109 protein-coding genes, 1 tRNA gene and 3 pseudogenes (1 of these 113 running past the window's edge) are annotated in these 115,343 nt (G+C 32.8%); 59 read left to right on the top strand and 54 right to left on the bottom strand.

What is annotated here, in order from left to right; genetic code table 11:
• Positions 1-217: 217 nt before the first annotated feature.
• Complete coding sequence (gene pafA, locus BOW55_RS02795; protein WP_129022891.1) at positions 218-1,837, top strand: alkaline phosphatase PafA; 1,620 nt, start codon at positions 218-220, stop codon at positions 1,835-1,837.
• A 110-nt stretch (positions 1,838-1,947) separates the two neighbouring features.
• On the opposite strand, the gene ald is transcribed toward pafA, so the two are convergent.
• Positions 1,948-3,066: an alanine dehydrogenase gene (ald, locus tag BOW55_RS02800; protein ID WP_129022892.1), complete on the bottom strand. Its 1,119-nt coding sequence runs from the start codon at positions 3,064-3,066 to the stop codon at positions 1,948-1,950.
• Between the two features lie 200 nt (positions 3,067-3,266).
• Here ald and BOW55_RS02805 point away from each other — a divergent pair, with 200 nt between their 5' ends.
• Complete coding sequence (locus BOW55_RS02805) at positions 3,267-3,725, top strand: Lrp/AsnC family transcriptional regulator (protein ID WP_089052857.1); 459 nt, start codon at positions 3,267-3,269, stop codon at positions 3,723-3,725.
• Between the two features lie 63 nt (positions 3,726-3,788).
• On the opposite strand, the gene BOW55_RS02810 is transcribed toward BOW55_RS02805, so the two are convergent.
• Both BOW55_RS02810 and BOW55_RS02815 read right to left on the bottom strand, forming a co-directional pair.
• Positions 3,789-5,237 carry a glyceraldehyde-3-phosphate dehydrogenase gene (locus BOW55_RS02810; RefSeq protein WP_129022893.1) on the bottom strand — a complete coding sequence of 483 codons (1,449 nt, stop codon included), beginning with the start codon at positions 5,235-5,237 and terminating at the stop codon, positions 3,789-3,791.
• Positions 5,238-5,433: 196 nt separating this feature from the next.
• On the bottom strand, positions 5,434-6,834 hold the full coding sequence (locus BOW55_RS02815) for a trypsin-like peptidase domain-containing protein (protein ID WP_089052859.1): 1,401 nt from the start codon (positions 6,832-6,834) through the stop codon (positions 5,434-5,436).
• A gap of 138 nt (positions 6,835-6,972) precedes the next feature.
• On the opposite strand from BOW55_RS02815, the gene dapF reads away from it, so the two are divergent.
• The 4 genes from dapF (at position 6,973) to BOW55_RS02835 (ending at position 10,462) form a co-directional block, all read left to right on the top strand.
• Positions 6,973-7,755 (top strand): diaminopimelate epimerase, encoded by a 783-nt coding sequence (gene dapF, locus BOW55_RS02820; protein ID WP_129022894.1) that lies wholly within the window; start codon positions 6,973-6,975, stop codon positions 7,753-7,755.
• Between the two features lie 9 nt (positions 7,756-7,764).
• On the top strand, positions 7,765-8,307 hold the full coding sequence (locus BOW55_RS02825) for a GNAT family N-acetyltransferase (protein WP_129022895.1): 543 nt from the start codon (positions 7,765-7,767) through the stop codon (positions 8,305-8,307).
• Positions 8,308-8,309: 2 nt separating this feature from the next.
• Entirely contained in the window at positions 8,310-9,350 is a 1,041-nt protein-coding gene (gene mltG, locus BOW55_RS02830) for an endolytic transglycosylase MltG (RefSeq protein ID WP_089052862.1), read from the top strand.
• A gap of 467 nt (positions 9,351-9,817) precedes the next feature.
• Positions 9,818-10,462, top strand: a complete 645-nt coding sequence (locus BOW55_RS02835) for a peptidoglycan-binding protein LysM (protein WP_129022896.1) — start codon at positions 9,818-9,820, stop codon at positions 10,460-10,462.
• Positions 10,463-10,506: 44 nt separating this feature from the next.
• On the opposite strand, the gene scpA is transcribed toward BOW55_RS02835, so the two are convergent.
• The 10 genes from scpA to dnaA all read right to left on the bottom strand — a co-directional run bounded on the left by scpA (position 10,507) and on the right by dnaA (position 20,700).
• A complete protein-coding gene (gene scpA / locus BOW55_RS02840; RefSeq protein WP_129022897.1) occupies positions 10,507-12,648 on the bottom strand; it encodes a methylmalonyl-CoA mutase in 2,142 nt (713 codons plus the stop codon).
• Positions 12,649-12,694: 46 nt separating this feature from the next.
• Positions 12,695-14,059 carry a methylmalonyl-CoA mutase subunit beta gene (locus BOW55_RS02845; RefSeq protein ID WP_129022898.1) on the bottom strand — a complete coding sequence of 455 codons (1,365 nt, stop codon included), beginning with the start codon at positions 14,057-14,059 and terminating at the stop codon, positions 12,695-12,697.
• Positions 14,060-14,076: 17 nt separating this feature from the next.
• Positions 14,077-14,403 (bottom strand): septum formation initiator family protein, encoded by a 327-nt coding sequence (locus BOW55_RS02850; protein WP_089053084.1) that lies wholly within the window; start codon positions 14,401-14,403, stop codon positions 14,077-14,079.
• 83 nt (positions 14,404-14,486) lie between these two features.
• A complete protein-coding gene (gene udk / locus BOW55_RS02855; RefSeq protein WP_089052866.1) occupies positions 14,487-15,095 on the bottom strand; it encodes a uridine kinase in 609 nt (202 codons plus the stop codon).
• A 254-nt stretch (positions 15,096-15,349) separates the two neighbouring features.
• Entirely contained in the window at positions 15,350-16,231 is an 882-nt protein-coding gene (locus tag BOW55_RS02860; RefSeq protein ID WP_164974994.1) for an SDR family oxidoreductase, read from the bottom strand.
• Positions 16,232-16,305: 74 nt separating this feature from the next.
• Positions 16,306-17,433, bottom strand: coding sequence for a methionine aminotransferase (locus tag BOW55_RS02865; protein ID WP_129022899.1), 1,128 nt, complete (start codon positions 17,431-17,433; stop codon positions 16,306-16,308).
• 58 nt (positions 17,434-17,491) lie between these two features.
• A complete protein-coding gene (locus BOW55_RS02870) occupies positions 17,492-17,992 on the bottom strand; it encodes an energy transducer TonB (RefSeq protein WP_129022900.1) in 501 nt (166 codons plus the stop codon).
• Between the two features lie 17 nt (positions 17,993-18,009).
• Entirely contained in the window at positions 18,010-18,723 is a 714-nt protein-coding gene (locus tag BOW55_RS02875) for an SAM-dependent methyltransferase (protein WP_129022901.1), read from the bottom strand.
• A 72-nt stretch (positions 18,724-18,795) separates the two neighbouring features.
• Entirely contained in the window at positions 18,796-19,263 is a 468-nt protein-coding gene (locus BOW55_RS02880) for a low molecular weight protein-tyrosine-phosphatase (protein ID WP_089052870.1), read from the bottom strand.
• A gap of 9 nt (positions 19,264-19,272) precedes the next feature.
• Positions 19,273-20,700 carry a chromosomal replication initiator protein DnaA gene (gene dnaA / locus BOW55_RS02885; RefSeq protein ID WP_065451227.1) on the bottom strand — a complete coding sequence of 476 codons (1,428 nt, stop codon included), beginning with the start codon at positions 20,698-20,700 and terminating at the stop codon, positions 19,273-19,275.
• 187 nt (positions 20,701-20,887) lie between these two features.
• On the opposite strand from dnaA, the gene BOW55_RS02890 reads away from it, so the two are divergent.
• Positions 20,888-21,292, top strand: a complete 405-nt coding sequence (locus BOW55_RS02890; protein WP_089052871.1) for a thioesterase family protein — start codon at positions 20,888-20,890, stop codon at positions 21,290-21,292.
• A 31-nt stretch (positions 21,293-21,323) separates the two neighbouring features.
• Here BOW55_RS02890 and BOW55_RS02895 read toward each other — a convergent pair whose 3' ends face one another.
• The 3 genes from BOW55_RS02895 to ribD form a co-directional block, all read right to left on the bottom strand.
• Positions 21,324-21,956: a YigZ family protein gene (locus BOW55_RS02895; RefSeq protein ID WP_089053085.1), complete on the bottom strand. Its 633-nt coding sequence runs from the start codon at positions 21,954-21,956 to the stop codon at positions 21,324-21,326.
• A gap of 149 nt (positions 21,957-22,105) precedes the next feature.
• Complete coding sequence (locus tag BOW55_RS02900; RefSeq protein WP_129022902.1) at positions 22,106-22,708, bottom strand: HAD family phosphatase; 603 nt, start codon at positions 22,706-22,708, stop codon at positions 22,106-22,108.
• Entirely contained in the window at positions 22,701-23,750 is a 1,050-nt protein-coding gene (gene ribD, locus BOW55_RS02905) for a bifunctional diaminohydroxyphosphoribosylaminopyrimidine deaminase/5-amino-6-(5-phosphoribosylamino)uracil reductase RibD (RefSeq protein ID WP_129022903.1), read from the bottom strand. The genes BOW55_RS02900 and ribD overlap by 8 nt, the downstream gene beginning before the upstream one ends.
• Positions 23,751-23,858: 108 nt before the next feature.
• On the opposite strand from ribD, the gene BOW55_RS02910 reads away from it, so the two are divergent.
• The 3 genes from BOW55_RS02910 to prmC are packed head-to-tail and all read left to right on the top strand — an operon-like array spanning position 23,859 to position 26,058.
• Positions 23,859-24,344, top strand: coding sequence for a GNAT family N-acetyltransferase (locus BOW55_RS02910; protein ID WP_129022904.1), 486 nt, complete (start codon positions 23,859-23,861; stop codon positions 24,342-24,344).
• 4 nt (positions 24,345-24,348) lie between these two features.
• The gene (locus tag BOW55_RS02915) at positions 24,349-25,155 is read left to right on the top strand and encodes a hypothetical protein (RefSeq protein ID WP_129022905.1); all 807 of its coding nucleotides are present in this window, start codon (positions 24,349-24,351) and stop codon (positions 25,153-25,155) included.
• Positions 25,156-25,188: 33 nt separating this feature from the next.
• Positions 25,189-26,058 (top strand): peptide chain release factor N(5)-glutamine methyltransferase, encoded by an 870-nt coding sequence (gene prmC / locus BOW55_RS02920; protein WP_129022906.1) that lies wholly within the window; start codon positions 25,189-25,191, stop codon positions 26,056-26,058.
• Positions 26,059-26,105: 47 nt separating this feature from the next.
• On the opposite strand, the gene BOW55_RS02925 is transcribed toward prmC, so the two are convergent.
• Complete coding sequence (locus BOW55_RS02925) at positions 26,106-27,350, bottom strand: ABC transporter permease (RefSeq protein ID WP_129022907.1); 1,245 nt, start codon at positions 27,348-27,350, stop codon at positions 26,106-26,108.
• A 239-nt stretch (positions 27,351-27,589) separates the two neighbouring features.
• On the opposite strand from BOW55_RS02925, the gene hisS reads away from it, so the two are divergent.
• The 11 genes from hisS to BOW55_RS02980 all read left to right on the top strand — a co-directional run bounded on the left by hisS (position 27,590) and on the right by BOW55_RS02980 (position 37,899).
• A complete protein-coding gene (hisS, locus tag BOW55_RS02930; RefSeq protein WP_129022908.1) occupies positions 27,590-29,017 on the top strand; it encodes a histidine--tRNA ligase in 1,428 nt (475 codons plus the stop codon).
• 309 nt (positions 29,018-29,326) lie between these two features.
• Positions 29,327-29,397 (top strand) — tRNA-Trp (locus tag BOW55_RS02935).
• 449 nt (positions 29,398-29,846) lie between these two features.
• Positions 29,847-30,425: a nucleotide exchange factor GrpE gene (locus BOW55_RS02940; RefSeq protein ID WP_089052879.1), complete on the top strand. Its 579-nt coding sequence runs from the start codon at positions 29,847-29,849 to the stop codon at positions 30,423-30,425.
• 74 nt (positions 30,426-30,499) lie between these two features.
• Entirely contained in the window at positions 30,500-31,609 is a 1,110-nt protein-coding gene (gene dnaJ, locus BOW55_RS02945; protein WP_089052880.1) for a molecular chaperone DnaJ, read from the top strand.
• Positions 31,610-31,771: 162 nt separating this feature from the next.
• A complete protein-coding gene (locus BOW55_RS02950) occupies positions 31,772-32,701 on the top strand; it encodes an ABC transporter ATP-binding protein (protein ID WP_129022909.1) in 930 nt (309 codons plus the stop codon).
• 57 nt (positions 32,702-32,758) lie between these two features.
• Positions 32,759-34,075, top strand: coding sequence for an ABC transporter permease (locus tag BOW55_RS02955; protein WP_089052881.1), 1,317 nt, complete (start codon positions 32,759-32,761; stop codon positions 34,073-34,075).
• Between the two features lie 199 nt (positions 34,076-34,274).
• Entirely contained in the window at positions 34,275-35,438 is a 1,164-nt protein-coding gene (locus BOW55_RS02960) for a sigma-54 dependent transcriptional regulator (RefSeq protein ID WP_129022910.1), read from the top strand.
• A 150-nt stretch (positions 35,439-35,588) separates the two neighbouring features.
• Positions 35,589-36,254: a DEAD/DEAH box helicase gene (locus BOW55_RS02965; protein WP_089052883.1), complete on the top strand. Its 666-nt coding sequence runs from the start codon at positions 35,589-35,591 to the stop codon at positions 36,252-36,254.
• A 27-nt stretch (positions 36,255-36,281) separates the two neighbouring features.
• The gene (locus tag BOW55_RS02970) at positions 36,282-36,500 is read left to right on the top strand and encodes a putative signal transducing protein (protein ID WP_129022911.1); all 219 of its coding nucleotides are present in this window, start codon (positions 36,282-36,284) and stop codon (positions 36,498-36,500) included.
• Positions 36,501-36,561: 61 nt separating this feature from the next.
• On the top strand, positions 36,562-37,365 hold the full coding sequence (locus BOW55_RS02975) for a Cof-type HAD-IIB family hydrolase (RefSeq protein ID WP_129022912.1): 804 nt from the start codon (positions 36,562-36,564) through the stop codon (positions 37,363-37,365).
• Between the two features lie 6 nt (positions 37,366-37,371).
• A complete protein-coding gene (locus BOW55_RS02980; protein WP_129022913.1) occupies positions 37,372-37,899 on the top strand; it encodes a GNAT family N-acetyltransferase in 528 nt (175 codons plus the stop codon).
• A gap of 78 nt (positions 37,900-37,977) precedes the next feature.
• On the opposite strand, the gene BOW55_RS02985 is transcribed toward BOW55_RS02980, so the two are convergent.
• Positions 37,978-38,496, bottom strand: a complete 519-nt coding sequence (locus tag BOW55_RS02985; protein WP_089053087.1) for a hypothetical protein — start codon at positions 38,494-38,496, stop codon at positions 37,978-37,980.
• 501 nt (positions 38,497-38,997) lie between these two features.
• Here BOW55_RS02985 and mtaB point away from each other — a divergent pair.
• A pseudogene (gene mtaB, locus BOW55_RS02990) lies at positions 38,998-40,320 on the top strand (tRNA (N(6)-L-threonylcarbamoyladenosine(37)-C(2))-methylthiotransferase MtaB); the annotation flags it as partial.
• Positions 40,321-40,432: 112 nt separating this feature from the next.
• On the opposite strand, the gene BOW55_RS02995 reads toward mtaB, so the two are convergent.
• The 7 genes from BOW55_RS02995 to BOW55_RS03025 form a co-directional block, all read right to left on the bottom strand.
• Complete coding sequence (locus BOW55_RS02995) at positions 40,433-40,798, bottom strand: hypothetical protein (protein WP_241686455.1); 366 nt, start codon at positions 40,796-40,798, stop codon at positions 40,433-40,435.
• Between the two features lie 195 nt (positions 40,799-40,993).
• Positions 40,994-41,710 (bottom strand): 3-ketoacyl-ACP reductase, encoded by a 717-nt coding sequence (locus tag BOW55_RS03000; protein ID WP_129022915.1) that lies wholly within the window; start codon positions 41,708-41,710, stop codon positions 40,994-40,996.
• A 113-nt stretch (positions 41,711-41,823) separates the two neighbouring features.
• Positions 41,824-42,411, bottom strand: coding sequence for an LURP-one-related/scramblase family protein (locus tag BOW55_RS03005; RefSeq protein ID WP_129022916.1), 588 nt, complete (start codon positions 42,409-42,411; stop codon positions 41,824-41,826).
• Positions 42,412-42,469: 58 nt separating this feature from the next.
• Positions 42,470-44,593 carry a VWA domain-containing protein gene (locus tag BOW55_RS03010; protein WP_129022917.1) on the bottom strand — a complete coding sequence of 708 codons (2,124 nt, stop codon included), beginning with the start codon at positions 44,591-44,593 and terminating at the stop codon, positions 42,470-42,472.
• Positions 44,594-44,664: 71 nt separating this feature from the next.
• A complete protein-coding gene (locus BOW55_RS03015) occupies positions 44,665-45,633 on the bottom strand; it encodes a hypothetical protein (RefSeq protein WP_129022918.1) in 969 nt (322 codons plus the stop codon).
• A gap of 2 nt (positions 45,634-45,635) precedes the next feature.
• Positions 45,636-46,136 (bottom strand): RNA polymerase sigma factor, encoded by a 501-nt coding sequence (locus tag BOW55_RS03020; RefSeq protein WP_089053088.1) that lies wholly within the window; start codon positions 46,134-46,136, stop codon positions 45,636-45,638.
• Positions 46,137-46,347: 211 nt separating this feature from the next.
• Positions 46,348-47,184 carry a hypothetical protein gene (locus BOW55_RS03025; protein ID WP_129022919.1) on the bottom strand — a complete coding sequence of 279 codons (837 nt, stop codon included), beginning with the start codon at positions 47,182-47,184 and terminating at the stop codon, positions 46,348-46,350.
• Positions 47,185-47,270: 86 nt separating this feature from the next.
• Between BOW55_RS03025 and BOW55_RS03030 the strand changes: the two genes are divergently transcribed.
• From BOW55_RS03030 to BOW55_RS03045, 4 genes are all read left to right on the top strand, one after another.
• Positions 47,271-48,149, top strand: a complete 879-nt coding sequence (locus BOW55_RS03030; protein WP_129022920.1) for a PPK2 family polyphosphate kinase — start codon at positions 47,271-47,273, stop codon at positions 48,147-48,149.
• 222 nt (positions 48,150-48,371) lie between these two features.
• Entirely contained in the window at positions 48,372-48,971 is a 600-nt protein-coding gene (locus BOW55_RS03035; RefSeq protein WP_129022921.1) for a porin family protein, read from the top strand.
• Positions 48,972-49,086: 115 nt separating this feature from the next.
• On the top strand, positions 49,087-50,136 hold the full coding sequence (locus BOW55_RS03040; RefSeq protein ID WP_164974995.1) for a sensor histidine kinase: 1,050 nt from the start codon (positions 49,087-49,089) through the stop codon (positions 50,134-50,136).
• Positions 50,137-50,350: 214 nt separating this feature from the next.
• Positions 50,351-51,064, top strand: a complete 714-nt coding sequence (locus BOW55_RS03045) for a LytTR family DNA-binding domain-containing protein (RefSeq protein WP_206733583.1) — start codon at positions 50,351-50,353, stop codon at positions 51,062-51,064.
• Between the two features lie 2 nt (positions 51,065-51,066).
• Here BOW55_RS03045 and BOW55_RS03050 read toward each other — a convergent pair whose 3' ends face one another.
• Together BOW55_RS03050 and BOW55_RS03055 are read right to left on the bottom strand one after the other, a co-directional pair.
• Positions 51,067-52,002, bottom strand: a complete 936-nt coding sequence (locus BOW55_RS03050; protein ID WP_129022922.1) for a DUF6268 family outer membrane beta-barrel protein — start codon at positions 52,000-52,002, stop codon at positions 51,067-51,069.
• A 167-nt stretch (positions 52,003-52,169) separates the two neighbouring features.
• Positions 52,170-52,685 (bottom strand): hypothetical protein, encoded by a 516-nt coding sequence (locus tag BOW55_RS03055; RefSeq protein WP_129022923.1) that lies wholly within the window; start codon positions 52,683-52,685, stop codon positions 52,170-52,172.
• Positions 52,686-52,875: 190 nt separating this feature from the next.
• On the opposite strand from BOW55_RS03055, the gene BOW55_RS03060 reads away from it, so the two are divergent.
• The 3 genes from BOW55_RS03060 (at position 52,876) to BOW55_RS03070 (ending at position 56,611) form a co-directional block, all read left to right on the top strand.
• Positions 52,876-54,261, top strand: a complete 1,386-nt coding sequence (locus tag BOW55_RS03060; RefSeq protein ID WP_129022924.1) for an MATE family efflux transporter — start codon at positions 52,876-52,878, stop codon at positions 54,259-54,261.
• Between the two features lie 128 nt (positions 54,262-54,389).
• Positions 54,390-54,617: a hypothetical protein gene (locus tag BOW55_RS03065; protein WP_129022925.1), complete on the top strand. Its 228-nt coding sequence runs from the start codon at positions 54,390-54,392 to the stop codon at positions 54,615-54,617.
• 59 nt (positions 54,618-54,676) lie between these two features.
• Positions 54,677-56,611, top strand: a complete 1,935-nt coding sequence (locus BOW55_RS03070; RefSeq protein WP_129022926.1) for an LTA synthase family protein — start codon at positions 54,677-54,679, stop codon at positions 56,609-56,611.
• A 227-nt stretch (positions 56,612-56,838) separates the two neighbouring features.
• Here BOW55_RS03070 and meaB read toward each other — a convergent pair.
• The 3 genes and pseudogenes from meaB to BOW55_RS03085 form a co-directional block, all read right to left on the bottom strand.
• Positions 56,839-57,935: pseudogene (gene meaB / locus BOW55_RS03075) on the bottom strand (methylmalonyl Co-A mutase-associated GTPase MeaB).
• A gap of 299 nt (positions 57,936-58,234) precedes the next feature.
• Positions 58,235-58,876, bottom strand: coding sequence for an NAD(P)-dependent oxidoreductase (locus BOW55_RS03080; protein WP_129022927.1), 642 nt, complete (start codon positions 58,874-58,876; stop codon positions 58,235-58,237).
• Between the two features lie 57 nt (positions 58,877-58,933).
• On the bottom strand, positions 58,934-59,341 hold the full coding sequence (locus BOW55_RS03085) for an Rrf2 family transcriptional regulator (protein WP_129022928.1): 408 nt from the start codon (positions 59,339-59,341) through the stop codon (positions 58,934-58,936).
• Positions 59,342-59,520: 179 nt separating this feature from the next.
• Here BOW55_RS03085 and BOW55_RS03090 point away from each other — a divergent pair, with 179 nt between their 5' ends.
• The 3 genes from BOW55_RS03090 (at position 59,521) to BOW55_RS03100 (ending at position 62,327) form a co-directional block, all read left to right on the top strand.
• A complete protein-coding gene (locus tag BOW55_RS03090; RefSeq protein WP_129022929.1) occupies positions 59,521-60,603 on the top strand; it encodes a serine hydrolase in 1,083 nt (360 codons plus the stop codon).
• A 62-nt stretch (positions 60,604-60,665) separates the two neighbouring features.
• Positions 60,666-61,577 (top strand): AEC family transporter, encoded by a 912-nt coding sequence (locus tag BOW55_RS03095; protein WP_129022930.1) that lies wholly within the window; start codon positions 60,666-60,668, stop codon positions 61,575-61,577.
• A gap of 111 nt (positions 61,578-61,688) precedes the next feature.
• The gene (locus BOW55_RS03100; RefSeq protein ID WP_089052906.1) at positions 61,689-62,327 is read left to right on the top strand and encodes a peroxiredoxin; all 639 of its coding nucleotides are present in this window, start codon (positions 61,689-61,691) and stop codon (positions 62,325-62,327) included.
• A 61-nt stretch (positions 62,328-62,388) separates the two neighbouring features.
• Here the strand turns inward: BOW55_RS03100 and BOW55_RS03105 are convergent, their stop codons facing one another.
• The 4 genes from BOW55_RS03105 to BOW55_RS03120 form a co-directional block, all read right to left on the bottom strand.
• Positions 62,389-64,638, bottom strand: a complete 2,250-nt coding sequence (locus BOW55_RS03105) for a cation:proton antiporter (RefSeq protein ID WP_129022931.1) — start codon at positions 64,636-64,638, stop codon at positions 62,389-62,391.
• 234 nt (positions 64,639-64,872) lie between these two features.
• Positions 64,873-66,219, bottom strand: coding sequence for an adenylosuccinate lyase (purB, locus tag BOW55_RS03110; protein ID WP_129022932.1), 1,347 nt, complete (start codon positions 66,217-66,219; stop codon positions 64,873-64,875).
• Positions 66,220-66,309: 90 nt separating this feature from the next.
• Positions 66,310-67,002: a sterol desaturase family protein gene (locus BOW55_RS03115; protein ID WP_129022933.1), complete on the bottom strand. Its 693-nt coding sequence runs from the start codon at positions 67,000-67,002 to the stop codon at positions 66,310-66,312.
• Positions 66,999-67,700 (bottom strand): NAD-dependent deacylase, encoded by a 702-nt coding sequence (locus BOW55_RS03120; protein ID WP_129022934.1) that lies wholly within the window; start codon positions 67,698-67,700, stop codon positions 66,999-67,001. Before BOW55_RS03120 ends, BOW55_RS03115 begins: the two co-directional genes overlap by 4 nt.
• 102 nt (positions 67,701-67,802) lie before the next feature.
• Between BOW55_RS03120 and BOW55_RS03125 the strand changes: the two genes are divergently transcribed.
• Positions 67,803-68,183, top strand: coding sequence for a hypothetical protein (locus BOW55_RS03125; RefSeq protein WP_129022935.1), 381 nt, complete (start codon positions 67,803-67,805; stop codon positions 68,181-68,183).
• A 56-nt stretch (positions 68,184-68,239) separates the two neighbouring features.
• Positions 68,240-68,902, top strand: coding sequence for an RNA methyltransferase (locus tag BOW55_RS03130; protein WP_129022936.1), 663 nt, complete (start codon positions 68,240-68,242; stop codon positions 68,900-68,902).
• Between the two features lie 70 nt (positions 68,903-68,972).
• On the opposite strand, the gene BOW55_RS03135 is transcribed toward BOW55_RS03130, so the two are convergent.
• The 8 genes from BOW55_RS03135 to BOW55_RS03170 all read right to left on the bottom strand — a co-directional run bounded on the left by BOW55_RS03135 (position 68,973) and on the right by BOW55_RS03170 (position 78,045).
• Complete coding sequence (locus BOW55_RS03135) at positions 68,973-69,932, bottom strand: transporter (RefSeq protein ID WP_129022937.1); 960 nt, start codon at positions 69,930-69,932, stop codon at positions 68,973-68,975.
• 306 nt (positions 69,933-70,238) lie between these two features.
• Positions 70,239-71,279, bottom strand: coding sequence for a cytochrome-c peroxidase (locus tag BOW55_RS03140; protein ID WP_129022938.1), 1,041 nt, complete (start codon positions 71,277-71,279; stop codon positions 70,239-70,241).
• A 148-nt stretch (positions 71,280-71,427) separates the two neighbouring features.
• Positions 71,428-72,231, bottom strand: coding sequence for an MbnP family protein (locus BOW55_RS03145; protein WP_129022939.1), 804 nt, complete (start codon positions 72,229-72,231; stop codon positions 71,428-71,430).
• A 113-nt stretch (positions 72,232-72,344) separates the two neighbouring features.
• The gene (locus BOW55_RS03150; protein ID WP_241686456.1) at positions 72,345-72,797 is read right to left on the bottom strand and encodes a hypothetical protein; all 453 of its coding nucleotides are present in this window, start codon (positions 72,795-72,797) and stop codon (positions 72,345-72,347) included.
• Positions 72,798-72,900: 103 nt separating this feature from the next.
• Positions 72,901-76,245, bottom strand: a complete 3,345-nt coding sequence (secA, locus tag BOW55_RS03155) for a preprotein translocase subunit SecA (protein ID WP_129022940.1) — start codon at positions 76,243-76,245, stop codon at positions 72,901-72,903.
• Positions 76,246-76,332: 87 nt separating this feature from the next.
• Positions 76,333-76,554: a DUF2795 domain-containing protein gene (locus BOW55_RS03160; RefSeq protein WP_007138072.1), complete on the bottom strand. Its 222-nt coding sequence runs from the start codon at positions 76,552-76,554 to the stop codon at positions 76,333-76,335.
• A gap of 172 nt (positions 76,555-76,726) precedes the next feature.
• Positions 76,727-77,296 carry a cob(I)yrinic acid a,c-diamide adenosyltransferase gene (locus BOW55_RS03165; protein WP_129022941.1) on the bottom strand — a complete coding sequence of 190 codons (570 nt, stop codon included), beginning with the start codon at positions 77,294-77,296 and terminating at the stop codon, positions 76,727-76,729.
• Between the two features lie 62 nt (positions 77,297-77,358).
• Positions 77,359-78,045, bottom strand: coding sequence for an ABC transporter ATP-binding protein (locus BOW55_RS03170; protein ID WP_089056257.1), 687 nt, complete (start codon positions 78,043-78,045; stop codon positions 77,359-77,361).
• Positions 78,046-78,350: 305 nt separating this feature from the next.
• Between BOW55_RS03170 and BOW55_RS03175 the strand changes: the two genes are divergently transcribed.
• Positions 78,351-79,007: a DUF6565 domain-containing protein gene (locus BOW55_RS03175; RefSeq protein ID WP_129022942.1), complete on the top strand. Its 657-nt coding sequence runs from the start codon at positions 78,351-78,353 to the stop codon at positions 79,005-79,007.
• A 54-nt stretch (positions 79,008-79,061) separates the two neighbouring features.
• On the opposite strand, the gene BOW55_RS03180 is transcribed toward BOW55_RS03175, so the two are convergent.
• The 4 genes from BOW55_RS03180 to BOW55_RS03195 form a co-directional block, all read right to left on the bottom strand.
• Positions 79,062-79,841: an O-methyltransferase gene (locus BOW55_RS03180; RefSeq protein WP_129022943.1), complete on the bottom strand. Its 780-nt coding sequence runs from the start codon at positions 79,839-79,841 to the stop codon at positions 79,062-79,064.
• A 28-nt stretch (positions 79,842-79,869) separates the two neighbouring features.
• Positions 79,870-80,340, bottom strand: coding sequence for an FKBP-type peptidyl-prolyl cis-trans isomerase (locus BOW55_RS03185; protein ID WP_129022944.1), 471 nt, complete (start codon positions 80,338-80,340; stop codon positions 79,870-79,872).
• A 105-nt stretch (positions 80,341-80,445) separates the two neighbouring features.
• A complete protein-coding gene (locus BOW55_RS03190) occupies positions 80,446-82,308 on the bottom strand; it encodes an ABC-F family ATP-binding cassette domain-containing protein (RefSeq protein WP_129022945.1) in 1,863 nt (620 codons plus the stop codon).
• A gap of 91 nt (positions 82,309-82,399) precedes the next feature.
• Entirely contained in the window at positions 82,400-83,365 is a 966-nt protein-coding gene (locus BOW55_RS03195) for a T9SS C-terminal target domain-containing protein (protein WP_129022946.1), read from the bottom strand.
• Between the two features lie 198 nt (positions 83,366-83,563).
• Here BOW55_RS03195 and BOW55_RS03200 point away from each other — a divergent pair, with 198 nt between their 5' ends.
• Positions 83,564-84,754, top strand: coding sequence for a DUF5009 domain-containing protein (locus tag BOW55_RS03200; protein WP_129022947.1), 1,191 nt, complete (start codon positions 83,564-83,566; stop codon positions 84,752-84,754).
• 36 nt (positions 84,755-84,790) lie between these two features.
• On the opposite strand, the gene BOW55_RS03205 is transcribed toward BOW55_RS03200, so the two are convergent.
• Positions 84,791-85,381, bottom strand: coding sequence for a hypothetical protein (locus tag BOW55_RS03205; protein ID WP_129022948.1), 591 nt, complete (start codon positions 85,379-85,381; stop codon positions 84,791-84,793).
• A 117-nt stretch (positions 85,382-85,498) separates the two neighbouring features.
• Between BOW55_RS03205 and BOW55_RS03210 the strand changes: the two genes are divergently transcribed.
• The 15 genes and pseudogenes from BOW55_RS03210 to BOW55_RS03280 all read left to right on the top strand — a co-directional run bounded on the left by BOW55_RS03210 (position 85,499) and on the right by BOW55_RS03280 (position 96,411).
• On the top strand, positions 85,499-86,680 hold the full coding sequence (locus tag BOW55_RS03210; protein ID WP_241686457.1) for a hypothetical protein: 1,182 nt from the start codon (positions 85,499-85,501) through the stop codon (positions 86,678-86,680).
• A gap of 31 nt (positions 86,681-86,711) precedes the next feature.
• The gene (locus BOW55_RS03215) at positions 86,712-87,875 is read left to right on the top strand and encodes a glycosyltransferase family 2 protein (protein ID WP_129022949.1); all 1,164 of its coding nucleotides are present in this window, start codon (positions 86,712-86,714) and stop codon (positions 87,873-87,875) included.
• A gap of 84 nt (positions 87,876-87,959) precedes the next feature.
• Positions 87,960-89,270 carry a dihydrolipoamide acetyltransferase family protein gene (locus BOW55_RS03220; protein ID WP_129022950.1) on the top strand — a complete coding sequence of 437 codons (1,311 nt, stop codon included), beginning with the start codon at positions 87,960-87,962 and terminating at the stop codon, positions 89,268-89,270.
• 210 nt (positions 89,271-89,480) lie between these two features.
• Complete coding sequence (locus BOW55_RS03225; RefSeq protein WP_089052928.1) at positions 89,481-90,251, top strand: 3'-5' exonuclease; 771 nt, start codon at positions 89,481-89,483, stop codon at positions 90,249-90,251.
• 90 nt (positions 90,252-90,341) lie between these two features.
• Positions 90,342-90,953: a fumarylacetoacetate hydrolase family protein gene (locus tag BOW55_RS03230; RefSeq protein WP_089056246.1), complete on the top strand. Its 612-nt coding sequence runs from the start codon at positions 90,342-90,344 to the stop codon at positions 90,951-90,953.
• The gene (locus tag BOW55_RS03235; RefSeq protein WP_089052930.1) at positions 90,953-91,297 is read left to right on the top strand and encodes an Hpt domain-containing protein; all 345 of its coding nucleotides are present in this window, start codon (positions 90,953-90,955) and stop codon (positions 91,295-91,297) included. Before BOW55_RS03230 ends, BOW55_RS03235 begins: the two co-directional genes overlap by 1 nt.
• A gap of 222 nt (positions 91,298-91,519) precedes the next feature.
• The gene (locus BOW55_RS03240; protein ID WP_129022951.1) at positions 91,520-92,773 is read left to right on the top strand and encodes a CinA family nicotinamide mononucleotide deamidase-related protein; all 1,254 of its coding nucleotides are present in this window, start codon (positions 91,520-91,522) and stop codon (positions 92,771-92,773) included.
• Positions 92,774-92,844: 71 nt separating this feature from the next.
• Positions 92,845-93,081 carry a 50S ribosomal protein L28 gene (rpmB, locus tag BOW55_RS03245; RefSeq protein WP_008468080.1) on the top strand — a complete coding sequence of 79 codons (237 nt, stop codon included), beginning with the start codon at positions 92,845-92,847 and terminating at the stop codon, positions 93,079-93,081.
• A 27-nt stretch (positions 93,082-93,108) separates the two neighbouring features.
• A pseudogene (rpmG, locus tag BOW55_RS03250) lies at positions 93,109-93,290 on the top strand (50S ribosomal protein L33).
• Positions 93,291-93,361: 71 nt separating this feature from the next.
• Positions 93,362-93,514 (top strand): DUF4295 domain-containing protein, encoded by a 153-nt coding sequence (locus tag BOW55_RS03255; RefSeq protein ID WP_071634818.1) that lies wholly within the window; start codon positions 93,362-93,364, stop codon positions 93,512-93,514.
• Between the two features lie 266 nt (positions 93,515-93,780).
• On the top strand, positions 93,781-94,734 hold the full coding sequence (gene ftsY / locus BOW55_RS03260) for a signal recognition particle-docking protein FtsY (RefSeq protein WP_129022952.1): 954 nt from the start codon (positions 93,781-93,783) through the stop codon (positions 94,732-94,734).
• Positions 94,735-94,741: 7 nt separating this feature from the next.
• Positions 94,742-94,921 carry a hypothetical protein gene (locus BOW55_RS03265; RefSeq protein ID WP_089056290.1) on the top strand — a complete coding sequence of 60 codons (180 nt, stop codon included), beginning with the start codon at positions 94,742-94,744 and terminating at the stop codon, positions 94,919-94,921.
• Between the two features lie 281 nt (positions 94,922-95,202).
• Positions 95,203-95,643 (top strand): hypothetical protein, encoded by a 441-nt coding sequence (locus BOW55_RS03270; protein WP_129022953.1) that lies wholly within the window; start codon positions 95,203-95,205, stop codon positions 95,641-95,643.
• The gene (locus BOW55_RS03275) at positions 95,624-95,920 is read left to right on the top strand and encodes a DUF721 domain-containing protein (RefSeq protein WP_089052934.1); all 297 of its coding nucleotides are present in this window, start codon (positions 95,624-95,626) and stop codon (positions 95,918-95,920) included. Before BOW55_RS03270 ends, BOW55_RS03275 begins: the two co-directional genes overlap by 20 nt.
• A 221-nt stretch (positions 95,921-96,141) precedes the next feature.
• Positions 96,142-96,411, top strand: a complete 270-nt coding sequence (locus BOW55_RS03280; protein WP_129022954.1) for a hypothetical protein — start codon at positions 96,142-96,144, stop codon at positions 96,409-96,411.
• A gap of 106 nt (positions 96,412-96,517) precedes the next feature.
• On the opposite strand, the gene BOW55_RS03285 is transcribed toward BOW55_RS03280, so the two are convergent.
• The 3 genes from BOW55_RS03285 to bshC form a co-directional block, all read right to left on the bottom strand.
• The gene (locus BOW55_RS03285; protein WP_129022955.1) at positions 96,518-96,937 is read right to left on the bottom strand and encodes a nucleoside-diphosphate kinase; all 420 of its coding nucleotides are present in this window, start codon (positions 96,935-96,937) and stop codon (positions 96,518-96,520) included.
• 217 nt (positions 96,938-97,154) lie between these two features.
• Entirely contained in the window at positions 97,155-98,426 is a 1,272-nt protein-coding gene (locus BOW55_RS03290) for an acyltransferase family protein (protein WP_129022956.1), read from the bottom strand.
• A 212-nt stretch (positions 98,427-98,638) separates the two neighbouring features.
• A complete protein-coding gene (bshC, locus tag BOW55_RS03295; RefSeq protein WP_129022957.1) occupies positions 98,639-100,228 on the bottom strand; it encodes a bacillithiol biosynthesis cysteine-adding enzyme BshC in 1,590 nt (529 codons plus the stop codon).
• A 269-nt stretch (positions 100,229-100,497) separates the two neighbouring features.
• Here bshC and BOW55_RS21210 point away from each other — a divergent pair, with 269 nt between their 5' ends.
• From BOW55_RS21210 to BOW55_RS03315, 5 genes are all read left to right on the top strand, one after another.
• Positions 100,498-101,268: an MFS transporter gene (locus BOW55_RS21210; RefSeq protein WP_241686458.1), complete on the top strand. Its 771-nt coding sequence runs from the start codon at positions 100,498-100,500 to the stop codon at positions 101,266-101,268.
• A complete protein-coding gene (locus tag BOW55_RS21215) occupies positions 101,268-101,774 on the top strand; it encodes an MFS transporter (protein WP_241686459.1) in 507 nt (168 codons plus the stop codon). The genes BOW55_RS21210 and BOW55_RS21215 overlap by 1 nt, the downstream gene beginning before the upstream one ends.
• A gap of 99 nt (positions 101,775-101,873) precedes the next feature.
• Positions 101,874-102,128, top strand: a complete 255-nt coding sequence (locus BOW55_RS03305; protein ID WP_089056237.1) for an autorepressor SdpR family transcription factor — start codon at positions 101,874-101,876, stop codon at positions 102,126-102,128.
• A 3-nt stretch (positions 102,129-102,131) separates the two neighbouring features.
• Positions 102,132-102,794 (top strand): SdpI family protein, encoded by a 663-nt coding sequence (locus BOW55_RS03310; protein ID WP_129022958.1) that lies wholly within the window; start codon positions 102,132-102,134, stop codon positions 102,792-102,794.
• A gap of 41 nt (positions 102,795-102,835) precedes the next feature.
• Positions 102,836-104,200, top strand: a complete 1,365-nt coding sequence (locus BOW55_RS03315) for a S9 family peptidase (protein WP_129022959.1) — start codon at positions 102,836-102,838, stop codon at positions 104,198-104,200.
• A gap of 57 nt (positions 104,201-104,257) precedes the next feature.
• Here BOW55_RS03315 and BOW55_RS03320 read toward each other — a convergent pair whose 3' ends face one another.
• The gene (locus tag BOW55_RS03320; protein ID WP_129022960.1) at positions 104,258-108,325 is read right to left on the bottom strand and encodes a T9SS type B sorting domain-containing protein; all 4,068 of its coding nucleotides are present in this window, start codon (positions 108,323-108,325) and stop codon (positions 104,258-104,260) included.
• Positions 108,326-108,459: 134 nt separating this feature from the next.
• On the opposite strand from BOW55_RS03320, the gene BOW55_RS03325 reads away from it, so the two are divergent.
• Entirely contained in the window at positions 108,460-110,676 is a 2,217-nt protein-coding gene (locus tag BOW55_RS03325; RefSeq protein ID WP_129022961.1) for a radical SAM protein, read from the top strand.
• A 1-nt stretch (position 110,677) separates the two neighbouring features.
• On the opposite strand, the gene BOW55_RS03330 is transcribed toward BOW55_RS03325, so the two are convergent.
• The 3 genes from BOW55_RS03330 to BOW55_RS03340 all read right to left on the bottom strand — a co-directional run bounded on the left by BOW55_RS03330 (position 110,678) and on the right by BOW55_RS03340 (position 113,497).
• Positions 110,678-111,442: an MBL fold metallo-hydrolase gene (locus tag BOW55_RS03330; protein WP_129022962.1), complete on the bottom strand. Its 765-nt coding sequence runs from the start codon at positions 111,440-111,442 to the stop codon at positions 110,678-110,680.
• Positions 111,443-111,551: 109 nt separating this feature from the next.
• A complete protein-coding gene (locus BOW55_RS03335; RefSeq protein ID WP_129022963.1) occupies positions 111,552-112,238 on the bottom strand; it encodes a response regulator transcription factor in 687 nt (228 codons plus the stop codon).
• A complete protein-coding gene (locus BOW55_RS03340; protein ID WP_129022964.1) occupies positions 112,235-113,497 on the bottom strand; it encodes a sensor histidine kinase KdpD in 1,263 nt (420 codons plus the stop codon). The genes BOW55_RS03335 and BOW55_RS03340 overlap by 4 nt, the downstream gene beginning before the upstream one ends.
• 165 nt (positions 113,498-113,662) lie before the next feature.
• Between BOW55_RS03340 and BOW55_RS03345 the strand changes: the two genes are divergently transcribed.
• Positions 113,663-114,076 (top strand): DUF1573 domain-containing protein, encoded by a 414-nt coding sequence (locus BOW55_RS03345; RefSeq protein ID WP_129022965.1) that lies wholly within the window; start codon positions 113,663-113,665, stop codon positions 114,074-114,076.
• A 183-nt stretch (positions 114,077-114,259) separates the two neighbouring features.
• Positions 114,260-115,343, top strand: the 5' portion of a protein-coding gene (locus BOW55_RS03350) for a murein L,D-transpeptidase (protein ID WP_129022966.1). The gene runs 497 nt beyond the window's last position; only the first 1,084 of its 1,581 coding nucleotides appear in the window; its start codon is at positions 114,260-114,262; the stop codon falls past the right edge of the window.

Here is a 115,343-nt window from a genome sequence, read left to right on the forward strand (position 1 = left end):
CTTTATAGCGGTTTTATACTTTAGCTTCCTTGTTTGTTCTTTAGTAATATTTTGTTTTTTTAGAAAACAGAGTTTTTAAATGAGTATTTCTTTAATTCAATAATAGTTTGTAGTTTAATTTTGTTAAATTATGATTATTTGTTTGGTCTTAGGTATTAATACTTTAGAATTTTTGGATTTGAATGAGTATTTTTGTCTTTAAATTATTTATTTAAACATGAAGAAAAGTATTTTACTGTTGACACTTTTTGTTATTACAAATCTTAGTGCACAACAACGTCCCAAATTAGTTGTAGGTATAGTAGTTGATCAAATGAAAATGGAATATTTATATCGATTTTCTGATGATTTTTCCCCAAATGGTTTCAAAAAATTAATGAATAATGGATATGTTTTTCAAAATATGCATTATAATTATATGCCAACTTATACTGCACCTGGACACGCTTCAATTTATACTGGTACAACTCCTGCTACACATGGTATTGTTGGTAACGAGTGGTTCAGCAGGACTCTCGGAAAAGAAATGTATTGTACAGATGATGCAGACGTAAAAACTGTTGGTGATGGAACTGCTGAGGAAGGGGCTATGTCTCCTAAGAATCTTCAAAGTACTACAATTACTGATGAAGTTAGAATGGCTACTAATTTTAATGGAAAAGTAATTGGAATGAGTCTTAAAGATCGTGGTGCAATTTTGCCAGCTGGACATTTTGCCAATTGGGCATTTTGGTATAGTAAGACAGGATCTTTTATTTCTAGTACTTTTTATGGAGAGAAATTGCCAGAATGGGTTTCTGAATTTAATAATGAAAAAAACTACTTAAAATACATTAATAAAGGCTGGGATTTATACAAACCTGCTTCAGTGTATAATGAAAGTCTTCCGGATAATAATCCTTATGAAGGAAAACTGTATGGAAGTGCAGCTCCTGTTTTTCCATATGATTTAAAATCAATGTATGAGAAGAACGACGCTGGAGTTATTCGTGCAACTCCTTATGGGAATGATCTTTTGGCTGAGTTTGCAAAAAGAGCAATTGAAAAAGAAGAACTTGGAAAAGATAACATAACAGATTTTTTAACTGTTAGTTTTTCATCTACTGATTATGTTGGTCATTTACTAGGGCCTAGATCAATGGAACTTCAAGATACTTATTTGAGATTAGATCAAACTATTGCTGATTTTTTAGCTTATTTGGATAAGACAGTTGGAAAAGGAAATTATTTACTTTTTTTAACAGCTGATCATGCAGGGGCAGAAAATGTAATTTATTTAAAGGATCGTAAATATAATGTAGATAATTATCCTTCTAAGCAAGTTAAGAAAAGCTTACAAGATTTTTCGACAAAAACTTTTGGAGTTGATTTGATTTTAAATTACTCTAATTTTAATGTTTTTTTCAATAGACAAATCATAAAAGATAAACGTTTGGAATTGGCTGCAGTTAAACAAGCTTTTAAAGAGTTCTTGATTTCTCAACCACAAGTGAAAAAGGTTTATACAGAAGAGGAAATTTTGGCAAATGGCGGAAATGATTATTCATTAAATTTTGTTGCTAAAGGTTACGATGTTACTCAAAATGGTGATTTAGTAATTGTGGATAAACCTGGAGATATTGAATATTCTACAACAGGGACTTCTCATGGTACCATTTATAGCTATGATACTCATGTACCGGCTATTTTTTATGGCTGGAATATCAAAAAAGGAGAATCTTATGATAAAAAAGCAATAACTGAAATAGCTCCAACAATTGCACAAAAAATTAAAGTTACTTTCCCTAATGGGACAGAGGCAAAGGTTTTGCAAGAAGTTTTGGATAATAAGAAATAACATTAAACCTGTTCTTTTAAGAGCAGGTTTTTTTAGGATAAAATAAAAGGCTTTTCGTGATGAAAAGCCTTTTGTTTTATTGCTTAGTAAGCACTTATTTAATATTGACACTATGCGTTTGCCAATACTAATTCTTCATTGTAAGGAAGATTCCATGCTTCAGCAACTCCTTTATAAAGGATTTTTCCGTTAGCAATATTTAAACCTTTTTTCAATTCTTCACTTTCAGCACAAGCTTTTTCCCATCCTTTGTTTGCAAGTTGTACAGCATAAGGTAAAGTAGCATTAGTTAAAGCTAAAGTAGATGTATAAGGTACAGCTCCTGGCATATTTGCTACACAATAGTGAACAATATCATCAATAATAAAAGTTGGGTTTTCGTGTGTTGTTGGAGTACAAGTTTCAATGCAGCCTCCTTGGTCAACCGCAACGTCAACTACAACTGCTCCTGGACGCATTAATTTTAGCATATCACGAGTAATTAAGTGAGGTGCTTTTGCTCCTGGAATTAAAACAGCTCCAACAACTAAATCCGCATCTTTAATTGCTCTTGTAATGTTGTAATGGTTAGACATTTCTGTATTTACATTTGCAGGCATAATATCGTCTAATTGACGTAAACGAGGTAAGCTTAAATCCATAATTGTTACTTGAGCCCCTAATCCAGCAGCCATTTTTGCAGCTTGAGTTCCTACGATTCCTCCTCCTAAAACTAATACTTTAGCGGGTGGAACACCTGGAACACCTCCTAAAAGAATTCCTCTTCCTTTTAATGGTTTTTCTAGATATTTTGCACCTTGTTGAATTGCCATACGACCTGCAACTTCAGACATTGGTACTAATAATGGCAGACTGCGATCTGTTTTTTCAACAGTTTCGTAAGCTAAACATACTGCACCTTTTTCAAGCATAGCGTGAGTTAATGGCTCTGATGAAGCAAAGTGGAAATAAGTAAATAACAATTGATCTTTCTTGATTAATGGATATTCTGATGCAATTGGTTCTTTTACTTTAATAATCATTTCAGCAATAGCATATACCTCTTCAATTGTTGGTAAAACTACTGCTCCTGCCTGTGCATATTCATCATCACTAAAACCGCTACCTAAACCAGCAGTAGATTGAACATAAACAACGTGTCCATGTTTTTTCATTTCAGAAACTCCTGCTGGAGTTAATGCTACACGATTTTCGTTGTTTTTGATTTCTTTTGGAACTCCTATTATCATTTTGTTATATTTTTTTGTTTTTATTGAAATTGTTTTACAAATCTACAGATAGAGAATAAATTATGGTTTACAGGGTAATAAATAAGAAAATATTATTTTATTTTTTAATTTTACAGAAAATTATTCTTTTTAGAGAAAGGATTAAATCTTCAAAGAGAAAAAAAACTAAATTTCATAAATTTTAATACAACGTTTTCGTTATGGCTTTAGATGAAATAGACAAAAAAATCTTACGTCTTTTACAAGTAGATGCACATTACACTTTAAAAGATATTGCAAACAAAATAAATTTGTCTTTAACTCCTGTTCATGATCGAGTGAAACGACTTGAAAAAGATGGAATTATAGAGAAATATGTGACCATTTTGGATAAGAAAAAACTCGGAAATAATTTGACTGTTTATTGCCAAGTAACACTCACTAAACAGACCTATGATACATCTGAGGGGTTTAATCAGTCAATTTTGAATCTGCCTGAAGTGGTGGAGTGCAATTATGTATCTGGAAATTTTGATTATATGCTAAAGATTATAATTCCAGATATGGAAAGTTACCATCATTTTCATCAAAAAAAACTTTCTATCTTGCCGGAAGTATCTCTTATAAATACCGTTTTTGTTATTTCTGAAGTTAAAAGCACTACGGTTTTACCGGTTTAAAAATAAAAAACCATCAAGGAGACTTGATGGTTTTAAGGTAATTTGGTTTTGGTTAGGTTTCTGTTAATAGTAAGTAAATCGTCTTACTTTTGCTATATATTTTGCAAGACGTATTACCTGATGGCTATAGCCGTATTCGTTATCGTACCAGATATATAATACTATATTTTTACCATCTTTTGATACAATAGTTGCGTTACTGTCATATATTGAAGGGGCAGAAGTTCCAACAATATCTGATGAAACCAATTCATTATTCAAAGAATATTTTATTTGCTCTACCAATTCTCCCTCAAGTGCATATTTCTTCATAATTTTATTGATTGCTGCAATTGAAGTGGCTTTTTTAACCTCTAGATTTAAAACTACAAGCGATCCATTTGGTACAGGAACTCGAATAGCATTCGAAGTTAATTTTCCTTCTAATGATGGTAAAGCTTTAGCAACTGCACTTCCTGCACCTGTTTCAGTAATTACCATGTTTAGCGCAGCAGCTCGGCCGCGACGGTATTTTCGGTGCATATTATCAACCAAATTCTGATCATTGGTATAAGCATGAATAGTCTCTAAGTGACCTTTTACTACTCCTAAAGTTTCTTCAATAACTTTTAAAATTGGTGTAATGGCATTTGTGGTGCATGAAGCAGCTGAAAAAATATCGTTTTCATCTGGACTATACTCATTATGGTTTACACCATGTACTATATTTGGTACTCCTTTTCCTGGAGCAGTAAGTAAAACTTTATTAGCTCCATTAGAAGTTAGATGTCTTTTTAAAGCCTCTTCAGTTGTGAATGCTCCCGTATTATCAATTACTAAAGCATCATTTATTCCGTATTGAGTATAATCAATTTCTTCAGGAGAATTTGCTGTAATAATATGAACAGTAGTTCCATTAATGATTAAAGCATTGTTTTTTGGATCGGCAATTACTGAACCTTGAAAGTCTCCGTGAATTGAATCGTATCGTAGTAAAGAAGCTCGTTTTTCTAAACTTGATGCATCATTTTTATCACGCGTAACAATTGCTCTTAAGCGCAATTGGTTTCCTTTTCCAGTTTTAGACATTAATTCTCTAGCTAACAAACGTCCGATTCTTCCAAAGCCATATAGGACAACATCTTTTGGCTGGATTTCTTTTGATGATTTCGCCTTTTTTAATTTTTCGATAACAAAATACCTTGCATCAGGATATTTTTCGTCTTCTAAACGATACTCATAGGTAAGTTTTCCAAGGTCTATTTTTGCTGGTGGAAGATCTAATGACAAAACAACTTTTGCGATTTCTACCGAATCAAAAATTGTAATTGGCTTACCTACAAATTCACCTGCATATTGATGAAGATTGATAATGTCACTGACATTTTTATCCAGTAATTGGTTTTTGAATAAAACCATTTCAATGGATTTGTCGTACCATAAATCACTTATTACTTTGATTAATTCGACACCAGCTTTTCTTCGGTCGACCTGTAATGATACCTCTTTTTGGTACAAAGATTTTTTGCTCATAATTGATTAAATTAAAAAAATAAAATGCTCACTATTTTAAAATTTTGCGCAAAAGTATCCATTTCAATCGATTTCGTAAACTATTTTAGCATTTATTTTTGAAATTAACTTAGAGGCTATTTCTTTTCATTGAATAAAAAAAGCCATCTTAATTATTTAAGATGGCTTTTAGTAATGTTATTTTGTAAACAGGGATTTAGATTATAATTCTAAAAATTTCACCATTTCTGTTTATCATTTCAATGCGGGAACTCTGTCCTTCGTCTTTTTTACTTAAAAGTTTAGAAACAGTTTCAACATTTGTTGCTTTTACATTGTCTATACTTAAAATGATATTACCCTGCAGCTCGTTTTGGTACTGCATTAAATTCTCATTTGTAATATTTTTGATTTTTACACCATAATCAATTCTGAATTTCTTTTTGTCAGAAGCATCAATATTTTCTAATTCCATTCCTTTGTATTCAGTACTAAAAAATTCATTTTTACTTAAAGTAACCGGAACGGTTTTAGTTTTCCCTTCTTTAATATAGGTAACTTTAATAACATCGTTTGGACGTTTAGTATTAATGTAACCAGAAAGATCTGCATAAGTTGAAATATTTTGTTCATCAAGTTTTACAATAATATCGCCTTTGCCAAGACCAGCTTTTTCTGCTCCAGAATTTTTAGAAACCTTACTAATATAAAAACCTTGAGTTTCAGTAACTCCTAATTCTTTAGATACAGCACTATTCAGTTCTCCGCCTTCAACGCCTAAAATTCCTCTTTGTACATTTCCAAACTCCATTATATCCTCAATAATTTTTCGAGCAATATTAGAAGGAACTGCAAACGAATAGCCTACATAAGATCCTGTTGTTGAGGAAATCATAGTGTTAATTCCAATTAATTCACCTCTTGTGTTTACCAATGCCCCGCCGCTGTTTCCAGGATTCACGGCAGCATCAGTTTGAATAAATGACTGAATACCGCTTTGATCTAGATTTCTAGCTTTCGCCGAAACAATTCCTGCAGTTACAGTCGAAGTCAAGTTATACGGATTTCCTACTGCCAAAACCCATTCGCCAACTTTTACGCTGTCAGAATTCGCAAAAGGCGTATAAGGTAATTTTTCGTCAGCATTAATTTTTAAAAGCGCAATATCCATCTTAGAATCCGTGCCAACAAGTTTTGCCTTATAAGACTTTTTATTATTTAATGTTATTTCAATTTCTGTAGCATCTTTTATAACGTGATTGTTTGTTACAATGTAGCCGTCTTCAGAAATAATAACACCAGACCCAGTCCCTACCTGTTCCTGCTGCTGTTGTCCTCCATAACCATAGAAAAATTCCAGCATAGGATTACTCACAGTTCGCCTGCTGACATTTTTAACGTGAACAACAGTATGAATTGTTTTGTCCGCAGCCTCTGTAAAATCTACAGTCTCAGCAGAGAGAGCGACATTTTTCCCGAATGAATTGGGCGCAAGTGTAACAACAGAGTTTCCTTTTCCAAAAAGAGAATTGTTACTCTCAAATAATAACTTGTAAGCTCCAAGGGTAATAGCGCCACTTAAAAGTGATACTAAAAATAAGGATGAAAATCTTTTCATAATTACAATTTTGTTTAAGTTATTTAATGTAAAAATAAAGCAAAAAAATATTTTGTAAAGTGGTTTAACTCTCTTTAACAATGATTAACATTTCATTAATTATTAGTTCGTACTTTTGTATTACTTAATGACTAAAAAATGCAAATAGAATTCTATAAATATCAAGGAACTGGCAATGATTTTGTCATGATTGATAATCGTACAAATTTTTTCCCAAAAGACGATGTAAAATTGATTGAACGCTTATGTGACAGACGTTTTGGTATTGGAGCTGACGGTCTTATTCTGTTAGAAAACGATCAAGAAACTGACTTCAGAATGGTTTATTATAATTCTGATGGAAACCAAAGTTCAATGTGTGGAAATGGAGGACGCTGCCTAGTAGCTTTTGCAAATCAGCTAGGAGTAATCGATAATAAAACAACCTTTATAGCAACAGACGGTTTGCACCATGCATCAGTAAATAATGACGCAATTGTTTCATTGCAAATGATTGATGTTGATGAAGTGAAAAAAAACGATTCTTATACTTTTTTAAATACAGGATCGCCGCATCATGTTCAGTTAGTTGATGATTTAGAACATTATAATGTGAAAGAAAACGGAGCAGCCATTCGTTATGGAGAATTATATGGAGAAAAAGGAAGCAATATTAATTTTGTAAAAAAAGTTGACGATCAAACTTTTTCACTTCGTACTTATGAAAGAGGAGTTGAAGATGAAACTTTGGCCTGTGGAACTGGAGCGACTGCTGTTGCAATTGCAATGAATGCTATTGGTCAGACTGATAAAACTTCGATTGATTTAAATGTTGAAGGCGGAAAATTAAATGTTTCTTTTGATAAACTAGGAGAACATTTTACAAATGTTTTTTTAACTGGACCAGCAAAATTTGTTTTTAAAGGAACAATCGAAATCTAATATTTAATAATGATTACACTCAAAGGCGATACAATTTATCTGCGTGCATTAGAACCTAATGATTTAGAGTTTGTATATGCCATGGAAAATGATCAGAGTATTTGGGAAGTCAGCAATACCCATACACCTTATAGTCGTTTTTTAATTCGTCAGTATCTCGAAAATGCCCAGCAAGATATTTATGAAGCAAAGCAATTGCGTCTGGCTATTTGTCAGGATGAAGATTTTCCAGCAATTGGTTTGATCGATATATTTGATTTTGATCCAAAAAATAATAGAGCAGGAGTAGGAATTGTGATTCAAAAAAATGAAAATAGAAGTAAAAACATTGGTTCTGAGGCATTAGAGCTGCTGATTAATTATTCTTTTTTTAATTTGAATCTGCATCAGCTTTATGCAAATATTAGTACAAGTAATGACGCAAGTATAGCTCTTTTTACTAAATTTGGTTTTGAGAAAATTGGAATTAAAAAAGATTGGATTTTGCTGAATAACCACTATCATGACGAAGCAATTTTTCAATTAATTAACAAAGAACATTTAAATTTATAGCTTTGAATCTAAAGAAAATCATCACAATAACTGCTGTAGCCGTAATTTCTGTTTTAATAGTTTACGGTTTTATATTAATTAGCCAAATATTCAGCGCCAATACAAAATTTCAAGAAAAAGAGGTTTATGTTTACGTTCCAACTGGCGCAAACTATACTGATGTAAAAAAGATATTAGAACCCTATATCAAGAATTTTGAAAATTTTGAAATGGTGGCAAACAAAAGAAGTTATCCAGAAAATGTAAAGTCTGGACGTTTTCTTCTTAAAAAAGACATGAACAATATTGATTTAGTTCGTGCTATGCGTTCAAATGTTCCTGTAAAATTGGCTTTTAATAATCAAGAGCGTTTAGAGAATTTTGCTGGAAGAGTTGGTTCTGAAATCGAAGCAGATAGTTTGTCTTTAATGAAAGCATTTAAAGATTCTACTTTTCTAGCAGCAAACGGATTCAACGAGGATAATGTTTTTGCTATGTTTATTCCAAATACATATGAAGTATATTGGAATACATCTGCAGAAAAGTTCCGTGACAAAATGATAAAAGAATATCATAATTTTTGGACTCCTGAAAGAATTGAGCAAGCTAAAAAACAAGGTCTAACGCCAGTTCAGGTATCTATTTTAGCATCTATAGTTCACAAAGAATCAGTTAAAAAAGATGAGCGTCCGCGTATTGCCGGCGTTTATTTAAACAGATTACGTTTAGATATGCCATTACAAGCAGACCCTACAGTAATTTATGCTTTAAAACTGCGAGATAACAATTTTGATCAAGTAATAAAAAGAGTTTTTTATAATGACTTGGTTATGAAATCACCTTACAATACTTATGTAAATACAGGACTTCCTCCAGGACCTATTGCAATGGCTGATATAACGGCATTAGAAGCTGTTTTGAATCCTGAGAAAAACGATTATATCTATTTTTGTGCAAGTGTAGATCGTTTTGGTTATCATGAATTTGCTTCAACTTTAGCAGAACATAATGTGAATGCTAAAAAATATTCTGACTGGATTGCAAGTCAAGGTGTAACGAGATAAGAAAAGGGTAGTTTTTTTTAAACACATAAATCATTAAACCGAAGTTTTTGCTTCGGTTTTTTTTATGATCTGTAGTGAAAGTAAATTTTTAATTTAATTTTTTTAGGATTTTAGTTTAATTTGATTAAAAGGTGTTTTTTTAGGTATAATTTATTTCTTGTTTTTTATAATTGAAGTTTTTTTTCACGTTAAAAACTATATAAAATCGTAGGTTTAATCTTTCTATTTTAACAAATTTGATAAAAATTTGATAAAAATGACATTTTATTGAATTAGTTTTTGCCCTTTTTTAAGTCTTATTCATTTTGAAAAAATAAGCTCTAATAATGCGTGATTAAAGGGTTTAGACTAAATTTTAAAAATCTTAAAAACTCGTAAAGTGTTGATTTATAGCATTGTTTAATATTCGTTATCTTTGCAGCGTAGAAATTTCAAAAAGGTGACAGCGTTTTGAAGAAAAACAATTTATGATAAAGAAGTGGTATTTTTATGCGAGTTTGATCGTTATTATTACATTTTTAAGTTTGGGTTTTAAACCCTTTACTTTGGAAACCAAACCTTGGTTTTTAACAGAGAAAACAGATGGATCTGAATACTTGTTTCCATCAACAGAAAAGGATGATTATCCTAAAATTAATCTAAACGTCCCATATACAGGAAATCGTCTTATTGGTTTTAAAGAAGCAGTTGCTTTTAAAGAGTCTCAAGGAAAATACCGAATGGTAAATTCTTTAGGATATATGGGAAAATATCAATTTGGTTCTAAAGCATTACGTGCTATCGGAGTCAGCAATGAAAAAGAATTTCTAAAAGATCCTGCCTTACAGGAAAAAGCTTTTCTAGCATTATTATCTAAAAACAAATGGATTTTGCGTAATGAAATTGAAAAGTATGAAGGAAAAGTTGTTAGTGGTATTCAAATTACCGAATCAGGTATTTTAGCGGCAGCGCATTTAGGTGGTGCTGGATCAGTAAAAAACTTTTTTAAAAATAAAGGCAATAGACATTTTAGAGACGCTTTTGGAACTTCATTAAAAAGTTACATGCGTGATTTTGGCGGCTATGATCTTTCATTTATTGAAGCAGATAGTAATGCAACAATAAACGATTAACAATTAAAAAAATATCCCGAGCAATCGGGATATTTTTTTATAATCTAGTCAATTAATATTTCTAGAATTTTGATAGCAGCTTCACTTATTTTGGTTCCTGGGCCAAATACTGCCGCCGCACCAGCGTCAAATAAAAACTGATAATCCTGTGCAGGAATTACTCCGCCAACAATTACCATAATGTCTTCACGATCGTGTTTTTTAAGTTCTTCAATAACTTGCGGAACCAATGTTTTATGCCCAGCAGCAAGAGAAGAAACACCCAATATGTGAACATCGTTTTCAACAGCTTGTTTAGCAGCCTCTGCCGGAGTTTGAAACAAAGGTCCTATATCAACATCAAAACCCACATCAGCATAACCTGTTGCAACTACTTTTGCACCTCGGTCATGACCGTCCTGTCCCATTTTGGCAATCATAATTCTTGGACGTCTTCCTTCTTGCTTCGCAAAAGCATCAGCAAGCTGTTTCGCTTTTTCGAAATTCTCGTCATTCTTTATTGCTGCACTATACACACCGCTAAATGATTTAATTTGCGCTTTAAACCTTCCAAACACACTTTCAAGAGCATCACTTATTTCGCCTAAAGTTGCTCGATTTCGGGCAGCTTCAATAGCAATTTCTAATAAGTTGCCTTCTTTGGTTCTTGCGCAATGAGTTAATTTTTCAAGTGATTGATTTACCTTTTGTGAATCTCTTTTTTCTTTTATTTCTGTAAGTCGTTCAATTTGTTGTTTACGAACCATTTGGTTGTCAACATCCAAAATATGCAAAGGATCTTCTTTATCTAATCTAAATTTATTAACACCAACTATTATATCTTGACCGCTGTCGATTCTAGCTTGTTTTCTTGCGGCTGCTTCTTCAATTCTTAATTTTGGAATCCCAGCTTCAATCGCCTTTGTCATTCCACCAAGCTCTTCAACTTCTTCAATCAGTTTCCAAGTACTTTCTAAAATTTCATTTGTAAGCGATTCTACATAATAACTTCCGCCCCAAGGATCAACAGTTTTGGTTATTTTAGTCTCTTCTTGTAAATATATTTGTGTATTGCGAGCAATTCTAGCCGAAAAGTCAGTAGGTAATGCAATTGCTTCATCAAGCGCATTTGTGTGTAAAGACTGTGTACCTCCAAATGCAGCTGCTGTTGCTTCAATGCATGTTCTGGCAACATTGTTAAAAGGATCTTGTTCTGTCAAACTCCATCCGCTGGTTTGACAATGTGTTCTTAATGCTAATGATTTGTCGCTTTTCGGGTTAAACTGTTGAAGCAGCTTTGCCCAAATCATTCTGCCCGCTCTCATTTTTGCAATTTCCATAAAATGATTCATTCCAATTGCCCAAAAGAAAGAAAGGCGGGGAGCAAATTCATCAATAGTCATTCCAGTTGATAATCCCGTTCTAATATATTCTAATCCATCTGCTAAAGTGTAAGCTAACTCAATATCTGCCGTTGCTCCAGCTTCCTGCATATGATATCCTGAAATAGAGATAGAATTGAATTTTGGCATTTTTTTGCTCGTAAATTCAAAAATATCGGCAATAATTTTCATGGATGGCGCCGGTGGATATATATAAGTATTACGTACCATGAATTCCTTCAAAATATCGTTCTGAATAGTTCCAGAAAGTTTATTAAGTTCAACACCTTGTTCTTCAGCAGCAACAATATAAAATGCCATTATAGGCAAAACAGCACCATTCATGGTCATTGAAACTGACATTTCATCAAGCGGAATCTGGTCGAATAATACTTTCATGTCTTCGACAGAATCTATGGCAACGCCTGCTTTTCCTACATCACCAACAACTCTTTCGTGATCTGAATCGTAACCGCGATGAGTAGGCAAATCAAAAGCGATTGAAAGTCCTTTTTGACCTGCCGCTAGATTTCTTCTATAAAAAGCATTGCTTTCTTCAGCAGTTGAGAATCCCGCATACTGACGAATTGTCCAAGGACGACGAACATACATCGTAGCATATGGTCCGCGTAAATTAGGTGCAAAACCAGCTCCAAAGTCAAGAAACTCTAAATCTTCTATGTCTTTTTCAGAATAGTTTTTTTTGAGTTCAATACCTTCGGCAGTGGTGAAGTTGTGCGTTAAAGAGTCTGAGTTATGCATCAGTTCGTCTAACTTTTCACTTTTAACATCTAATTTAATATGTTTAAGGTCTTTTCTTATCATGGAGACGCTTCGTTATATTGTTTTATTAATTACAGATAAAGAAAAATTATTCTTGTTCAAGCCTTTCCTGTTCCAGTTTTTCGGCTAATCTTTTTTCTATAATTGGTGTAATTAATGTTTTTCTCGGCTTGATTTTTACAAAAGGAAACAGCTCTAAGTCATGTTTCATTTTGTCCTCTTTGTTAGGGTATTTATTTGTGCCTAATAAAACTTCTTTTTTTGAGTCGAATAATTCTTGCTCTTTAGCGGCGCTTTCTTGAATTTTCTTTTTGATAGTTCCGTCGTTTAGAAGTTTTAAGAAACCTCCATTTGCTTCAATATCTTTAAAAAGCGTTAAACTTTTTTCAGCCAGCTGCATTGTTAAACTTTCAATATAATAGCTTCCATCCGCAGGATTATCTACTTTGTCAAAATAGCTTTCGTGTTTTAATACTAATAATTGGTTTCGTGCAATTCGATCGCCAAATTCATTGTCTTTATGGTACAATGAATCATAAGGTAAATTAGCAACAGCATCTGCGCCGCCAAGGATTGCCGACATACATTCGGTTGTAGTTCGAAGCATATTGACATTATAATCGTAAATAGTTTTATTCCGTTTCGTTGGCGTAACCAATAAATGACATTCTAAATTAGAATTGTATTCAGCTGCAATTAATTTAAAAAGCATTCGTAAAGCTCGAAGTTTTGCAATTTCAAAAAAATAATTTGTTCCAACAGAGACTTGAAAAACAATCGGTTTTGTAATACTTGGTAAACGATTTAAATATTCATTTGCGTGCGCTAAACTATAGGCGATTTGCTGTGTAATATTTGCTCCTGCATTTTGATATAAACCGGAATCGATACTAAGCAATGAAAGATCTTTTGTTTCGTTTGAAATTTTTTCAAGCGTTTCAAAATTATTTTTATCTGAGGTTGTGAACCAATTTCCGTCACGGGCCAATTGTCCGATAGGATCTAGATTACAATAAAAAACAGCTTTTTTCTCAATAGAAATTGCGTTTAATAATTTTACGAAATCGATTGAGATAAAGCTTAAATTGAAGTAAACGGTTTTGTTTTCTAAAGGAAGATTTTCTAGTAATTTTTGAACATCAGTATTTTCGTTTTGAATAGTAAAACGAAGACTTTCTGCACCTCTTTCGATTGTATCAATTGCACGTTTAATCGATTTTTCGATATCATGTACAAAGATGTTTTGGCAGATTTGAAAATTAGAAGCGTGAGTTTTAATCGATGCTGCTTTTGTGAATTCGTCACGATGATAAAATGGTTTAACCTGAATATCTTCAGGAGAATTCCAAATCATCGTTTCGTTATAATCAGCTCCATCTAATTCAAACTGAATTTTTTGTTTCCATTGTTTGGATGAAATAGGATTAAAATCGTTGAATAGTGTATTAGCCATTAGTTGCTTTTTTCTGATTATTCTTTATCTGGAATAGTATCTCCTTCGAATTGAATGATGTAAATATCTTCGCTGTCTTTTTTCATAAAATACTTTTCGCGAGCATATTTTTCTATTTGTTCAGGATTTTTTAGCTGCTTGATCTGTTCTTGATCTTTTTTTATTTCGTCCTGATAGTATTTTTTATTGTCTTGCAGTTCGTTAACTTGCTGGTCTAAAAAACGATGATCAAAATAGGAATAATTGTCTAGAAACAGCATCCAGATAACAAAAAAGAGAAGTACCCAAACATACTTATTGCCTAGGAGTTTAAACCATTTTTTGTCTTTATAAGGATTTTTCATTTTGCTTTTCATTACCTATTATACTGATCACGATAAAATCAGGATCAGCCCTTTTTTTTAATGGTTTAAATTTACAATAAAAATTATGAAATTCTCTGATTAATTACAGCTCGAACTACATCAATTGCTACAGTATTGTATTTGTCATTAGGTATAATGATATCAGCAAAAGCCTTAGACGGCTCTATAAATTGCTCGTGCATAGGTTTTAATGTGTTTTGATAACGGTTTAAAACCTCGTCGATATCACGTCCTCTTTCTGAAATGTCTCTTTTTAAACGACGAACTAATCTTTCATCAGAATCGGCATGAACGAAAATTTTGATATCGCAAAGTTCACGTAATTCAGGATTCGTTAAAATTAAAATTCCTTCAACGATCATTACTTTTCTAGGATGTGTTGACACCGTATCATCTGTCCTATTGTGTTGTATGAAAGAATAAACAGGTTGATCGATAGTTTCGCCTGATTTTAGAGCTTTTAGATGTTTTACTAAAAGTTCAAAATCAATAGATCTTGGATGATCAAAGTTAATTAATGCTCTTTCATCAAAAGATAAATTATCGGTTTGTTTGTAATACGAATCTTGAGAAATTACACCAACTTCAGTGTCTGGTAATTCGGTCATGATTTGGTGTACAACTGTTGTTTTTCCACTTCCTGTTCCTCCTGCAAGTCCAATAATGAGCATAAAATTTTTGTTTGTTATTTGTTTGGCAAAAATAATAATTTAAGTGAATTGTGTAAGCATATTAATGTATTTAACCATATAAGTAATGTAAGTAAATTTAAGCAAGCAGAATATTCAAACAATTTGTTACTTCATTGAACTAATATCACTTATATGGTGAAAAATATAAAAAAAATCCCGAAAGTAAACCTTCGGGATTTCGCGCAATCAGTATAGTTTTAATAAAATATTCTGAATTTAGTAAGCACGTAAAATTATTTATTCTTTTTTGCTTTTATCATCATTTCAAGCTGGTCCCAAAGCTCTTCTGGGATTGCTTCTAATAAATTGAATTGTCCTGCACCTTTCAGCCATTCGCCTCCGTCGATTGTGATAACATCTCCATTTACATAAGCTGAAAAATCAGATACTAAATAAGCAGCCAAATTGGCTAATTCTTGGTGATCTCCAACACGTTTCAAAGGCACTTTTTTTGCCATATCAAACTTTTCAGAAAGATCTCCTGGTAATAACCTGTCCCAAGCTCCTTTTGTTGGGAATGGTCCTGGGGCAATAGCGTTTGAACGAATTCCATATTTTGCCCATTCCACAGCAAGACTTCTTGTCATGGCTAGAACTCCTGCTTTTGCAGTAGCACTTGGTACAACATACGCAGAACCAGTCCAAGCATAAGTCGTTACAATATTTAAAATCGTTGCCGATGTTTGTTTAGTGTCAATCCAGTGTTTTCCAAAAGCCAGTGTACAGTTTTTAGAACCTTTAAGTACAATGTCTATAACAGTATCAAATGCATTTGCAGACAAACGTTCTGTTGGAGAAATAAAATTTCCAGCAGCATTGTTCAAAAGAACATCTACTTTTCCAAAAACTTTTAAGGTTTCCTGAAGCATATTTTCTACTTCTTCATAATGACGAACATCACATTGAAGAGGCAGACATTTCCCGCCAGTTTCATTTTCAAGTTCCGTTGCAGTAGTTTTTAGCTTTTCTAAATCTCTAGAAGTTATAGCGACTTGAGCGCCTAATTCTAGAAAATATTTTGTCATCGCTTTTCCTAAACCGCTTCCGCCGCCTGTAACAACGATAACTTTTCCTTTTAAAGCGTCATCACGTAACATTTTATCTGTATAGCTCATACTTTTCTTTTTTTACAATATTAATTAAAAAAATAGGATGCACGCATAATAAAGTTGTAAAATTTTGATAAACTTTATATTTCGCATAGTTTTTTTGCGGCAGCTTCTAGTGTTAAATTATCTTTAGCGAAGCAAAAACGTATTAATTTCTGGTCTTTATGATCAGAGTAGAAAGTTGAAATAGGAATTGCGGCAACGCCATGATTAATAATTAGATTTTTGCAGAAAGACACATCATCTTCATCAGAAATAGCAGCATAAGAAGCTACCTGAAAGTAAGTCCCTTCACATGGATTCAATTCGAAACGGCTGTTTTGAAGTAGTTTCTGGAAATAATCTCTTTTTTCCTGATAGAATTTCCCAAGTAAATTGACATCAACAACGTCTAAATATTCGCTGATCGCAGCTTGTGAAATACTGTTTACACTGAAAACCAAAAACTGATGTACTTTTTTGATTTCTTTCATTAAATGTTCCGGAGCAATAGTGTAACCAATTTTCCAACCCGTAATATGAAATGATTTTCCAAAAGAGGAAACCATAATACAACGATCTAAAAGGAAATTTTTGGTATGCGCCGAAATATGTTTTTCTTCAAAAGTAATGTATTCATAAACTTCATCAGATAAAACCAAAAGATCGGGAAATTTTGAAAGTATTTTTTCTAATTGATCAAAATCAGCATCAGTTAATATTTTTCCTGTCGGATTATGCGGATTATTGATGATAATCATTCGGCTTTTATCCGAACAGGCTTTTTCGATTATTTCCCAATTTAGAGTATAATCATCATTTAGCGCCACACGAACAGGTTTTGCATTACATAGTAAAACAGGTGATTCGTACGAATCATAACTTGGATCAAGAATAATTACTTCATCATTTTCTTTAACCAAAGCCAAAATCGATGTAAAAATTCCCTGTGTTGCGCCAGCGGTAATCAAAAGTTCTAATTCAGGATTAATCGTTCTGTTGTACGAACTCTGAGTCAGCTTGGCAACTTTGTTCATCAATGGCGGATAACCTGCCATTGGTGTATATTGGTGTACGTTTTCCTTTGATAATCTTGCCACTATATCTGTTAACCTTTCGTCAACAGGAAAATTCGGGAATCCCTGAGAAAGATTTATTGCATTATATTCGGCTGCCATTTTTGACATTACTGTGAAAATGCTTGTGGTTACGTTTGGAAGTTTACTCATGATAAAGTTTGATTAGGGAAAACAGGTGAGTGCTATATAAAAAACGGATTGAATTTAACTATTTTAAAGTTATTGGAAGCGAATATAGAACTCTAACTTTCTTACCGTCTTTTTCTCCAGGAGACCATTTAGGGCATTTTTTCAAAACTCGAATTGCTTCAGCTCCTGTGTTGAAGCCTGCATCTCTAAGGATTTTTATATCAGTTAATGCGCCATCTTGCTCAACTATAAAGGTTACGTAAATTTTTTTTCCTTTGAAGTCAATACCCTCATCAGGGTTTTTGAAATTATTTTCTACAAATTTATAGAATTTCTCAAAACCTCCCGGAAAGATTGGTTTAACATCTATTCCTGCGGTATTGTAAATTGTTTTATCGCTATTCGTCGGAACGTTTTCGTCAATAATTAAATGTGAATCGAAATAAAGATCTTTATCTTCAACTACAACAGGCTCTGCTTTTTTTGTTTCTGAAGTTTTTGTTTTAGAAACTTGTTTGGTGTTTTGAGAAAACACAGTCTGCAGGCAGCATAGAAAAATCAGGGTTAAAAGCTTTTTCATTACGACAACTTTTAAATTTACATTTTATGAATAATAAAAATAGTAGGGCGATTGTGTAAATCTACTTTTAATTTTTTCCAGTCAGAAATTTTCATTGTTTTAATAAATTCTGTTGGTAAAGTAATATCTGTTGCAATACATAAATGTGTTGACGGATTTACAATCTGTAAAATATCTTCAACCAATTTATTATTTCTATAAGGTGTTTCAATAAAAATCTGAGATTGATTTTTATCGTGAGATAATTTTTCAAAATGTCTCAATGCCGATTTTTTCTCGTCCTTGTCAATTGGTAAATAACCATTGAAAGTAAAGCTTTGGCCATTCATTCCAGAAGCCATCATGGCCAATAGGATAGAAGAGGGGCCAACTAATGGGACTACTTGAATTCCTTTTTCATGCGCCAATTTTACAATAACGGCACCAGGATCAGCAACACCTGGGCAGCCCGCTTCACTCATTAAACCCATATTTTTTCCCTCTAGTAAAGGTTTGATAAAGTCTAAATGTTCGCTTGGTTCCGTTCGTTTATTAAGAGTGAAAAGAACTAATTCTGATTGTTTTTTTTCAGGATAAACTGCTTTTATTGATTTTCTAGCAGTTTTGTCATTTTCGACAATATAGTGATCTATAAGTTCGATACTTCTTCTAACGGTTTGCGGCAAAACATCCATCGGATCGCTTTCGCCCATTGTAGTTGGAATTAAATATAGTTTTCCTAGAAGTTTCATTTTGTGATATTTTATAGTTTAAAACAAAAAATGTATTTTAATTATTTATGAATAACTAAAATACAAATTAAATTATGAATGTTTTTTGATAAGTTTTTGGGCAATTATTTCAGATGCTTCGTCCAACATTTGATAAACATTATCAAATCCGTTTGCAGCTCCGTAATAAGGATCTGGAACATCTACATTTTCATCTGGGAATAATTCATTCAGAATAAGATGAACTTTATTTTTGTGTTCGGGAGTTTTGGCAAGATGAAGGACGTCTCTTAAATTTGAATTATCCATTACATAGATATAATCAAATTCATCAAAATCAGAAGTTTTAAATTGTCTTCCTTTTTGATTGTCAATACATAAGCCGTTTTTTTTAGCCACAGCAATAGAGCGTTTGTCTGGCGCGTGGCCTATATGCCATGATCCTGTTCCAGCAGAATCAACGATGAATCTATCATTAGGTAATTTTGAAGCTAGTATTCCTTCTGCTAAAGGAGATCTGCAAATATTTCCTAAACAAACCATTAAAATTTTTACTGGCATGATTCGCGTTTATAGCGTTAGTTTTTTGTTGATGTCTTCGACAAATTTTTTGAATTGTTTGTCTGTAGAAACTAAATTGTCAACAGTTTTGCAGGCGTGTAAAACAGTAGCATGATCTCGGTCTCCAATTTGTGAACCAATATTTGCCAAAGAAGCTTTGGTGAATTTTTTTGCAAAAAACATAGCCAACTGCCTCGCTTGAACAACGTGCCTCTTTCGTGTTTTAGATTGAAGTGTTTCAATGTCAAGTTGAAAATAGTCAGATACAATTTTTTGAATATAATCGATAGAGATTTCTCTCTTAACGTTTTTAACGAATTTCTCTACAACACTTTTAGCAAGCTCAATCGTAACCTCTTTTTTATTGAAAGAAGATTGGGCGATTAACGAAATGATCGCGCCTTCTAATTCTCTAACATTAGATTTAATGTTGCGCGCAACATATTCTATAATATCTTCTGGCATTTCAACTCCATCACGATATAAAATGTTTTTTAAGATTGAGATACGAGTTTCGTAATCGGGCTGGTGCAATTCTGCAGATAATCCCCATTTAAAACGAGATAATAAACGCTGCTCAATATCCTGCATGTCAACAGGAGCTTTATCCGAAGTTAAAATTACCTGTTTTCCGTTTTGGTGCAGGTAGTTAAAAATGTGGAAGAAAACGTCCTGAGTTCCTGATTTTCCTGATAAAAACTGAACGTCATCAATAATCAAAACGTCGATTAATTGGTAAAAGTGAATAAAATCATTACGATTATTCTTTTTAACCGAATCAATATATTGTTGTGTGAAAATCTCGGCAGAAATATATAAAACCGTTTTTTCTGGATATTTATCTTTTACTTCTACACCTATAGCATGTGCCAAGTGTGTTTTTCCTAAACCAACTCCTCCAAAAATCAATAACGGATTAAATGAAGTTCCTCCAGGTTTATTGGCAACAGCCATACCTGCAGAACGAGCTAAACGGTTTGAATCTCCTTCAAGGAAATTATCAAAGCTGTAATTAGGATTTAATTGAGATTCAATTTTTAAATTTCTAATTCCCGGAATTACAAAAGGATTTTTAAGCTCTGGATTTAAGTTTTTAAACGGAGCATCAACCTCTTGTGGTTTCATTGGCACTCTGTTGGAACTTGGCAGCTGCTCGGTAAACGGCTGTTTATTTCCGTAAGTGTTCTCCATTTTAATTTTATAGAGTAACTTTGCGTTTTTTCCTAGTTCTTTGGTAAGCGCAACTTTCAATAATTTTACGTAATGCTCTTCGAGCCATTCGTAGAAAAATTTACTTGGTACCTGAATATATAATGCGTTGTCGGTTAGCTCAACTGATTTGATTGGTTCGAACCAAGTTTTATAAGCTTGATCTTGAATATTGTCTTTTATAAAGGACAAACAGTTTTCCCATACCGATTGAGCAGTTTTAGTCATAAATTCAGATAAGTTTTTTTATTATTGATAAAGATTCTCCTAATAAAAAAGGAGCAATTTTATTCCGTATTTCGGGATAACAAATATGTGAACAAATTTCTGTAAAAAAAAATATTTTGGGGTCTAATTTTATAAAAAAATGTTGTAAGGACGTTTTTGAAAGTTAATTTTTTTTAATCTGTAAATAATGAAAAATCATCAAACGCAAGTGCGTGTTCGTTACTCTGAAACTGACCAAATGGGGGTTGTTTATCACGGAAATTATGTGCCTTATTTTGAAATTGGACGCGTCGAATGGCTTAGAAACAAAGGGATTTCGTATGCCAGCATGGAAGAAAGCGGAATTGGCCTGCCAATTGTTTCGATGCAGATTAATTATAAAAAATCGGCACGCTATGACGAGCTTTTAACAATTCATACCACCTTCAAAAGTCAGTCTTCTGTTAAGATTGAATTCGACTGCGCAATTTATAATGAGTCAAATGAGTTATTAACAACAGCAGTGTTTATTTTAGTATTTATTTCGTTAAAATCGGGTCGCCCGACTGCACCTCCAAATTACATTTTAGAATTATTTAAAACACTTGAATAATTGTTAAAATGAGATGTGTTTTAATGTTAATTTATATAATTTTAATATCGATTTCAAACATTAAATCAAAAATGTCGAATACTGATTCGGCATTTTTTTTTCGCGTTTTGGTGATTATTTTGCCAATTGGAAGTCCAGAATCTTCATCCATTTCCATTTCTTGAGAAGTAATTTCGAGTTTTTTTTCTTTTATAACCCGCATTACTTTGTTCATGTTTTTATAATCGAACGAAATTAAAAAATGAACGTCAATTGTTTTTTCAACAATTTCACAAACTTCTAATGTCATTTGAGCCGTTGTTCGATAAGCAGCAATTAAACCGCCTACACCTAATTTAGTACCTCCAAAAATACGAACCACAACTATAAGAACGTTTGTTACGCCAAAAGATTGTATTTGTCCGTAAATAGGTGCGCCGGCTGTATTGCTTGGTTCGCCATCATCATTTGCCCGATAGGAAATTTTTGGAGCTGTGCCCAATTGATACGCATAGCAGTAATGTACAGCGTGCGGATGAAGTTTTCTTAAATTCTCAATTATTGGTTTTACTTCCTCCTCATTTTCTATAGGAAAAGCATAACCAAAGAATTTGCTGCCTTTTTCTTTAAAAAGTACTTCTTCAGATTCAATTGCTATGGTTTGATAAGTATCGCTGTATTCCAAAATTAAAATTCTAAATTGAGTTTTTTTGCCACGAATTACACAAATTTTCCCGAATTTTATTTTGATCCAATTCTATTAGTGAAAATTTGTGTAATTCGTGGCAGTATTTTTTAATCCTTTTAATCACATTAATCTGTGACTAAATATTTTTATAATATCCCTTTGTTATATAAATCGACAACATCTTCTTTTCCAACTTGTAGATTCCAAACTTTAATTCCTAAAGTTGCAGCACTGTTTGTGTTTTCTGTTTTGTCATCAATAAACAAAGTGTTTTCCGGAACTAGATTGTGTTTGTCAAGTAAAACTTGGTAAATTTTTGGGTCTGGTTTTCTCAATCTCATTTCAAAAGAAAAATAAACTTTATCAAAACAATTGTAAAAATCAGTATAAAATGGTGCGCCGCTTTTTTTCTCGAAAGTCGCAATATGAATGGAATCAGTATTACTTAACAAAAACAAACGATATTTTTTTGAAAGCTCTTTTAGAAACTCTAATCTATAAGAAGGAAAATCAGCCAAAACGGCATTCCAAGCTTCTAGAATTTCTTCAATGCTTGCATTTGGAAGCTGTTTTTGAAAACCAGCCACAAAATCATCATACGAAATATCTCCAGTTTCAAATAATAGATTCAAACGATCAAGATCAGTATTCCATTCTTTTAATCCTAATTTCTGTAATCCCGAAATAGTTCCTTGTTTGTCCAGATTGATAAAAATATCACCAAAGTCAAAAATTATAGTATCAATCATGATTTCTTACATATATTAATTCGTCGTTCTGAATATGAGTTTTTGCTTCATTCTTCTTTTTAAGCTCTGGCGCTTTCGTGCCTTTTTCAAATGTATTCTTTCCAATAAAAATTCGAGCTTCATCCCAAATGTTTTTATCAATAAAAGATTGCAGCGTTTGTTTTCCGCCTTCGATAATTATCGATTGAATTTGATGCTGATATAAAACCGATAAAATATTCTCAATCGTATTTTTATTAAAATCAATCTTTTCAAAAAGTGTATTTTCAGTCGAAATAGTATTTTCTGATTTTGTTAAAACAATTGTTTTTACACTGTCATCAAAAATAAAACTGTCTTTTGAAATTCGGTTATTTTGATCTAAAACCACGCGAACAGGATTGTTTCCAGACCAATCTCTAACATTTAATTTAGGATTATCATCAATAACAGTTTGTGTGCCAACTAAAATTGCCTGTTCTTCGCTGCGCCATTTATGAACTAATTGACGAGAAAATTTATTAGTAATCCAAACCGGTTTTCGTTCCTGATTAATTTCTTTTTCAGGAGCTAAATATCCGTCCAGACTTTCTGCCCATTTTAGTATAATATAAGGTCTCTTTTTTTGATGAAAAGTAAAAAAGCGTTTATTGAGTTCATTACATTCGTCTTCTAAAACACCTACAATTACATTTGCGCCGGCTTCAACAAGTTTTCTGATTCCGTTTCCAGCTACTTTTTCATTTGGATCAACAGTTCCTACAACAACATTTGGAATTTTATTTTCAATAATTAAATCACAGCACGGAGGTGTTTTTCCAAAATGACTGCAAGGTTCTAAACTAACATAAATTGTAGCTTTCTTTAAAAGCGATTTGTCTTTTACAGAACGTACTGCGTTTACTTCGGCATGTGGTTCACCGGCTTTTTTGTGCCAGCCTTCTCCAATAATTGTATCATTATGAACAATTACACTTCCAACCATTGGGTTTGGATACGTTGTTCCGAAGCCATTTTTGGCTAGTTCAATGCAGCGTCTTATGTATTTTTCATGTATATTCACCCTGCAAAAGTAGTTATTTTTGAGTTTAGTCTCAATAATGGTTTGGATTCGATTAGTGATCAAAAAAACTATTTTACATTTACAATAGGATTGAATAATATAAGGAAAATGAATAATTGGATTATAAGAAAAATTGAAAATAAAGACAATCAGGCGGTTGCGAAATTAATAAGATCGGTTTTTGACGAAATGGAAATTCCAAAAGTAGGTACCGCATACGAAGATCCGTATTTGGATTTAATGTTTGAAGAATACAGTAAGCCAAATTCGGTTTATTTTGTAGTTGAAAACGATGGTAAAATTTTGGGCTGCGCAGGAATTGCTCCATTAGAAAACAGTGATCCAAAAATTTGTGAATTGCAAAAGATGTATTTTTTGCCTGAAACACGTGGTTTAGGAATAGGAAGTATTATGATGGAGAAATGTTTAGAGCAGGCAAGAAATTTTGGCTTTGAAAAATGTTATATCGAAACAATGCCCTTTATGTACGCCGCTCAAAAATTATATAAAAAATCAGGTTTCGAATATTTAGATGCTCCATTAGGTTCTACTGGGCACGATTCTTGCCCTGTATGGATGTTGAAAAAATTATAAGTTTATGAAAAAAAGTGTTTTTGGTTTTCTTTTGATTTCAATTTTATTTTCTTGTAAAGATACTAAAGAAGCAAAATCGATAAAGAATGCCGTAATTGCAAAAGACTCAGTAATTACTACTGACGAAAGTAAAATTACCACATCAGAAGAAGAATTTAAAAATGAATTTGATATTCTGATACCACAAAACTATCGAACTTATGATAATCAAAATCCTGTAACAGCTTTAAATAATAAATGGATTGAGTTGTATCAGGAAAATGATGAGTATTTTTTAGGGAAAACTAATTTTAAAATTGAAAAAGGATACAGCGAATGTTCAGGTGATTCTCTTCTTTCAATTTTACCTAAAAAGAAAGTTTTGCTATTGATGGATTATCCTGAATTGAAAACGGGGAAAGTAAAATCAATAAAAATTGAAGAAGATAAGATCTGGCCAAAAGAAAAGTTGAGTTTTACTTTTGGTAATCTTAATTACACTTTACGCGGAGAAGGAAAAGTTCTTTCTGAGGAAAAAGTGAGTACTGATGATGATAAAATAGAGATTTTTAAGAAAGTAGAAGATTATAAACTGTATTTAACCGTTGGTAATAATCCAGAAAAATTGCTGTTGACCGAAATGTCGTTTAATGACACCTTTGTAGAATTGCTTTTTGCGGGAGATATTGACGGAGATGGAAAACTTGATTTTGTTTTTGGGGCAAATAGAAATTACGAAGAAGAACGAGTAATTTTGTTCCTTTCTTCAAAAGCTGAAAACGGAGATTCAGTGAAGAAAGTTTCAGAAATAGCAGTGCAGTTTGACTGCTAATTAAAAAGATTATCTAATAAGAGATATATAAAAATGAAAATTAAACAATACCGGACTCAATTTATAAAAGAATTATCGCCTTTTTATGATGCATACGAAGCGGAGAGTTTTTTCTATTTGATTTTAGAAGATAAACATAAGTTAAGACAAATAGATTTGGCATTAAATCATGATTTGACTTTTAGTGAAGCTGATTTTATAGTGTGGAATTCGATATTGGAAGAATTGAAAAAAGAAGTTCCAATTCAATATTTACTTGGGAAAACGCATTTTTACGGTTTAGAGTTTGAAGTAAACGAACATGTATTGATTCCAAGACCAGAAACCGAAGAATTGGTCGAATGGGTTATCAACGAGAATAAAGCGATTGATAAAAAGAAGAAAATTAAAATTCTAGATATAGGAACAGGAAGCGGATGTATTGCTATTTCATTGGCTAAAAATTTATCAAATGCGGAAGTTTATGCAATCGATGTTTCGAAAAAAGCACTTGAAACCGCTAAGAGAAATGCAATAAGCAATAAAGTTGAAATAATTTTTATGCTTAAGAATGTTCTGGAATTAGAAATTTTGAAATCAAATTATGATATAATTGTTTCCAATCCGCCTTACGTTCGTAATTTAGAAAAAGAAGAAATCAAGAAAAATGTTCTAGATTATGAGCCTCATTTGGCACTTTTTGTTGAAGATAACGATGCGTTGATTTTTTACAGGAAAATTGCTGATTTAGCAAAAAAGAACCTTTTAGAAAATGGTCAGCTGTATTTTGAAATTAACCAGTATCTTGGAAAAGAAATGACGGACTTATTAGAGGAAATGAATTTTAAAAGTATCGAATTGCGAAAAGATATTTATGATAATGATCGAATGATTAAAGGCAATATTAAAGTGTTCAGTAAATAGAACGTTCTAATGAATCTTCATTGAACTGAACACTAAATTACTAAAAATTATTCGTATCGAAGTGCTTCAATTGGGTCTAGTTTTGAAGCTTTAATTGCTGGATATAAACCTGAAACAATTGCAACGGCAAAACTGGTTCCGAAGGCAATCAGTATAGCAAACCATGGGACAACGAATGTAAAACTCATTGCAGTTGCAATACCAAAACCGATTAACATTCCTAGAAAAATACCCACTAAACCTCCAATTTGTCCAATTAATAAGGTTTCAATGAAGAATTGAAATGCAACGGTTGATCTTTTTGCTCCTAATGCTTTTCGAACGCCAATTTCGCGTGTTCGTTCTGTTACTGAAACGATCATGATATTCATTAATGCGATCGATGAACCTAATATTGTAATTACACTAATAATGGCAGAAGCCCAATCTAAATATTTGGTGATTCCTAGAATTCTATTAATTAAATCATCGCTTCGGCCAATCCCAAAATTATTATCTTTAACTGGGCTCAATTTGCGAACTCTGCGCATAACACTTGTTGCATCATCAATGGCTTGATCTAAAAGTTCTTTTTTAGATACCATTACACTCATCGTATAATTGATATTGGGAGCCGTAAATAAAGATCGCGCCACCTGAATAGGAATTAAAACGCGTAAATCCTGACTGTTTCCAAAAGTAGATCCTTTTTCTTTTAAAACTCCAATTACCTTAAAACGAGCGCCTCGAATAGAGATAACTTTGTCAATAGGGTTAACATCTTTCAGTAAACCTTTTTCAAAATCAGAACCAACAATGCAGGTGTAAGTATTATTGTCAATGTCAAATTGATTAAAAGATCTGCCTAAAGTTGTTTCTAAACCAGAATTAGAAATATAGTGTTCATCGACTCCAATGATCGAAATTTCAGGATCAGTTTTAGTATCCTGAAATTTTACCTCCGCTTTTGATGTGGCAGTAAACGAAAGAGAAGTTTCGGTAAAAGGATATTTGTATTTGTTTTTGAAGGCAACAGCTTCTGGATAAGAAATAATAGGATTAATAACTTCACGTTCGTTTCCGCCGCGATTTCTAACCGTATTTGCATACTGTTTGATGTTGAATGTATTAGCACCCATTGAAGCAAAATTGGTCGAAACAGTATTTTCGAGTGCAGTTACAACAGTTAGAATTCCAACCAATGCCGTGATTCCGATAGCAATAATTAATACAGTAAGAATGGTTCGCAATAATTGTGTTTTGATAGAACCAAAAGCAATTCGGATATTTTCTTTAAATAATTTTAGCATCATGACCAATTTGTCACGAAAATACGGTTTTTGTTACAAGTTTGTTTTCGAACACGTATTATTTATTTTAAAAAGTAAGATATTTGCAAACTTAATTAAGTCGAAAGTTGGAAAGTATTAAAGTCGAAAGTGCAAAAATCCAATAATCAAGAAAAACTAGAAATAAATTAATGCTATAGGTTTTATATTTTAGGCTTCAAAGAAATCTAAAATCTAAGATCAGAAATCTAAAATAATAAGAAATGGCTTCAAAACCAAGCATTCCGCAAGGAACAAGAGATTTTTCGCCTGCAGAGGTGTCAAAACGTCAATATATAATTCAGACGATAAAAAATAATTTTGAAAAATTTGGTTTTCAGCCAATTGAAACACCTTCGTTTGAAAATTCAGACACCTTAATGGGAAAATATGGAGAAGAAGGAGATCGTTTGATTTTTAAAATATTGAATTCAGGAAACTTTTTCTTCAATAAAAATAAAATTGAATTACCAGAATCTATAGAATCGCTTCAAGTTAATTCAGCAGAAACTATCGATCTTAATCAAAGAATCGAACTGAATAAATTTACAGGGAAAATTTCTGAGAAAGCACTTCGTTACGATTTAACAGTTCCATTTGCAAGATACGTTGTACAGCACCAAAATGAAATTGAATTTCCTTTTAAAAGATATCAAATTCAACCTGTTTGGAGAGCAGATCGTCCGCAAAGAGGACGTTACAGAGAATTCTATCAATGTGATGCCGATGTTGTGGGTTCAAAGTCACTTTGGCAGGAAGTAGAATTGGTTCAATTGTATGACACTGTTTTTACCTCTTTAGGATTAGAAGGTGTTACTATTAAAATTAACAACCGAAAAATATTATCAGGAATTGCCGAAGTTATTGGTGCGTCTGATAAATTAATTGATTTTACAGTTGCTCTTGATAAACTGGATAAAATTGGTGAAGACGGCGTGAAGAAAGAAATGATCGAAAAAGGTATTTCTGAAGAAGCGTTGGTAAAAGTACAGCCGCTTTTTAGTTTTACAGGGACATTTGCAGATAAAATCAAACAGCTTTCAGAATTATTAGCATCATCTGAAGAAGGTACAAAAGGAGTTGAGGAACTTAAATTTATTTGTGACAATGTGGCAACTTTAGGTTTGTCTACAGCAATTTTGGACCTTGATGTGACACTTGCTCGTGGTTTAAATTATTATACCGGAGCTATTTTTGAAGTTGCAGCACCAAAAACCGTTTCAATGGGATCTATTGGAGGCGGTGGAAGATACGACGATTTGACGGGTATTTTTGGATTGAAAAATATGAGCGGTGTTGGAATTTCTTTTGGATTGGATAGAATTTATTTGGTTTTAGAAGAATTGCAGTTGTTTCCAGAAACCGTTGTGGCAACTTCAAAAGCATTGTTTATCAATTATGGAGATAATGAGGCTTTGTATGCTTCAAAAGCCATTCAGAAATTAAGAAAAGAAAATATAAAAGTAGAATTATACCCTGACAATGTAAAAGTGGGCAAGCAGTTTCAATACGCTGATAAACGTTTGATTCCATTTGCTGTAATTGCAGGAGATCAAGAAATCGCTTCAAATTCTTACGCACTTAAAAATTTAGTGACAGGAGAGCAGATTTCTGTTGACTTTGAAGGATTGAAAGCTGCTTTATTGGCATAAGATTTTAACTGCAAAGTGTGCTAAGATTTAATTTTGCTTCACGCATAGAAAAACACAAAGTTCGCAAAGCTAGATCAACACAAAGCTTTGCGAGCTTTGTGTTTTTATAAAACCAGACTTTTAAAAAACTTAGCGTACTTTGCGGTTATTTCGCTAAGTTTTTGTTTTGATTGAAAAATAAAAACGCACAAAGTTCTGAAAGTGATTGTGTTAATAAATTTCAGTCTTTATCTGCTTATATCTTTTTAAAATTTGCCCGAAATAGTTGGTAGAAAAGAAAAAAAAGCCTTTAATTTGCGGCCTTGAGTTACGGGCGTAGTTCAAGGGTAGAATAGCGGTCTCCAAAACCGTTGATGGGGGTTCGAATCCCTCCGCCCGTGCAATATTTCTTATCGAAAAGGAAACAAGGATTTTATCTAAGATACTATCAAAAAAAGTTCGCAAGGCTAAATTAATACAAAGCTTTGCGAATTTTTTTTGAAGTCAAGAGTAAAAATCTTAGCGTTCTTTGCGGTAAATTTTTCTCAAAAAGCATAAAAAAAAGCTTCGTCTCTACTATAAGGCGAAGCTTTTTTTAATATAAGGTAAACTTGAATTAATAATTATTTATGAGGCCGAAGCCAACCCTTAAATTCAATTTTGATAGGTAATAATTTAGTTTCCAATTTTGAACTCAAATTTAACATAAACTAAAACGTAATAGTCTTAAAATTATACTAAATTTTAATTTAGGGATTCGGTTTTTAAAACTCTCATAATTAATAAAGTGACAATTTGACATTTTATAAGATTTGGCAGTACTTTTGCAATCCAACAGAAAGAATAAAAAATGAAGTTTAAAAATATTTTTAAAAATAAAAGTAATATGACTACGGAAAATACAGAATTCGATCAGGAATTAGATGATGTAACGTTAGAGAACAATGCCAACGGTGAGCAGTTAATTGTTGAAGAATTAAGTGTTGAAGAGCAATTGGCTCAAGACTTGGCAAAAGAAAAAGATAAGTTTTTGAGATTATTTGCCGAATTTGAAAATTACAAAAAAAGAACTTCAAAGGAGCGCATCGATTTATTCAAAACGGCAAATCAAGACGTTTTGCAAGCAATGCTTCCTGTTTTAGATGATTTTGACAGAGCAACTGTAGAGATCAATAAATCTGACGACGAAAATTTGAAAAAAGGAGTTGAGTTGATTCATGAAAAATTGAAAAACACTTTAATTTCTAAAGGTTTAGAGCAGGTTGAGATTAAAGCAGGAGATGCTTTTAACGCAGATATTGCTGAAGCAATTACTCAAATTCCAGCTCCTTCGGATAAATTAAAAGGCAAAATTGTTGATGTTATTGAAAAAGGATACAAATTAGGAGATAAGATTATTCGTTTTCCTAAAGTTGTTGTTGGAAACTAAAATGCAAATAGATTCTAGAAATCAATTTTTAAATTGAAATTTGGAATTTGTAGTATTGGAATTTAACCTAAATTATGAAAAAAGATTTTTACGAAATACTAGGCATTTCTAAGAGTGCTGATGCTGCCGAAATAAAAAAAGCGTACAGAAAAAGTGCGTTGAAATATCACCCGGATAAAAATCCAGGCGACAAAGAGGCAGAAGAAAACTTTAAATTAGCGGCAGAAGCTTACGAAGTATTAAGCGATCCTAACAAAAAAGCAAAATACGATCAATACGGACATCAAGCATTTGATGGTTCTGGCGGATTTGGCGGTGGCCACGGCGGTATGAATATGGATGACATTTTCAGCCAGTTTGGTGATATTTTTGGAGGTGGATTTGGTGGTTTCGGAGGCGGAGGCGGAGGTCCTCGTCGCGCTAAAGGAAGTAATCTTCGAATTAAAGTGAAACTAACTTTAGAAGAGATTGCAAATGGTGTTGAGAAAAAAGTAAAAGTAAAACGTAAAGTTCAAGCTAAAGGCGTAACGTATAAAACGTGTACGACTTGTAATGGTCAAGGACAGGTAATGCGTGTTACAAATACCATTTTAGGAAGAATGCAGTCAGCGTCAACTTGTCCTACTTGTGGAGGTTCAGGTCAAATTTTAGATAAAAAACCTTCTGAAGCAGATGCACAAGGAATGGTGGTAGAAGACGAAACAGTTTCTATCAAAATTCCAGCTGGTGTTGTTGACGGAATGCAGTTGAAAGTTTCTAACAAAGGAAATGATGCCCCAGGAAATAGTATTCCAGGAGATTTAATCGTTGCCATTGAAGAGTTAGAACACGAATTCTTGAAACGCGAAGGCGAGAACATTCATTACGACTTATACATTAGTTTTCCAGAAGCTGTTTTAGGAGCTTCAAAAGACATCGAAGCAATCAACGGAAAAGTTCGTATTAAGTTGGAAGAAGGAATTCAATCTGGAAAAATCTTAAGATTAAAAGGAAAAGGAATTCCAAGTATAAACGGTTACGGAAGTGGTGATTTATTAGTTCACGTAAACGTTTGGACTCCAAAAACATTAAATAAAGAGCAAAAACAATTCTTTGAGAAAGCTCTAAACGATGAACATTTTGTACCGAGCCCGGAAAAATCAGAGAAATCGTTTTTCGAGAAAGTAAAAGATATGTTCTCATAAATAGCACTTTTTTTGAAGATGTACATAAAAATCAAAACCCATTCTAAACATAAATAGAATGGGTTTTTTGCGTATTATAATGTAGATTCCGTGTGAATTATTTACTTTTACAGACTGTTGGCAAAAATAAAAAAGCCACTAAAAGAAAACCTAAAAAATAAAATGAGCAACTTACTCGAAGTACATAAAGTCGTAAAACAATATGGCGATTATGTAGCGCTTAACGAAGTTTCATTAAATGTGCCAAAAGGCAGTATTTATGGACTTTTAGGTCCAAATGGAGCTGGAAAAACTTCTCTAATCAGAATCATCAATCAAATTACAATGCCAGACAGCGGCGAAGTAATTTTAGATGGCGAAAAATTACAGCCAAAACACGTTCAAACTATAGGATATCTTCCAGAAGAAAGAGGTTTGTACAGTTCGATGAAAGTGGGTGAGCAGTGTTTGTATCTGGCGCAAATGAAAGGACTTTCTAAAGCCGAAGCAAAAAAACAGCTGGATTATTGGTTTGATCGCTTAGGTATTCAAGGCTGGTGGAATAAGAAAATTCAAGAACTCTCTAAAGGAATGGCACAAAAAATTCAGTTTGTAGTTTGTGTTTTACATAAACCAAAATTGTTGATTTTTGACGAACCTTTCTCAGGTTTTGATCCTGTAAATGCCAATATTATAAAAGATGAAATTTTAGCATTAAAAGAACAAGGTTCAACCATTATTTTCTCGACACACCGAATGGAAAGCGTTGAGGAACTGTGCGATCATATAGCTTTAATTCATAAATCGAATAAATTGATTGAAGGAAAAGTAAGCGATGTAAAACGCCAGTTTAAAACCAATAGTTTTGAAGTTGGAATTTTGACTGACAATGTCGAAGGTTTGATGTACGATATTACACAAAAATTTACCGTTTCGCCTGCCAATTTTAAATCTTTAAATGACGATTTGAAATTAAACATCCAAATAGGAAATGCAGCTCCAAATGAATTATTGAATGTGCTGACACAACGCGGACAAGTAACGCACTTTGTAGAAAAAATTCCAAGCGTAAACGATATTTTTATTCAAACAGTTACCGAAAATAAGTTTTAGATTTTAGAGTGAAGAACTAAAATTTAAATCAACAACCTAAAAATCTAAAATCTAAGTATGAGTATTATCTCGTTGATTATAAAAAGAGAATTCATTGCAAAAGTTCGTAATAAATCTTTTGTTGTCATGACTTTTTTGAGTCCGCTTTTGTTTGTAGCGATAGCTGTATTTATTGGCTACTTAAGTTCAATGAAAGCAGAAACAAAGCGTATTGCAATTCATGATGAAACCGGGCTTTTTGCAGCTGATTTTTTAAAAGAAAATAAAAAAGGAGCCGAATTTAAATACTTTAATTTATCTGAAATTGAAGTAAAAGCTTTAAAAGACAGTATTACAAAAGAAAATTTCAGTGGTTTAATCGTTATTCCAAAAACAGCTGATATTAAAGATTTAGAAAGTAAAATTGAATTTATTTCAAATAACAGCCCTAGTATTTCTTTTGTAGAAAACACACAAGATATCATTGGTAATAAAATAACTAAACTAAATCTTGAAAAAGCAAAACTGGATACTTTAGCAATTCAAAAAGCACAGTCAGATGTCAATATTCATTTAATAAAAGCGTCTGGAGAAGAGAGTTTAAAAGGTTTGAATGAAATAAAAATTGCAATTGGAGGCGCTTTTGGTTATTTGATTATGATGTTTATTATCATTTACGGAAATATGGTAATGCGAAGCGTAATCGAAGAAAAAACCAATCGAATTATCGAAATCATTATTTCATCAGTAAAACCATTTCAGTTAATGATTGGTAAAATTGTTGGAACTTCGTTAGCTGGAATTCTGCAGTTTATGATTTGGGCAATTATTGGTTTAGGTTTAATGTTTGCTGCTTCGACATTTTTTGGAGTTAATGTTGGTCCAACAGCTAGAATTTCGCCAGAATTAATGCAATCAGCTCAGCATCAACTTTCGGGTTCAGCACAAATGTATATCGCTGAATTATGGAATCTGCCAATTGCGAGTATTATAATTGGATTTATAGTTTATTTTATTGGAGGTTATTTTCTGTACAGTTCATTCTATGCGGCAATTGGTGCAGCGGTTGACAATCAAACAGATTCACAACAGTTTTTACTGCCCATTTTAATGCCTCTTATTTTGAGTGTCTATATCGGATTTTTTACAGTTGTAAATGATCCTCACGGGACAGTAGCTGTTGCATTTTCAATGATTCCGCTTACATCGCCAATTGTTATGCTAATGCGTATTCCGTTTGGCGTGCCGTGGTGGCAAATCGCAATTTCGGTATCATTATTGTTTGCTACCTTTTTCCTTGTCGTTTGGTTCGCCGCAAAAATTTACCGTGTAGGTATTTTAATGTACGGCAAAAAACCAACTTGGAAGGAATTGTATAAGTGGCTTAAGTACTAGTTTTTGAAAGTTGCAAAGGTTCAGAGAGACAAAGGTTCAAAGGTTTTTTTGAAATTTTGTAACTTTAGAATTAAAAACTTAAAAAACGTACTAGCATAAAAGATAGATTACTAATAATAGGTTAACAAGGAACTATAGCAGCAAAGATTTTAAACTTTGTACCTGTGTGCCTTTGCAACTTTGAACCTTAGAAAAAAAAATGAGTAAAATACTAATTATCGAAGACGAAGCAGCGATCAGAAGAGTTTTGGTAAAAATATTATCAGAAGAAAATGATTCCTATAAGGTAGATGAAGCAGAAGACGGTGCTGCAGGTCTTGAAAAAATAAAAAACAACGATTACGATTTGGTTTTGTGTGATATCAAAATGCCAAAAATGGATGGTGTTGAGGTTTTAGAAGAAGCAAAAAAAATAAAACCAGAAATTCCGATGGTTATGATCTCTGGTCACGGCGATATGGAAACAGCAATTCATACCATGCGTTTAGGAGCTTTTGATTATATCTCAAAACCGCCAGATTTGAATCGTTTACTAAATACAGTTCGTAATGCTTTAGATAAAAAACAATTAGTTGTTGAAAATAAAATTCTAAAGAAAAAAGTCAGCAAAAATTACGAAATGATAGGCGAGAGCGACTCAATTAATCATATTAAAGTGATGATTGATAAAGTAGCTCCAACAGAAGCCAGAGTTTTAATTACAGGTCCAAACGGAACAGGTAAAGAATTAGTCGCACATCAATTACATGAAAAAAGCGAGCGCTCTAATTATCCTTTAATCGAAGTTAACTGTGCTGCAATTCCGAGTGAATTAATCGAAAGTGAATTGTTCGGACACGTAAAAGGTGCTTTTACATCGGCGGTTAAAGATCGTGCTGGAAAGTTTGAAGCTGCTGATAAAGGAACTATTTTCTTAGATGAAATTGGTGATATGAGTCTTTCGGCGCAAGCCAAAGTTTTGCGCGCACTTCAGGAAAATATGATTACTAGAGTTGGTGCAGAAAAAGATATTAAAGTTGATGTTCGTGTCGTTGCCGCAACCAACAAAGATTTGAAAACAGAAATTGCCGAAGGTCGTTTCCGTGAAGATTTATATCATCGTTTGGCAGTTATTTTAATAAAAGTTCCGCCATTGAATGAAAGACGTGACGACATTCCGGCTTTGATTAAGCATTTTGCAGAAAAAATTGCATCAGAGCAAGGAAATGCTGTAAAAGGATTTTCGGCACAAGCCATAAAATTATTGCAAGAATACGACTGGACAGGAAATATTCGTGAACTTCGAAATGTAGTCGAGAGATTGATTATTTTAGGAGGAAGCGAAATCTCTGAAACTGATGTAAAAATGTTTGCAAGCAAATAGGGGCTTCGCGCAATAAGCTATAAGCTTTATGCTTTAAGCTAAAAAAAACATAATAAATTTGGTCTAAAGCTTATTGCCTAAAGCTTAAAGCTAAAAAAAATAAATAATTTTTGCTTACGGCGTATAGCTTAAAGCTTAAAGCTTAAAAAAATGAAACTAAAAAAAATAAACGAGAAATTACAGGACGCCCTAATTGAAAATGGTTTAACAGAAGCAAATGCTTTACAGCAGGAAACTTTTTCGACTATAAAAAGTGGTGCGGATTGTTTGATTGTTTCTCCGGAAGGAAGTGGTAAAACAACTACGATTGTATTGAATGTTATTCAGCAATTGGCAGGAAAAACCGAAGAATCGCCTCGTGCTTTGATTATTGTTGAAGACAAAGAAAAGGTTCTTGCAATGGAAGAACTTTTTGAAAAGTATGGAAAATATACTAATCTTGAAGTTTACGGTGTACACGATAAAGGCGACATGGATTACGATAAAAATTATGTTTCTACGGGAATTGATGTTTTAATTGGTACACCAAATAAATTGAGCGATATGTTTTCGACTGCAGGTTACAATGTAAACCGCTTAAAAATGTTTATTTTGGATGATGCTGATCCTATTTTGAAATTGCGTCACGAAACTAAAATAATGCGTATTTCTAATAGTATTGCAAAAACACAGCGTATCGTTTTTGCTGAAACTTTGACAGAGCGTATCGAGATCCTGACAGACAAAATGTTGTTAGAGCCTTATTTTTTCGATATGGATGAAGAAGGTGAAGAAGAATTGGATGAGGATGAAGAAGATATCGAAGAGGAAGAATAGTCAGAAATTAGATAAAAATAAAGTGTTATGGGATTAATGAAAGTGTATTCAGGTAGTGAAATATTAGCAATTGCTTTACAGGAAAAACTAGAAGAAGCAGGTGTAGAAACAGTTAAAAAAGATAATATTCAATCGTCTCGTTTAGGAGGTTTTCCTCGTACCGATTTGGCTGTTGAAATTTTTATTCAAGAAACTGATTTTGCAAAAGCAAATCCAGTTATCGAAAATTTCAGAATGAGTATTTAAAAGAAGTCTTCAGTCACAATGGAAACAGAAAACGGAGACTGAGCGCTGAAAACAAAAAAGCATGCAATACAAAATGTTAGTTCTCGACATGGATGATACCTTGTTGACCGACGACCACAAAATATCTGATTTAAATAAAAAAGTACTTTTAGAAGCACAAGCAAAAGGAGTTTATGTTGTTTTGGCTTCAGGAAGACCAACTTCTGCCATGACGGCTTATGCCAAGGAATTAGAACTAGATTTGAATGATTCTTATATCATTTCATTTAATGGTGCCATTATAAGTCAGGTAAAAGATGATCAAATTTTATTTGAGCAGAAATTAACTGTTAAGCAAATTCACGATTTGTATGATTACAGCGTGAAAACAAAAACGCATATCATAACCTACTTGGATGATGAAATTATAAGCGAAACAGATTCTGAATATATTGAGGTTGAAAAGGAAATTACAGGAATGGCGCATCGTAAAGTGGCGAGTTTTAAAGATTATATTGATCGACCAGCTGTAAAATGTATTTTGCTAGAAAATCCAACCTATTTAAAATCTGTAGAAAATGATTTAATTAAAGCAATGCCGCATTTGAGCGTTTCTATGTCGAAACCTTTTTTCTTAGAAGCGGCACAGCAAGGAATTGATAAAGCGGCTAGTTTAAAACTTTTGGCAGAGAAACTTAATATTCATCAAAGCGAAATTATTGCTGTTGGAAATGCAGGAAATGATTTGACAATGATTGAATATGCAGGATTGGGTGTTTGGGTAGATAATGTGACGCCTGAATTGCGTGATAAAGCAGATTTAATTGTAGCTTCAAATAATAATGACGGTGTTGCTGAAGTAGTACAAAAATATATTCTAAATTAATTTTTGATGAAAAACCCAATCGAAACTGAGCGTTTACTATTGCGCGAAGTAATTGCTTCAGATCTTAATGGAATGTTTGAGTTAGATTCTAATCCGAATGTTCATATTTACATTGGAGGGAAGCCTGTTACTACTATTGAACAGAGTGCAGTATACATTGAAAATCTTCAGCAGCAATACAAAGATTTTGGAACTGGACGCTGGGCAGTAATTCTAAAAGAAACAAATGAGTTTTTAGGTTGGTCTGGAATTAAATTTATTACCGATGAAATCAACAACCATAAAAATTTCTATGAAATTGGTTATCGTTTTATAGAGAAACATTGGGGAAAAGGATATGCAACCGAAGCTGGAAAAGCTTTTATAGAGTATGCTTTTAATAATTTAAAAGCTGATGCTGTTTATGCCTATGCAGATGCTGGCAATGATAACTCAAGAAAAATACTAGAAAAATTAGGTTTACGTTATGTAAATTCTTTTGAGTATCAAGAAGAACTAGAAGTTTGGTATGAGTTAAAGAACCCAAACGTATAGTTTGTAAGAAATGCGTCCCAAATCTTTGAAAGCTTAAAGATAAAGTTTGCAAAGATTTGGAAAACGTAGTTTCTTAAATTATTTTTTAGCTACAGAAACAAAATATTTATTTCCGTCACCCATTGTCAATTTAACACGCTCGTCGCAAAGGTCGATTGCAAAATTAGCGCTTTCGTAACAGCTGCAAGTTGTGTTTTTATCTTTAGACATTTCAGTTTTACAATTATTGTTTTTAAATGTCGCCAATTGCGGTGTATATAAACTTACTAAATCAGTTGAAGCTGTTACTAATGAAATAATACTTGCTGAGTTATTATTTGTAATTCTGTAAACAATTCTATCAGTATAGTTTACTTCGTTTACCGTTACTTTACGAATGTAGGTATAAGCTGTTGATCCTTCACCTGGCTCTTTTACTTCAAATTTAAATCCAACAGCACGAATGGCAATATCAAATTGAGACTGCGAATTTAAGCTCGCCCAAGTTGTTAAGGTACTAATAGACGGAAATGGATTTGCAGCAGGAGTATTAGTTTGCGCCTGCGAACTAAAAATGGTTAAGAACATTAAGCAGATTGTGGGTAAAAATGCTTTCATAATGGAATTTGTAATTTTTAATTTTTGCCTACTCTTTCTGGTTTTCGGCGTTCCCATGCTTTTTGTAACAAAACAACAACATAACGATTGAATTTCAAAATAGTTATGCTCGAATTGTTATAATATTAGTAATAACGGTCATTTATTTTAGAATCTTAATTAAATCTCGCAAAAGACTTAAACAAAGTTAAATGTAAGAAAATTTTAAGCCAATACTTGAAAAAAATGCGCTTTACCGATGTAATTTGCACTTAATCGATGTTTTTGTCATTTTATTCTTATTGAATCCCGATTTTGTTTTTTTACAATTAATTATGCCTGCGATTTGCGATATGATTAATTAAGACGATTTTAAATAGGTGTTTAATGCAAAATATTGATATATAGTGTATTATTGATTTTATTTTAAAAAATATTGTACGTAAATTTGCAAACTCTTTAAAAGAGATATAAATATAATATCTTACTGCTTAAAACGTAGTGTGTTCCCATGGAAAATGAAAAAAAGTTGCTTTTTATACGCTTGGATGTAAACTGAATTTTTCAGAAACGTCTACAATTGCCAGAAATTTTAATGACGAAGGATTCGACCGCGTCGATTTTGAAGATGTAGCAGACATTTATGTAATCAATACTTGTTCTGTAACAGATAATGCCGATAAGCAGTTTAAGCAGGTAGTAAAGAAAGCAATGAAACTTAATGATAAGGCATTTGTTGCAGCCGTGGGATGTTATGCGCAGTTGAAACCTGAAGAGTTGGCAAATGTTGACGGAGTTGATTTGGTACTTGGAGCTACAGAAAAGTTTAAGATTACAGATTATATTCATGACTTAAGCAAAAATGATATGGGTGAAGTTCACTCATGCGAAATTGCTGAAGCTGATTTTTATGTTGGAAGTTATTCAATAGGAGATCGTACTCGAGCTTTCTTGAAAGTGCAAGACGGCTGCGATTATAAATGTACGTATTGTACAATTCCTTTAGCAAGAGGAATTTCAAGAAGTGATGCTTTAGAAAATGTATTGCAGAACGCCAAAGAAATCTCGGCTCAAAATATTAAAGAAATTGTTTTAACTGGAGTTAATATTGGAGATTACGGAAAAGGAGAGTTTGGAAATAAAAAACATGAACATACTTTTCTAGAACTTGTTCAGGCTTTAGATAAAGTTGAAGGTATCGAGCGTTTAAGAATTTCATCCATCGAACCAAACTTGTTGAAAAATGAAACGATAGAATTTGTTTCAAAAAGCCGCACTTTTGTGCCTCATTTCCATATTCCGTTACAATCAGGAAGCAATGATATCTTGAAATTAATGAAACGCCGTTATTTACGTGAAGTGTATACTGAACGTGTGAATAAAATTCGTGAAGTAATGCCTCATGCTTGTATAGGAGTTGATGTAATTGTTGGTTTTCCAGGAGAAACAGATGAGCATTTCTTAGAAACCTATCATTTCTTAAACGAAATGGATATTTCGTATTTACACGTCTTCACCTATTCTGAAAGAGATAATACAGAAGCTATAGATATGCCTGGAGTTGTTCCTGCAAATGTAAGAGCAAAAAGAAGCAAAATGCTTAGAGGTTTATCAGTAAAAAAACGTCGTGCCTTTTACGAAACCCAATTAGGAACAAACAGAACAGTGCTTTTTGAAGGAGAAAATAAAGAAGGTTATATTCATGGTTTTACAGAGAATTACGTAAAAGTAAAAACACCATGGAATCCTGAATTAGTAAATACGCTGCAGGAAATTAATTTAACTAAAATTGATGAAGACGGAAGCGTTCGTTTAGAGTTTATAAATAAATTGGCCGAAGCTTAAATTTTTTAAAGTAATCCGAAGTTATCATATAGTTTGTCATTTCTCCTCATTCGAAATGATAAAAAAACAACAAAGCCCTTTATAAAAAAGGGCTTTGTTGTTTTAAAACATCTTATTTCTGATTTTCAGGAATTACCAATTTCAAAGAATTGATATAATCGGTGTCAAATTCAATAACTCTGATTTTTTCTGGATTAAAACTTAATTCTCCGCCAAATTGACCTTTTGTATCCAAGAAATCAATTATAAGTTCTTCATCATTTAAAGAAATCAATTTTCCTAAATAAGCTGATTTTGCTGATTTTTTAGAGATCTGAAAAATACCATGTTTATTGTTGATGAAATTTAAAATCGAATTCAAATCCCGAATCGGAATAATATCTTCGGCATTTGTTTTTAAACCTTTTAAGCGAATCACTTTTTCTATAAAAGCCAAATCCTGATCTCTGTGAACAGCTTCGATATTTTTGTTTTTCAAAATGACAAAACCATCCAAAATATAATCAACTGGATTATTTCGGAGCAGAATCCAATCATCAGAATAGTCAATAAGAAATCCTGTAAAAATTTCTTTTTATCCTGAAATTCTATCGCTATTAATTGTCTTAAATATTGTTCCATCATATATTTTCTAAAAATTCCATCCCGATAGCTTCGGGATAGAGTTTAATTTTTAAGGGTTGGTTGACCAAATACTGCTGTTTTTTATAAATACTCTGCGGTTTAGTTTTAACTGTGCAACAACTAATTCTGCAATATCTTCAGACTGCATTACCTTTTCAGGATTCCCATCAGTTAAGTTCAAATCTTTTGCCATGTCTGTCGCAACAGTGCTTGGAGTTAAAGCAGTAACACGTATGTTGTGTTTGCGCATTTCCTGCATTAAAGAATCCGTTAAACCTAAAACTGCAAATTTAGAAGCACTGTATGCACTTGTTAGAGCATTACCGTTTAAACCAGCTGTTGACGAAATATTGATAATATCTCCACTTTGTCTTTCGATCATGTTTGGAATTACGGCACGTGTTGCATAATAAGTTCCCATTAAATTTACCTGAATGATTTTTTCAAAAGCAGCAGGTTCTAGATCAAGGAATTTTCCAAAAGAAGCAATTCCTGCGCTGTTGATTAAAATATCAATATGTTTAAACTCAGTTAGTGCTTTTTCAACGGCACTATTTATAGATTTAATGTCCGATACATCTGCAGAAAGAGCTAAAGATTTAACCCCTAAATCATTCGTTTCATCTGCCAATTGATCAACATCTGCTTGAGTTCTTGAAACCAGAATTACATTTACACCTTCTTTTGCCAAGGCAATTGCAATTGCTTTTCCAATTCCTTTTCCAGCTCCTGTAATAAGAGCATTTTTATTTTTTAAGCTTGTCATGATTTATTGTTTAGAAATGCCGAAAGCATCATTTTAAGTCTTACAAAAATAAAGCTTTTGTAAACTAAAATGATGCTTTCAAGTATTTTCTTAATCTAAGTTTAACAACTTTGTTATTCTTTCAAAACCATGTCTATACACATTACGGCAGCAAGAATTAATTGTCTAAGGGAACTGTCTGATGCTACATTGTCTTCAATTTGAAGCACATAATTGTCAGCACTTGTAAAAAACTCTTTACCTAAACCAGCCCATTTTTTACTTACTTGAGCAAGTTGTTTGTTTTCGTGAGAAAATTTAAAGTCCCAACCCGTCCATTTTCCTTGTAATGTCGCAACAGATTTTTCATTTTTATCCATGATTTCAAACTTCCCGCCAATAGAAAAGAACTTTTGTTTAAAGGTTCCTACTAATCTGTCTTTCTCATCAAAAATTTCAACTGTTGAGCGAAACACTGCAATACCTCGTTTTACTGAGATTAATTTTTCTCCAGAAGCCGTTGTAATTTCAACATTAAAAGGAGTCATTCTTTTATAATCTGTGAAACGCAGCATTTTTGTGAAAAAACCAAGATTGTTCTCACGGCAATTCATAGTTATTTGATTCGTTTCAGGATTGTAAATATCATAATTATTAGCAGCTTTAAACATTCCGACATGTTCTTTTACTAAAAATAGATTTTGGCTTAAAATTGGGTTCATACGTTTTTTAAAAAAATTAGTGTTTAGATTTTAGAACCCAAATGTAATAAAATATTTATTAATTATACTGCTTTGAAGTCTCTACAAGACGGATAAATTCAGCTTTATAACCATCGCCGTCATTTGAAATTCCTTGTTTGGCTAATTTCACGATTTCTTCTGATGATTTGTCAGCAATCAATTTAGAATCTCTTAATTTCAATCCAAACCAAGCCACAGCTGAGCTGAATTTTAAATCATCGCTCGCTTTATCTAAAGCAATCGATTTGTTATCAATAACCTGAACCATTTCTATACTTTTATCGCCGTCAGGTTTTTTATAACGGAATTTTATTGTCGCCAGTTCGCTGTTGTAATTAGCAGAATTAGTTTCCGTTTTAGTGTATTTTAGATCATCCGGCTGAACATTTAAATAATCGCTTTTTACGCCGGCTGGAATAATTTCATACAAAGCTGTAACCGTATGATTACTTCCTAATTCTCCTGCATCAATAGCGTCATTTTTAAAATCCTCTGGACGAAGTTTTCTATTTTCATAACCAATCAAACGATACGCTTGAACTTGTTTTGGGTTAAATTCGATTTGAATTTTTACATCTTTAGCAATGGCAAACATTGAACCTTTAAATTCTTTTCCTAAAAAACGATTGGCTTCCTGAATATTATCAATGTAGGCATAATTTCCGTTTCCTTTATCCGCTAAGATTTCCATTTTGCTGTCTTTGTAATTTCCCATTCCATAACCCAGACAAGTTAAGAAAACACCAGTTTTTCTTTTCTCTTCGATTAATTTTTCCATATCAGAATTAGAAGAACTTCCCACGTTAAAATCACCGTCAGTTGCTAGAATCACGCGATTATTGCCATTTTTAATAAAATTCTCAGATGCAATTTTATAAGCAAGTTCAATCCCTGCTCCGCCGGCAGTACTTCCTCCGGCTTCTAATTTATCAAGCGACTCAATTATTGTTTTTTTCTCATCTCCAGAAGTTGGTTTCAAAACCATTCCTGCAGCGCCTGCATAAACTACAATTGCAACTTTGTCTTTTGCACGTAATTCATTTACCAATATTTTTAAAGATTGTTTTAATAAAGGCAGTTTATTCATATCGCTCATCGATCCTGAAACATCAATTAAGAAAACAAGATTTGAAGCTGGTAAATTATTGGTTGGAATGTTTTTTCCCTGCAAACCAATTTTCAGAATTTTGTTTTTTGAATTCCAAGGCGAGTCGCTTACTTCAGTGTTAATAGAAAACGGATGCTGATCTTTTGGCTGTGGATAATTGTATTTAAAGAAGTTTACCATTTCTTCTACACGTACAGCATCTTTTGGAACTTCTTGCCCATTGTTCAAAAAACGTCTAATATTAGTGTAAGAAGCATTGTCAACATCAATAGAAAAGGTAGAAAGCGGGGCCGTTTTTGGGCTTTCAAAAGTATTCTCAACAAAAGTTTCATAATCTTCCTGAGTTGGTTGAGCTGGAATTGGTCTAATAATGTTTAATTTTTTGTCTAATTCTTTTTCCGAAAGATTTTTGTAAAGTTCATTTTTGGTTACAATTACAACGGCTCCATTTGCAGCTTTACTGCCATAAAGAGAGGCAGCCGATTCGTCTTTTAGAACTTTCACTTCATCAATATCATTCGGATTAATTTTTGCCACTTGATCTGCTTTTACAGGAACTCCATCAACAATGTACATAGGTTCATTTTTAGGAGAAATTGATTCAACTCCACGCATAGCAACACTTGGAGCTGCGAGATATTGGCTATTTAATGGAATTGGAACACCTGCCGACGTACCGCGAATCATCATTATGGATCCTGTTGTCATTTTCTTTTTTGTAGAAGCATAAGCTGTTGTAACAACTTCTTGCAGTTGGTTAGCACTTTCTTTCAATGTAACATTAATTACATTCGAATTTTTTACAACAACATTTTCAGTATTCATTCCAATAAAACTAAAAACGAGAATGTCTCCTTTCTCAGCTTTAATAGTATATTTTCCGTCAAAATTGGTGACAGCAGATGTTTTTGATTTTTTAATAAAGACGTTAGCGCCGGGAAGCGGAGTAGAATTTACATCTGTTACTGTTCCTGTGATTGTTCTTTGTTGTGCTATGGTTACGAAACATATAAGCATAGCAATGGCTGATGAAATAAGTTTTAGACTTTTCATGATAGTAAGTTTTAAGAATTAATGTTCGGATTTAGCTTTGTCAAAGCTGCAGACTTTGACAAAGCTTAGAGTTATTTTTTCGGAGTAGGTCTTCCTGTTTTTGTCGTAATTATGACAACTCCTTTTTTACCTTTTTCGCCATATTTTTCTGTAGCTTCAAGGTCTTGCAAAATGGTTATTGTTTTAATGTCCTGTTTGTCTAAAGGCGCATATGGGCTTGTTGGGTTATTGCCAAATAAATCATTTTCTGAATAATAAATTCCATCGATGATGTACAAAGGTTCATCAAGAACTACAAGAGAATCTACGTTTTCTGGATTTAGATTCGGAAGCTCATCCTGCATCATTTTGTCTTTTTTGACATCATCACTATGAGCCATTGCATTTCCATTTAAAATAACCAAAGGCTTGCTTTTTTTTGCACTTTGAAATTGTTTTGCACCATAAGCGACTTTAGCCGATTCTCTGGCTTTTGAGTATCTAGCTGCTGAGACTGTTTCTTCTTTTGCAAATGCGGCATTATCTTGTTCTTCAGCATAATTTTGCTGAACTGGGGCAGCAAGTGCAGGACCTGAACCAACAGGTTCTGTATAAACTATTTTATCTGCTAAAGGCACTATTGATTGTGCATTTGGAGCAGCTTCTTCATGAATGGCAACAGCTTCTTGTCCTTTATTTTGTTTTTCTAAAATTTTAGCAGCTTCTTCATTTGAAATAAGCCCAGAAGCAGAAGCAGGAATTGTGTTTTCTTGATTTAAAACAGGTTCTTTAGATTTTTGTTTTTCTTGAATCACCACTTTTGGAGCTTCAGTTACAGTATTTTTATCTGAAAGAAAAAATTGGGAACCTAAAGAAATCAATAAAAGAAGAGAAGCAGCAACAGCAATTTTTTTCCACAATGCGATTGTTTTTTTATCCTCTTTTTTGTCCAGTTTTTCTTCAACGCGCGACCAGACCTTTTCCATTCCGGGAAAGTCTTTAAACTCGGCATTTTGCGAAGCTTGTTTTATTTTATCTAATAATTTATCTTGATTGTCCATGACTATTTTGCTTTTTGATAATAGAGTTTATTAACCAGTTCTTTTAATTTGGTCTTTGCGGCATTCAATTGTGATTTTGAGGTGCCCTCGGAGATCTTTAGCATTTCGGCTATTTCTTTGTGTGCAAAACCTTCAATAACAAAAAGGTTAAATACTGTTTTGCAGCCGTCTGGAATATGGTTTAATAAATTAAGTAAATCTTCTTCTTCCAACGTAGTTAATTCATCTGTTGAAGGCTGCGAAATCAACTTAACATCATCTAGATACATATTGAAGTTAGTTTCTTTTCTAATGGTCGCTAAGCAATGATTTACCGTTATTCTTCTTGCCCAAGCTTCAAAAGCATAGGCTTCTTTCAATTGATCCAGTTTAGTGAAAATGGTAAAGAAAGAATCTGCTAAAGCTTCTTCGATTTCTTCTTCCTTTTTTAAATATCGTTTGCAAAGGCGGTACAGTTTTGGCGCCATGTATTCGTACACCTGACGCTGGGCATCACGATGCATTTTTTTACAGTTTGCTATTTGAGTCTCGTTTATCACAATTGTTGTCTTTCTTATATAGAGAGAGAAAAAGATAAAAAGGTTGGGACAGGGGTGAAAAAATATTAAAATATTTTTTTTAGGGTCAAAGTTACAAAGCTACAAAGGCTCAAAGGTTTTATTGTAGAGACGCACCACAGTGCATCTCCATATTATTATTTTAATCGAATAGTTTTTATTTAACTGGCAGCGTCAACTTATAAATTTTAGTTTCTAAAAGTTCTGTATCATTATCTTCGCAAAGCAAGAATTCAATTTTATTGTTTTCTTTTTTGTAAAAAGTTAAACCTTCAAATTTATTAGTTGAAGTAATTTTTTGAGTAAAATCTATTTTCATGGTTTTCTGATCGATTCGGCCAATGAAACTTCCTAAGATTTCCCCGTCATCGTAAGTTGATTTGGTATTTTCGACTGTAGAAAGAAAATAGATTTTGTCTTCGACTAAAATAGCATCAGTAAAACTGGAGCGAATACCTTTTATTTTTGGAAGTTTATAATTAACCGAAATTAAAGCAAATTCTTCACCAAGATTTTTGGCGTGAATAGTAAAAATGGTGTTTTTGTTTGAAACTCCATTGCCGCGATTAAACAAATACCAGTTTTCGCCGTCGAAAATAGAACCTTCTAGATTGAAATCTTCGGGTTTTATTTCCCCAAAATTTTGCATTAAACCGTATAAATCGACCAAATTATTCTTTTGTAAAACAGTTTTAGATTTAAGGTCGAACTCAATCATTTTGTTTCTGTTTTCAGTAGAACCTGAGCCAAAAACATACAAAGTATCATTATGATTTGTGAGCGACTCAAAATCTGGTTTTAAGTTTTTCGGGATATTCTGTGTAGGATTGTCAATTAAAGCGTGTTGGTTTAATTTCTGATTCTGCATATTGTATTCGTATAAGAATCCGCTGTTGTCGCCAATTACATAAAGGGCATCATTATTATAAAATAATCCTGATGCTGAACCGATTCCTATAATTTGAAATAATATTTCTAATGTAAATTTTTCCATTAATGTTGTTTTGAAAAGTATTGCAATGAATAACAAGAATTTGCTTCGTAAAATTACTATATTTATGATACAAAAAACTAAAAAAGATGAAATCAATAGACCCGAAAGATTTTAAAGTTACGGATAAAATCAAACTAAGTAAACTTCCTACTTTGTTAAATATTGATGCTGATGACGATGAAAAGGAAGAGAAATTGGATAAGGTTCAGGCGAAATTAAGTGATTTGCAAGACGTAATGTATGCTCATAATAAGTATGCGGTTTTAATTTGCCTTCAAGGAATGGATACGTCAGGCAAAGATAGTTTGATTCGGGAAGTTTTTAAAGAATTTAATCCGCGTGGAGTAGTGGTGCATAGTTTTAAAACTCCCAATTCAACAGAGCTGGAACATGATTATTTATGGCGTCATTATATTGCTTTACCTGAAAAAGGAAAGTTTGCCATTTTTAATAGAACCCACTATGAGAATGTTTTGGTAACGCGCGTGCATCCCGAATATATTTTATCGGAGAATTTGCCAGATATAAAATCGATAGATGATATTACGCCTAAATTTTGGGAAAATAGAATTGAGCAGATTAATAATTTTGAAAAGCATATTGCTCAAAACGGAACTATTGTCATGAAATTCTTTTTGCACTTAAGTAAAGACGAACAAAAGAGTCGTTTATTACGCCGCTTAGAAGAAGAGAAACACCATTGGAAATTTTCTCCAGGCGATTTGAAGGAACGCGAACATTGGACAGAATATCAGCAATACTATGAAGAGGCAATAAATCAAACCTCTACAGATTATGCGCCGTGGTACGTAATTCCTGCTGACGATAAGGAAATGGCACGCTATATTGTGGCAAAAATTATTTGGGAAGAAATGCAAAAACATACTGATATTAAAGAACCCGAATTAGACGATAAAATAAAAGCTAATTTTGAAATGTATAAAAAAGCATTAGAAAATGATTAATTAGATAATTAGATCATTTTTTTAATAATGAACCCGATAGGTCTTTAAAAACTTGTTGGGTTTATTTTTTGAAGTCACATTTTAAACAAGAATAGTTTAGTTAAGACAGCTAGATAATAATTATTTAATCCGTTTGTCAAAACACTAATGTAGTTCATCAAACTAATTTTAATAGTGATTTAGGTTTGTGCTCCTTTGCATCAAATTATAAACATTATTATCATGAACATGTACAAATTATTATTGTTGACGACAGTTTTTATTTTCGGATTAGTTTCTTCTAAGATTAATGCACAATCTCCTTTCCCTATTCATATTGGAATTAAGGGCGGATCTAATTATTCGGAGCTTCCAGTTTCAGATGGATATAAATCAAAATATGCCGTTGGTTATTTTGGAGGAGCTATGGCGCGATTTGATTTTAAGAGATTCTATATTCAGAATGAAATATTGTATAGCGAGAAATCTTCAGAAATCGAAAGAACGACTTCAACAGGGGCTAAAAATGCAAAATGGAAAAGTCTTGAATTGCCTTTGCTTATTGGTTACAAAGTAATTGATCTTGCGACTTTGAATGTCAGAGTATTTGGAGGCGGGGTTTATTCTTATGTTTTAGATGAAAATTTTTCGTCATTGAATCAGTTAAAAGATTCGTATAAGAAATTTGATAAATCGAATATTGGATATCAGGTTGGGGCAGGAGTTGAGGTTTGGAAATTTACTATTGATTTAACGTATCAAGGCGGATTAAATAATGTGAGTAAAGATTTCAGCTCTAAACCAAATTCGTTTAATGTGGGAGTTGGATATTTTTTCTTGTAACTTCACTTTTTATCACGCAACTCTATATACAGCAAAGAATCTTTTTGGTTCTTTGCTGTTTGTTTAAAAAATATCGAGTTAATTTTGAATATAAATTTTCTTATAAATTATTTAGATGGTTACAAATTATAAAAATAGGCATTGGATATTTTTGGTCTTTTTTTGGAGCTTATTAGGTATGACGATCTGGGCGCAGATGATCGAAGATTACGATTTTTTGACGGCTACGATTCAGGCTGTTTTGGTTTTGGTTTGTTCTGCCATTTTAGCTCATATTTTGAGTGATGTTATATTGCCCAAAGCACTAAAACAAAATAAAATGAACTGGTTTGCAGTACAAAGCGTTATTGTCGTACTGCTTTTGGCATTTTGTCTGTCATTGATTTATATTGTTTTTTCAGATTCAGTTTTGAGAAGCAAAATATATCCTAAAGAAGCAGATGTGGATTCTCTTCATTTTTTGTGGACACGATTTTACGGCAATATTCCATCAGCGATTTTAATTTGTGGTACTGCTTGCGGACTTCGATTTTATCAGGAACATAATGTCATCGAAAGAAATCACGCGCAATTGCAGCAAATACATCTTGAAGCTCAAATCAAAATATTGCAAGATCAGATTAATCCGCATTTGATGTTTAATATCCTGAATCATATTCATATTCTAATGCAGAGTAATGTAAAATTGGCGTCTGTTTTATTGGTTCAGTTTTCGGATATTTTGCGCTATCAATTGTATGAATGCAACAAAGAATATGTGCCGCTGCATCTCGAGATTAAATACTTGAAAGATTTAATTGCCGTTGAAGAAACTCGATGGGGGAATGAATTAGAAGTAAAAAGCAAATGGAATATAGAAGACGGGCAGCTTCAAATTGTGCCATTACTTTTGGTTCCTTTAATAGAGAATGCTTTTAAACATGTTTCCCGGCTTCCAAACCAAAAAGGTTATGTTCATTTATCATGCGAACAGATAAACGATCAATTGAATTTTAGAATCGAAAATTCATATACAGAACAATATAAAATACCGTCTAAAAATCAAGGTTTAGGGCTTGAAAACGTCAAGAAAAGACTGTCAATCCAGTATCCAGAAAAACATCAATTTAATATCAATAAAACCGATTCTGATTTTACGGTTACAGTGACTTTAGATTTAAAATGATTTTACTTTTGCCATAGATTATAAGGATTAAAAAGATTTTATTTTTGCCACGAATTGCACGAATTAGCACGAATTTTTAATCTGTAGAATCTTAACATATTGCTTTGTGCTCTTTGCGGTTAAATTTTTTGCCACAGATTATCAGATTAAAAGGATTTCAAAAAAAATCTGCTAAATCTGCGGGAAACAAAAAAACACCAAAATTAAAAAAACTATGAACATGAAATGCCTCGTTATAGACGATGAACCTATCGCAAGAAACGGAATCGTAGACTTTATTTCTAAAATTGATTTTCTAGAAGTTGCAGGCACTTGCGCTTCGGCATTAGAAGCAACTTCTTATCTTCAGGAGAAGCAAATCGATTTGATGTTTTTAGATATCAATATGCCTTACCTTACCGGATTAGAGTTTCTGGAAGCATTAGATAATCCGCCTTTAGTGATTTTTACGACAGCATATTCAGAATATGCTTTAGATGGATATCGTTTGCAAGTGGTTGATTATTTATTGAAACCAATTACATTTCAGCGTTTTTATCAGGCTTCGCTAAAAGCAAAACAATGGTATCAAATGATTCAATCTCCAAAGCAAAATCGCTTGGATCCGTTTTTATATGTACGCCAGGAAGAAGGATTTCAGAAAATTTCTTGGGTTGATATTTTGTATATTGAAGGAATGCAGAATTATGCAAAACTTCATTTTAAAGATAAAGTGCTGGTAATTCATCAAACCATGATTTCATTAGAAGAAACGCTTCCTGCAGAGTTTTTCTTTAGAATTCATAAATCTTTTTTAGTAAATATCACCCACATAGATTCGGTTTCTGGCGGACGATTGTTTATAAAAGGACAAGAACTACCTATTTCAAGAACACGCCGTGAAGCATTGTTGAAAGAGGTAGTGTATAAAAACTTATTAAGCCGATAGCATTAGAATTTCCATTTTAAAGCCACAGCTCCATAAAAAGTAGTTGTGAATCTTGGATCGGCTATGTCTTTTTCTTTAAAAATGTCTTTAATTTTTCGGCTGTTGGTCGAGAAATTTCGAACAATAGTGCTTCCCGCTGTAGGTTCTAGTGTCCAATGTTTTCCTAGTTTTACCTGAGGTCGCAATCCTGCAATAATTTGCTGATATCCTAATAACATCGATTTATTTCCAACCCTTGTTTCGGCGGTCATTCCGCTTATTTCTGCAACGGCTTTCAAATCAAAATTGTCAGACATTCTGTAACCCAACTCTAAACCTTCTGGAAACGCAACTTTAAAATGTAAAGCTCCTCTAGATTCCCAATTAAAGTAAATTCCTGGCAGAACCATCGGAACACCAAAACTATTGGTTAAAACGGGTCCCATACCAAAAGCCAAATTAGGATTGAATTGTTTGATAAAAAGAACGCCACCTTGTATCAAGACATCATCTTTATTAATTTCGACCATATCGGTATAAACACCAACGGACAACATTTTCAATAAAGACCAAGAGGGTGAAAGAGAGCGTAAATGTTTAATACCAATTTGTGTATTAAGCATTTCATCTGGAAATCCTCCTTGAAATTCTGGTGGCAGAGATTGAATTTCATAATTTTTATTCTCCATTCGAGCATAACTTCCATTAACAAAAATAGACCACAGCCTTGGATGATTGTATTGATCCATTTTTAAAGATAATGGAACTTCAAATGCGATTTGAGCGCGCTTAAAATTACTTTCAGCATTTGTTTTGGTGCTGTCCATTGGTCGAACATATTTAGAAAAGGGAACATAATCGACTTTAAATTCTCCTGAGATTCCAGATTGCGCCCTTGTGGCAACAGAAAGCAATAAAAAAAGTAAAACTTGTGATAGATAAAAAACTGTCTTGTTCATGATTTGATTAATTTTTTGCGAATTACCGCCTTCTAAATCAATCCTAAAAAATCATTTGACTAATGACACTTCTCTTTTGACCAATGGTAAAAAAAACAAAGCCCGACAGACTATGAAAACTGTCGGGCTTGTTACCAAAAACAAAATAATAAATTAAACCTTTCCTTTTATAATTTAAAACCATAAGCTAAGCGCAACGCCACTTGGTTTGTATTGAATTTGTTATAGTCTTCATAGCGAACACTAATATCAATGTACTTATTGGCGTATCCAATTCCCGGCGCCCATAAAAAAGTAGTATCGTTATAGCCATTTGTTACGGCAAAACCAGCACCTACTTCACCTAAAACATAAAATTGGTCTTCCCAGACAAAAGCTTTAAAACCAGCTTTAGCAGGGATGAATCCAAGATCTTTTACTTCAACTCCATTTTGATCTTTCATAAACAAGTTTGTAAAACCTGTAGTTAAAGTCAACGATGTTTTTTTAGATAAATCGTATTGTAAACGAACATCTCCACCAAGCGACCATCTGTAATCATTGTCAGTTGGTATTCCGCCATTCACACCAAATCCTAATCTAAAACCTTGATCGTAATTTTTTGTTTCACTGTCTTGAGCGAAAGTGGTATTGGCGTATAAAAAAGCGAAAGTCGCTATGCATAACATTTGTAATTTTCTCATGACAATTTTTTTTGAATTTTTAATATTGTAAAAGTAGGATCAAGGCCTTTGGAGCTTGTTATATAATTTTTAAAAATCGTTACATAATATTGCGTTTAGCCAAATTTCGCCTTAAAATTGGCTTATCTTTTTATTAATAGAATAGAATTCGAAGCTTCTGATTATCTTTGCACACTAAAAAAGAATAGAAGTGAATTTAAAGCAGTACACCAAAGAGTTTTCATACAATTTAAAATTAGCGTATCCTATAATTTTAGGAATGGTTGGGCATACCTTAATTGGTATTGTTGATAATATAATGGTGGGAAAACTAGGAAGTACTGAACTGGCAGCCGTTTCTCTTGGAAACAGTATGATTTTTATAGCAATGTCTTTAGGAATTGGTTTTTCTACTGCTATTACTCCGATTGTAGCCGAAGGCGATGCCGAAAAAAATGATACTAAAATTAGATCCGCTTTTCATCACGGATTATTTTTATGTACCATTCTAGGATTGGTTCTTTTTACGGTAATTATGTTTGCAAAACCTATTATGGAATTGCTGCAGCAACCAGCAGAAGTAATTGTTTTGGCAAAACCGTATTTGGGATGGGTTGCTTTTTCGTTGATTCCGCTAATTATGTATCAAGGATACAAGCAATTTGCAGACGGATTATCATTGACAAAATATTCTATGTATGCCATGATTATGGCAAATGTACTGCACGTAGGAATCAATTATGTGTTGATTTACGGAATATGGATTTTTCCAAAAATGGGAATTATTGGTGCAGCTTTAGGAACTGTAATTTCAAGGATTTTCTTGGTTATGTTTATGCATATCATGCTTTCTAGAAGAAATGATTTAAAGCGTTTTTTCAAGAATTTCAGCTTTCAGGAAATTAAAAAAGCTACCATCAAAAAAATTATAAGTATTGGATTTCCATCAGCAATGCAAATGCTTTTTGAAGTTGTATTGTTTACAGCGTCAATATGGCTTTGCGGAAATATTGGTAAAACGAGCCAGGCAGCCAATCAAATTGCTTTAAGTCTTGCTTCGATGACATTTATGTTTGCCATGGGATTAAGTGTAACTTCGATGATTAGAGTTAGTAACCAAAGAGGATTACAAGATTATAAAAAACTAATTGTTGTGGCGCGTTCTATTTTTTTGCTTGCCATTATAATAGAAACGTTTTTTGCGATATTGTTTGTTGTTTTTCACGATTATCTGCCTTACATTTTTTTAAACATGGAAAACGGCGGACAGCTTATGGATAACACAGAAGTGATAAGCATTGCATCAAAGCTACTTTTAATCGCAGCAGTTTTTCAAATTTCTGATGGAATTCAGGTAGTTGTTCTTGGTGCTTTACGTGGTTTACAAGATGTAAAAATCCCAATGTATATCACTTTTGTTGCCTATTGGATAATTGGTTTTCCAATTTCATATTACTTAGGCGAACATACTGAATGGAAAGCACAAGGTGTTTGGATTGGACTTTTGGCAGGATTAACAGCGGCGGCAATTTTTCTATTCATGCGCTTTCACTATTTAACTAGGAAATTAAATACTAATTCAGTTTCAAATACTTAAATTTGAGCACAAAATAAGAATCTGGCACGGATTAAATGACTTAAACAAATAATAAATCCTTTAATCTTTACATCTCGATAACTTCGGGAAAAACGAGAAAATAAAAACAAAATAATAAATAAATAAAAATGGAATTACCTAAATTTTTACTTGGAGATAATACTGATTTTCCAGATGATATTTTTATCATTCACCTTGATTACCCTAGATTTATAATCAATCTAAAAGATGATGAGGTTGAGTTTATGGAAGAAGCCGAAGATCTTGATGAAGCTGAGTTAAATGCAGAAATGGAAGGTTTGATTGTTTTGGCAAATGAGTTCTATGATCGAGAAATAGATCGTTACGAAGAGTAGAAACACACTACCCGTGTTTCTTCAAATTTTGCCTTAATCAAAAAAGTTTAAATCATCTAATGAAAAATTTACGTTACTTAAAACCTATAGTTAATTTTATTTTAATCGGATTACTGATTACTACTTTAAGCCGAATCTTTTTATTTTTTCTATTTAAAGAGAGAGTAGTAGAAACGCCAAATTTCTGGTACATTTTTCCAATCGGTTTGCGAATGGATTTGATTTTACTTTGCTATTTGTCATTTCTGCCAGCCGTTTTGATTACTTTTTTACCGAATAAATGGCTTAAGTTCACCAATAATTTTTTGGTGATTTATAGTTTTTTATTCCTGTTTCTGATTCTTTTTGTAGAATTAGCTTCACCTGATTTTGTAAAACAATACGATACACGTCCCAATAAAATTTTCTTAGATTACCTTATTTATCCAAAAGAAGTTGTTGGAATGCTTTTAAAAAGTTATCTGACTTCCATTATCGTGACTTTTATAATTCTTGGAGTAGTTATTTATTTTGCTTTCAAAAAAGGGAAAAAATATTTTCATACAACAAGTACTCAATATAAATTCAAATTAATGGTTTTTCCATTACTAGCATTTTTATTGTTTTTTGGTGCACGTTCAAGTCTTACTTCAAAACGTCCTATCAATGCCAGTAATGCTGTTTTTTCAACAGATCAATTGACTAATACTTTAGGATTAAACTCATTTTATACAGTTGCTTTTGCTGCTTATTCGATTAAGAATGAAGGAAACACAAAAATGTACGGTAAAATGGATGAAGCCGAAGCAATCGCTCGTGTGAAAAAATACATGATTGCTGGTCCAAACGATTTTACAGATGCTGAAATTCCTTTTCTTCATGTACAGCAGCCAGATTCTGTTATGAAAAAGCCATACAATTTGGTGATCTTTTTACAAGAAAGTTTAGGTGCTGAATATGTTGGAATTTTAGGAGGAAAACCTTTGACACCAGAATTTGATAAATTATCAAAAGAAGGACTATTGTTTACCAATTTGTATTGTACAGGAACAAGAAGTGTTCGCGGAATTGAAGCTGTTGTAACTGGATTTTTACCATCACCGTCAGAAAGTGTGGTAAAACTTGGAAACTCGCAGCAAGGATTTTTTACGCTTGCAGATGCTTTAAAACAAAAAGGATACGATACAAGTTTTATTTATGGAGGAATGGCCAATTTTGATAATATGGCGTCGTTTTTCAACGGAAATGGTTTTCAGGATATTGTAGATCAGGAAGATTTTGAATCTGACGGAAATAAATATGCTTTTAAAGGGACTTGGGGTTATTCTGATGAAGATTTGGTTACTAAAGCTAATAATTACTTTAAGGCAAAAGGCGATAAACCATTTTTCTCTTTAATGTTTTCGACTTCAAATCATGAACCTTTTGAATATCCTGCAGGTAGAATAAAACCTTATGATACAAAACCTGCAACGGTAAACAATGCTATGAAATATGCCGATTTTTCGATTGGAAAATTCTTTGAAATGGCTAAAAAAGAGCCTTATTTTAAAAATACAATCTTTATTGTAATTGCGGATCATAATACAAGAACGTACGGGAAAAATTTAGTACCAATAAATAAATTCCATATTCCTGCATTTATTATGGGACCTGGAGTTCCAAAAGGTGCTGTTTATAATAAATTAGCAAGCCAAATTGATATTCCGCCAACATTACTGAGTTATTTAGGACTTCCTTTCGAAACTCCAATGGTAGGTAGAAACCTAAGTAAACTTGATGAAAAGGTACAAGGAAGAGCGATTATGCAGTTTAATGATATTAATGCATTTAGAGTTGAAAATCAGGTTGTAATTATGCAGCCCAATTTAAAACCTCTTCAGTTTGAAGTTAAAAATGATACGACTTTAGTTCCTGTAAAATTAAACGAAGAATTGGCAAAAGATGCCTTGGCACACGTAATTACGGCGGGTAATTTGTATAAAGAAAGCAAATATAAGCTGAGAAAAAAATAGTTTTAAAAGAGGTACAAAGGAACAAAGAAGCAAAGGTTCAAAGAAACAGAGTTAATGACTTTGTTACTTTGAACCTTTTTACTTTTATGAATTTAGACAAAGAAAAGACAAGCTAGGAGAAAACCTGGGTCAAACGTAAAAGTTGGAGATTAGGCAAAAATATAGCCCGTGGTTTCAACCACGGGCTATATTTGATAAGAAAAAACCTTTGTCTCTTTGAACCTTTGCTACTTTGAACCTTTATTAAAATATAATTTTAATAAACCCTGTGCAGCTGTAAAAGGTGAAATTTCATTATTTTGAACTGCTTTTTTGTTTTGCTCTAAAAGGGAGATAATTTCAGGACTGTTATAGAAATTTTGCTTTAATTGTTCGTTTATTGTTTCCATCATCCAAAAATGATTTTGTTCCTTTCTTTTCTCTTGAAAAAATCCTGTTTTTTTGTTAATTCGAAATACTCAGAAATTGTATTCCAAATATCTAAAATTCCATCTCTAGTTATGGCGCTGCAAGTAGTTACTTTTGGCTGCCAGTTTGATTTTTTGGGTGGAAATAAATGTAAAGCTCTGTTGAATTCCAGTTTTGCCTGATTTGCTTTCTTGATATTATCGCCGTCTGCTTTGTTAATTACAATCGCATCTGCCATTTCCATAATACCGCGTTTAATACCTTGTAGTTCATCGCCGGCACCAGAAATTTTCAATAAAAGAAAAAAATCTACCATGCTGTGAACAGCGGTTTCGCTTTGACCAACGCCAACTGTTTCAATAATTATAGTATCAAAACCAGCAGCTTCACATAAAATTATTGATTCACGGGTTTTGCGAGCCACACCGCCTAAAGTTTCTCCAGATGCACTTGGGCGTATAAAAGCATTTTCGTCTTTTACCAATTCCTCCATGCGGGTTTTATCACCCAGAATACTTCCGTGTGAAATAGAACTGCTTGGATCAACAGCCAGCACAGCCACTTTTTTTCCTGCCTGTGTTAGGAAAGTTCCAAAAGCTTCAATAAAAGTACTTTTTCCAACTCCGGGAACTCCCGTAATTCCTATTCGGACAGATTTATTTGCATGAGGCAGGCAGCCGTTTATAATTTCATTTGCTTTCTCAGAATGTTCAGGATTTGTACTTTCTACAAGCGTAATGGCACGGCTGAGAGCCGTTCTATTTCCAGAAAGAATTCCAGAGATTAATTCGCCGGCAGAAGGTTGTTGTCTGCGTTTATTTTTAATTTGATTAATAGCCGAAACATTGGTGATTTCGGGAGGTGAAATTCCAGCTTTTTCAGTTAAATTACTCGACTGTTTCTTTAAACTTGACAAAATACTTTTTTAATAACGTAAAAGTACTGAAAACAAAAACAGTTTCAAAAAGTTAGTTTGCCACGAATTACACGAATTTACACGAATTTGTTATCATATTTTTTTCTTCCCGAACGAAGTCGAAGGGCATGCCAGTAACTCTGCAATCAAAATAGACAAGCTTTGTCGAGCTGCTTGTGTGTCCTTCGACTTCGCTCAGGATGACGAACGTGTTATTAGCTAAAAAAATAATTCATGTAATTCGTGGCAAAAAAACTTAGCAGCTTAGAACCTTAGTTTCTTAGAGCCTTTAAAAAAAATTAATATCCAGCTGTAAATCGTACTTGATGATGTTTTGGGTTTTCAACTTCATCAGCGATAACAACTGCCAGATCCTCTACAGATAAGATGCTTCTTTGTTCGTCATTAAAAACAGGGTTTTCTAGGCCTAAACGATATTTACCAGTTCTTCCTGTTTTAGTTCCCGCATGCATTTCAAACGCTGGACTAAAAAATACCCAGTCTAAATCTTTTTCTTCTTTAATTATATTTAAGTAGTTTCTAGCTGCATTTGCGCCATTAAAGATTTCCTTTGGAAAATCTGGAGTATCTACTGCTTGTAAATCTGGTGCAACAAATAAACTTCCCGCACCTCCAATGGTAATAAAACGTTTTACACCTGATTTTTTTACTGCTTCTTGTATTGCCTTTGATCCGTTTAGGAAATCATCATAAATATTAGGATTCGTCCATCCTGGATTAAAAGCATTTACTACAACATCGTGTCCTTTTAAAGCTTCTGCCAAAGCATCAACATTAAAAACATCCGCTGCAATCCAAGTTGCATTTGTACTGTCTTTTGGATTTCGAGCAATTGCCGAAATATCGTGTTTTCTATCTGCTAATTCGTTTAAGATGGCTGAGCCAACAAATCCTGTAGCTCCAATAATTGCGATTTTCATAATATATAAATTTATTTAGTAATAAAAAATGTTACAGTTTAGGATAAAAAAATAGTTTTAAAATTGGTTCGAAAAATCTTCAAGCGAAATATTTTCTAATTGTGCGCTCACTTTCTGATTCATTTCTCTATATAAATCAGCTAGATTTTGATTGATTTTTTTTCCAACAGGACAATCTGGGTTAGGTTCATTTTTTGCATACCCCAAATTAATAGTTTCAAAAGTCATTTCAAAAATCTCTTTTAAAGTCAATTTCGCTGCATCTACGGCCAATTTTGTTCCGCCATTTTTTCCTTCTTTACTTTCTACAATATGATGTGCTTTTAGGTTTGCGATTTCTTTTCGAACCAAAACAGGATTTAAATTGATACTGCCGGCAATAAACTCTGATGATAAATAATCATTAGGGAATTTAGTCAGCAAAGTAAGAATGTGAATCGTTATGGCAAATTTACCTGAAATCATACTGTAATAAAATATGTTACAAATATAAAAAGCTTTGACGGAATAAAAAAGATTTTAACTAAAAATTAATTTTTGAATGAAATGAGACTGATGTTTTAAAATAAAATGATTTGAGAACTCGAGTGTTTTTTATTAGTATTAGATTTGTAGTTAATTTGTGTCACTCTCAATTTATTACGATGAAATTTAAATTAAGATTCCTTTTCTTTTATTGTTTTTCAACTTTGATGTATGGGCAAAATCATGCGCAATATGCAGATTCTATTCGTGTTGCACACGCAATTCCAGAATTGAGTTATGCCGTTGTTAATGGCAGTAAAACGTTAGAAATTAATACATCAGGATTGCATTCGATAGGTTTAACAGATGCAGCTTCGTTAAATGACCGATTTCATATTGGTTCGAATACAAAAGCGATGACAGCTTTTATTATTGCAAAATATGTTGAAAAAGGAAAACTGAAATGGACGTCTAAATTTTTTGATTTATTTCCAGATTTAAAGAAAACTTCAAAACCAGAATATTACGATATAACTCTCGAGAAATTATTGTCGCACCAAGCCAAAATTCAGCCTTTTCAGGGAGAAAATGACCCGGCATTTCCTAATTTTACAGGCACTCATCAAGAGAAAAGAAATCAGTTTGGAAAATTTGTACTTACCTTAAATCCTGCAGAAATAGAGGCTGACCACAAATATGTTTATTCTAATGCAGGTTACGCGCTCGCCACAATGATGGTCGAAAAAGTGAGCGGAAAAAGCTGGGAAAAATTGGTTGATGAGGTTTTTAATAAAGATTTGAAACTTGATGTTAAATTGTCATGGCCAGAAAATGTAAAAGCAAAAGATACATGGGGACATTCTTTTGAAAACAATAAATTAAGTCCTGTTCCTTCAAATACAGATTATCATTTAGATTATACAGAACCTGCGGGTGATATTAATATCAAACTTACTGATTATATTAAGTTTGTTCAGCTCAATATTCAGGGGCTTCAAGGTCAGGATAATTATTTAAAAGCAAGTACTTATCGTTTTATTCATAAAGGAATTGAAGGTTATTCTTTGGGTTGGTTTAATAGTTATGAGAACAATCAAGACTTTTCGACGCATTCAGGAACTGCCGGAACTTATTATACTATTGCTTCTATCGACCGTAAAAAGTTTATTGGTTATATCATTTTTACCAATTCTTTTAATGAAGCAACAGTTAATGGGGTGAGATTATTAATGAGAAAATTAAAAAAGGATTACGGAAGCTAAAATGTTTCGTTTCTATAAAAACTTACATGTAATAAAAATGTATTTTTGAGACTTTTAGCGCCATGAATAATTTTATACTTATATTTTTCTTTCTTGCTTTGGGGTTGATTTTACAACATGTAAAACAATTTCCAACCCATATTTATAAGGTTTTAAATAAAATTGTCATTTATTTATGTTTGCCTGCAATTACCTTATATCATATTCCGAAAATAAAATGGAGTAACGAATTACTGTTTCCTATAGGAGCTGGCTGGATTGCTTTTTTATTGGCATTTGTATTTTTTCATTTTTTAGGAAAAAAGTTGGGCTGGTCAAATAAATTAATTGGCTGCTTAATTTTAACCGCAGGTTTAAGTAATTCCTCTTTTCTGGGCTATCCAATTATAGAAGCTTTGTATGGCAAAAAAGGATTAGAAACCGCGATATTGGTAGATCAGCCTGGAACTTTTGTGGTAGTTTCTACTTTGGGTGTTTTTGTAGCTGCATTTTATTCTAAAGGAAGTCCAGATGCATGGAGTATTTGCAAGAAAATAATCTTTTTTCCGCCTTTTATTACTTTTGTTGCAGCCTGTTTATTGAATGTTTTTGAATATGATTTAGAATTAAACGTACAATCTTTTTTGTTGAAAATTGGTAGTTTGGTAACACCGCTTGCTTTGCTTTCGGTAGGATTGCAGCTTACTTTTGATAGACGAAGTCAACATTGGCGATTTCTTCGTCTCGGTCTTTTTTTTAGATTGATTCTCACACCGTTTATTATTATGGTTTTGTATGTATTTGTTTTTAACCAACATTCAGAGCCTATAAAAATAACGATTATGGAAACAGCGATGGCGCCCATGATTACGGGTGCAATTCTAGCTTCGACTTATGGTTTAAAACCAAAATTGAGCAGTATGATGATTGGTTTCGGAATTCCGATTTCGTTTGTAACCCTTGCGTTCTGGTACTTTGTGATGCGCTTTATTTAATTTAAAATAGTAATTAGATAGAGAATGTAGAATTTTAACTTTTTTTTAATTCTTGCATGTTTTCTAAGTGTATTTTTTAGTTAATTTTAGAGGAACTAAAAAATATAAATTATGTCAACATTAAGATTAGGCGATATAGCTCCAGATTTTCATGCAGAAACCACGCAGGGACCAATTAATTTTCATGAATGGTTAGGAGATTCTTGGGGAGTTTTGTTTTCGCATCCAGCAGATTTTACTCCTGTTTGTACGACTGAATTAGGAACTGTAGCGAATTATGTTCCTGAGTTTACAAAAAGAAATACTAAGGTTATTGCTTTGAGTGTAGATGGTTTACAATCGCATTTAGATTGGATTAAAGACATCAACGAAACTCAGAATACTGAAGTTAATTTTCCAATTATTGCTGATGAGGATAAAAAAGTAGCTACTTTGTATGATATGCTTCATCCAAATGCAAGTGATAAATTTACCGTAAGATCTGTTTTTGTAATTGGTGCCGATAAAAAAATCAAATTGACTTTGACTTATCCAGCATCAACAGGAAGAAATTTTGACGAATTGCTTCGTGTCATTGATAGTTTGCAGTTAACAGCAAATTATAGTGTTGCTACGCCGGCAAACTGGAAAGATGGAGAAGATGTAGTAATTGCTCCAGCAATTCCGGACAGTGATATTCCTGCGAAGTTTCCTAAAGGACATACACCTATAAAACCTTATCTGCGTATGACACCGCAGCCAAATAAATAAAAAAGAAAAAGCCACAGATTAAAATTCCTGTGGCTTTCTTTTTTATATAAGTGATTAGTTTTTAAAATGAAACGTGTGTACTTTTTTGCATTAATTCGTTCATTCGTTTTTTATCGCCTACAACCCAGATGATATCGTTTTTTTCTAAAATGATATTCGATTCAGGATTCAAAATTCGATTACCATTTCGTTCGATTCCTACGACAAGTCCGCCAGTTCTTCCTCTAAATTGACCAATACTTTTTTGAATAAAATCTTCGTTTGAAATCTCTAATTGACGAAGTACAATATCTGATTCTTCAGCATTATTAGGAGCTTCAATTTCATTTTTTAGATAAGTAGTAAACTGTGCAATTTGTTCGTCAGTTCCAATAACGCATATCTCATCGCCAGGAAACAATCGTTCATTTTTGGTTGGAATTGGAATTGTAATTTCTCCACGGCGAATAAAAGCGATGTTTATCCCCATGTTTTCTCGAATTCTCAATTCTTCAAGTGTTTTACCTGCAAGGTTTGATTCTTTTCCAATATCAAAAATAGACATGTGACCGTCCCAAGGCATTAGATTAGCATATCTTCTGTCTATTTTTTTATTTTCACGATCGTTTAAGTTCTTTAAAAAGTGATTTTCAATTTTATGATATTGTTCGTTTAGCTTTTTAGGGAAAATTTGATATGCTCCAATCGCAATAATTAGTGCGACAAATGCCACTAAAGGAGAAAAGAAAATATTCAATAAGAACCCTACAAAGAATAATCCAAGGCTCATTCTAATTAATATAAGCATTAAAAGTGCGCCTCGATATTTACGTTCTTCCCATAAAGTTTCTACTTCATCAACTTTTACACGACGCAGAGAAAGCGCCCATAAAAAAGGAGCAATGATTACTAGTGTAATAAGTGCGGCTAAGGTGTTGCCAAAACGAGTGTCAGCAACCAGAGGTGCAACAAATTTTGATGATAATAAAATTATAGCAACTATAATTATGGTATGCAGTATAATTTGAGTTATAGACGCTCGTAGTACAATTTGCCATGTGCTGACTGATTTTATCGCTTGTGCATTGACGCTGTAACGGTTTATGTTTTTAACCCATTTTTTTGGCAGCTTTCGCTCAAGAAGTTCAGAGAAAGGATCTGAATATTTAATTAAAAATGGAGTTGTAAAGGTTGTAACTGCTGATACAGCAACAATAATTGGATACAAGAAATCGCTGGTAACTTTTAATGTCATACCTAGAGTGGCAATAATAAAAGAGAACTCACCAATTTGTGCTAAACTCATACCGGTTTGAACTGATTGTTTAAGCGGTTGACCTGAAAGCAGTGCACCTAATGAGGAGCTAAATGCTTTTCCGAAAATGGTAATAAGTGTAATTAAAGCAACAGGAAGTGCATAAGTAATTAAGGTGTCTGGATTAATTAACATCCCGACTGATACAAAGAAAACGGCTCCAAATAGATCTTTTACAGGCTGAATTAAGTGTTCGATTTTTTCAGCCATCGTAGTTTCGGCAATGATAGAACCCATTATAAAAGCTCCTAATGCAGGCGAGAAGCCAACTTTTGCAGCAAATACAACCATCATTAAACATAATGCCAGTGAAATAATAAGCAACATCTCATCAGTTAAAAGATGTTTGGCTTTTTTTAGAATTGTCGGTATGATAAAGATTCCTCCTAGGAACCAAATGATTAAAAAGAAAACTAGTTTTAGAACTGATTGTAATAATTCGGCACCAGAAACTTGATCGCTGACTGCAATAGTCGATAATAAAACAAGCATTAAAATAGCCACAATATCTTCGACTATTAAGGCTCCAAATACTATTCCAGCGAATTTTTTACCTTTTACACCCAGTTCATCAAAGGCTCTAATGATAATAGTTGTTGATGAGATTGAGAGTGTTGCTCCAAGAAAAACGCTGTCCATTTTTCCCCATCCCATCCATTGTCCTACACAATAACCTATAATGGTCATGAATAAAATCTGGGTTATCGCAGTGATGGAGGAGGTGCCTCCAACTTTCATCAGCTTTTTAAAACTAAATTCGAGTCCTAAACTAAACAGCAAAAAGATAACCCCAATTTCGGCCCATACTTCAACACTTTTCATGTCGGTTATTGAAGGGAAAAAATCAAAGTGATTTCCAGCTAGGAATCCTGCAATCAGGTATCCTAAAACTAGAGGTTGTTTCATTTTTTTAAATAATAAAACAGCGATTCCAGCAGTCATCAGGATTAATCCCAGATCACTGATTAAGGGTTGTAAATGGTGTGTACTTTCGGCAGCGGCGTTTAAGGCAATCATAAAGGGTATTTTTGTTTTTAAGGAGCTTAGTCCGATTTTTTATTTAAGCTGTTTACTTAAATAGCCCTTTTTAGATTGGTTCCTGGCGCTTTCGTATGCCATTCAGCAGTGGTGAAAAAACAATATTTTTTTCGATAAAAGGATTTTTGTTTGAATCTGGATTAACTTCCTGCGTTAAAAAAAAAGCTATCTCGATAAAGATAGCTTTTTTTTAGAAAATATTTTAGGTTTTATTTAAATTCCTACATAATTACTAGGAGTTATCTGCATTAATTCAGCTCGAACTGCATCAGAAACTTCTAAAGTGGCAATGAAATTGTGAATTGCATTTTTATCAATGGCTTCATTTGTTCTTGTTAGTCCTTTTAGCGCTTCATATGGATTTGGATATGCTTCGCGACGTAAAATAGTCTGAATCGCTTCTGCAACAACAGCCCAGTTTTTCTCTAAATCTTCAGCAAATTTATTTTCGTTTAATAATAATTTGTTTAAACCTTTTAGAGTTGCTTCAAAAGCAATGATTGTGTGTCCCATTGGAACTCCAACATTACGTAAAACAGTACTGTCTGTTAAATCACGTTGTAATCTTGAAATAGGTAATTTAGCTGCTAAATGCTCAAAAATTGCGTTTGCAATTCCTAAATTTCCTTCTGAGTTTTCAAAATCAATAGGGTTTACTTTATGCGGCATTGCAGATGAACCAATTTCGCCGGCTTTTATTTTTTGTTTGAAATATTCCATTGAAACATAAGTCCAAATGTCACGGTCTAAATCAATGATGATATTATTGATTCTTTTTAAACCATCAAAGAATGCTGCAAAATGATCGTAGTGCTCAATTTGAGTTGTTGGAAAAGAATGGTGTAAACCTAAATCTGTTTCAACGAATTTATTTCCAAATTGTTTCCAGTCGATTTGCGGGTACGCTACATGATGTGCATTGAAGTTTCCTGTTGCCCCGCCAAATTTAGCTGCAAATGGAATATTAAATAACAAACGCATTTGCTCTTCAAGACGTTCTACAAAAACCAAAATTTCCTTGCCTAAACGAGTAGGAGAGGCTGGTTGTCCGTGCGTACGTGCAAGCATTGGTATGGCTGCCCATTCTACACTTAATTCTTTTAATTTAGAAATTAAAGCAATTAACGATGGCATATAAACCTGCTCAAAAGCTTCTTTTGTAGAAAGCGGAATTGCAGTATTGTTAATATCTTGAGATGTCAGTCCGAAGTGAATAAACTCTTTGTATTTAGATAAACCTAGTTTTTCAAAGGCATCTTTAATAAAGTATTCAACCGCTTTTACATCGTGATTGGTTACTTTCTCAGTTTCTTTAATCCAAAGCGCATCTTCTGTAGAGAAATTTTTGTAAATATCTCTTAAGCTGTCAAATAAACTAGAGTCTATATCTGAAAGCTGAGGCAAAGGCACTTCGCATAAGGCAATGAAATATTCAATTTCAACCAATACGCGATATTTTATCAAAGCTTCTTCTGAGAAAAAAGGTGCTAAATTTTGAGTTTTATTTCTATATCTTCCATCAATTGGCGATATAGCATTCAGTTCGTTTAGAGTAGTCATTGTTATGTTGTTTTTTCGAAAGGTGCAAATATAAGCTATTGTTAAAACTTCTGAAAATTACCGAAGCGTTATTATAGAGGAACTTTTAAATTAAATACTAGTTTTGAAAATTTTATCCCAAATGGTAAAGTAAAAGCCAAAATTATGAGCTTCATTTTTATGATGATCGCCATGAAATTTTGTAGTAGAAATCCATTTTGTCATAAAGTTTTTGTGCCAGAATGCAGGAAATAGATCTTTTTGTAAATGACCAAATATTCCATACATCAAATTTAAAAACAAATAAATGATTAAACTGATGTAATTAAACTCAAAAATAGAAATGAGAATAAGCCATATAAAACCAAAACCTAGAGTTTCTATTGGATGAAGCACAAATAAACTATAAACATTGGTGTTGACGTGGGTATGATGCAGTTTATGAATTGGATAGAACCATTTTAGAGTATGTGCTAGATAGTGAAAGCAAAACATAAAAAAGTCCATCAAAATAATGAGTATAAGAGTATCGATTACAGTTGAAGTTAAAGAAGCCGAAAAATCTATTCGAATGAGTTGCAATTGATACAGTTTAAATCCTAGAGCTGTAATGAAAATATTGCAGATCAAAGTCGAAATAACCCATTTTCTATCCTTTATATTTAGAACAGTGTTTTTAGGTTCAACTATTTTTCCAATTAAAACCGCCATTAGCAGCAGAATGCCATTTTCTATTGTAAAAACGAGTAATTGAGCCAAGAAACCTATTTGCGATAATTGCTGTAAAAGATTTTCTACGATCATGATATTTTTTCCAGTTCGAACAATTTTTTTCTCATTTCTGCCACTCCTTCGGTAGCAGTTTTAGCAATAACTTCAACTTTGTTCTGAATATTAGGAATCGAAATTGGTTTAGGATCAATGTAAAAAACCGGAGTAATGCTGTAGGTATATGAAATTAATCCAGCAGCAGGATATACTTGAAGCGAAGTTCCAATTACGGCCAAATAATCAGCTTCTTCTACAATCGAAATGGCTTCTTCAAGTGCAGGAACTTCTTCGCCAAACCAAACAATATGAGGTCTCAACTGATGACCGTTTTTATCAAGATCACCAGTAAGTAAATCATTGGTCCAGTCTAGAATTAATTCGCGGTTTTTTGTGCTTCTTACTTTTAATAATTCTCCATGCAAATGCAAAACTTTTGAGCTTCCAGCGCGTTCATGCAAATCATCAACATTTTGAGTAACAATATAAACATCAAAATGGTTTTCTAATTCAGCTAAAATCTGATGGCCTAAATTCGGATTCACTTCCTTAAGCTGTTGGCGCCTTTTGTTGTAAAAATCCAATACTAGATCTTGGTTTTTGTGCCAGCCTTCGGGAGTCGCAACTTCCATAACGTCGTGGCCTTCCCATAAACCATCGCTGTCTCGAAAGGTTTTAATACCGCTTTCGGCACTTATTCCAGCACCAGTTAATACTACAATTTTCTTTTTCATATCATTAATTATTTTCGATCTATTTTTTCGCAAAATAGAATTTATCTTTTGGTTTGATTATAAAAATAGTTTTTTCTTATTTTTATACTTTATTTTTATCAGATGAAAAGACTATTTTTGATTGGATTTTTTTTAGTGAGCATTTCTTTTTTTGGACAATCAGTTTCTAAAAATAAAAATTTATTTAGTGAAAATGATGATTTAATGGCATTTTCATTCTTAAAAGAAACTCCATTGGCGGTCCAATTTAAGAAGTATTATAATTCTCCTGCTCCATTTTCAATTTATAATCCGAAACCTGGATTTACTCCAACACAAATTGAAGCAGGAAAATATTACTCTTTGGTAAATACAAGGTTATTACTGAAAAAAGAGATGAGTAATATAAAACCAGAGCCTATTTTTCCTGACGAAAAGGATAATAAAACATTTGGTGAAGCTGTTTTTTATCAAGTTTTAGACGGCATTTTTAGTAAAAAATAGAATAAAACTAATTCGACTATTCTTTAAAATGTATTTTTGCAGCAAATAAAATTATAATGGTTGATTTAGATTACCTCGCTTTTCTTGAAAATATATTAACGGATAATCGTAAAGAAAGATTTCTAAACGTACTTGGAAATCGTACTAAACATTTTACTATTGCTGTCGAAGATGTTTTTCAAATGCATAACACAAGTGCCGTAATGCGCAGCTGTGAAGTTTTTGGAATTCAGGAATTAAATGTTATCGAACAGCGATATGGAAAAAAAATCGATAAGGAAATTGCGATGGGTGCTCAAAAATGGGTAGATATTAATCAGTTTGATTCTGTCAGCAATTGTATTTCTACTTTAAAAAATAAAGGTTATCAAATCATTGCAACTACTCCGCATGAAAATGATTGCTTGCTTGAGGATTTTGATATTACAAAACCAAGTGCCTTATTTTTTGGAACGGAACGAGATGGATTATCTGAAGAAATATTAGAAAAAGCGGATGGTTTCCTTAAAATCCCGATGGTTGGTTTTACGGAAAGCTTGAATATTTCTGTTTCAGCTGCAATCATTATTCAAAACCTAACCAATAGACTGCGAAATTCAGATATTAAGTGGCAGTTATCTGAAGAAGAAATTCTAGAAAAACGTCTTTCGTGGGCAAAAAACTCTATCAAAGATATTAAGAGAATTGAGGCGCGTTATTACGAAGAAAATCCAAGATAAATTTTAAAGAGACTAAGGTTCTAAGTTTTTTATCTTAGTATCTCAGAACCTTAGCATCTCAGAACCTTTTTTACAAAGTATAATTCAAATTAATACTCCATCTGTAATTGGCTTCCATGTTGCCATTTGACAAATGCTGCGTTATTGGAAGCATTGCATTTACACCAATCGAAAATTTATCTTTTCCGGCTTCAATGCCAAATTTTCCAAACAAAATATCTCCTGCCGTATTTGGTAAATCAAGTCCGTGTTGCTTATTAGTTTGGTAAATTTCACCCGCAAGTCCTGCCTGCGGAACAATTTGAAATTTATTTGCATCAAACAAATAGAAAAAAGTACCAGCATAATTAAATTGGTCGCCGTATTGGTAATTTTTACTGTTTTCAGTTTTAAAAATATAGTTTAAAGTAGTGTTTAGACCTAGATTTTTGTGTTTGATTACATATTCTGAAACCAAAGGGAAATCCCAGCTTCCAGTTCCTAATTGAAAACTCTGATTTATAGTTCCTAAATTGTTGGTTTCTTTAAATTGCCCCGTTGGAATCTTAACTCCACCACCAAGATTTAGTTTGTGAGTAAAAACCGTACTGTCTTTTTGAGTTTCATAAACAGTATAAAGTCCCATAATAGTCATATCGCCTAAACCTTCAATACTTTGCGTTCCTGCTGTTAATTGTCTTTCATGAAAATGATATGGAATTAAAGCAGAAACCTGAATTTTCTCTGAAATCGGAATCCTTGCCCAGGCTTGAACAGTATTGAAATTTTCGTCTATCCAAGGCGAATTAGCAAAAATACCGTCACGGCTTGTATAGCTTTGTTTAAAATATCGAAGTCCAACAAAATTGTTATTTAGCATTGAGCTAAAACCCATACTTCCGCCGCTTGCAGAACAACCGCAGGCATCACACTCAAAATCTTCCATAAGAGCTAAACGCTGAAAGGTGAATGTCGAAATACTGTCTTTTACAGTAGAACTAAAGGCTGAAAATCCAACCAAAAAAGTACAAACTATTATTAATTTTTTCATTTTTATTGTTTTTAGGAGCTAATCCCGCTTTTCGTTGCAAGCTTTTTTCAAAATCCGATTTTTCTATAAGTTTATAAAGCTTCCGTTGGTCGCTCTATAAACTCAAGAAAAATAAGGTCTTTCTTCAAAAAGGCTTTCCACTGCAATCGGGGCTGGGTGCCTGTTTTTATTATAGATTTATTTTTTTGTCATTTCGACGGAGGAGAAATCACACTCGTTCGTCGACAAAGATTTGCGCTTTTCTTTACGGATTTTCTAGTGTGATTTCTCCTCCGTCGAAATGACAAACTTTGATGATGTACTTTGTCAAAATTCCGAGAAACGTTTATCTGTTAAATACTGATTATCTGTCAGCGTTTTCAGAAAAGCGATTATTTGTTGTTTTTCAGTTGCAGAAAGCGCAATTCCAAATTTTCCATTCTGTTTTAAAATTGGATCTAAAGTTGGAGAATCTTCAATTCCACTTGCATAATGATCTAAAACACCTTCAAGAGTTCCAAATCTTCCATCATGCATATAGGGACCAGAAACTTCTACATTTCGTAAACTTGGTACTTTAAATTTATAATAATCACTTGCCAGTTCTGTTACTCTATAACGACCAATATCATTAACGGCTGGATTTACTGCTAAACCATTATTTCGAAACGAATTATCAGTTTGTAAATCTGTTGCATGACATGAAGCACATTTTGATTTAAATAAATCATAACCTGCCAATTCATCAGAAGTAAAACTTCCGTCAGATTCATTTCGTCTGTATTTGTCAAATTTTGAATTTGATGAAACCACCATAACCATAAATTGCGAAAGGGCTTTCAGCATATTTTCGGTTGTAATGGCACCATCATCAAAAGCCTGCCCAAATAGTTTTTGGTACTCCTTATCGGCTTTCATCATTTTTAGAATAGCATTCAAATCACCATTCATTTCGATCGCACTTTTAAGCGGAATCAATGGCTGTAAATCTAAATGATCAGCCGCACCGTCGTACATAAAAGTAGTTTGAAATGCTAAATTTTGAATGGATGGTGTATTTCGTGTTCCCTGTGCATTGTCTACGCCATGACTTACAGTATGTCCGTGATGCGTAAAAGCATTTGCTTGAATGTGACAGAAACCGCAGGAAACTACTCCGTCAGATGCTAAACGTCCATCGTAAAATAATTTTTTTCCTAGTTCAAATCCTTTTACTGTTGGCGGATTTAATGCAATATTATAAGCAAGACCTGGAAAGTTTGATGGAACTTTAAATTCTAGCGGCACATTTATATATTCGTCATCTTGATCTGAGCAGCTCCATAGTAATGGAATGATCAGGTAAAGAAAATATTTTATTTTCAACATGATTTTTGGGTTTTAAGAAGCACAAAAGGTGTTTTTTAGCCCTGACAGAAGTGATATCCTTTTACGGCGGTGTTCGCCGTGAAAGATTTAACGGATGGCAGGACGAGTGGTCTGTTAAACAATGACTTTTGTGCTCCTGAAAATAAGTTTAGTCGTTATGTACGTGATCTACTCTAAACATTGCAGAGATGTTTTGTGTAATTAATGGCAAATTAGCACCTCCCATAATCATCGCGCCCATTCCGCCCATGTTGTTGTCTGAAAGTTTGATTTTGTTTTTGCCGTCGATAATTTTCGAAAGATCTGTGATAATGTGCACAGCAGGAGTAATGTTTGTACGAACTAAAGCTTTTGTTGGAAGATCCAGAGTTACTTCAGTATAGTTGTAATCTGTTCCTGTTTTTCCTGTGTGAATCATAAAAGGAGTCGCAGTTGTAACTGTTGGTGAAGTAAATGTGCCTTCTAGAGCTAAAAATTTATATCCAGCAGCCCAAGACCACATCATTCCGGCAGCATCGGCTTGTGCTAAGAAATCACCTTGTCCAGCAGCGCCTAATTTCCATTGTTCTTCATCAACTCCAATTCCAAATTTTACTTTTGTGTAGTCTCCAGCAGGAATATCAGCAAGTTGAAATTGTTGTCCGGCAGCAGTAGACTCATCTGCAATAAAGTAGCTTTTGCTTTTTGGGTAGGTAAAAGTGGTTCCGTCAGCTTTTGTAAAAACAACATTGCTGACAATATATTTTACAAGACTAATTTTTAATACTTCATTGTTAGAAGTTGTGTTTCCTTGAGTGCTTAAAATTAGATCGTTTGCTCCGTATGCGTTGTCAAATTTTAAAGTGATTTTTCCGTTTCCTGTAATCGTTTCGTTGTTATCATCGTTTGAACAAGAAAATAAAGATATAGATAGTGTTACAATAGCTAAAGCTCTGTATAAAGTATTTTTCATTTTATGGGTTTTATATAATTTGATTTTAAATTTGAGATGTGCGTAAGCACGTTTCATTGCTTTTGGGCAATAAAAATGATTTCAATTGTAAAATTGAAAGTAGATTTAAAAAATTATATAAAATAGGATGGCGGACGAAACGAAGTGTTCGAAACCGAAACAGGTTTTTTGTCTAAAACAGAAAAGTTTTGTGTTTTAGTTTTAATTGGCACCACTAATTGGTAAGGTGCTGTAATTGTATTTTGAATGTAAACAATCTCTGTTTTTTCTTTAAGATTGTTTTCCATTTTTTTTTCGTTATCAGCGTATTTTTTTAAGCTTTTTTGAAGCTCGCATCGACCGTTACAGGTATTGAAAACTTGTTTACGCTGTACACAAATGGTTTTTATAATTTCCTCTTGATTCAGTTTGAAATTAGTATAAACAAAGAAATTGCCAAAAGATGGCAGTAAAAGTATACCGGAAAGTAATATGATGAAGATATTCTTCAAGGTTTGATTTCGTTGTTTCGAATGCAAAAATACATTTAATTCGTTTTGGAAAGAACTTATTTTAAATTTTTTCAAAAAAAATATTCAAGAGGTTTAAGCAATTGAAGGTTCTTTTAAATGATAAAGCCTGCAAGTTTTTGAAAACTTGCAGGCTTTAATATGTAATTTGAAATAAAAATTATTCTTTAACAATAACCCAAGCTCCTGAAGCTAAAAGAGTTTCTGCTTTTTTATATTTCATTGTTTCTGTTTTACCAGTTGCAACTTCTTGAATAGTTACATTGTCATTACGATTGATTTTTGGCATCTCTCTAACAATGGTTTCTGTAACTTGACGTTGTTGTGTTTCTCCAGCTTCACGATTAATTTCTTCGCTGTTTACAATTTCGTCTTTGCTTAATTGTAAATTTTCTTTCTGGCGAACTTCTCTTGCTTCGTGAATTTCAGGAACGTTTTGAGCAGGTAAATCTCCTTTAAATAAGAATGAAATAACTTCTTTGTTAACGTTGTCCAACATTCCTCTAAACAAATTGAAAGCTTCTAATTTGTAGATAAGCAATGGATCTTTTTGTTCGTGAACGGCTAATTGAACAGATTGTTTCAATTCGTCCATTTTACGTAAATGTTTTTTCCAAGCCTCATCGACAATCGAAAGTGTGATGTTTTTCTCAAAATCAGCAATTAACTGAGCTCCTTCGCTTTCGTATGCTTTCTTTAAGTCTGTAACAACATTAAGCGTTTTGATTCCGTCAGTAAATGGAACTACGATTCTTTCAAAATGATTATTTGGCTCTTCGTAAACTCCTTTAATAATTGGGAAAGCTTCTCTTGCGCTTCTTTCTGTTTTTTCAGTATAGAAAGCAAGTGCTTCTTTGTATACTTTTCCTGTAATTTCAATATCTGATAATTTTGTAAAATCAGCTTCTGAGATTGGAGAAGTAATTCCGAAGTAACGAATTAAATCAAAATCGAAATTTTTGAAATCGTTTGTTACTTTATTATTACTTACGATTAGTTCGCACGTATCGTAAAGCATATTTGCAATATCCAGTTTTAAACGCTCACCAAACAATGCGTGACGACGACGTTTGTAAACTACTTCACGTTGTGAGTTCATTACGTCATCATATTCTAATAAACGTTTACGAACACCAAAGTTGTTTTCTTCTACTTTTTTCTGAGCGCGCTCAATAGATTTAGTCATCATCGAATGTTGAATAACTTCACCTTCTTGAAGTCCCATTCTGTCCATAACTTTAGCAACTCTTTCAGAACCAAATAAACGCATTAGGTTATCTTCTAGAGAAACATAAAATTGAGAACTTCCTGGATCTCCTTGACGACCAGCACGACCACGTAACTGTCTGTCTACACGACGAGAATCGTGACGTTCTGTACCAACGATTGCTAAACCTCCCGCAGCTTTTACTTCTGGAGATAATTTAATATCGGTACCACGACCAGCCATGTTTGTAGCAATTGTTACAACACCAGCTTTACCAGCTTCTTCAACGATTTGTGCTTCTTGCTTGTGCATTTTAGCATTTAATACGTTGTGTGTAACACCTCTCATTTTCAACATTCGGCTTAACAATTCAGAGATCTCTACAGAAGTTGTTCCAATCAAAACTGGTCTTCCAGCGTTTGATAATTCAGTAACATCTTCGATAACAGCGTTGAATTTCTCTCTTGTTGTTTTGTAGATATAATCTTCTTTGTCTATTCTAGCAATCGGACGGTTGGTTGGAATTTCAACAACATCCAATTTGTAAATCTGCCATAACTCTCCAGCTTCAGTAACTGCTGTACCTGTCATACCACCCAATTTGCTGTACATTCTGAAATAATTCTGTAATGTAACAGTTGCAAAAGTTTGAGTTGCAGCTTCAATTTTTACATTTTCTTTAGCTTCAATCGCTTGGTGTAATCCGTCAGAATAGCGACGACCATCCATAATACGACCTGTTTGCTCATCGACAATCATAATTTTGTTGTCCATGATCACATATTCTACATCTTTTTCGAATAAAGCATATGCTTTTAAAAGTTGTGTAAGAGTATGGATACGCTCGCTTTTTACCCCAAAATCTTGGAATAATCGTTCTTTAGCTTCCGCTTCAGCGTCTTTGTCTAATTTTTGTTTTTCAATTGCAGCGATTTCTGTACCAATGTCTGGTAAAACGAAGAAATCTGCATCAGTATCTCCAGAAAGGTATTTAATACCGTTGTCTGTCAATTCGACTTGATTGTTTTTTTCTTCAATCACAAAGTATAAAGCTTCATCAACTTTATGCATTTCGCGATTGTTATCTTGCATATATTGATTTTCGGTTTTTTGAAGCAATTGTTTGATTCCTTCTTCACTCAAAAATTTAATTAATGCTTTATTTTTAGGTAAACTTCTGTAAGCTCTTAATAATAAGAATCCGCCTTCTTTAGTATTTCCTTCTTTGATTAATTTTTTAGCTTCTGCCAAGAAACCGTTTGCTAATTGACGTTGTTGCGCTACTAGGTTTTCGATTTTCGGTTTCAATTCGTTAAATTCATGACGATCTCCCTGAGGAACTGGTCCTGAAATAATAAGCGGTGTTCTAGCATCATCAATTAATACAGAATCGACCTCGTCGACAATCGCATAATTGTGTTTTCTTTGAACTAAATCGCTAGGCGAGTGCGCCATGTTATCTCTTAAGTAGTCAAAACCAAATTCGTTGTTGGTTCCGTAAGTGATATCGGCATCGTATGCTTTTTTTCTTTGTTCAGTACTTGGCTGGTGATTATCGATACAATCAACAGTTAAACCATGAAATTCGAATAAAGGCGCTTTCCATGTGCTGTCACGTTTTGCTAAGTAGTCATTCACAGTTACCAAGTGAACTCCGTTTCCTGTCAAAGCATTTAAGTATAAAGGAAGTGTTGCTACCAAAGTTTTACCTTCACCTGTTTGCATTTCGGCAACTTTACCTTCATGCAAAACCATTCCTCCAATTAACTGAACATCATAATGAATCATGTCCCAAGTAATTTCTTTACCAGCAGCATTCCATTTGTTAGCCCAAGTAGCTTTGTCACCTTCAATAGTAACATACGTTTTTGAAGCCGAAAATTCTCTGTCTTTTGGAGTAGCAGTAACTTCAATAAATGAATTGTCTTTAAAACGACGTGCTGTTTCCTTAACTACAGAAAATGCTTCTGGAAGAATTTCTAATAAAGTTTTTTCAGAAATTTCATAAGCTTCTTTTTCAAGACTGTCTATCGCATCATAAAGATCTTCTCTTTTGTCGATGTCTTCGATGTTTTCAACTTCAGCTTTAAGCGAAGCAATTTTAGCATCTTTATCTGCTCTGGCTTCTTTAATTCTATCTTTAAAATATACAGTTCTAGCTCTTAGGTCATCATGAGATAAAGCCATTAAGCTGGTTTCGAATGTTTTAATTTTGTTTAAATAAGGTTGTAAAGCTTTGACATCTTTTTGAGATTTATCACCTACAAAGACCTTGATGATGCTGTTTATGAAACTCATAATTTATTAGTATTTCTTTATTATATGTTGTGTATTTGAACCAAAAAAAAAGCCTCGGTGATGAGACTTTTTCCTTTGGTTTATTTTTTAATATTCATCCTCATTCCAAAGATAATCTTCGTCTGTTGGATAATCAGGCCAAATTTCTTCCATTGATTCATATATCTCGCCTTCATCTTCGATTGATTGAAGGTTCTCTACTACTTCTAATGGAGCACCAGCTCTAATAGCGTAGTCAATAAGTTCGTCTTTGTTAGCAGGCCATGGCGCATCACTTAAATAAGATGCTAATTCTAATGTCCAATACATCTGTTATCTGTTTAGTTTGTGCAAAAATAAATTTTTTACTGAAAAAGACAAGTAAATTTTGATTTATTTTAATAAAATTTAAGAACGTCTTCTAAATTACAGATTTTAGATTGTTGATTTTAGATTAATACATTGAAAAAAATCTAAAAACGAAGCTCTAAAATCTAAATTTTTACTTGCGAGGAATCCATTTCACTTCCTCCACTTTTAAGTCTGAGGACAACTTTCGTGCCAAGACAAAAAGGTAGTCAGAAAGTCGGTTTAAGTACTTGATTGCTACTTCAGGAACGTGTTCATTATGGCTTAAATGCACTGCCAAACGTTCTGCTCTGCGGCAAATGCAGCGTGCTATATGACAATGTGACACGGTGGGATGTCCGCCTGGTAAAACAAAATGAGTCATCGGCGGTAAACTTTCCTCCATTTTGTCAATTTCGTTTTCAAGTAATTCAATATCAGAATCAATAATGCCTAAGTTTTTCAAACGAAGTTCGCCGTTTTTTAAAACCTCTTTTTCTTGTGGTGTTGCTAATATTGCTCCAACGGTAAATAAGCGATCTTGAATTTCTATTAGAATAGTTTTATAATGAGAATCCATTTCTTGATCGCGAATTAATCCAATGTAAGAATTTAATTCATCAACAGTTCCGTAACTGTCAATCCTGATATGATCTTTAGGAACTCTCGTGCCTCCAAAAAGAGCCGTAGTTCCTTTGTCGCCTGTTTTTGTATATACTTTCATTTTTTTTTAAGATACTAAGGTTCTGAGGTGCTAAGATGCTAAGTTTTTCTTTTCCGGTTAAACTATTTCGTGGTGTCACTTTCGATTAATCCATCTCTTAAACGAATAACGCGATGCGCATAAGCCGCAATATCTTCTTCGTGAGTTACCAGAATTACGGTATTTCCTTGTGCATGAATATCACCAAAAAGCTTCATAATTTCTACCGAAGTTTTACTGTCTAAGTTTCCCGTTGGCTCATCGGCCAAAATAATAGATGGTTTGTTAACCAATGCTCTCGCAATGGCAACACGCTGGCGTTGTCCTCCCGAAAGCTGATTAGGCTGGTGATCCATTCTATCTGCTAGATTAACCTGCGTTAGTACTTCGACTGCTCTCGCATTACGTTCTGATTTTGAATGTCCAGCATAAATCATTGGCAATGCAACATTGTCTAGGGCAGTTGTTCTTGGTAAAAGATTAAAGGTTTGAAATACGAAACCAATTTCTTTGTTTCTAATTCCTGCCAATTCATCATCTTTCATCTGGCTGACATCTTTTCCGTTTAAAATGTATCGCCCAGAAGTTGGAGTATCTAAACAACCTAATAAATTCATTAAAGTTGATTTTCCAGATCCCGAAGGCCCCATTAATGCAACATATTCTCCTTTGTTGATTTCTAAATTAATTCCTTTTAAAACATATACAATTTCATTACCTAGAACAAAATTTCGTTTTATGTCGGTTATTTTAATTAATGGATTTGCCATTTCGTTTTACAATTTTTGGATTTAAAAGTACAAAACACTTTTCAATAAACGATAAGTAGTTTTAAATTGAATTATGTTACAAAATGAAGTTTTTTATATTGATTTACGTTTTTGTGCTTGTTTGGATAATATAAAATTAGAATCGAAAATGCTGTTATACCATTTTGAGTTGTTTTTATGTAATTATCATGTTTTTTAAGTTTTACTGAATTATATTGTGTTTAACGCTGTAAAAGTGATAATTGTGTAATAAAACGCTTAGGGTTATAACTATATTTGTTATGTAATCTTAAATAATCAGAATTATGAAAAATATACAATTAGTGTCAGGAATTGCATTTATTGCATTAATTTTTACTTCGTGTAAAGATGAGAAACAAGAAAAGGCTCAAAAAACAATAGATTCTTATGTGGCTTATGTCGATTCAGTTAAAAATGTAACCGCTGATGATTTGAAAGAAAATTGGAAAGGTGTAGAAACTGAATATGATAAAAGAGCAGAAGAAGCACAATTGGCTTTGGCAGATATTAAAGACAATACCGCGGCAACGGAGAAAATAAACACGAGTAAAGTTAAATATGAAGAGTTTAGAAATGAAATGGCTGTCCTTTTTGCCCCAAGTCCAAGCCCAAAACAACAATTACGAAATACCTTATTTGGTGAAGGCAAGATTGGTGATGATATGAATTTTGATTGGGTAAATGCTAAAAACATTCATAGTGTTTACCAGCAATTTGTTCATACAGTTGAGAATAATAAAGATAAGTATTCAAGAGAAGACTGGGATGAAGTTAAACTTATGTATGAGGCACTTGACAGCCGTAAAAATACAGTTGAAAAAGAAGGTCTTACTGCTGAAGATAACAGAAAAATCGCTGGTTTAAAACTTAAGTTTGCACCAATGTATACAGTAAACAGAATAGGAGCGAAGTCTGAAGAAACGGCAGCAGCTAAAAAATAATCTTCAAGTTTTTATTGAAACAAAAAAGACGATCATTTCTGATCGTCTTTTTTGTTATGCTCTAATTATAAAATGCTCTTTTTCTTGTTCGTATCTAAAAAATACAAATCCCCATTGAAAGGTATCGATAGTAACTTTTACTTTTGGGTGATTTTTTATGATTTCCCAAGTTTCCTCCATTTCTGGAGACCAATGAATATCATCAAAAATCCAAACTGAATTGTTGTTGATTGTTGGTAATAAACTTTCAAAATAGGCTAAAGTTGCTTTTTTAGAATGATTACCGTCAAAGTAAATTAGATCGTATGTTTTAGATTTTAGATTTTCAGAAACTAAAAAAGATTCAAATTCTACAATTATGTTTTCGACGTTTTTGCAATCAAATTTTTCCAGTTGATTTTTTGCAATATTTCCAGTTTGTGGGCATCCTTCAATAGTAGTAACTTTTGCGTTTGTGTTTCCAAGAGCTAGGGCAGAAGTTGCTAAACCTAATGAAGTTCCTATTTCAAGAATGTTATTTGGCTTGAAATAATTGGTTACTCTAAATAATAGTTCAGCACGTTTTGGAGAAATTCCAGCCGTCAATGCAATTTTAGAAATTTGTCTCTTATCTGATTTAAAGACTTTTGAACCTGCGCCAAAATCAGTTACTTCGATGAAATTTTTGTTTTCAAGAAGTAATTTTCTGTATTTTTTTAGAATTTTATATTCTGGTTTAGGCTTCTTATCATAGAAACATTTTGTCAGCAGACTAAAAACGAAAGGGGAGTGAACACCATGTTCGTTTTTAGAATTCCAAAGAAATTTTAGATAAGATTGTATTTGAAAAAGCATTCTTATAATATTTCGTTTTTCAGGCGAATTAATTTACGGTAATCAGTTTAATTTCAAATATTAAAACAGAACCTCCTGGAATGCCAGAAACAGAATAACTGCCGTATCCTAAATGTGCTGGAACAAACAAAATACCACTTCCGCCTTCTTTAAAAAAGGGTAATCCTTGCTGCCATCCTAAAATTAATTTGCTTAATGGGAAAGTTGCGCCCGAAGCATTTTGATCAAAAACTTTTCCATTGGTAAGAGAACCTTTGTAGGTAACAGTAATAGATGATTGTGTAATGGGTTGTTTGCCGGTTCCTTCTTCAGTAATGATATAATGTAAACCAGTGTCTGTTTTTTTTGCTGTTAAATTGTTTTTAACTAGATAATCTGTGATTTCTTTTTCGTTTTCAACGCTGTAATCTATTTTTTCAGGAATTTTTTCTAATCCAGAATCACTTGAACAAGAGATAAAAAAGGTAAGAATTGAAAAAGCAACTAATAATTTTTTCATGTGGTATTTGTTTTTAAAGATCGTAAATATATAAAATTAGGCTTTAGTCTGTGTTTTAGTTGAAAAAATGATTTTTTTTGAAAACAAAAATCTATAACTGAAATATTAACTTTCAAGTTTAGCCGAAAGTTCAAACCAGCGTTCTTCTTTTTTATCTATTTTGTTTATGATGCTTTGCAGTTCGTTTGCTTTTTTCTCAATATCGGCGTCGGCAACTTTTCCGTCAGAGAATAATTGCTCGATTTTAGTTTTTTCGATTTCTAAATCTTTAATTTCTCTTTCTATTTTTTGATATTCTTTTTGCTCGTTGAAACTTAAATTTCCAGTAGGATTGTTTTGTTTCCAGTCTTTCTTTTCGGCTTTGTTTTCTTCTTTTTGAGCCACATCGGCACTGTCTTCATAAGCACGGAAATCAGAATAGTTTCCAGGGAAATTCTCGATTTCTCCATTTCCTCTAAAAACAAATAAATGATCGACAATTTTATCCATAAAATAACGGTCGTGCGAAACTACTAATAGACATCCTGGATAGTCTAAAAGGAAACTTTCAAGAACGTTTAGCGTTACAATATCTAAATCGTTTGTTGGCTCATCTAGAATTAAAAAGTTTGGATTCTGAATTAAAACCGTACATAAATACAAACGTTTTAATTCTCCACCGCTTAATTTTTCGACATAATCGTATTGTTTTTTGGCATCAAAAAGAAAACGCTCTAACAATTGCGAAGCCGAAATGATTTTTCCTTTTGCAAGCGGAATATATTCTCCGTACTCTTTTATAATATCAATTACACGCTGACCCGGTTTTGGATTAATTCCGGATTGTGTATAATATCCAATTTTAATAGTATCTCCTTTTACAACCCTGCCGCTGTCTGGCGGAATTGTTCCTGTAAGAAGATTTAAGAAAGTAGATTTTCCTGTTCCGTTTTTACCAATAATTCCAATTCTTTCACCACGCTGAAAATCAAAACTAAAGTTGTCTAGAATAACACGGTCTTTGAATTTTTTAGAAAGTTTATGAAGCTCGATAATTTTGCTTCCCATTCTTTCCATGTTAATTTCAAGCTCAACTTTGTTTTCTTTACGTCGGCTTTGTGCTTTTTCTTTAATTACATAAAAATCGTCCTGACGTGATTTAGATTTAGTTGTTCTCGCTTTTGGCTGGCGGCGCATCCATTCTAATTCTTTTACAAAAAGATTTTTTGCTTTGTCAATACTAGAATTTTCAGAAGTAATTCGCTCTTCTTTTTTCTCTAAATAATACGAGTAATTTCCTTTGTATTGATACAATTTACCATTGTCTAATTCGATAATTTCGTTACAAACACGCTCCAAAAAGAAACGGTCGTGCGTTACCATAAACAAGGTGATATTTTCTTTAGCAAAATAACTTTCAAGCCATTCGATCATTTCAAGATCTAAATGGTTGGTTGGCTCATCTAGAATCAATAAATCAGGGCGATTGATTAATATGATGGCCAATGAAAGACGTTTTTTTTGCCCTCCAGAAAGATTTTTTACTTTAAGTTTAAAATCCTCAAGTTTTAACTTGAATAAAATTTGTTTGTACTGCGTTTCAAAATCCCAAGCATTATGCTGATCCATTCCGTCAAAAGCTTTTTGGTACGCTTCTTCGTCATTTGGGTTTTCTAGTGCTTTTTCGTATGCTTCAATTATTTTAAGCGTTTCATTGTCTGAAGCGAAAATACTTTCTTCAATCGTAAGTTCATCCTGCAAATTATTGTCCTGCGACAGAAAAGCCATTCTGATTCCTTTTCTTAAAACAACTTGCCCGGTATCTGGTTCGTCTAAACCATTAATGATACTCATAATAGTTGTTTTTCCAGAACCATTTTTGGCAATAAAAGCGATTTTTTGATCTTTATTGATTCCAAAAGAAATGTTGTCAAAAAGGACTCTTTCGCCAAATGACTTTGATATATTTTCTACAGATAAGTAATTCACTTTTGTAATTATAAGTTATAAAATATGAGTTATGAATGTTTTGAAAAACATAACTTTCTGCAAAAGTAAACTATTATCTTGCATTTGCGAATTATTTATGGAGATACGATCCTAGAAGAGGACTCAAATCAAAGTAATGTATTTGCTGCGGATTATTTAAGATGGGTTTGCGAACCAAAGATTCATTTGTAATAAAATAATGAAGTCCGTCTTTTGTGGTAATTCCTTCAATTTGATGAAATAGGAGTTTTAGATGTATTCGACGTTTATTTCCTGATAAAAAATCTCCATTTTTAAAATCATACAATAAATAGAGAAAAGGCTTTCCTGTTTTTGAGTAACCGCACAAAACAATTGCTTTTTTGTTTTCAAGAAAAACGGCACCCGTAACTAAACCTTTTGTGTTAATTGTGCTTTTAAATTGTGCAATATGATTTCCAGCGTGATTTGGTAAAACGTAAATACTCGTTTTTGAAGATTTCCATTGCTTGGTAAACAGATAAATACTGTCCTTTGAAACTATAAAAGCTTCGCAGTCAAATTTGGTTGTGTTTGGCTTCTTTGCAGAAAAATCAGTTTGATCAGAATACTTGAATGAAATTGTTTCAATAATTGGATTCTCATTCAAAAATGATGTTTTGTTTATTTTTAGAATTTTTAAGTCAGTTCGATTTCCGCTTGCATTATTTCCGCAATCGCCAATATAAATATGTGTGCTGTCTTGTGATATTTCTTCCCAATCATTATTTACAGCGTGCTCAAGAATAATTTTCCGTCTAATATTCCCAATAGAGTCCAATCCGTAAATAGTTTTATCATGATCGTCATTATGTGTCCATAATAAGTTGTCGAATGCAATTAGTCCTGAAGTTTCTTTCACAGAGTCACTTAATTTGATTGAATATACAGGTTTTACTTTTATGTTTTTATAGAGACAGCTTCCGTCATTTTGAGTTGCTTTTGGATTGTAGTTTTTCGAAAGAGGATCTGTACAGCCAGAAACCTGCGAATAAGCTGAAGTGAAAATTATAAGGAAAAAGAAAATTACTTTTTTCATTTACAAATAGGCATTAATAAAAACAAAAGTACGGTATTAAGAGATTAACATGAAAAAGGCTTTTTTGTTGCATTTTGATTTTTGAAGTTCATTTTAGATATTATTTTAAGATAGATTCTTTTTAAAATATTTATTAGAAATAAAAACGAGATCTCGTCTATTATTTTAAATTTGTTATTGCCAAAAACAAAGTAATTTATGAAAATTAAAGAAAATTTATACAATCAAAGGATTATATCAATAGATGCTTTACGTGGAATTACCATTTTTGTAATGATATTTGTAAATGAATTGGCAAGTATAAAAGAAGTCCCGCAATGGCTTAGGCATATGCCTGCAGATGCAGATGCGATGACTTTTGTTGATGTAGTTTTTCCTGCTTTTTTGTTTATTGTAGGTATGTCAATTCCATTTGCTTTCAATGCCAGATTGCTTAAAGGAGACAGTCCTAAAGTAATTTGGATTCATACTTTAAAAAGAGCTTTGGCTCTAATCATTATTGGTGTTTTTATGGTTAATGCCGAATATGGTTTTGATGCTTCAAAAATGATTATTTCTCCGGTGCTTTGGGCGCTTTTAGCCTATGCAATGCCAATTCCTATTTGGAATAAATACCCTAAAGATTTCCCAATTTGGTTAAAAAACAGTCTTCACTACGGCGGAATGCTCGTTCTGGTTATTCTTTATTTTTTATATGTGCGAGATACCGGCGAAATTGGAATAACGCCTAAATGGTGGGGAATTCTAGGATTAATTGGCTGGGCGTATCTTTTTTCGGTAATTTACTATTGGCTTGTTTCAGGACGATTATGGGCGATGATTGCATTTTTGTTTGTTTGTGTAATTGCAAATTCAATAAATCTAAGTGCTGATCTTCCGCTGTCAAATCTGCCTTGGTTTAAATTTATTGCTGGACATTTAACGCACGCTGCATTAGTGAGTGCAGGAGTAATAATCTCGTTATTGTTTTTTGACAGGAAAACACAGCAAAAAATTAACTGGCCGGTAATTGCTTTTGCCGTTTTGTTTTTTGCAATCGGGTACTTTTTGCGCCCTTATTTTGGAATTTCAAAAATAAAAGGAACGCCGTCTTGGACCATGTTTTCTGCTGGAATTTGTACCGTGCTGTTTTACTTTTTGTATTGGTTAATGGAAGTTAAGAAACAAACAAAATGGAGTGCGTTTTTTATGCCAGCCGCAGCAAACCCTTTATTAATTTACATTCTTCCCGGAGTAATTTACTATTTCTGCAAAGCTTTGGGATTTCATATTATTCCAGGTTATTTTAGAGTAGGAGTTCCGGGAATAATTTGGTCACTAGTATTTTCTACAATTATGCTTTTTGTTATGAAAGTATGTAATAAGTATAAAATTCAACTTCATTTATAGTAAGTCAAACAAGAGATTCTATTTGTAATAAAACGGTTAATGAATACGAACAGATTTTATTTCTAAAACGGCGTTTGATGTTGGATTGTAGTTTACAAAATTGAATTTGCAAAGGTTATGGATATTTAAAACCTTTCCATCTGCAAGACCATCTTGCTTGAACTCTGTCCACAGAATTTTTATTGTCGTAAAGCTTTTTGCTGATATCGGAAGATCAACTCTTGGGTGTAAGCCGCCATGCATACATCCAGTGCCTTCTTCATTTCCTTCGCGAGCCTGAAGTTTTATTAATTCATTTGATTTATAGGTAATACTCACATATTTTGAGTTTTTAGATAAATTTGTGGGAACGCCGTCATTCGAGTCAGATTCAGAAATCATCACATTCAGCTCAATTGCACCTGCTGGATTTTCTTTTGCTGTAATCTTAATTAACCCCTTTTCTTTTCTCATTTTATTAATGGTTTCCTGTGTTTCTTTCGTTGGGCCTGCAATATACCATGTCGAAGTTTTTACAAGATCTAAGTTTGAGCTCGAAGAAACGGTTAATGAAGAAAAACTATACATGAACAGCAAGACTAAAGAAAAAAGAAAATAGTTCAGGATAATCGACGGTTTGTTTTTCATAAAAAAGAGAGGTTTCATCTTCAAAAATATAATTTTCTTTTTTATTATTTTGAAAGAGATACCTATTCTAAATAAAATTTTAAATTTGTAAGAAGTTGTTTCCGAAAACTTTACGAAATGAAAAAAGCAAAATCAATACTTGTTTTATTTTTCTTTTTTGAGATGTCGTTTTGTTACGCACAAAATGATTCCATTTCGAATAATCAAAAAGACATTTTGGATGTATTGTATAAGCTTTTCCATAAAAACGATTCTGTTCGAATAAAACCAGAAAAAAAAGTAGCATTTTCTTTGCTTCCAGTTCCTATAGATGCAAATAAAAGTGCTGGATTAGTAGTGTCATTTTTAACCACATTTTATTTGGGAGACAGCAAAACAACACGAATGTCTCAAATTACCTTTTCTCCTTATTTTAGTTTCACCAAACAATATGTTTTTCCTGTGCAGTCTTATATTTATACGGCAGATAATAAGTGGAACTTTATAGGAGATTACAGGTATATGATTTATCCGCAAGATACTTATGGTTTGGGAGGACATAATACCGAAGATAAAATGTCTACTTTGGATTATCAGCAATGGAGATTTTATCAATTTACAACCCGAAAAGTTATTGGTAATTTCAGAATGGGATTGGGCGTATTGTTTGATAATTATCAAAATATTTCTGAAGATTCCTACATAGATGAAGAAACAGATTACTCTAAATATATGAACGGTGATTTTACGGATGAAACTTCGTTAGGATTTGCTGTTCAAGGTTTGTATGATTCTAGAGAAAACAATGTAAATCCAGAACAAGGTTTGTATGTCGAAGCAGATTATAGAATGAATACAAGCGGAGTCGATGGTAAAAAATGGAATTCTATTTATTTTGATGCCCGAAAATATCATTCGTTTAATAAACACAAACATCGAGTTTTAGCGTATAGAGCCTTTTATTGGTCCACTTTTGGAGGAAAACCGCATTATCTTGACTTGCCAAGTATTGGTTGGGATCGAGACGGAAAAACGGGTCGTGGTTTTACCAGAAATAGATTTAGAAGCAATGCACTTATTTATTTTGAAACCGAATATCGTACCGATATTTCAAAAAATGGTTTTTGGGGCGCCGTCTTTTTTACCAATATTTCCTCAGTTTCAAAATTAGACACCTATCAGTTTAGTAAATGGAATCCCGCCGTTGGAACGGGATTACGTATTAAATGGAATAAACAGAATAATAGTAATTTGGTGCTGGATTTTGGAGTTAGCAAAAACGATTGGTCGCTGCGATTAGGTTTAACCGAAAATTTCTAACTTTCCCAAAAATCAAATTACTTAAAATTTCATGCAATTATCGGTTGTTATACTTAATTATAATGTGCGTTACTTTCTCGAACAATGCATTTTGAGTGTTCAAGAAGCACTTTTAACACTTGATGCCGAAATTATTGTAGTAGATAATAATTCATCTGACGATAGTTGTTTGATGATGAAAAATAAATTCCCTAATATTAAATTAATTCAGAATGATCGCAATTTTGGTTTTCCAAAAGGCAATAATATTGGAGTTCAATTTGCATCGGGAAAATACATTTGTATTTTAAATCCTGATACAGTCGTTGCAGAAGATACATTTACTAAAATTTTGGCTTTCGCCGAAGAAAAGCAAGATTTAGGAATAATAGGTTGTAAATTAATTGACGGTACCGGAAGTTTTCTGCCCGAAAGTAAACGAGGTATTCCAACTCCTTGGGTTGCTTTTACAAAGATTTTTGGTTTGTATAAAGTATTTCCAAAATCACGAATATTTAATCGTTACTATGCCCAGCATTTAAATAAAGATCAAAGCGGAAAAGTTGAGATTTTAGTGGGAGCTTTTATGTTTATGAAACGAGATCTTTACCTTGAACTAGGAGGATTTGATGAAAATTGTTTTATGTATGCAGATGATATTGACTTGTCTTATCGTGCACTTTTGAAGCAAAAATCAAATTATTATTTTCATGAAACGACTGTTTTGCACTATAAAGGAGAAAGTACAGTAAAGGACGAAAAATATATGCTGCGTTTTCAAGAAGCAATGAATTACTTTTATCAAAAGCATTTTAAGAAATCTTGGTTTTTTACATTTTTTATTCAAATAGGAAGTTTTGTTTTTTCATTTTTCAAAATGTTTCAAGCGAAAATAAAAGTAAAACCATCGCCGGAAAGTTTTATTTTTTATTCCTCAAATCAAAATTTGTCTGAAAAATTACCATCTATTTTAAAAAATAAAGTGCAGTTTTTAGATTTAAAAAAAGAAAAAATGGTAAATTCGTGCCAGGTTTTTAAGGGGAAAAACATTGAGATAATTTTGGATAATCAGTATGTTTCATTCAAAAAATGTATCAAAATCATAGAAACTCTTAAAGATAAGAACATTACTTTTAAGATTTTACCTAAAAATACAAATTTTATAATTGGAAGCAATTCGCGAAATGACATGGGTCAAATTGTGAAAATTGAGTAGAAAATTATATTAAATGTAATTTATATTTAAAATATTCAGTAATTTCGCAATCTGATAATCAAAATCACCCTTGAGGATAACAATATGGCAAGATTTGAATTAAAACTTCCAAAAATGGGAGAAAGTGTCGCTGAAGCAACCATTACAAACTGGTTGAAAGAAGTTGGAGACAGAATTGAAGCTGATGAAGCTGTACTAGAGATTGCAACTGATAAAGTTGACAGCGAAGTGCCAAGCGAAGTGTCGGGCGTTTTAGTTGAACAATTGTTTGGTAAAGACGATTTAGTTCAAGTAGGACAAACCATTGCTATTATTGAAACAGAAGGTGATGCTCCAGCTGTGCAAGCTGTTGAAGAAACTGCAGTTCCTGTAGAAGCAGTAGAAATTGAAAAAACAATAGAAACAGTTAAAGAGGCAGTTTCTGTACCGCAGGATTTTTCTGGATCAGATAAATTCTTTTCTCCTTTAGTGAAAAATATTGCAAAAGAAGAAGGTGTTTCTGTTGCTGAATTGAACAATATTGCAGGTTCAGGAAAAGATGGACGCGTAACAAAAGAAGATATTCTAAAGTTTATAGAAAATAGAAAATCAGGTGCTCCTGCTCCGCAAACTGTTGCTGCTGCGCCAAAAGCGGCAGAGTCAATAGTGCAAAAAAGCCAGCAGGCTGTTCCAGTTTCTGTTAATGGAGGTGACGAAATTATTGAAATGGACAGAATGCGTAAACTGATTTCAGGTTACATGACGGCTTCAGTTCAAACTTCGGCTCACGTACAATCATTTATTGAAGTTGACGTAACAAATATTGTAAAATGGAGAGATAAAGTGAAAACTGCTTTTGAGAAAAGAGAAGGCGAGAAGCTTACTTTTACTCCAATTATGATGGAAGCTGTTGCAAAAGCTTTAAAAGATTTTCCTGGAATGAATATTTCTGTTGATGGAGATTATATCATCAAAAAGAAAAATATTAATTTAGGAATGGCAGCCGCATTGCCAAACGGAAATCTAATTGTTCCTGTAATTAAAAATGCAGATCAATTAAATCTTGTTGGAATGGCAAAAGCCGTAAATGATTTAGGAAATCGTGCAAAAGCTGGAAAATTAAAACCAGATGATACACAAGGTGGAACTTATACAGTAACAAATGTTGGAACATTTGGAAGTGTTTTTGGAACTCCAATTATCAATCAGCCTCAAGTTGGTATTTTAGCTCTTGGTGCGATTCGTAAAGTGCCTGCAGTTATCGAAACACCAGAAGGTGATTTTATCGGAATCCGTCAAAAAATGTTCTTGTCTCACTCTTACGATCATAGAGTTGTTGACGGAGCTTTAGGAGGAAGTTTTGTGAAAAGAGTAGCAGAGTATTTAGAAGCTTTTGATGTAGATCGTGATTTTTAATCGATCGATATTTAGATACAAACCCGAAAATTAGTTTTTTCGGGTTTTTTGTTTGTAGGAAAATAAGAAGATACAATTAAGAAGAAATTGTTGTCTGATAAATTTTGATGTTAAAATGCAAAAAAGAGACTTATTTTGGGCAAAAAAATAAAAATTTGCAAAGGAAATTCCGCTTTAAAAATTACATTTGTAAACTTATAAAATTTAAAAATGGAATTAAAGCTTAACAAACCAATTTGTTTTTTTGATCTAGAAACTACTGGAATTGACATCGGTAAAGATCGGATTGTAGAAATTTCGATATTCAAAGTTTTTCCAAACGGAAATAAAGAAAGTAAAACATGGTTAGTTAATCCCACTATCCCAATTCCGCCGCAAACAACAGCTGTGCATGGTATAACTGATGAAAAAGTGGCAAACGAGCCTACTTTTACAGAGTTGGCACCACAGGTTTACAATATGATTAAGGATAGTGATTTAGGAGGTTTTAATTCAGATCGTTTTGATATTCCGTTATTGGCAGAAGAATTACTTCGTGCAGGAGTTGATTTTGATATGAAAAATAAAGTTTCTGTAGATGTGCAGACTATTTTTCATAAAATGGAAGAGCGTACATTAAGTGCTGCTTTGAAATTTTATTGCGGAAAAAGCCTTGAAAATGCCCATTCTGCAGAAGCAGATACAATGGCAACTTACGAAATTTTAAAAGCACAATTAGATCGTTATCCAGAATTAGAGAATGATATGAAATCATTGTCTGAATTTACAACTCGAAAAAAAATAGCTGACTTTGCTGGAATGATTGCTTTTGATAAAGACAATGAAGAGATTTTTACTTTCGGAAAACATAAAGGAGCAAAAGTAGAAAAAGTATTAGAATCAGAGCCGGGTTACTTCAGTTGGATTCAAAATGCAGACTTTCCTTTGTATACCAAAAAAGTTTTAACGGCAATTAAATTAAGAAAATTAAACACTAAATAAAGTATTCAGTGTTCAGTTTTTAGTGTTCAGTGTTTTTGAGTGCTAAGTTTTACTGAACACTAAAAACTGATTACTGAACACTTAAGAAAAATGAAGATAATCTGTATCGGTAGAAATTATACCAATCATATTGAGGAATTAAAAAACGAACGACCAGATGAACCTGTGGTTTTTATGAAGCCAGATTCGGCAGTTTTGTTGAAGCAGCATCCGTTTGTAATTCCAGAATTTTCTGAAGAAGTTCATCATGAATTAGAAGTAATCGTAAAGATTAATAAAGTAGGAAAATATATCGAACCAAAGTTTGCTAATAAATATTACGAAGAAATTAGTGTAGGTATTGATTTTACAGCCAGAGATTTACAAGATAAATTAAAAGCAAAAGGATTGCCGTGGGAAAAAGCAAAAGCTTTTGACGGTTCTGCTGTAATTGGTGATTTTTTGCCAAAAAGTGATTTTGTTTCATTAGAAAATCTTACGTTTGAACTCAAGAATAATAATGAAACTGTTCAAAAAGGAAATACAAGCTTTATGCTTTGGAAAATTGACGAATTGATTTCGTACGTATCGCAATTTTTTACGTTAAAAATTGGAGATATTATATTTACTGGGACGCCTGCGGGTGTTGCATCGGTTAAGCCTAATGATATTTTAGAGGGCTTTTTAGAAGATAAAAAATTATTTAGAATACAAGTAAAATAATGGCCTTAAAGTACAACCTTTCGAAAGTGTACGCGCTTTCAGATAACGATCCTGAATTTGTAAACGAAATTCTTAATTTATTTGTTACAGAAGTCCCTGAAGATTTAAAACAAATAAAAGAGGGAATTAAGAAAAAGGATCATAAATATGCCTATTCTTATGCTCATAAAATTAAACCTACATTAGATTTAATGGGGTTAAATGTTGCTTTTGAAGAGATTCTGCAAGTAGAAGCTTGGACAAAAGCTGAGGGGAAGAAAAAGGATATTATAGAGACTTTTAAAAGTATAAAAGTTCAGGTTAAAGATGCGATCAAAGAAATCAAGAAAGATTTTGATTTGTAAGATCTAAATGTTCTTAATTCTTGTTTTTTTTAAGAAAAGAATAAGAATTAAGGATTTCTTCTATTGTTGAGGTTGTTTTTCAATTTCTAAAAACTTCGTTTGCTCAACATCTGGTATTTGTTGTAAAAAGAATCCAGCTTTTATTTCCTTATAAATAAAGTAAAAACAGCAATCTACTTTCTAATAACAACTTGCATTACCGCAAGTGAAAATAATATTTGTATGAAGGCAGCCATTATAACTATTGGAGATGAAATTTTGATAGGTCAAATTATTGATACAAACTCTGGTTTTATTGCTAAATCACTTGATCGAATTGGTGTTGAAGTTGCAGAAATGATTTCGATTAGTGACGATAAAAAACACATTTTAGATACTTTTGAGCAATTGCAAAACAAAGTTGATGTTGTGATTGTAACTGGTGGTTTAGGGCCTACAAAAGATGATGTTACGAAGAAAACCTTTTGCGAATATTTTAACGACGAATTAGTTGTTAATCCAGAAGTTTTAGCGCATGTAACGCAGTTAATAGAAGGTTTTTATAAAAGACCAATTTCGCAATTAAACAAAGATCAAGCGCTCGTTCCGTCTACCTGTACAGTACTTCATAATCAAGTAGGTACTGCGCCGGGTATGTGGATGAAAAAAGAAAATACCGTATTTATTTCACTTCCCGGAGTTCCGTATGAGATGAAATATTTAGTCGAAGAAGAGATAATTCCGAAAATAGTCAAAGAATACAAGCGCCCTTATATCATTCATAAAACTATTTTGACCTATGGTCAAGGAGAGAGTTTAGTTGCAGAGCGTATAGAAACTTGGGAGAATAATCTGCCGGATTTTATAAAATTAGCGTATCTGCCAAATCCAGGCAGAGTGCGTTTGCGATTAACAGCCAGAGGAACGGATAAAGCCGAGTTAGAAAAAGCAATAGAAGAGAATGTAAAATCTTTAGATGCTATAATTCATGATATAATAGTTGGTTACGAAGAAAATGAAACGATAGAAACTGTAATTGCTAAGTTTCTTTCCAGACAAAATAAAACGATTTCAACAGCAGAAAGTTGTACCGGAGGAAGAATTGCTTCGTTGTTAACTTCGGTAGAAGGCTCTTCAAAATATTTTAAAGGAAGTATTGTTTCGTACGCAACAGAGGCTAAAGTCAATGTTCTTGGTGTTTCGCAGGATTTAGTAGATGAATTTACAGTGGTAAGTGCGCAGGTTGCATCAGCTATGGCTTTGAATGTGAAAGAAATACTGAAAACGGACTATGCAATTGCGACAACTGGTAACGCCGGACCCTCAAAAGGGGATTCAGATGCTGAAATTGGCACTGTTTTTATAGCTTTGGCTACCCCAACAGAGATAATTGTAGAAGAATTTAACTTTGGTCAACCACGTGAAAAAGTGATAGATAGAGCCACGATTAAGAGTTTGGAAATTTTACAGAAAGAAATTTTAAAAATTGTGCAATAATTTTTTGCTACAATGGTTTATTTTTCTTTTCTTTGCACCCTGATTTTGAATAACGATAAAAGATAAGTATAATGTCAAGAGTTTGTGACCTTACAGGTAAAAGAGCGATGGTAGGAAATAACGTTTCTCACGCTATGAACAAAACTAAGAGAAAGTTTTCTGTAAACTTAGTTAAAAAGCGTTTTTATCTTCCAGAAGAAGATAGATGGATTACTCTTAGAGTAGCAGCATCTACGATAAAAACAATTAATAAAAATGGAATCACTGCTGTTTTGAAAAAAGCGCAGTCAGAAGGATTTATCAAATAATCTTTTCCTAAATAAATATATAGCAAGATGGCAAAGAAAGGTAATAGAATCCAAGTAATTTTAGAATGTACTGAGCACAAGACTTCTGGTGTTCCAGGAACTTCTAGATACATTACAACTAAGAACAAAAAAATACTCCAGACAGATTAGAGATTAAAAAATTTAATCCAATCTTAAAAAGAGTAACTGTTCATAAAGAAATTAAGTAATAATTAGAGATTTATAAGTCTCAGTGGTTTGGCCATTTGAGTTTTATAAAACTTCAAATAACATTTGAATCATGGCAAAGAAAACCGTAGCATCGTTACAAACATCTTCTAAGAGATTATCAAAAGCCATCAAAATGGTGAAATCTCCTAAAACTGGTGCATATACATTCGTAGAATCTATTATGGCTCCTGAAGAAGTTGATAATTTCTTGAAAAAGAAATAATTACATTTACAATATATAGAAAAGCTACTTTCATTCGGAAGTAGCTTTTTTATTTTTTATATTTGTTTAAAAAATTGTAGAAACCATACAATTTGTGTTTTTTTAAACATTAATTCCCGCCATACTCTTTATCTTTACTTGTCTAAAGAAGACAAGTAAAGGATATCGTTCCTGTCGGGGTTAAATTAAAAGCAAAAGGCATTCTATAAGCATTAGGATTGTTTTTAAGCCCTAAGAAGCAGTCTACAACTAACAATAAATAAAAAATGAGTTTTTTTAAAAAATTATTCTCTACCGAAAAAAAAGAGACTTTAGATAAAGGTCTTGAAAAAACAAAAACTACTTTTTTCTCTAAGTTAAGCAAAGCTGTTGCTGGAAAATCTAAAGTTGATGATGACGTTTTAGATAATCTTGAAGAAGTTTTGGTTGCTTCAGACGTTGGTGTAAATACAACGTTGAAAATCATTGAAAGAATTGAAAAACGCGTTGCCGAAGATAAATATTTAGGTACAGCCGAATTAAATCAAATTCTTCGTGATGAAATAGGTGGTTTGTTATCTGAGACCAATACAGGCGAAGGAACAGAGTTTGATATTCCAAAAAACAAAAAGCCATATGTTTTAATGGTGGTTGGAGTAAATGGTGTTGGGAAAACAACTACAATTGGTAAGCTGGCTTATCAGTTTAAAAAAGCGGGTTATAAAGTAGTTTTAGGTGCTGCAGATACATTTCGTGCCGCTGCAATAGACCAATTGCAGGTTTGGGCTGATCGTGTTGATGTGCCAATCGTAAGACAAAATATGGGAAGCGATCCTGCTTCTGTAGCTTTTGATACTTTACAATCTGCGGTAGCTCAAAATGCTGATGTTGTAATTATTGATACCGCTGGACGTTTACACAATAAAGTTAATTTGATGAATGAGCTTTCTAAAGTGAAACGTGTTATGCAGAAAGTGGTTGAAGATGCTCCACACGATGTGCTTTTAGTTTTAGATGGTTCAACAGGTCAAAACGCTTTTGAGCAAGCTAAGCAATTTACGGCAGCAACAGAAGTAACATCATTGGCAGTAACAAAATTAGATGGAACTGCAAAAGGCGGTGTTGTGATTGGTATTTCAGACCAATTTCAAATTCCTGTAAAATATATTGGTGTTGGCGAAGGAATTGAAGATTTACAAGTCTTTAATAAATATGAATTCGTTGACAGTTTCTTTAAATAAAATAATAATGAGTTTTTCTTCTTTAAAAAATATATCGGCAGTTGTGTTTTATTTTGCAAGTGTGGTGTGTTTTGTTTTAGCAAATGTTTTAAGAGACAGCAGTCTTTCTTTTTATTATGTTCTGCTTGTTCTTGGAATAGGATTCTTTTTTATGGGAGTTCTTAAAAGGCTTCGTACTAAAAATTAAGTAATTTATTAATTCTTAAAAATGTAAGATTTCGTTAAATTATAAAAGACGGCTTTTTGGCTGTATCTATAGTTTAATGGTAATCTTATTTTTGTTTTTTATTAATTTTACTTTTTACTTCTTTTGAATTATATAAGTTTAACTTTGTAGTTCACTAAATTTCTTTTTGAAAATGGGAGTCCTAGCCCTGATGGGAGCGGCATCCTTTTTCTGGCTTCTTTAGGCAGGAAAAGATACAGCGGACAGCAGGAATAAGCTCCAAATTAATATTATAAATTATTATGAAAAACACTTTTATGGTTTTGGTTTTGTCGCTTTTGTTTATAAGCTGTAAACAAGAAATAAAACCCGCAGATATTGAAAAACTTAATGGTTACTGGGAAATTGAAAAGGTGGTTTTTGATAAAGGTGAAGAAAAAGCATACGGAATGAATGAGAACTTTGATTATTTTCAAATAAAAGGGAATAAAGGTACTCGTACGAAAGTTATGGCGCAGTTAGATGGTACTTTTTTAACTACAAATACTTTTGAAAATGTTGTTGTAAGATTTACAGATAAAGGAACTTTTTTGGATTATAAGACGGACTATGCCAAATGGAGCGAGGAGTTGATCTCTGTTTCAGATGAAACTTTTGTTGTAAAGAACGATCAAAATAAAGAATATCATTATAAAAAAGCAGGACCAGTTAATATTTTAGAAAATGGCAAAAAGACTAAATAATCAAAGTACAATTGGCGATGTTTTACAGCAAATTATTCAGGTGAATAAATTGCAGCCTGGAATGGATCAAATTGATGTAAAAGAGGCATGGAGACAGTTGATGGGAAATGGAGTGAACACATACACCAGAAATGTTGTTTTAAAAGGAAGTACGCTTTATGTTGAACTTGCGTCGGCCGTTTTAAGGGAAGAGTTAAGTCATGGAAAATCTAAAATCGTTAAGATGATTAATGAAGAATTGGGTCGTGAGGTTGTTAAAGACGTCGTTTTAAGATAATCTCATTTGAAATTTAAGATAGGTAAATTATGATAATCATAAAATCGAAGTTTAAAATTTTCCCGATTGTTTTAATCTCATATTTGAGTGCTTTGCCTTTTTTGGCTATTTATTTATGTTTTATATCGCTAAAGGAAAATATAATATTAGCCATTTTGTTTTTATTGTTTGTTGTTGTTTTCTGGTTAACTATATTGAAAACTCGTGCAAACAGCATAACAATGTATGAAGATAGTATACTAGTGAAACGTTACTTTGGATTAGGAAAATCGATAGTATATAAATACGCTGAATTAGATGGTTTTGCTACTATGTTCGAGACTGGAAAAGGCAGTGTTTATGAGTCTATTTTTATTCTTGAAGAAGGAAAAAGAGTAGGTTGTATTTCTAGTTTTTATCATAGCAATTTCGATGCTTTAAAGTTAAACCTGAAAAGTAATTTAGTCGATTTAGTGGAAATGGAAAATACTTTAAAAAGAGAGAACGCTTAATTGTTTACATAGATTAATAAAATAGAAAAGCCGTTTCAAATTTGAAACGGCTTTTTATTATGTGCAAAGTTCAGTAATTATTAATACTGAACTCTAAAATCATAAATTAGAATTGCTCTCTTCCAGCAAAGTGGAATGCGCCTTCGATTGCAGCATTTTCGTCGCTGTCAGAACCGTGAACTGCATTTTCTCCAATTGAAGTAGCATATGCTTTACGGATAGTTCCTTCAGCAGCTTCAGCAGGATTTGTAGCTCCAATTAAAGTTCTGAAATCTTCTACTGCGTTTTCTTTTTCTAAAATTGCAGCAACAATTGGTCCGCGTGACATAAATTCAACTAATTCTCCGTAGAAAGGTCTTTCTGCGTGAACTGCGTAAAATGCTTGAGCATCAGCTACAGTTAATTGAGTTAATTTTAATGAAACGATTTTAAAACCACCGTTAGTGATCATTGCTAAGATATTCCCGATGTGTCCGTTTGCAACAGCATCTGGCTTAATCATTGTAAAAGTTCTATTTGTTGCCATTTTTTATTTTATTAAATTTTGTGCAAAAGTATACTTTTTTTATGAATTGATTTTAATTAATTCGTAATTAAAACACGTTAGAATGATGTTTCGGTGAATAAAAGCTTTTTTAAACCATATAAGTAATGTAAGTTCATTTAAATCTGTGTGGGAAACAGCTTAAGAAGTTTTGCCATTTTCTAAAATGAATTTACATTACTTATATGGTGAAACATTTTTATACTTTGAATATTAATTTGTTTCTGTAGAATATCCATAGAATAAACGTCCAAATACAAACATAGGTCAGTGCGCCAGCCAGCGAAGCAGTCATTGGATTGTTGAAAAATGGTGCAATCCCGAAACTATATAAGTAATTTAATAAGTTGATTTTCTCTGAGGTATTATGCGGATTCTGAAATTCGATCATTATTAAAGCCTGCGGAATAATTTGCGAAGTAAAGAAAACAATCATTGGATTTACGCCCCAAATTAAAAAAGGTTTGAAGCCTTTTTTGTAATTGCTAATATCAATTATATAGTATAAAATCGTTAGAAACACTGTAGCTAATCCTGTAGTGTACAAAACATAACTGCTTGTCCAAAGTGATTTATTTATTGGAAAAACGATGTCCCAGATTAAACCAAAAAAGATAAGTATCGTACCTATGATGCCCATTTTTTGCGCTTTTTGTATTTTGATCGCATTTGCTTGTAAAACCTGTCCAATTAATAAACCGATAATTCCGTTTACGATTGATGGAATTGTACTTAAGATTCCTTCAGGATCCCAAGTTATGGTGCCGCGATACATATGTCCTTTTAGTAAAACACTGTCAACCCAAGAAGCTAGATTTGTTCCTTTTTCAAGGTTAGCTTCACCAATTCCGGGTACAGGAATTAAGGTCATAATTGCCCAATAGCCAAATAGTAAAAGTATTCCAGTTATGATTTGTGTTCTTTGAGATGTTTTTAAGTACAAAAGAGAAACGACAAAATAAACGATCGCAATTCTTTGTAAAACTCCTGGAAGTCTTACGCTGCTATAAGCTTCAATACCGCTGTAAGCTAGAAATAGATAAATAAAGAGAATTGAAAAGGCTAGTATGTTTTTGACTTTGGAACTGAAACTTCGCATTAAAGCATAACCTACAGCAATTGTAATGGCTAATCGGCCAATTAAAAGTGGGATTCCTTCGAGCCCAAATAACTGAATTTTTCCAAAAAAGTTAAAGAAAATCCCTAAACAAAGCATTCGTAAAGAGCGAACTAGGATTTTATTAAAAGTGGAACCGTCATAAAATTTATCCGGCATTGCTAATGGGACCGCAACACCCATTATGAAGATGAAAAACGGAAATACTAAATCAGTAGGCGTGCATCCGTTCCAATCGGCATGTAATAATGGCGGATAAACATTGCCCCAATCGCCGGGGTTGTTTACAATTGTCATCAATAAAATAGTGAGTCCTCTAAAGACATCTAACGAAATCAAGCGCTCTCTGGTCATAGTTTTTGGTAAATAGGTTAATTTTTGTTTTTATAAAATTTTTCTATTTGGTTTAGAGAGGCAATAATTTCGAGAAGAAGGTGGTTATTTGGTTCTCAGAATTATTCCTTGTATTGTTTTTTAGTCACGGATTGCTCGAATTTGTCTAATTACTTTTTGCTTTTTTACAACTAGAAATTAGTTTGAATTAGCACAATTCGCGGTTGACTTTTTTATATTGTTATAATGTTAAAATTCATTTCTAATGGTTTCAAGTTCTCCAATAAAAGCGGTACTAATTCTTCGCCTTTTTCTAAATAAAACTCAGAAAAATTGGTTTGGCGTTCTTGTAAACTATTATTTGGAAATAATTCGCATTGTAAATCAATAACACGTTGTAATTGATTGTATAATTTTCGTTTTTGCGCTTTTAATAAACGTTTTTCTAAATTTTCAAGACCTTTTGTCTGTTTTATTTCCTGTGCTTTAACAGCTCCCGAAAATGATTTGTCAGTTTGATCTGCCAGTTCGTAAAGATATTGAAATTGTGTTTTCAAAATATCTTTTTGCGGCGTCAAATCAATAGGAAATGTCGAAATTTTATGTGTGATTGTGTTGACTAAATTCTCTTGTTTGGTAAATAAATCTTTCCAGCTTAAATGCAGCTGATCTGCTTTTTTAGCTTGTTTTTCAGTTGCTAGAAGAACGGAATTACGAACTAAAAGCATTGGGAATGTAATATTTACAGTGTCAAAAAAAGATTTCAATTCAAGCCAATAGGCAATTTCTCCGCCTCCGCCAATATAGCATAAATTGGGTAAAATGATTTCCTGATAAAGCGGACGCATTATCACATTTGGGCTGAACTTTTCGGGATTACTTTCTAAAAGGTTGAAAATTTCTTCTTTTGAAAACGTGATTTTTGTATTATTTACAACGTACTTGTCATTTTCAAAAATGATTCTTTCGCGTAAGTGATCTTCAATATAAAATAAATTAATCTCGCGCGGATTTACCTGAATTGTATATGCTGCAAGCTGTTCAATTGTTTTTTGAACGGCTGTGTATGAAGTTTGTTTTTCTAGTTCTTCTTTTACATACGGAATAAAGGCACGTTTTAAGTGTGCATCATCAGCATCTAAGATTACTAAACCATAGTCTGCAAATAAGCTGTTCGCTAAAAATCGAGTTGCATCGGCTAGATTATCGTGTTTTAAATAAGCATCAGCGAAGAGCTTTTTTAATACATTGGCATTTGTACTTGAGCCTAATTCTAAAGCGTAAATTTCAAAAAACTCTGCCAGACCTTCAGTCGAAAGTCTTCCAACTGGACCATTACTTTCTTTGTTCCATCTGAATTTTTTTCCTTTAAAATTAAAATAGTTAATTTCTTCAAAATCATGATCTTCTGTTGCCATCCAGTAAATCGGAACAAAATTTTGTGATGGGTATTTCGCTTTTAATTCTTCAGTAAGATTAATGGTCGAAATAATTTTATATAAAAAATACAATGGACCGCTAAATAAGTTTAGTTGATGTCCAGTTGTAATTGTAAAGGTATTTTCGAGTGCAAGAAGTTCAATGTTCTGTTTAGTAGAATTCGAAACTTCTATGTTTTGATATTGCTTTTTTAAAGTCTCTACTAAAGGAATTCGATTGTTATTGTCAAAGTTGGCTGTTTTTTCAGTGATTTGTTTCTGAAAATTTTCTAAAGTAGGAAAATGATTGTACAGCGGCTTTAATTCTGATTTTTGATCTAAATAATCTTGTATTAATTTAGAAAAATATTCTGAAGTTTGGTAGCTGATACAGTCTGTAGGCATAATTTGAAATTTATTTTTGACAGCTGTAAATTTAATGAAAATATACAGTCAAAATTGGTTTTAACGATTGCTTAAGAATTGATTTTTAAATTTTAAGATAAATGTCTTAAAATCAGTTTTTTAATTAAGTTTTTTAAGGGGTTGTAAAAATACAAAAACGCATTAAATTTGTTAATAATGTGTAAATGGTTTAAAACTAATTTATGTATCATTGAATTATTAGAGGTGAAAACCTATTTTTGTAGCAGAAATAAATATATCTATTTTACATGGAAACTAACCCAAAAAAGAAGAACTCCTTAAAACACGTTCTTTTTGGAAGCCTAATTGGTACTACAATTGAATTTTTTGATTTTTATATTTACGCTAATGCAGCTGTATTAGTTTTTCCACAATTATTTTTCCCCAGTTCAGATTCGACTATGGCGACTCTGGAATCGTTAGCTACTTTTTCAATTGCATTCTTATCACGACCTTTAGGTTCTGCTTTTTTTGGTCATTATGGTGATAAAATCGGACGTAAATTTACATTAGTGGCGGCTTTATTAACAATGGGTATTTCTACAGTTACGATTGGATTTTTGCCAAGTTACGCCAGTATAGGTGTTGCGGCGCCATTATTGTTGATGCTTTGCCGTTTTGGACAAGGTGTTGGTTTAGGAGGTGAGTGGGGAGGAGCAGTTTTGCTGGCTATAGAAAATGCACCGCCAAACAAACGTGCTTGGTACGGAATGTTTCCGCAACTAGGCGCTCCAATAGGATTGTTACTTTCGGGAGGAACATTTTTATTGTTAACCGATTCAATGAGTAATGAAGATTTTATGGATTATGGATGGCGAATTCCATTTATTGCCAGTTCACTTTTGGTTGTAGTCGGTTTTTATATTCGAACAAAAATTACTGAAACACCTTCATTTGAAAATTCTAAAAAAGAGAAGGAAGAAGTTAAAATCCCTTTTTTAGTATTGGTAAAATCATATAAAAATCAGTTAATTTTTGGGACGTTTGCTGCCATTACAACTTTTTTAGTTTTTATTTAATGACGGTTTTTACATTGAGCTGGGCGACTTCAGATTTAGGAATTGTCAAAAGAGATGCATTATTAGTGCAATTATTCTCGGTACTGTTTTTTGCGGCTTTTATTCCAGTTTCGGCAGTAGTTGCTGATAAAATCGGACGTCGTAAAATGCTTATTGTTGCCACAGGAGCTATTGCAGTTTTTGGTTTTTTCTTTTCGTACTTTCTGAGTACTGGAAACATTGCTTTAATTACCACTTTTGCTTGCATCGGAATGGGGTTAATGGGGTTCACTTATGGTCCTTTAGGAACATTTTTATCAGAGTTGTTTCCAACAAATGTTCGTTATTCTGGTGCTTCTTTGACTTTTAATATGGCAGGAATTCTTGGAGCTGCTTTTGCGCCAATGATTGCCATTTATTTAGCCTCTACTTATAGCGTAAGTTATGTAGGGTTGTATTTAACAGCCGCAGCTTGTATTTCATTATTTTCGTTTTTGGTAATCAGTAAAGAGGAGCATAAGTTTTAGAATATTTTTAAAGATATACGAAAGCAGTAATTTAAAAATTACTGCTTTTTTTTGTTAGTTTAAAAAGTATTTAGATATTTGTCTAAATATGTAAATAGAATGAATGATATTTTTAAAGCATTAAATGATGCAACAAGAAGAGAAATTCTTGAGCTTTTAAGACAGAAAGATATGTCTGCAGGCGAAATTGCAGATGCATTTAATATTTCAAAACCTAGTATTTCGCATCATTTAGATATTTTAAGACGAGCGGATTTAATTACATCCGAAAAAAAAGGGCAATTCATCATTTATTCCATCAATACCACCATAATGGAGGATGTCTTGCAATGGATATTAACTTTTAAAAAATAAAAAATGAATTTAGAATTAAAAAAAGAGCTTCCAATTATTGGAATTGTATTGGCTCCTTTTGTGTATTTAGGTACAATTTGGAACAGTCTTCCGGAAAGAGTTCCAATACATTGGAATATTAATGGACAAATTGACGATTGGGGAAATAAATCTTTCTTGATTGTATTGGTTTTTATGCTGCCGGGCTTAATGTATCTTATTACGATTGCTGCTGCAAAATTTGATCCTAAAAAAAGGATTTCTTTAATGGGGTCTAAATTTTATCAATTGAAGTTTTTTCTGATTTTGATTATGTCTTTGCTTGCATTGTTCATAATATACATCTCAAAAAATCAAACTTTTTCAAATCCGAATTTAATGTATGTTTTGATTGGTGCTTTATTAATGGCATTAGGAAATTATTTTAAAGTAATTCAGCCCAATTATTTTATCGGAATTAGAACACCGTGGACATTAGAAAATCCTGAAGTTTGGAAAGCTACGCACGTATTTGCAGGTAAGCTTTGGTTTGGCGGCGGTCTAATTATCATTTTAGGGGCACTTATTTTTTCAGGCCCTATTTTCGCTAAAGCTTTCATTGCTATCGGAGTTGTTTTAGCATTTGTACCAATTGCATATTCCTTTATCAAATTCAAGCAATTAGAGAAAAAAGAAGAAAAACTGTAACGGTTGAAAATCAATTAAATCATTCACTTATTCAAATAAAAATGTTAAAAACAGTACTTATTATAATTACAGCTTTAATTTCTTTTATAATGAACGGACAAGAAATTACAGGACAATGGAATGGACTTTTGAAGGTTCCGAACGGGCAGTTAAGAGTTGTTTTTCATGTCAACAAAGCAGAAAATGGATATAATGGGACAATGGATAGTCCAGATCAGAAAGTCACAGGAATTCCTTTGGGGAAAGTTGTTTTTGAAAATTCGATTTTAAAATTGGAAATTCCAAGTGCTCAAATTTCTTACGAGGGTACCTTGAATAAAGATAATATTGTTGTTGGAAAATTTACGCAGGGAGGACAATCTTTAGAACTGGATTTATCTAGGGAAACTATTCAAAAACAAGTTTATGCAAGACCTCAGGAACCGCAAAAGCCTTACCCATATTATACTGAAGAAGTAAAATTCGAGAATAAAATAGATAACGTCGTTTTAGCAGGAACTTTGTCTCTTCCTAAAAAAGAGGGTAATTTTCCGGCTGTGATATTAATTACAGGAAGTGGCAGACAAAATAGAGATGAAGAACTTTTAGGACATAAACCGTTCCTCGTTTTAGCGGATTATTTGACTAAAAAAGGCATTGCGGTATTACGTTTTGATGATCGTGGTGCAGGCGAATCTACAGGAGATTTTTCGAAAGCATCCACGATTGATTTTTCAAAAGACGTTCAGGCTGGAGTTGATTATTTAAAAACAAGAAAAGAAATTGATAAAAAGAAAATGGGATTAATTGGTCATAGTGAGGGCGGACTAATTGCACCTATTATAGCTGGAAATTCTAAAGATGTTGATTTTGTTGTTTTATTGGCAGGTCCAGGTCTGCGTGGCGATGCTTTATTACTTTTACAAACCGAATTAATAGAGAGACAAAGTGGTGTTTCTAACGAGGAAATTAAAAAAAGACAAGAAATTTTAAAGGGGGCTTACGATCTTGTTTTGGCTTCTTCTGCAAATGATGAAAATTTCAAAAAGAGTGTAGGTACTTATTTTAATTCAAAATTTGATGAGAATCAAGCAAAAGCGGCGACGCACCAAATTACAAGTAATTGGTGGTACACTTTTATAAAAATGGATCCAGCAGTTGCTTTAGCAAAAGTAAAATGTCCAGTTTTAGCGCTTAATGGAAGTAAAGATTTGCAAGTCCCTGCAGAAGTTAATTTACAAGTGATAGAAAAGACTTTAGCAAAAGCGGGAAATAAAAAAGTGACGGCTAAAATTTTACCTAATTTAAATCATTTGTTTCAGGAGTGTAAAATAGGTTCGCCAGATGAATATGAAAAAATTGAACAGACTTTTTCTCCAATAACTTTAGAAGAAATATCAAGGTGGGTTTTATTGCAGACGAAATAAGTTAAAAAATGTTGTAAATAAAAAACAACCGCAAAATATACTTTTGCGGTTGTTTTTTTATCGTTTCAAACTAAAATGACCTCTAAATTCGGTTCCATTTGCTCGAGTAACCGTAAACCAATAATCGGAAGCAGGTAAATCCTGACCGCTGAAAGTTCCGTCCCAAGAAGTATTTTTGCTTAGTTGTTTAAGGAGTTTTCCATAACGATCATATATTTTGATACTACTATTTGGTGCGAGATAATCAAAATTAATGGACCAAGTGTCATTGTAACCATCATCATTTGGAGTAAAAAAATTAGGAAAAGGAAGTTCATCAACTAAATTAATGCAATCTTTATGTGTCGCTTCAAGAATATTTATGGTAACAGGAATTCTGTCGCTTTCGCAGTTATTTAAGGTTTGAGTGGCATAATAAGTATTTCCATTTTCTAAAGGAGTTGACTCCGATAACACAATTGTCGAAGAAGCACTTTCGAACCATTTTGTATTTTGCCCTGTAATATCAATATCATTAATAGTAGCATTTTTCTGAATACAAAATGCTTGTGGTGAATCAGCAAGTGGGATTTGAGTATCCTGAATTTTTACAGTTATGGCAAATAGTGGGCTTTCGCAATTATTCAATGTTTGCGATGCGTAATAGATGTTGTTTTGTAATAAAGTTGTTTCGGGTAATATATTTCCGTTTGTTGCGGCATCGTACCATTTAATATTGTTCCCATTTATATTTAAATTTTCGATAGTAGCAATTTCATCTATACAAAATTGTTGATTATTACTTCCTGTTGGTAATGTGGTGTCGTAAATTCTAACTAAAAAAGGAGTTCTATCACTTTCGCATCCAATAGTTTGAGAAGCGTAGTATGTTCTGTTGTCTTCTAATAAAGTAGTGTTTGGTAAAGTGGCTGCAGACATATTGGTATCGTACCATTTTATATTCTGCCCTAAAATTTGAATACTGCTTAAGGTTGCATTTTGGTTTTTACAAAAAGACTGATTTACGTTTCCTGTTGGAGCAGAAGGCGTATTTACGATTGTAACAGTAACTCCAAATCTCGGGCCTTCGCAGTCATTAATTGTTTGCGAAGCATAGTAGGTTTTTCCGTTAATCAAATTTGTTGTTCCTGCTAACAAAGAACCATTAGTTAATGTATCGTACCATTTTATTGAAGTTCCGATAACTTGAATATTGGCAATTGTGGCATTTTGACTTGTACAAAAAGGCTGATTTGCAGTTCCTGTTGGTGCTAGAGTATTTTGAATTGTAATTGTTACTGGAACTCTTTCACTCTCACATCCATTAATAGTTTGCGATGCATAATACGTTATTCCATTTTGAAGTAAAGTTGTATCTGGTAAAAGTGTTCCAGCCGTTAGGGCGTTATACCATTTTATAGTATTTCCTGTAATTTGAATATTGGCTAATGTTGCATTTTGCTGTATGCAGAAGTCTTGAGTAGAATTTACTGTAGGAATAGGAACACTTGTAATTTCTACAACTTGATTTTGAGTTGATGAATTTCCATTTCCATCGTTATAATTCCAAACAATTGTGTAAGTTCCAGGTAAGCTATAAGATAATGGACTTGTAGTTGTTCCAGTAATTTGTCCAGCACATGCATCTGCAGCACTTGGGATTGTATTTATTACAGTGTTGCAATCTCCAGTTATTATTGGTAAAATATTCATTTTAGGAACTGGAGCTTCTATATCACCAATTATAACACTGATTTTTTTAATGTCATCACAATCTCCACTTCCTGTAATTGTACATGAATATTCACCGGAGTTTGAAGTTGTTGTATTTATAATTTTTGGGTTTTGATCAGTAGATACAAATCCGTTTGGTCCTGTCCAGGAATAGTTTGTTCCTCCTGAGGCCGTAAGTTCTAATGTTTTGCCAATACATACGGGTGAGTTACTAGAGGCCGTTAAGTTCGATTGGCAATCTTTAAATTTTACTAGAAAAGCATCTCCAATATTTGGGGTATAACTATTAATTTTAGGATATAGATTTAGTTGATATGTACCAGGGGTTGCAATATTTGTTGTACTATTTGTTGCTCCTGCCAAATAAATATTTGACTTGTTATCTACATCTGTGATCAATGCATTATCTGCCATTTCTCCGCCAAAGTATGTTGCCCATTCTCTTTGTCCATTTGTATTGAATTTTACAAGATAGGACTCTGTTCCAGGATTACGGGTTTCTTGGTAAGCATTTATTGTAGGTGAAAATCCATTTTCAGCCCGTCCTGCAAAGTAAATAGAACCATTTTTTGAAACAGATCCTCCTAATGTTTCTGGAAAAAAGTAAGATCCCCAGATCTTTTGACCATTACCGTTGAATTTAAAAATACAACCATTACTAGTATTTTGATTAATTGAAATTTGAGTTCGAAGATAGGTTTCCTGAAAAACACCTGAAGTGCTTATGTTTTGGATACTGTTTGTTTTTCCAAAACAATAAATGTTATGATTTGAGTCTACTCCCATGTTGAGAAAATAATCATCACCTTCTCCACCAAAATAGGTTCCCCATAGTATATTTCCATTTGGTGTGAATTTTGCTAAGAAGCCATCTGATTTAAGATTTGTTTCTTGATAAGAATTTACTGTCGATATATTGTTGCTGCTTCCTGTAGAGCCAAGAATAATAATATTTCCATCTGAATCAAATTCGGCATCAAAAATAGCATCTGCTTTACTTCCTCCGTAATATGTTGCCCATTGACGAACACCTGCAATATTAAATTTAGCTATGAAGCCATCTTGTGTACCATCCGATGTGTTTCCAACATTACTTTGATGAGAATTGGGTGTCGCAATATTTGCGGTACTATTAGTTTCTCCAAAAATGTAAAAGTCTTCATTTGAATCAATTAAAATGCTATTTATAGATTCGTTGTCTGATCCTCCGTAATAAGTAGCCCATTTTCTAATGCCGTTCGAATCAAATTTGGCCACGAAACCATCAAAATAACGATTTTTTACTGGTTGATGAGTTCCTGAAGTTGAAATATTTGTAGGGCTTAGACTTTTACCAGCTATATAGATGTTGTCATTATTTGAGACTTTAATTTTCATAATTTGATCAGCAAAATTCCCGCCAAAATAAGTTCCCCAAATACGAGTGCCATCAGGATTAAATTTAACAAAAAAAGCATCATAGTCTGTGCTTGAATAATAAGATGTTTGAAAAGAGCCAGAAGAAGCAATATTGCTGATGCTGTAGGTTACTCCAGCCATATAGACAAAATCGTCTTTTGTGAAAATTGAGGTTGCATAATCGAACTCTGCACCGCCATAATATGTTCCCCACAATCTTATTGGCACAGGATCAATTACAATCGTTTTTTCATTAGAACAATCTACTGAATTAAATCCATAAGTGTTTTTATTTATTTTTTTATATTCAACCTCAATCTCCGTTTTACTATTTCCGTCTTCAATCCAACTCGCAGGAAGCGTTTCTTCCATTTTTCCAAAACGAACATTCATTTGGATTTTATTATCAACTAAATTAGTTTCAGCTCCAGTAAATTTTAATTGAATATCAGAAATTTTTCCTTTTGGATGAATTACAAAATTATATTCGACTGTTTTTTGAGGATCGGCAGGAATTGTAAAAATAACATCAATATTTGGATAGATGTTTTTGTACGTAATTTCTTTGAATTGATATACGTTGGTAATTCCCTCAGGTTTATTAGGAATATTGTAGTAGTTGTCAAAATCGGTTAACTTTTGTTTAGTAACTAATTCTACTTTTGAATTTGAGTTTAGAAATTCAATATCGATTCTATGGTATGTATATTCTAAACTAAACTCTTGGTTTTCGTTATTTTCCTTGTCAAAAGTTAAATCTGGAAGTGTTTTTGCTGTTTTAGAACAAACAATAGGTGTTTTCTTTACTTCGTAAATATCATATGAGAATCCATTTTTCTTTAATTGAACATTTAATCCATTAGAATTCAATAAATATTTTACAACGGTATTGGGTTTTCCTTTTTGATCTACAATTTGACCTTTATTTTCTTTAAAACCAATGGATTGGTTTTTGTTTTGAGAATATAATTGAATTGCAATGAACAAAAAAAATAAAAGTAATTTATGTTTCATAGGTTTGTTTTGGATAGGAGTAAAATTAATTAAATATCTTACAAAACAAAATCAAAAATCTAAAACGACTGCTTATAGAATCTTTCCCATAAAAATCTCTAAATATCTCGTATTTTTGCAAAAAATAATTTCTGTTGAAAACTAAACTCTTCGTTATAACGCCGCCATTTACACAACTGAATACTCCGTATCCGGCAACGGCTTATATAAAAGGTTTTTTGAATACCAAAAATATCGAGTCGGTTCAGGCAGATTTGGGTATTGATGTGATTTTAGAATTGTTCTCGAAGAAAGGATTAAATAATTTGTTTAAAACTTCAAGTCTTAAGTTTGAGACTTTTGGTTTTGAAATCTCAGATAACTCTAAGCGTATTTTTGCTTTACAGGATGAATACATCAAAACCATCGATGCTGTAATTCAGTTTTTGCAGGGAAAAAATCCAACTTTGGCTTTGCAGATTTGTCAGGAAGATTTTCTGCCTGAAGCTTCTCGTTTTGCACAGTTGGAAGAGCTTGACTGGGCTTTTGGAACAATGGGAACGCAAGATAAAGCCAAACATTTGGCGACTTTATATCTTGAAGATATTTCGGATTTTATTGTAGAATGCGTTGATGAAAATTTTGGCTTCAGCCGATATGCAGAACGTTTAGGCCGAAGTGCCAATTCTTTTGATGAATTGTACGAAGCGCTTCAACAAGAACCAACTTATATTGATTCCGTTTTAATTTCTATTTTAAAAGAAAAAATTGAAGCTGTAAAGCCTACGTTCTTTTTGATTTCTGTTCCTTTTCCAGGAAATTTATACAGCGCATTTAGATGTGCACAATGGGTAAAACAAAACCACCCCGAAATTAAGATTTCAATGGGCGGCGGTTTCCCAAATACAGAACTGCGTTCACTTTCAGATAAACGTGTTTTTGAATTTTTCGATTTCATCACTTTAGACGATGGCGAAGTTCCAATAGAAGAACTTATTGAAAATATGTCATCCCGAGCGGAGTCGAGGGGCGAGAAGCATTATAAAAGAACCTTTTTATTAGAAAAAGGAGAAGTAGTTTATAAAAATAATTCGTTAAAACACGATTATAAGCAATCACAAGTAGGAACTCCAGATTACTCAGATCTGCCTTTGGATAAATACATTTCGGTAATTGAAATTGTAAACCCAATGCACAGAATGTGGAGCGATGGGCGTTGGAATAAACTTACTATGGCACATGGCTGTTACTGGGGAAAATGTACTTTTTGTGATATTTCGTTAGATTATATTAAAGTTTACGAGCCAGTTGCGGCAAGTTTACTTTGTGATCGAATGGAAGAAATGATTTTGCAAACGGGGCAAAATGGTTTTCATTTTGTTGATGAAGCTGCACCGCCAGCTTTAATGCGCGCTTTGGCACTTGAAATTCTAAAGCGAAAACTTGCAGTTACATGGTGGACGAATATTAGATTTGAAAAAAGTTTTTCTAAAGATCTTTGTCTTCTTTTAAAGGCGTCTGGCTGTATTGCAGTTTCAGGTGGTTTAGAGGTTGCTTCAGACCGATTGTTGAAATTAATAGACAAAGGTGTAACAGTGGAGCAAGTTGCTAAAGTAACTCGCAATTTTACCGAAGCGGGAATTATGGTTCATGCCTATTTAATGTACGGATATCCAACACAAACGATCCAAGAAACAGTTGATAGTCTTGAAATGGTTCGTCAATTGTTTGAAGCGGGAGTTTTACAGTCTGGATTTTGGCATCAGTTTGCATTAACGGCTCATAGTCCGGTTGGGTTGTATCCTGAAAAATTTGGTGTAACTAAGGCTTCTGAAACTATTGGAACTTTTGCTAATAATGATATTGAATACACAGATTCAACGGGAATTAATCACGATAAATTTAGTTTTGGGTTAAAGAAATCGCTTTTTAATTTCATGCACGGAATTTGTTTTGATTACGAACTTCAAGATTGGTTTGATTTCAAAATTCCAAAGACAAAAATTCACCCCGATTTTATATTTAATGCACTTGAAGAGCAAAATGATTTCAATACAAAGCCAAATGCAAAAGTGATTTGGCTTGGCGGAAAACCTTCAACGGAGATTTTTACTAAATCTAAAAAAGGCAGAAGCTGGGAAATGATGTCGCTGACTTTTCATGACAAAAAACAAAGTTTTGCTATTCAAACCAGTAATGAAGAAGGTAAATGGTTAATTGAAATTCTAACTAAAATTTCAGTTTCAAATCCTAAAAGTTATACTTTTCAAGAAGTGAAAAATGACTTTGAAACTCATTTAGAAGATTTTGAATTGTTTTGGTATTCAAAACCTATAAACACTTTACGCGAGTTCGGATTATTAGTTTTATAAATTAGTATTCTACAAAAGTTCCGTCGCTTGGAATTGCAGTTTTAGAGAGAAGATTGTTTTCAGCAAGAGCCGTTTTGAGTTCTTCACGAGTTGTTGGACAATGGTTTAAAGCTTCAAGATGATTTGCAAAAACATTTCCAGGAGCAAGTGTTGTAAATTTCAAAATATCATTCATTCGCATTAATAAAGGCTGTCCAAAATCTAATCTGGCAGTTCCGCAGGCAACAGTTGCAATATCAGGTTTTAACTCGATGAGCGCTTTTTGCACATCATTGGTAAAAATGGTGTCAGCGCTTATGTAAACAGATTTCTCATTTTCGAGTTCGATGTAAAATCCCATTACATTTCCCATTAATTTTGCAACAAAACCATAACCATGAAGCGCCGGAATGCCAATAATCTTTCCATCTAAAAAAGATTGAGGTTCCCAGTAATTTAAAGTTTGAACAATGTTAAGTCCTCTTTTCGTTAACTCTTTTTCATCTTTTGTGTTGCAAATAACAGATATTCCTTTTCGTCTTAAAAAGACTTCACCAGCTTTGTCTATATGATCAGGATGTAAATGAGTAATTAAACAATGAGTTACTCTGCTCAAAATTTCTCGGCTGTTTTTAGGCAAAGAAACTAAGGGATTTCTTTTTGGTTTGTATCGAAAGATTGTAAATGGAGGAATCGTTTTTCTTTTTCCTAACATTGGATCAACCAAAATTACATGCTTCTCTGTTTCAATAACTAAAGTCGCATTTCGCAAATGATGTATTTTCATATCTGGAAAATTAGATATTAAAAATACAAAGATTTTTCAAATTTAATTTATAGATTTCTCTTTGTTTTTAATAAAATTGTTAGTGTTTAAATTAAGAATTTTCAGGAATTTATTCAATAGAAAACCTGAAACCAATTCCGTGAAGATTTTCTATCGAAATACCTTTTTCATTGGATAGAATTTTACGAAGCCGCGAAATAAAAACATCAAGACTTCTACCCATAAAATAATCATCAGTTCCCCAAAGAGAGGTTAGGATTTGTTCTCTTTTTAATACAGAGTTTTTATTATCGAGAAATAGTTTTAATAATTCGGCTTCACGCTGAGTAAGTCCAATTTTTTCATCATCATTAAAGAGAATGAAGTTTTTAGTATCAAATTGGTATTTTCCAATTTCGTAGATCGATTTCTCAACCGTGATATTTCGCTGTGAGCGTTTTAGAAAAATTTCAATTTTAAGCATTAATTCTTCAATACTAAAAGGCTTTACCAAATAATCATCAGCTCCTAAACGAAGTCCTTTTATACGATCTTCTTTTAAAGTTTTTGCTGATAGAAAAATAATAGGCACATCTAAATCTATTTTTCTTATTTCTGAAGCCAATTCAAAACCATCCATTTTTGGCATCATAATATCAAAAATACAAATGTCAAAACTCTCTTTTTTAAAAGTTTCCAAGCCAGATTTACCATCAATACAATGAACAACTTCGTAATTGTTTTGTTCTAAATTATCCTTGGTCAAAAAGGCTAATGTTTCATCATCTTCGGTATAAAGTATTTTATATTGTTTCATTTTTTATAAGGAATAGATAAAGTTATAGTAACTCCGTTTGTTGCATTATTTTCGGCTTTAATTTTCCAGTTTTGCAGTCCGCAAATTTCTTTTACATAATATAAACCAAGTCCAAAACCATTAACCTCATTGCTTTTTTCATTTTGAATCCGATAAAATTTATCAAATATAAAGGATATTTTTTTAGAAGAAATTCCAATTCCATTATCAATAATTTCAATCTTTAAAATTGACTTTTCGTCCGATATTCTAACTGTGATTTCTGGTTTTCTATTGCAGTATTTTACCGCGTTGTCTAAAAGGTTATAGATGATATTAGAAAAATGAAATACATCTGTTTCTAATAAATATTCCTTTGAAAGCGTTTCAATTTTGATGACCGCTTCTGGATATTTCAGCTGAATATTTTCAATTGCTTCTTCAATAATTGGAATAATTAAAACGGTTTCCTTTTTTAATTCTAAAGGTCGGTAATCTGATTTGGCAATATTTAAAATCTTTTCGATATGGTGATTCAGCTTATTGCTTTGGTTGATAATGATCTCCGTATAAGTATGAAGTTTTTTGTTCTCCTTAATCGGATTTTGGTCGCTCAGATATTTTGAAGCAATTAAAATGGAAGATAAAGGCGTTTTAAACTCATGAGTCATATTGTTAATGAAATCCCGCTGCAGCTCAGAATATTTTTTTTGCTGTAAGAGTGTAAAAATAGAATAAACGTAAATTAGTAAAACTAAAATTAACGCAATCGAAAGAACAAACCAAAATCGCATTGAGCTAAATAAATAGCTGGTTTCATTGGGAAAACGAACAGCAAAATAATAAACTAAATTTTTGTGTTTAGGAAAATGAACGGTCTTTTTCTCTTTACCTTTTTGTGATAATGAAATGTAATTTCCGTAAACCATTTCGTCGCTTTGACAATTGTACATCGTATATTCAAAATCAGTCGTAATATTCATTTTTTTAAACTCAGATTTTAGATAGAACTCTAAAATATCAGGTTCAAAATCATTTTCAACATTTACGATATAATAATCATTTGCAATTTTTTGAACCGAAATCTGCGTCGGCATTTCATGATTTGTGCCTTCGTATAGTTTTTTTGCCACTTCCAGCAACGCAATATGTGCTTTTTGGTTCAGTTTTTTTTGTTCAATAGTAAAAGCTTCTTTCGTCCAAAGCAATTGCGCTACCAAAATGCTGATTATGGCAACCAATCCTAATATTATAATGCTATTTAGTTTGTTTATTTTCAAGAAAAGAGACTTTAAAAAAGTGTAATATTAATCAAAAATAGATTTAAAAACAGCAATTAACAAGTCGTTAACAAAGATTTGAAACTGGTTAACAGCGATTTGATTTAGTCTGGATTACTTTTGAAATATAAAATTTGAATTATAAACCAATTAAAATATTTAACTATGAGAATCATTAAAATTTCTATGCTTGCTTTGGCTTTAGGCTTAATGTCTTTTTCAGCAATAGCACCAGTACAATCATTAGTTTCTGAAACAACAGTAATTGAAGCAGCTTCAACAATTGTTTGGAAAGCCGAAACAATTGATGTTGGACAGATACCTCAAGGTACTCCAAAAGCGATTGTTTATGAATTTAAAAATACAGGAAAAACAGCTGTAGTAATTACAGATGTAAAAGGATCATGCGGTTGTACAGCAACTGATTATACAAAAGAACCAATTTTACCTGGTAAATCTGCTAAAGTTACTGCAACTTACAATGCAGCAAACAAAGGAGGATTTACAAAAACAGTTACCGTAACAACAAGTGCTGAAACAACTCCAAAAGTACTTACATTAAAAGGAACTGTTATTTAATAAGTTTATTTTTAGAGGTTAGTTATATAAAGTGGATACTCCAAATGCGTTATGTATTTGGAGTTTTTTTGTTTTTATTTCTATTGTTTTTTTGAATAAAACAGGATTAAATAAGAACAAATTTATTTTTTTATAATTGGTTTGTTTTCAGTAAAACTTTTCTATTTTTATACAAAAAATAGTATGAAAATTTGGTATTCTTTTATTGCTGTTATGCTTCTTGCAGTTGTAGTTTCGTGTAATTCTAAAGCGGATAAAAAAGAAGATAATCAAACCAAAACGGCAAAAGCAGTTGTTCCTGAACTTAGACTTACTATCGACAGCATTGCTATTGCTAGTTTTTACGAAACCTATCCTAAATTAAAGAATTTTCAAGAGGAGGTTTTTTCTTTATATAAAAAGAAGGAATCGACACAATTGTGGCTTGATAACAAAGGGGTGGTCGAGTTTGGAAATACGCTGTATAACAAATATAAAGGTTTAGATAATGAAGGTTTAAAAGCCAATTTTCCATACAAAGAAATCAACTTTATTTTTGAGGGTAATGCAGATAACAAATTGTCGCAAGTAAATACTGACTTGATGATAACCAATTTGTATTTTTATTACGGAGAAAAGGTATATCGTGGTTTTGATGAAAAAACGACTAGATCTTTAGAATGGCTTCTTCCTCGAAAAAAAATGAATTATCAGGTTTTCTCTGATTCTATTTTTCAAAAATCTACTATAAACGACGATCGAAAGAGTAAAATGTTTAGTCAGTATTATAAACTGCGCGATGTTCTTCGTGAATACAGAGAAATTGAAAAAAAAGGCGGCTGGAAAACTATTGAAATAGACGATAATTATAAAAATCTCAAATTAGGAGATTCGTCAAAAGTTATAGCCCAAATTAGAGAAAGACTTTATATTACAAAAGATATTAAAGAGGATACGAAAAGTGCCGTATGTGATTCTGTTTTAATGAAATCGATTAAAAACTACGAATTGCATCATGGTTTATCTCCCAAAAATATAATCTTGCGAGAGCATATAGACGAAATGAATGTTCCCGTATCAGATAGAATTAAAACTATAATTGCCAACATGGAGCGCTGCCGCTGGATTGATCCCGAATTAGAAAAAGGCAAGGAATATCTGGAGGTAAATATTCCTGAGTTTAAATTGTATTTAATTCGAGATCGTGAAATTGCATTTACATCGGCGGTTGTGGTAGGTAAGGCAATGACAAAAACAGTTGTTTTTAGCGGAATGATGAACAATATTG

Origin of the sequence: Flavobacterium sp. YO12 (assembly GCF_004119495.1) — a bacterium.
In the GTDB taxonomy this organism is placed as follows: Bacteria; Bacteroidota; Bacteroidia; order Flavobacteriales; family Flavobacteriaceae; genus Flavobacterium.

Coding starts and splice junctions, on each gene's coding strand:
- pafA (WP_129022891.1), top strand. CDS start 218: ATGAAGAAAAGTATTTTACTGTTGACACTTTTTGTTATTACAAATCTT.
- ald (WP_129022892.1), bottom strand. CDS start 3,066: ATGATAATAGGAGTTCCAAAAGAAATCAAAAACAACGAAAATCGTGTA.
- BOW55_RS02805 (WP_089052857.1), top strand. CDS start 3,267: ATGGCTTTAGATGAAATAGACAAAAAAATCTTACGTCTTTTACAAGTA.
- BOW55_RS02810 (WP_129022893.1), bottom strand. CDS start 5,237: ATGAGCAAAAAATCTTTGTACCAAAAAGAGGTATCATTACAGGTCGAC.
- BOW55_RS02815 (WP_089052859.1), bottom strand. CDS start 6,834: ATGAAAAGATTTTCATCCTTATTTTTAGTATCACTTTTAAGTGGCGCT.
- dapF (WP_129022894.1), top strand. CDS start 6,973: ATGCAAATAGAATTCTATAAATATCAAGGAACTGGCAATGATTTTGTC.
- BOW55_RS02825 (WP_129022895.1), top strand. CDS start 7,765: ATGATTACACTCAAAGGCGATACAATTTATCTGCGTGCATTAGAACCT.
- BOW55_RS02835 (WP_129022896.1), top strand. CDS start 9,818: ATGATAAAGAAGTGGTATTTTTATGCGAGTTTGATCGTTATTATTACA.
- scpA (WP_129022897.1), bottom strand. CDS start 12,648: ATGATAAGAAAAGACCTTAAACATATTAAATTAGATGTTAAAAGTGAA.
- BOW55_RS02845 (WP_129022898.1), bottom strand. CDS start 14,059: ATGGCTAATACACTATTCAACGATTTTAATCCTATTTCATCCAAACAA.
- BOW55_RS02850 (WP_089053084.1), bottom strand. CDS start 14,403: ATGAAAAATCCTTATAAAGACAAAAAATGGTTTAAACTCCTAGGCAAT.
- udk (WP_089052866.1), bottom strand. CDS start 15,095: ATGCTCATTATTGGACTTGCAGGAGGAACAGGAAGTGGAAAAACAACA.
- BOW55_RS02860 (WP_164974994.1), bottom strand. CDS start 16,231: ATGAGCTATACAGATAAAATGTTACGTGATGACGCTTTAAAAGGAAAA.
- BOW55_RS02865 (WP_129022899.1), bottom strand. CDS start 17,433: ATGAGTAAACTTCCAAACGTAACCACAAGCATTTTCACAGTAATGTCA.
- BOW55_RS02870 (WP_129022900.1), bottom strand. CDS start 17,992: ATGAAAAAGCTTTTAACCCTGATTTTTCTATGCTGCCTGCAGACTGTG.
- BOW55_RS02875 (WP_129022901.1), bottom strand. CDS start 18,723: ATGAAACTTCTAGGAAAACTATATTTAATTCCAACTACAATGGGCGAA.
- BOW55_RS02880 (WP_089052870.1), bottom strand. CDS start 19,263: ATGCCAGTAAAAATTTTAATGGTTTGTTTAGGAAATATTTGCAGATCT.
- dnaA (WP_065451227.1), bottom strand. CDS start 20,700: ATGACTAAAACTGCTCAATCGGTATGGGAAAACTGTTTGTCCTTTATA.
- BOW55_RS02890 (WP_089052871.1), top strand. CDS start 20,888: ATGAAAAATCATCAAACGCAAGTGCGTGTTCGTTACTCTGAAACTGAC.
- BOW55_RS02900 (WP_129022902.1), bottom strand. CDS start 22,708: ATGATTGATACTATAATTTTTGACTTTGGTGATATTTTTATCAATCTG.
- BOW55_RS02910 (WP_129022904.1), top strand. CDS start 23,859: ATGAATAATTGGATTATAAGAAAAATTGAAAATAAAGACAATCAGGCG.
- BOW55_RS02915 (WP_129022905.1), top strand. CDS start 24,349: ATGAAAAAAAGTGTTTTTGGTTTTCTTTTGATTTCAATTTTATTTTCT.
- prmC (WP_129022906.1), top strand. CDS start 25,189: ATGAAAATTAAACAATACCGGACTCAATTTATAAAAGAATTATCGCCT.
- BOW55_RS02925 (WP_129022907.1), bottom strand. CDS start 27,350: ATGATGCTAAAATTATTTAAAGAAAATATCCGAATTGCTTTTGGTTCT.
- hisS (WP_129022908.1), top strand. CDS start 27,590: ATGGCTTCAAAACCAAGCATTCCGCAAGGAACAAGAGATTTTTCGCCT.
- BOW55_RS02940 (WP_089052879.1), top strand. CDS start 29,847: ATGAAGTTTAAAAATATTTTTAAAAATAAAAGTAATATGACTACGGAA.
- dnaJ (WP_089052880.1), top strand. CDS start 30,500: ATGAAAAAAGATTTTTACGAAATACTAGGCATTTCTAAGAGTGCTGAT.
- BOW55_RS02950 (WP_129022909.1), top strand. CDS start 31,772: ATGAGCAACTTACTCGAAGTACATAAAGTCGTAAAACAATATGGCGAT.
- BOW55_RS02955 (WP_089052881.1), top strand. CDS start 32,759: ATGAGTATTATCTCGTTGATTATAAAAAGAGAATTCATTGCAAAAGTT.
- BOW55_RS02960 (WP_129022910.1), top strand. CDS start 34,275: ATGAGTAAAATACTAATTATCGAAGACGAAGCAGCGATCAGAAGAGTT.
- BOW55_RS02965 (WP_089052883.1), top strand. CDS start 35,589: ATGAAACTAAAAAAAATAAACGAGAAATTACAGGACGCCCTAATTGAA.
- BOW55_RS02970 (WP_129022911.1), top strand. CDS start 36,282: ATGGGATTAATGAAAGTGTATTCAGGTAGTGAAATATTAGCAATTGCT.
- BOW55_RS02975 (WP_129022912.1), top strand. CDS start 36,562: ATGCAATACAAAATGTTAGTTCTCGACATGGATGATACCTTGTTGACC.
- BOW55_RS02980 (WP_129022913.1), top strand. CDS start 37,372: ATGAAAAACCCAATCGAAACTGAGCGTTTACTATTGCGCGAAGTAATT.
- BOW55_RS02985 (WP_089053087.1), bottom strand. CDS start 38,496: ATGAAAGCATTTTTACCCACAATCTGCTTAATGTTCTTAACCATTTTT.
- BOW55_RS03000 (WP_129022915.1), bottom strand. CDS start 41,710: ATGACAAGCTTAAAAAATAAAAATGCTCTTATTACAGGAGCTGGAAAA.
- BOW55_RS03005 (WP_129022916.1), bottom strand. CDS start 42,411: ATGAACCCAATTTTAAGCCAAAATCTATTTTTAGTAAAAGAACATGTC.
- BOW55_RS03010 (WP_129022917.1), bottom strand. CDS start 44,593: ATGAAAAGTCTAAAACTTATTTCATCAGCCATTGCTATGCTTATATGT.
- BOW55_RS03015 (WP_129022918.1), bottom strand. CDS start 45,633: ATGGACAATCAAGATAAATTATTAGATAAAATAAAACAAGCTTCGCAA.
- BOW55_RS03020 (WP_089053088.1), bottom strand. CDS start 46,136: ATGCATCGTGATGCCCAGCGTCAGGTGTACGAATACATGGCGCCAAAA.
- BOW55_RS03025 (WP_129022919.1), bottom strand. CDS start 47,184: ATGGAAAAATTTACATTAGAAATATTATTTCAAATTATAGGAATCGGT.
- BOW55_RS03030 (WP_129022920.1), top strand. CDS start 47,271: ATGAAATCAATAGACCCGAAAGATTTTAAAGTTACGGATAAAATCAAA.
- BOW55_RS03035 (WP_129022921.1), top strand. CDS start 48,372: ATGAACATGTACAAATTATTATTGTTGACGACAGTTTTTATTTTCGGA.
- BOW55_RS03040 (WP_164974995.1), top strand. CDS start 49,087: ATGGTTACAAATTATAAAAATAGGCATTGGATATTTTTGGTCTTTTTT.
- BOW55_RS03045 (WP_206733583.1), top strand. CDS start 50,351: ATGAACATGAAATGCCTCGTTATAGACGATGAACCTATCGCAAGAAAC.
- BOW55_RS03050 (WP_129022922.1), bottom strand. CDS start 52,002: ATGAACAAGACAGTTTTTTATCTATCACAAGTTTTACTTTTTTTATTG.
- BOW55_RS03055 (WP_129022923.1), bottom strand. CDS start 52,685: ATGAGAAAATTACAAATGTTATGCATAGCGACTTTCGCTTTTTTATAC.
- BOW55_RS03065 (WP_129022925.1), top strand. CDS start 54,390: ATGGAATTACCTAAATTTTTACTTGGAGATAATACTGATTTTCCAGAT.
- BOW55_RS03070 (WP_129022926.1), top strand. CDS start 54,677: ATGAAAAATTTACGTTACTTAAAACCTATAGTTAATTTTATTTTAATC.
- BOW55_RS03080 (WP_129022927.1), bottom strand. CDS start 58,876: ATGAAAATCGCAATTATTGGAGCTACAGGATTTGTTGGCTCAGCCATC.
- BOW55_RS03085 (WP_129022928.1), bottom strand. CDS start 59,341: ATGATTTCAGGTAAATTTGCCATAACGATTCACATTCTTACTTTGCTG.
- BOW55_RS03090 (WP_129022929.1), top strand. CDS start 59,521: ATGAAATTTAAATTAAGATTCCTTTTCTTTTATTGTTTTTCAACTTTG.
- BOW55_RS03095 (WP_129022930.1), top strand. CDS start 60,666: ATGAATAATTTTATACTTATATTTTTCTTTCTTGCTTTGGGGTTGATT.
- BOW55_RS03100 (WP_089052906.1), top strand. CDS start 61,689: ATGTCAACATTAAGATTAGGCGATATAGCTCCAGATTTTCATGCAGAA.
- BOW55_RS03105 (WP_129022931.1), bottom strand. CDS start 64,638: ATGATTGCCTTAAACGCCGCTGCCGAAAGTACACACCATTTACAACCC.
- purB (WP_129022932.1), bottom strand. CDS start 66,219: ATGACTACTCTAAACGAACTGAATGCTATATCGCCAATTGATGGAAGA.
- BOW55_RS03115 (WP_129022933.1), bottom strand. CDS start 67,002: ATGATCGTAGAAAATCTTTTACAGCAATTATCGCAAATAGGTTTCTTG.
- BOW55_RS03120 (WP_129022934.1), bottom strand. CDS start 67,700: ATGAAAAAGAAAATTGTAGTATTAACTGGTGCTGGAATAAGTGCCGAA.
- BOW55_RS03125 (WP_129022935.1), top strand. CDS start 67,803: ATGAAAAGACTATTTTTGATTGGATTTTTTTTAGTGAGCATTTCTTTT.
- BOW55_RS03130 (WP_129022936.1), top strand. CDS start 68,240: ATGGTTGATTTAGATTACCTCGCTTTTCTTGAAAATATATTAACGGAT.
- BOW55_RS03135 (WP_129022937.1), bottom strand. CDS start 69,932: ATGAAAAAATTAATAATAGTTTGTACTTTTTTGGTTGGATTTTCAGCC.
- BOW55_RS03140 (WP_129022938.1), bottom strand. CDS start 71,279: ATGTTGAAAATAAAATATTTTCTTTACCTGATCATTCCATTACTATGG.
- BOW55_RS03145 (WP_129022939.1), bottom strand. CDS start 72,231: ATGAAAAATACTTTATACAGAGCTTTAGCTATTGTAACACTATCTATA.
- secA (WP_129022940.1), bottom strand. CDS start 76,245: ATGAGTTTCATAAACAGCATCATCAAGGTCTTTGTAGGTGATAAATCT.
- BOW55_RS03160 (WP_007138072.1), bottom strand. CDS start 76,554: ATGTATTGGACATTAGAATTAGCATCTTATTTAAGTGATGCGCCATGG.
- BOW55_RS03165 (WP_129022941.1), bottom strand. CDS start 77,296: ATGAAAGTATATACAAAAACAGGCGACAAAGGAACTACGGCTCTTTTT.
- BOW55_RS03170 (WP_089056257.1), bottom strand. CDS start 78,045: ATGGCAAATCCATTAATTAAAATAACCGACATAAAACGAAATTTTGTT.
- BOW55_RS03175 (WP_129022942.1), top strand. CDS start 78,351: ATGAAAAATATACAATTAGTGTCAGGAATTGCATTTATTGCATTAATT.
- BOW55_RS03180 (WP_129022943.1), bottom strand. CDS start 79,841: ATGCTTTTTCAAATACAATCTTATCTAAAATTTCTTTGGAATTCTAAA.
- BOW55_RS03185 (WP_129022944.1), bottom strand. CDS start 80,340: ATGAAAAAATTATTAGTTGCTTTTTCAATTCTTACCTTTTTTATCTCT.
- BOW55_RS03195 (WP_129022946.1), bottom strand. CDS start 83,365: ATGAAAAAAGTAATTTTCTTTTTCCTTATAATTTTCACTTCAGCTTAT.
- BOW55_RS03200 (WP_129022947.1), top strand. CDS start 83,564: ATGAAAATTAAAGAAAATTTATACAATCAAAGGATTATATCAATAGAT.
- BOW55_RS03205 (WP_129022948.1), bottom strand. CDS start 85,381: ATGAAAAACAAACCGTCGATTATCCTGAACTATTTTCTTTTTTCTTTA.
- BOW55_RS03210 (WP_241686457.1), top strand. CDS start 85,499: ATGAAAAAAGCAAAATCAATACTTGTTTTATTTTTCTTTTTTGAGATG.
- BOW55_RS03215 (WP_129022949.1), top strand. CDS start 86,712: ATGCAATTATCGGTTGTTATACTTAATTATAATGTGCGTTACTTTCTC.
- BOW55_RS03220 (WP_129022950.1), top strand. CDS start 87,960: ATGGCAAGATTTGAATTAAAACTTCCAAAAATGGGAGAAAGTGTCGCT.
- BOW55_RS03225 (WP_089052928.1), top strand. CDS start 89,481: ATGGAATTAAAGCTTAACAAACCAATTTGTTTTTTTGATCTAGAAACT.
- BOW55_RS03230 (WP_089056246.1), top strand. CDS start 90,342: ATGAAGATAATCTGTATCGGTAGAAATTATACCAATCATATTGAGGAA.
- BOW55_RS03235 (WP_089052930.1), top strand. CDS start 90,953: ATGGCCTTAAAGTACAACCTTTCGAAAGTGTACGCGCTTTCAGATAAC.
- BOW55_RS03240 (WP_129022951.1), top strand. CDS start 91,520: ATGAAGGCAGCCATTATAACTATTGGAGATGAAATTTTGATAGGTCAA.
- rpmB (WP_008468080.1), top strand. CDS start 92,845: ATGTCAAGAGTTTGTGACCTTACAGGTAAAAGAGCGATGGTAGGAAAT.
- BOW55_RS03255 (WP_071634818.1), top strand. CDS start 93,362: ATGGCAAAGAAAACCGTAGCATCGTTACAAACATCTTCTAAGAGATTA.
- ftsY (WP_129022952.1), top strand. CDS start 93,781: ATGAGTTTTTTTAAAAAATTATTCTCTACCGAAAAAAAAGAGACTTTA.
- BOW55_RS03265 (WP_089056290.1), top strand. CDS start 94,742: ATGAGTTTTTCTTCTTTAAAAAATATATCGGCAGTTGTGTTTTATTTT.
- BOW55_RS03270 (WP_129022953.1), top strand. CDS start 95,203: ATGAAAAACACTTTTATGGTTTTGGTTTTGTCGCTTTTGTTTATAAGC.
- BOW55_RS03275 (WP_089052934.1), top strand. CDS start 95,624: ATGGCAAAAAGACTAAATAATCAAAGTACAATTGGCGATGTTTTACAG.
- BOW55_RS03280 (WP_129022954.1), top strand. CDS start 96,142: ATGTATGAAGATAGTATACTAGTGAAACGTTACTTTGGATTAGGAAAA.
- BOW55_RS03285 (WP_129022955.1), bottom strand. CDS start 96,937: ATGGCAACAAATAGAACTTTTACAATGATTAAGCCAGATGCTGTTGCA.
- BOW55_RS03290 (WP_129022956.1), bottom strand. CDS start 98,426: ATGACCAGAGAGCGCTTGATTTCGTTAGATGTCTTTAGAGGACTCACT.
- bshC (WP_129022957.1), bottom strand. CDS start 100,228: ATGCCTACAGACTGTATCAGCTACCAAACTTCAGAATATTTTTCTAAA.
- BOW55_RS21210 (WP_241686458.1), top strand. CDS start 100,498: ATGGAAACTAACCCAAAAAAGAAGAACTCCTTAAAACACGTTCTTTTT.
- BOW55_RS21215 (WP_241686459.1), top strand. CDS start 101,268: ATGACGGTTTTTACATTGAGCTGGGCGACTTCAGATTTAGGAATTGTC.
- BOW55_RS03305 (WP_089056237.1), top strand. CDS start 101,874: ATGAATGATATTTTTAAAGCATTAAATGATGCAACAAGAAGAGAAATT.
- BOW55_RS03310 (WP_129022958.1), top strand. CDS start 102,132: ATGAATTTAGAATTAAAAAAAGAGCTTCCAATTATTGGAATTGTATTG.
- BOW55_RS03315 (WP_129022959.1), top strand. CDS start 102,836: ATGTTAAAAACAGTACTTATTATAATTACAGCTTTAATTTCTTTTATA.
- BOW55_RS03320 (WP_129022960.1), bottom strand. CDS start 108,325: ATGAAACATAAATTACTTTTATTTTTTTTGTTCATTGCAATTCAATTA.
- BOW55_RS03330 (WP_129022962.1), bottom strand. CDS start 111,442: ATGAAAATACATCATTTGCGAAATGCGACTTTAGTTATTGAAACAGAG.
- BOW55_RS03335 (WP_129022963.1), bottom strand. CDS start 112,238: ATGAAACAATATAAAATACTTTATACCGAAGATGATGAAACATTAGCC.
- BOW55_RS03345 (WP_129022965.1), top strand. CDS start 113,663: ATGAGAATCATTAAAATTTCTATGCTTGCTTTGGCTTTAGGCTTAATG.